The organism is Comamonas fluminis (assembly GCF_019186805.1).
Classification (GTDB): domain Bacteria; phylum Pseudomonadota; class Gammaproteobacteria; order Burkholderiales; family Burkholderiaceae_C; genus Comamonas; species Comamonas fluminis.
Map to the genome: position 1 here is coordinate 998,881 of NZ_CP066783.1, position 114,847 is coordinate 1,113,727.

The 114,847-nt window shown below is 60.6% G+C and carries 94 protein-coding genes, 4 tRNA genes and 2 riboswitches (2 of these 100 running past the window's edge); of the genes, 56 read left to right on the top strand and 42 right to left on the bottom strand.

Annotation, left to right across the window (positions count from 1 at the left end; translation table 11 throughout):
* Positions 1–808: the 5' portion of an acyl-CoA dehydrogenase family protein gene (locus tag JDW18_RS04935; RefSeq protein WP_218242599.1), read on the bottom strand. 374 nt of this gene lie to the left of the window's left edge; only the first 808 of its 1,182 coding nucleotides appear in the window; its start codon is at positions 806–808; its stop codon lies beyond the left edge, outside the window.
* 240 nt (positions 809–1,048) lie between these two features.
* A complete protein-coding gene (locus JDW18_RS04940; protein ID WP_218242600.1) occupies positions 1,049–1,741 on the bottom strand; it encodes a YceH family protein in 693 nt (230 codons plus the stop codon).
* Positions 1,742–1,839: 98 nt separating this feature from the next.
* Between JDW18_RS04940 and purN the strand changes: the two genes are divergently transcribed.
* Positions 1,840–2,418 carry a phosphoribosylglycinamide formyltransferase gene (gene purN / locus JDW18_RS04945; RefSeq protein ID WP_218242601.1) on the top strand — a complete coding sequence of 193 codons (579 nt, stop codon included), beginning with the start codon at positions 1,840–1,842 and terminating at the stop codon, positions 2,416–2,418.
* Between the two features lie 40 nt (positions 2,419–2,458).
* Here purN and JDW18_RS04950 read toward each other — a convergent pair whose 3' ends face one another.
* The gene (locus JDW18_RS04950; protein WP_218242602.1) at positions 2,459–3,007 is read right to left on the bottom strand and encodes a hypothetical protein; all 549 of its coding nucleotides are present in this window, start codon (positions 3,005–3,007) and stop codon (positions 2,459–2,461) included.
* A 50-nt stretch (positions 3,008–3,057) separates the two neighbouring features.
* Positions 3,058–3,318, bottom strand: coding sequence for a DUF1653 domain-containing protein (locus tag JDW18_RS04955; RefSeq protein ID WP_218242603.1), 261 nt, complete (start codon positions 3,316–3,318; stop codon positions 3,058–3,060).
* A gap of 79 nt (positions 3,319–3,397) precedes the next feature.
* Between JDW18_RS04955 and JDW18_RS04960 the strand changes: the two genes are divergently transcribed.
* The 3 genes from JDW18_RS04960 (at position 3,398) to JDW18_RS04970 (ending at position 8,129) form a co-directional block, all read left to right on the top strand.
* Positions 3,398–5,272, top strand: a complete 1,875-nt coding sequence (locus JDW18_RS04960) for a M48 family metallopeptidase (RefSeq protein ID WP_218242604.1) — start codon at positions 3,398–3,400, stop codon at positions 5,270–5,272.
* Positions 5,273–5,451: 179 nt separating this feature from the next.
* The gene (locus tag JDW18_RS04965; RefSeq protein WP_218242605.1) at positions 5,452–6,783 is read left to right on the top strand and encodes an RsmB/NOP family class I SAM-dependent RNA methyltransferase; all 1,332 of its coding nucleotides are present in this window, start codon (positions 5,452–5,454) and stop codon (positions 6,781–6,783) included.
* 125 nt (positions 6,784–6,908) lie between these two features.
* Positions 6,909–8,129, top strand: a complete 1,221-nt coding sequence (locus JDW18_RS04970; RefSeq protein ID WP_218242606.1) for a DesA family fatty acid desaturase — start codon at positions 6,909–6,911, stop codon at positions 8,127–8,129.
* Here the strand turns inward: JDW18_RS04970 and JDW18_RS04975 are convergent.
* Complete coding sequence (locus JDW18_RS04975) at positions 8,104–8,475, bottom strand: hypothetical protein (RefSeq protein ID WP_218242607.1); 372 nt, start codon at positions 8,473–8,475, stop codon at positions 8,104–8,106. The genes JDW18_RS04970 and JDW18_RS04975 overlap by 26 nt on opposite strands.
* A 203-nt stretch (positions 8,476–8,678) precedes the next feature.
* Between JDW18_RS04975 and JDW18_RS04980 the strand changes: the two genes are divergently transcribed.
* Entirely contained in the window at positions 8,679–10,181 is a 1,503-nt protein-coding gene (locus JDW18_RS04980; protein WP_218242608.1) for an aminotransferase-like domain-containing protein, read from the top strand.
* A gap of 64 nt (positions 10,182–10,245) precedes the next feature.
* Here the strand turns inward: JDW18_RS04980 and rpmG are convergent, their stop codons facing one another.
* The 3 genes from rpmG to trxB form a co-directional block, all read right to left on the bottom strand.
* Positions 10,246–10,416 (bottom strand): 50S ribosomal protein L33, encoded by a 171-nt coding sequence (rpmG, locus tag JDW18_RS04985; RefSeq protein ID WP_218242609.1) that lies wholly within the window; start codon positions 10,414–10,416, stop codon positions 10,246–10,248.
* A gap of 20 nt (positions 10,417–10,436) precedes the next feature.
* Entirely contained in the window at positions 10,437–10,670 is a 234-nt protein-coding gene (rpmB, locus tag JDW18_RS04990) for a 50S ribosomal protein L28 (protein ID WP_066539714.1), read from the bottom strand.
* A 286-nt stretch (positions 10,671–10,956) separates the two neighbouring features.
* Positions 10,957–11,910, bottom strand: a complete 954-nt coding sequence (gene trxB / locus JDW18_RS04995) for a thioredoxin-disulfide reductase (protein ID WP_218242610.1) — start codon at positions 11,908–11,910, stop codon at positions 10,957–10,959.
* Positions 11,911–12,170: 260 nt separating this feature from the next.
* Between trxB and JDW18_RS05000 the strand changes: the two genes are divergently transcribed.
* The gene (locus JDW18_RS05000) at positions 12,171–14,534 is read left to right on the top strand and encodes a DNA translocase FtsK (RefSeq protein WP_218242611.1); all 2,364 of its coding nucleotides are present in this window, start codon (positions 12,171–12,173) and stop codon (positions 14,532–14,534) included.
* 131 nt (positions 14,535–14,665) lie between these two features.
* Positions 14,666–15,301, top strand: a complete 636-nt coding sequence (gene lolA, locus JDW18_RS05005) for an outer membrane lipoprotein periplasmic chaperone LolA (protein WP_218242612.1) — start codon at positions 14,666–14,668, stop codon at positions 15,299–15,301.
* 120 nt (positions 15,302–15,421) lie between these two features.
* Here the strand turns inward: lolA and brnQ are convergent, their stop codons facing one another.
* On the bottom strand, positions 15,422–16,753 hold the full coding sequence (gene brnQ, locus JDW18_RS05010) for a branched-chain amino acid transport system II carrier protein (RefSeq protein WP_281421602.1): 1,332 nt from the start codon (positions 16,751–16,753) through the stop codon (positions 15,422–15,424).
* 394 nt (positions 16,754–17,147) lie between these two features.
* Between brnQ and JDW18_RS05015 the strand changes: the two genes are divergently transcribed.
* The 7 genes from JDW18_RS05015 (at position 17,148) to JDW18_RS05045 (ending at position 24,913) form a co-directional block, all read left to right on the top strand.
* Positions 17,148–18,500 carry a replication-associated recombination protein A gene (locus JDW18_RS05015; RefSeq protein ID WP_218242613.1) on the top strand — a complete coding sequence of 451 codons (1,353 nt, stop codon included), beginning with the start codon at positions 17,148–17,150 and terminating at the stop codon, positions 18,498–18,500.
* Between the two features lie 349 nt (positions 18,501–18,849).
* Positions 18,850–19,779, top strand: coding sequence for a branched-chain amino acid ABC transporter permease (locus tag JDW18_RS05020; protein ID WP_218242614.1), 930 nt, complete (start codon positions 18,850–18,852; stop codon positions 19,777–19,779).
* Positions 19,780–19,788: 9 nt separating this feature from the next.
* Complete coding sequence (locus JDW18_RS05025) at positions 19,789–20,868, top strand: ABC transporter permease subunit (protein WP_218242615.1); 1,080 nt, start codon at positions 19,789–19,791, stop codon at positions 20,866–20,868.
* 19 nt (positions 20,869–20,887) lie between these two features.
* Positions 20,888–21,670, top strand: coding sequence for an ABC transporter ATP-binding protein (locus tag JDW18_RS05030; protein WP_218242616.1), 783 nt, complete (start codon positions 20,888–20,890; stop codon positions 21,668–21,670).
* 2 nt (positions 21,671–21,672) lie between these two features.
* Positions 21,673–22,434: an ABC transporter ATP-binding protein gene (locus tag JDW18_RS05035; protein WP_218242617.1), complete on the top strand. Its 762-nt coding sequence runs from the start codon at positions 21,673–21,675 to the stop codon at positions 22,432–22,434.
* 801 nt (positions 22,435–23,235) lie between these two features.
* Positions 23,236–23,883: a DUF47 domain-containing protein gene (locus JDW18_RS05040; RefSeq protein WP_218242618.1), complete on the top strand. Its 648-nt coding sequence runs from the start codon at positions 23,236–23,238 to the stop codon at positions 23,881–23,883.
* 19 nt (positions 23,884–23,902) lie between these two features.
* Positions 23,903–24,913 (top strand): inorganic phosphate transporter, encoded by a 1,011-nt coding sequence (locus JDW18_RS05045; RefSeq protein ID WP_218243773.1) that lies wholly within the window; start codon positions 23,903–23,905, stop codon positions 24,911–24,913.
* 109 nt (positions 24,914–25,022) lie between these two features.
* Here the strand turns inward: JDW18_RS05045 and JDW18_RS05050 are convergent, their stop codons facing one another.
* On the bottom strand, positions 25,023–26,774 hold the full coding sequence (locus JDW18_RS05050; protein WP_218242619.1) for an EAL domain-containing protein: 1,752 nt from the start codon (positions 26,772–26,774) through the stop codon (positions 25,023–25,025).
* Between the two features lie 454 nt (positions 26,775–27,228).
* Positions 27,229–27,708, bottom strand: a complete 480-nt coding sequence (locus tag JDW18_RS05055) for a TM2 domain-containing protein (RefSeq protein ID WP_218243774.1) — start codon at positions 27,706–27,708, stop codon at positions 27,229–27,231.
* Between the two features lie 265 nt (positions 27,709–27,973).
* Between JDW18_RS05055 and rpsP the strand changes: the two genes are divergently transcribed.
* The 6 genes from rpsP to JDW18_RS05085 all read left to right on the top strand — a co-directional run bounded on the left by rpsP (position 27,974) and on the right by JDW18_RS05085 (position 32,091).
* The gene (gene rpsP / locus JDW18_RS05060; RefSeq protein WP_218242620.1) at positions 27,974–28,228 is read left to right on the top strand and encodes a 30S ribosomal protein S16; all 255 of its coding nucleotides are present in this window, start codon (positions 27,974–27,976) and stop codon (positions 28,226–28,228) included.
* A 99-nt stretch (positions 28,229–28,327) separates the two neighbouring features.
* The gene (rimM, locus tag JDW18_RS05065; RefSeq protein ID WP_218242621.1) at positions 28,328–28,897 is read left to right on the top strand and encodes a ribosome maturation factor RimM; all 570 of its coding nucleotides are present in this window, start codon (positions 28,328–28,330) and stop codon (positions 28,895–28,897) included.
* Positions 28,898–28,972: 75 nt separating this feature from the next.
* Entirely contained in the window at positions 28,973–29,752 is a 780-nt protein-coding gene (trmD, locus tag JDW18_RS05070) for a tRNA (guanosine(37)-N1)-methyltransferase TrmD (RefSeq protein WP_218242622.1), read from the top strand.
* A 137-nt stretch (positions 29,753–29,889) separates the two neighbouring features.
* The gene (gene rplS / locus JDW18_RS05075) at positions 29,890–30,276 is read left to right on the top strand and encodes a 50S ribosomal protein L19 (RefSeq protein WP_218242623.1); all 387 of its coding nucleotides are present in this window, start codon (positions 29,890–29,892) and stop codon (positions 30,274–30,276) included.
* A gap of 76 nt (positions 30,277–30,352) precedes the next feature.
* Entirely contained in the window at positions 30,353–31,057 is a 705-nt protein-coding gene (locus JDW18_RS05080) for a CoA pyrophosphatase (protein WP_218242624.1), read from the top strand.
* Positions 31,058–31,104: 47 nt separating this feature from the next.
* Complete coding sequence (locus tag JDW18_RS05085; protein WP_218242625.1) at positions 31,105–32,091, top strand: CobD/CbiB family protein; 987 nt, start codon at positions 31,105–31,107, stop codon at positions 32,089–32,091.
* Between the two features lie 95 nt (positions 32,092–32,186).
* On the opposite strand, the gene rsgA is transcribed toward JDW18_RS05085, so the two are convergent.
* From rsgA to JDW18_RS05100, 3 genes are read right to left on the bottom strand one after another with little or no spacing between them, the layout of a single operon-like run.
* Positions 32,187–33,170 (bottom strand): ribosome small subunit-dependent GTPase A, encoded by a 984-nt coding sequence (gene rsgA / locus JDW18_RS05090; protein WP_218242626.1) that lies wholly within the window; start codon positions 33,168–33,170, stop codon positions 32,187–32,189.
* Between the two features lie 9 nt (positions 33,171–33,179).
* A complete protein-coding gene (locus tag JDW18_RS05095; protein WP_218242627.1) occupies positions 33,180–33,515 on the bottom strand; it encodes a 4a-hydroxytetrahydrobiopterin dehydratase in 336 nt (111 codons plus the stop codon).
* Between the two features lie 19 nt (positions 33,516–33,534).
* Complete coding sequence (locus tag JDW18_RS05100; RefSeq protein ID WP_218242628.1) at positions 33,535–34,836, bottom strand: M48 family metallopeptidase; 1,302 nt, start codon at positions 34,834–34,836, stop codon at positions 33,535–33,537.
* A 30-nt stretch (positions 34,837–34,866) separates the two neighbouring features.
* Here JDW18_RS05100 and orn point away from each other — a divergent pair, with 30 nt between their 5' ends.
* A complete protein-coding gene (orn, locus tag JDW18_RS05105) occupies positions 34,867–35,475 on the top strand; it encodes an oligoribonuclease (protein ID WP_343216762.1) in 609 nt (202 codons plus the stop codon).
* A 295-nt stretch (positions 35,476–35,770) separates the two neighbouring features.
* Positions 35,771–37,858: a DEAD/DEAH box helicase gene (locus JDW18_RS05110; RefSeq protein WP_218242629.1), complete on the top strand. Its 2,088-nt coding sequence runs from the start codon at positions 35,771–35,773 to the stop codon at positions 37,856–37,858.
* Positions 37,859–38,021: 163 nt separating this feature from the next.
* On the opposite strand, the gene JDW18_RS05115 is transcribed toward JDW18_RS05110, so the two are convergent.
* The 8 genes from JDW18_RS05115 to JDW18_RS05150 form a co-directional block, all read right to left on the bottom strand.
* Positions 38,022–39,254: a multidrug effflux MFS transporter gene (locus JDW18_RS05115; RefSeq protein ID WP_218243776.1), complete on the bottom strand. Its 1,233-nt coding sequence runs from the start codon at positions 39,252–39,254 to the stop codon at positions 38,022–38,024.
* Between the two features lie 167 nt (positions 39,255–39,421).
* A tRNA-Lys gene (locus JDW18_RS05120) sits at positions 39,422–39,497 on the bottom strand.
* A gap of 48 nt (positions 39,498–39,545) precedes the next feature.
* Positions 39,546–39,621: transfer RNA gene (locus JDW18_RS05125), tRNA-Lys, on the bottom strand.
* Positions 39,622–39,671: 50 nt separating this feature from the next.
* Positions 39,672–39,747, bottom strand: a tRNA-Lys gene (locus tag JDW18_RS05130).
* A 53-nt stretch (positions 39,748–39,800) separates the two neighbouring features.
* Positions 39,801–39,876 (bottom strand) — tRNA-Lys (locus tag JDW18_RS05135).
* A 166-nt stretch (positions 39,877–40,042) separates the two neighbouring features.
* Entirely contained in the window at positions 40,043–40,924 is an 882-nt protein-coding gene (locus tag JDW18_RS05140) for an NAD(P)-dependent oxidoreductase (RefSeq protein ID WP_218242630.1), read from the bottom strand.
* 182 nt (positions 40,925–41,106) lie between these two features.
* The gene (locus JDW18_RS05145) at positions 41,107–42,084 is read right to left on the bottom strand and encodes a GMP reductase (RefSeq protein WP_218242631.1); all 978 of its coding nucleotides are present in this window, start codon (positions 42,082–42,084) and stop codon (positions 41,107–41,109) included.
* Between the two features lie 243 nt (positions 42,085–42,327).
* Complete coding sequence (locus tag JDW18_RS05150) at positions 42,328–42,936, bottom strand: TetR/AcrR family transcriptional regulator (RefSeq protein ID WP_218242632.1); 609 nt, start codon at positions 42,934–42,936, stop codon at positions 42,328–42,330.
* A 106-nt stretch (positions 42,937–43,042) separates the two neighbouring features.
* Between JDW18_RS05150 and JDW18_RS05155 the strand changes: the two genes are divergently transcribed.
* From JDW18_RS05155 to JDW18_RS05170, 4 genes are all read left to right on the top strand, one after another.
* Positions 43,043–44,542 (top strand): efflux transporter outer membrane subunit, encoded by a 1,500-nt coding sequence (locus tag JDW18_RS05155; RefSeq protein WP_218242633.1) that lies wholly within the window; start codon positions 43,043–43,045, stop codon positions 44,540–44,542.
* A gap of 36 nt (positions 44,543–44,578) precedes the next feature.
* Positions 44,579–45,775 carry an HlyD/EmrA/EmrK family protein gene (locus tag JDW18_RS05160; RefSeq protein ID WP_218242634.1) on the top strand — a complete coding sequence of 399 codons (1,197 nt, stop codon included), beginning with the start codon at positions 44,579–44,581 and terminating at the stop codon, positions 45,773–45,775.
* 7 nt (positions 45,776–45,782) lie between these two features.
* Positions 45,783–47,351: a DHA2 family efflux MFS transporter permease subunit gene (locus JDW18_RS05165; RefSeq protein WP_218242635.1), complete on the top strand. Its 1,569-nt coding sequence runs from the start codon at positions 45,783–45,785 to the stop codon at positions 47,349–47,351.
* Between the two features lie 160 nt (positions 47,352–47,511).
* The gene (locus tag JDW18_RS05170) at positions 47,512–49,989 is read left to right on the top strand and encodes a UvrD-helicase domain-containing protein (RefSeq protein ID WP_218242636.1); all 2,478 of its coding nucleotides are present in this window, start codon (positions 47,512–47,514) and stop codon (positions 49,987–49,989) included.
* A gap of 63 nt (positions 49,990–50,052) precedes the next feature.
* Here JDW18_RS05170 and JDW18_RS05175 read toward each other — a convergent pair whose 3' ends face one another.
* From JDW18_RS05175 to JDW18_RS05190, 4 genes are all read right to left on the bottom strand, one after another.
* Positions 50,053–52,062 (bottom strand): PhoX family protein, encoded by a 2,010-nt coding sequence (locus tag JDW18_RS05175; RefSeq protein WP_218242637.1) that lies wholly within the window; start codon positions 52,060–52,062, stop codon positions 50,053–50,055.
* 203 nt (positions 52,063–52,265) lie between these two features.
* Positions 52,266–53,093 carry a BPSS1780 family membrane protein gene (locus JDW18_RS05180; RefSeq protein WP_218242638.1) on the bottom strand — a complete coding sequence of 276 codons (828 nt, stop codon included), beginning with the start codon at positions 53,091–53,093 and terminating at the stop codon, positions 52,266–52,268.
* Between the two features lie 121 nt (positions 53,094–53,214).
* A complete protein-coding gene (locus tag JDW18_RS05185; RefSeq protein WP_218242639.1) occupies positions 53,215–54,171 on the bottom strand; it encodes a homoserine kinase in 957 nt (318 codons plus the stop codon).
* 118 nt (positions 54,172–54,289) lie between these two features.
* On the bottom strand, positions 54,290–54,652 hold the full coding sequence (locus JDW18_RS05190; protein ID WP_218242640.1) for a hypothetical protein: 363 nt from the start codon (positions 54,650–54,652) through the stop codon (positions 54,290–54,292).
* 101 nt (positions 54,653–54,753) lie between these two features.
* On the opposite strand from JDW18_RS05190, the gene polA reads away from it, so the two are divergent.
* The 6 genes from polA to JDW18_RS05220 all read left to right on the top strand — a co-directional run bounded on the left by polA (position 54,754) and on the right by JDW18_RS05220 (position 61,992).
* The gene (gene polA / locus JDW18_RS05195; protein ID WP_218242641.1) at positions 54,754–57,585 is read left to right on the top strand and encodes a DNA polymerase I; all 2,832 of its coding nucleotides are present in this window, start codon (positions 54,754–54,756) and stop codon (positions 57,583–57,585) included.
* Between the two features lie 218 nt (positions 57,586–57,803).
* Complete coding sequence (locus JDW18_RS05200) at positions 57,804–58,853, top strand: type 2 periplasmic-binding domain-containing protein (RefSeq protein ID WP_218242642.1); 1,050 nt, start codon at positions 57,804–57,806, stop codon at positions 58,851–58,853.
* 66 nt (positions 58,854–58,919) lie between these two features.
* Positions 58,920–59,612 (top strand): AzlC family ABC transporter permease, encoded by a 693-nt coding sequence (locus tag JDW18_RS05205; RefSeq protein ID WP_246610280.1) that lies wholly within the window; start codon positions 58,920–58,922, stop codon positions 59,610–59,612.
* Entirely contained in the window at positions 59,609–59,917 is a 309-nt protein-coding gene (locus JDW18_RS05210) for an AzlD domain-containing protein (RefSeq protein WP_218242643.1), read from the top strand. The genes JDW18_RS05205 and JDW18_RS05210 overlap by 4 nt, the downstream gene beginning before the upstream one ends.
* Positions 59,918–60,000: 83 nt before the next feature.
* Positions 60,001–60,906 (top strand): dienelactone hydrolase family protein, encoded by a 906-nt coding sequence (locus JDW18_RS05215; protein ID WP_218242644.1) that lies wholly within the window; start codon positions 60,001–60,003, stop codon positions 60,904–60,906.
* 186 nt (positions 60,907–61,092) lie between these two features.
* Positions 61,093–61,992 (top strand): ZIP family metal transporter, encoded by a 900-nt coding sequence (locus JDW18_RS05220; protein WP_218242645.1) that lies wholly within the window; start codon positions 61,093–61,095, stop codon positions 61,990–61,992.
* Between the two features lie 75 nt (positions 61,993–62,067).
* On the opposite strand, the gene JDW18_RS05225 is transcribed toward JDW18_RS05220, so the two are convergent.
* The 3 genes from JDW18_RS05225 to JDW18_RS05235 form a co-directional block, all read right to left on the bottom strand.
* Entirely contained in the window at positions 62,068–62,805 is a 738-nt protein-coding gene (locus JDW18_RS05225) for a LytR/AlgR family response regulator transcription factor (protein WP_218242646.1), read from the bottom strand.
* Entirely contained in the window at positions 62,786–63,859 is a 1,074-nt protein-coding gene (locus JDW18_RS05230; protein WP_218242647.1) for a sensor histidine kinase, read from the bottom strand. Before JDW18_RS05230 ends, JDW18_RS05225 begins: the two co-directional genes overlap by 20 nt.
* Before the next feature lie 121 nt (positions 63,860–63,980).
* Positions 63,981–65,036: a DMT family transporter gene (locus JDW18_RS05235; protein ID WP_246610282.1), complete on the bottom strand. Its 1,056-nt coding sequence runs from the start codon at positions 65,034–65,036 to the stop codon at positions 63,981–63,983.
* A 230-nt stretch (positions 65,037–65,266) separates the two neighbouring features.
* Here JDW18_RS05235 and argH point away from each other — a divergent pair, with 230 nt between their 5' ends.
* The 7 genes from argH (at position 65,267) to pbpC (ending at position 78,607) form a co-directional block, all read left to right on the top strand.
* Positions 65,267–66,715 (top strand): argininosuccinate lyase, encoded by a 1,449-nt coding sequence (argH, locus tag JDW18_RS05240; RefSeq protein WP_218242648.1) that lies wholly within the window; start codon positions 65,267–65,269, stop codon positions 66,713–66,715.
* Between the two features lie 98 nt (positions 66,716–66,813).
* Entirely contained in the window at positions 66,814–67,794 is a 981-nt protein-coding gene (locus JDW18_RS05245; RefSeq protein ID WP_218242649.1) for a Bug family tripartite tricarboxylate transporter substrate binding protein, read from the top strand.
* Positions 67,795–67,957: 163 nt separating this feature from the next.
* Positions 67,958–73,972, top strand: a complete 6,015-nt coding sequence (locus JDW18_RS05250; RefSeq protein WP_218242650.1) for an alpha-2-macroglobulin family protein — start codon at positions 67,958–67,960, stop codon at positions 73,970–73,972.
* Between the two features lie 101 nt (positions 73,973–74,073).
* The gene (locus JDW18_RS05255) at positions 74,074–74,463 is read left to right on the top strand and encodes a VOC family protein (RefSeq protein ID WP_218242651.1); all 390 of its coding nucleotides are present in this window, start codon (positions 74,074–74,076) and stop codon (positions 74,461–74,463) included.
* Between the two features lie 55 nt (positions 74,464–74,518).
* A complete protein-coding gene (locus JDW18_RS05260; protein WP_218242652.1) occupies positions 74,519–75,394 on the top strand; it encodes an endonuclease/exonuclease/phosphatase family protein in 876 nt (291 codons plus the stop codon).
* A gap of 74 nt (positions 75,395–75,468) precedes the next feature.
* Positions 75,469–76,023 carry an HdeD family acid-resistance protein gene (locus JDW18_RS05265; RefSeq protein ID WP_218242653.1) on the top strand — a complete coding sequence of 185 codons (555 nt, stop codon included), beginning with the start codon at positions 75,469–75,471 and terminating at the stop codon, positions 76,021–76,023.
* A 124-nt stretch (positions 76,024–76,147) separates the two neighbouring features.
* Positions 76,148–78,607, top strand: a complete 2,460-nt coding sequence (gene pbpC / locus JDW18_RS05270) for a penicillin-binding protein 1C (RefSeq protein ID WP_218242654.1) — start codon at positions 76,148–76,150, stop codon at positions 78,605–78,607.
* 25 nt (positions 78,608–78,632) lie between these two features.
* Here the strand turns inward: pbpC and lldD are convergent, their stop codons facing one another.
* The 4 genes from lldD to JDW18_RS05290 all read right to left on the bottom strand — a co-directional run bounded on the left by lldD (position 78,633) and on the right by JDW18_RS05290 (position 84,227).
* A complete protein-coding gene (lldD, locus tag JDW18_RS05275; RefSeq protein WP_218242655.1) occupies positions 78,633–79,772 on the bottom strand; it encodes an FMN-dependent L-lactate dehydrogenase LldD in 1,140 nt (379 codons plus the stop codon).
* The gene (gene lldR, locus JDW18_RS05280; protein ID WP_218242656.1) at positions 79,769–80,539 is read right to left on the bottom strand and encodes a transcriptional regulator LldR; all 771 of its coding nucleotides are present in this window, start codon (positions 80,537–80,539) and stop codon (positions 79,769–79,771) included. The genes lldD and lldR overlap by 4 nt, the downstream gene beginning before the upstream one ends.
* A gap of 18 nt (positions 80,540–80,557) precedes the next feature.
* Positions 80,558–82,225, bottom strand: a complete 1,668-nt coding sequence (lldP, locus tag JDW18_RS05285) for an L-lactate permease (RefSeq protein ID WP_218242657.1) — start codon at positions 82,223–82,225, stop codon at positions 80,558–80,560.
* 343 nt (positions 82,226–82,568) lie between these two features.
* Positions 82,569–84,227, bottom strand: coding sequence for an L-lactate permease (locus JDW18_RS05290; protein ID WP_218242658.1), 1,659 nt, complete (start codon positions 84,225–84,227; stop codon positions 82,569–82,571).
* A 196-nt stretch (positions 84,228–84,423) separates the two neighbouring features.
* Here JDW18_RS05290 and JDW18_RS05295 point away from each other — a divergent pair, with 196 nt between their 5' ends.
* Positions 84,424–85,602, top strand: a complete 1,179-nt coding sequence (locus tag JDW18_RS05295; RefSeq protein WP_218242659.1) for an alpha-hydroxy acid oxidase — start codon at positions 84,424–84,426, stop codon at positions 85,600–85,602.
* A 58-nt stretch (positions 85,603–85,660) separates the two neighbouring features.
* On the opposite strand, the gene JDW18_RS05300 is transcribed toward JDW18_RS05295, so the two are convergent.
* Complete coding sequence (locus JDW18_RS05300) at positions 85,661–86,647, bottom strand: GlxA family transcriptional regulator (RefSeq protein ID WP_218242660.1); 987 nt, start codon at positions 86,645–86,647, stop codon at positions 85,661–85,663.
* Between the two features lie 106 nt (positions 86,648–86,753).
* Between JDW18_RS05300 and JDW18_RS05305 the strand changes: the two genes are divergently transcribed.
* Both JDW18_RS05305 and JDW18_RS05310 read left to right on the top strand, forming a co-directional pair.
* Positions 86,754–87,386, top strand: a complete 633-nt coding sequence (locus JDW18_RS05305; RefSeq protein WP_218242661.1) for a cysteine hydrolase family protein — start codon at positions 86,754–86,756, stop codon at positions 87,384–87,386.
* Between the two features lie 154 nt (positions 87,387–87,540).
* A complete protein-coding gene (locus tag JDW18_RS05310) occupies positions 87,541–88,647 on the top strand; it encodes a YidB family protein (RefSeq protein ID WP_218242662.1) in 1,107 nt (368 codons plus the stop codon).
* Between the two features lie 79 nt (positions 88,648–88,726).
* On the opposite strand, the gene nhaA is transcribed toward JDW18_RS05310, so the two are convergent.
* A complete protein-coding gene (gene nhaA / locus JDW18_RS05315; protein WP_218242663.1) occupies positions 88,727–90,127 on the bottom strand; it encodes a Na+/H+ antiporter NhaA in 1,401 nt (466 codons plus the stop codon).
* 355 nt (positions 90,128–90,482) lie between these two features.
* Here nhaA and JDW18_RS05320 point away from each other — a divergent pair, with 355 nt between their 5' ends.
* The gene (locus JDW18_RS05320; protein WP_218242664.1) at positions 90,483–91,415 is read left to right on the top strand and encodes a DMT family transporter; all 933 of its coding nucleotides are present in this window, start codon (positions 90,483–90,485) and stop codon (positions 91,413–91,415) included.
* Positions 91,416–91,525: 110 nt separating this feature from the next.
* Here JDW18_RS05320 and JDW18_RS05325 read toward each other — a convergent pair whose 3' ends face one another.
* The gene (locus JDW18_RS05325; RefSeq protein WP_218242665.1) at positions 91,526–92,794 is read right to left on the bottom strand and encodes a D-amino acid dehydrogenase; all 1,269 of its coding nucleotides are present in this window, start codon (positions 92,792–92,794) and stop codon (positions 91,526–91,528) included.
* Between the two features lie 57 nt (positions 92,795–92,851).
* A riboswitch (glycine riboswitch) is annotated at positions 92,852–92,967 on the bottom strand.
* Positions 92,968–93,064, bottom strand: a riboswitch (glycine riboswitch).
* A 180-nt stretch (positions 93,065–93,244) separates the two neighbouring features.
* Between JDW18_RS05325 and dinB the strand changes: the two genes are divergently transcribed.
* From dinB to JDW18_RS05340, 3 genes are all read left to right on the top strand, one after another.
* The gene (gene dinB / locus JDW18_RS05330) at positions 93,245–94,462 is read left to right on the top strand and encodes a DNA polymerase IV (RefSeq protein ID WP_246610501.1); all 1,218 of its coding nucleotides are present in this window, start codon (positions 93,245–93,247) and stop codon (positions 94,460–94,462) included.
* Positions 94,463–94,596: 134 nt separating this feature from the next.
* On the top strand, positions 94,597–96,153 hold the full coding sequence (locus JDW18_RS05335; RefSeq protein ID WP_218242667.1) for a methyl-accepting chemotaxis protein: 1,557 nt from the start codon (positions 94,597–94,599) through the stop codon (positions 96,151–96,153).
* Positions 96,154–96,243: 90 nt separating this feature from the next.
* A complete protein-coding gene (locus JDW18_RS05340; protein WP_218242668.1) occupies positions 96,244–98,556 on the top strand; it encodes a hypothetical protein in 2,313 nt (770 codons plus the stop codon).
* Positions 98,557–98,713: 157 nt separating this feature from the next.
* Here JDW18_RS05340 and queF read toward each other — a convergent pair whose 3' ends face one another.
* The 4 genes from queF to JDW18_RS05360 all read right to left on the bottom strand — a co-directional run bounded on the left by queF (position 98,714) and on the right by JDW18_RS05360 (position 104,753).
* Entirely contained in the window at positions 98,714–99,559 is an 846-nt protein-coding gene (gene queF / locus JDW18_RS05345; protein WP_218242669.1) for an NADPH-dependent 7-cyano-7-deazaguanine reductase QueF, read from the bottom strand.
* A gap of 78 nt (positions 99,560–99,637) precedes the next feature.
* Positions 99,638–100,543: a 2OG-Fe(II) oxygenase gene (locus JDW18_RS05350; RefSeq protein ID WP_218242670.1), complete on the bottom strand. Its 906-nt coding sequence runs from the start codon at positions 100,541–100,543 to the stop codon at positions 99,638–99,640.
* 43 nt (positions 100,544–100,586) lie between these two features.
* A complete protein-coding gene (yaaA, locus tag JDW18_RS05355) occupies positions 100,587–101,372 on the bottom strand; it encodes a peroxide stress protein YaaA (protein WP_218242671.1) in 786 nt (261 codons plus the stop codon).
* Between the two features lie 264 nt (positions 101,373–101,636).
* Positions 101,637–104,753 (bottom strand): Rne/Rng family ribonuclease, encoded by a 3,117-nt coding sequence (locus JDW18_RS05360; protein ID WP_218242672.1) that lies wholly within the window; start codon positions 104,751–104,753, stop codon positions 101,637–101,639.
* Positions 104,754–105,351: 598 nt separating this feature from the next.
* On the opposite strand from JDW18_RS05360, the gene JDW18_RS05365 reads away from it, so the two are divergent.
* From JDW18_RS05365 to JDW18_RS05380, 4 genes are read left to right on the top strand one after another with little or no spacing between them, the layout of a single operon-like run.
* Positions 105,352–106,356 carry an RluA family pseudouridine synthase gene (locus JDW18_RS05365; RefSeq protein ID WP_343216763.1) on the top strand — a complete coding sequence of 335 codons (1,005 nt, stop codon included), beginning with the start codon at positions 105,352–105,354 and terminating at the stop codon, positions 106,354–106,356.
* A gap of 10 nt (positions 106,357–106,366) precedes the next feature.
* Positions 106,367–107,062, top strand: a complete 696-nt coding sequence (locus JDW18_RS05370) for an HAD family hydrolase (protein ID WP_218242674.1) — start codon at positions 106,367–106,369, stop codon at positions 107,060–107,062.
* A 10-nt stretch (positions 107,063–107,072) separates the two neighbouring features.
* Complete coding sequence (locus tag JDW18_RS05375) at positions 107,073–107,438, top strand: Rieske (2Fe-2S) protein (protein WP_218242675.1); 366 nt, start codon at positions 107,073–107,075, stop codon at positions 107,436–107,438.
* A 1-nt stretch (position 107,439) separates the two neighbouring features.
* Positions 107,440–108,516 (top strand): S49 family peptidase, encoded by a 1,077-nt coding sequence (locus JDW18_RS05380; protein ID WP_218242676.1) that lies wholly within the window; start codon positions 107,440–107,442, stop codon positions 108,514–108,516.
* Positions 108,517–108,620: 104 nt separating this feature from the next.
* On the opposite strand, the gene JDW18_RS05385 is transcribed toward JDW18_RS05380, so the two are convergent.
* Both JDW18_RS05385 and JDW18_RS05390 read right to left on the bottom strand, forming a co-directional pair.
* Positions 108,621–109,409: an SAM-dependent methyltransferase gene (locus JDW18_RS05385; RefSeq protein WP_218242677.1), complete on the bottom strand. Its 789-nt coding sequence runs from the start codon at positions 109,407–109,409 to the stop codon at positions 108,621–108,623.
* Positions 109,406–110,014 (bottom strand): Maf family nucleotide pyrophosphatase, encoded by a 609-nt coding sequence (locus tag JDW18_RS05390; protein WP_281421603.1) that lies wholly within the window; start codon positions 110,012–110,014, stop codon positions 109,406–109,408. Before JDW18_RS05390 ends, JDW18_RS05385 begins: the two co-directional genes overlap by 4 nt.
* A 25-nt stretch (positions 110,015–110,039) precedes the next feature.
* Here JDW18_RS05390 and JDW18_RS05395 point away from each other — a divergent pair, with 25 nt between their 5' ends.
* The 6 genes from JDW18_RS05395 to fabG all read left to right on the top strand — a co-directional run.
* The gene (locus JDW18_RS05395) at positions 110,040–110,594 is read left to right on the top strand and encodes a YceD family protein (RefSeq protein ID WP_218242678.1); all 555 of its coding nucleotides are present in this window, start codon (positions 110,040–110,042) and stop codon (positions 110,592–110,594) included.
* Positions 110,595–110,742: 148 nt separating this feature from the next.
* Positions 110,743–110,925, top strand: a complete 183-nt coding sequence (rpmF, locus tag JDW18_RS05400) for a 50S ribosomal protein L32 (RefSeq protein ID WP_003058062.1) — start codon at positions 110,743–110,745, stop codon at positions 110,923–110,925.
* Positions 110,926–111,124: 199 nt separating this feature from the next.
* On the top strand, positions 111,125–112,165 hold the full coding sequence (plsX, locus tag JDW18_RS05405; protein WP_218242679.1) for a phosphate acyltransferase PlsX: 1,041 nt from the start codon (positions 111,125–111,127) through the stop codon (positions 112,163–112,165).
* Positions 112,166–112,174: 9 nt separating this feature from the next.
* Positions 112,175–113,155 (top strand): beta-ketoacyl-ACP synthase III, encoded by a 981-nt coding sequence (locus JDW18_RS05410; protein WP_218242680.1) that lies wholly within the window; start codon positions 112,175–112,177, stop codon positions 113,153–113,155.
* Between the two features lie 51 nt (positions 113,156–113,206).
* Complete coding sequence (gene fabD, locus JDW18_RS05415) at positions 113,207–114,151, top strand: ACP S-malonyltransferase (RefSeq protein WP_218242681.1); 945 nt, start codon at positions 113,207–113,209, stop codon at positions 114,149–114,151.
* Positions 114,148–114,847, top strand: partial view of a 3-oxoacyl-ACP reductase FabG gene (fabG, locus tag JDW18_RS05420; RefSeq protein ID WP_218242682.1) — the 5' portion only. The gene runs 44 nt beyond the window's last position; only the first 700 of its 744 coding nucleotides appear in the window; it begins with the start codon at positions 114,148–114,150; its stop codon lies off the right edge, out of view. Before fabD ends, fabG begins: the two co-directional genes overlap by 4 nt.

Below are 114,847 nucleotides of genomic sequence, written 5' to 3' on the forward strand. Positions count from 1 at the left end.
CGCCTTCGGCCTTGGCAATGCGCTTGAGGCGCTCCAGCTCGCGCTTGGCTCGGTTAACGTCGGCGATATTGGTGCGCTCGTGGCTCAGCAGGTGCTTGGCGTAAGTCCAGCCCTTGTTTTCCTCGCCAATCAGCTGGTCGGCGGGTACTTCCACATTGTCAAAAAAGACTTCGTTGACCTCGTGGGAGCCATCGAGCAGCTTGATGGGACGCACGGTGACGCCGGGAGATTTCATGTCCAGCAGCAAAAAGCTGATGCCGGTCTGGGGCTTGCCTTCGCTGCTGGTGCGCACCAGGTTGAACATCCAGTCGCCGTACTGGCCCAGCGTGGTCCAGGTCTTCTGGCCGTTGACGATGTATTTGTCGCCCACGCGCTCGGCGCGGGTCTTGAGGCTGGCCAGGTCGGAGCCTGAGCCGGGTTCGGAATAGCCCTGGCTCCACCAGACTTCGCCGCTGGCAATGCCGGGCAGAAAGCGCTTTTGCTGCTCGGGCGAGCCATAGGCCATGATGACCGGGGCCACCATCACCGGGCCAAAGGGCACGATGCGCGGCGTGCAGGCCAGCGCGCATTCCTCTTCAAACAGGTGCTTTTGCACAGCCGTCCAGCCGGGGCCGCCAAACTCCTTGGGCCAGCCGTAGCCCAGCCAGCCCTTTTTGCCAAGAATCTTGGCCCAGCGCTGCATATCGTCGCGCGTCAGGTGCAGATCGTTGCGCACCTTGTTCGCAATATCTTCCGGTAGGTTGGACCGCACCCAGGTGCGGACCTCTTCACGGAATGCTTGTTCTTCGGGGGTGAATGCCAAATCCATGCGCTTGTCTCCTAAAGATGGCTGGATTTGTAGCACGCACGTTCTTTTTTGTTCTGTCCGAACAGTGACAGGGGAGGGTTACCCCCTGAGCGGCTGCGCCTGGGCGGCCCCGCCGCTTCCCCCTGGAAGGGGGGGCGACAGCCTTTGCTGCGAGGCGGCTCTTGCTGGCCGTCTCTCACATGGGGTATGCCAGTTTTTGACCGCTAGCGCTTATCTGGTAAGCGCTGGCAGCTATCTTTTTTACTCTGCTGTTGCTGCAGCTGGCGGCTCCACGCCCAGCGATTCGCAGAGCATGGCCACAGTGGCGCGCAGCTGGGCGACTTCGGCTTCCAGTGCATCCACGCGCTGTTGCAGGGCCGAGGCATTGCTGCCTGCGCCGGTGCTGGCGCTGGCTGTGGCAAGGGCGCTGATATCTACGGGGCCGCACAGCAGGTGGGCCCAGCGCTGTTCACGGGCGCCGGGGGCGCGGGGCAGTTGGACGACCAGCGGGCCGCCTTTTTCTTCGCTGCGCTCGCGCAGTTCGTCCAGAAAGGCTTCGACCGAGGAGATATCGGCAAAGCGGTGCCAGCGTTCGGAGTTGATGCGCAGCTCGCCCGCAGTCTGCGGGCCGCGCAGCATCAAGAGGGCCAGCAGCACGGCGGACTGGTCGGGCACGCCGATGCCACGGGGAAAGTTGTGTTCCCAGCGGGTGGATCGGGTGCTGCTGATTTGCACGCTCAGGGTTTTCAGGCGCAGGCTGTCCAGCGCTTCCTGAGCTTCGCCTTCGCTCACTTCCATTACCGGGTCGCGGCTGGACTTTTGGTTGCAGCCGGTGACCAGACTGTTGAGGGTGAGCGGATAGCTGTCGGGCACGGTGCGGGCTTTTTCCATCAGCGTGGCCAGAACGCGGGCTTCGACGGGGCTCAACGGAGTATTGCGTGGGTCAAAAGGCATGAAGTCTCCTCAAAAGTCTGGGGCAAAGTCTCAGGTTTGTGCATGGAAACAGGTACAAACCCCAAAGGGTTGGTCCGGCAATGCGACAATCGCCGCCCATGAAAAACATCGTGATCCTGATCTCGGGCGGCGGCTCGAACATGGCCGCCATTGTGCGTGCATCCCAGCAGCAGAACTGGGCAAAGCAGTACAACGCCAGGGTTGCTGCTGTGGTGAGCAACAAGGCTGACGCCAAGGGGCTGACCTTTGCGCGCGATAACGGCATTGCCACCGAGGTGCTGGATCACAAGCAGTTCGACAGCCGCGAGGCCTTTGATGCCCAGCTGGCCCAGGTGATTGACCGCCATGCGCCTGATCTGGTGGTGCTGGCCGGTTTCATGCGCATTCTTACGCCGGGTTTTGTCTCGCATTACGAGGGGCGCATGGTCAATATCCACCCCTCGCTGCTGCCTGCCTTTACCGGCCTGCACACCCATCAGCGTGCCATTGATGCGGGTTGCAAGTTCGCGGGCTGCACGGTGCACCGCGTGACGGCCGAGCTGGATGTGGGGCCGATTCTGGATCAGGCCGCAGTGCCCGTCTTGAGTGGTGACACCGCCGAGCTGCTGGCTGCCCGCGTGCTGGTGCAGGAGCACATCATTTACCCGCGTGCTGTGCTTAATCTGATTAGAAATTGATAGCTGATAGCGCTTTATTCGTATAGGGTTGGGCTGGTTTTTAAGGGGATTTCATCTCATAAACAAACCAGACCAGATGCACATAGGTCAGCACATAAAGCACGTTATTGAGCTTGGTAGATAAAACGCCATACCCGGGCGTACCTATCAAGGTCTGCTTGGACTTTGCAGACATGCGCACAAAGTCTGCCAGCGAGGGGGCAAGACTGGGCGGCAGCAGCTTGCGGAATATCCATAGCTCCAGCCGCAGAAAACAGGCGATCACCAAGGCCGCAAGCGGCAGGGCCCAGAAAGTCATGGGCAACTGCTGAATCTGCGCGGGCAGCAGGGGCTGCAGCAAAGGGCTGTAGTCCACAGCCATCAACATGGCGGTGGAGCACAGCAGCAGCATGCGCCGCAGCAGGCCCAGAATATGGCGCTTGAAATGCGGCGAGCCTGTGGTGTTGGGCAGCCACTGCACCAGTGCGTAAGACCCAAAATGGTCTATAGCCCAAAGGGCCGCAAAGTACAGCGTGCCGACCACCAGCGCATAAGCCTGAAGCTGCAGCGGCGCACTGCCACGCAGCCATTCCATCCATGATGACCACATGGCGTTTTATGGGAGTGTGTATGCGCTGACTTTAAGCGATGTGCAGCGCGTCACTTTATAGGGCTATCTTCGGGGCCATCTACGCGGCGAAAGCGCGGCTGCTCCACGCCTTCAATCACCACGGTCTCATTGAACATGGATGCGGGTCGCACCCACAGACCGTGCTCGCCATAAAGGGCACGGTACAGCGTCATGGGCTCCAGTGTTTCGCTGTGGCGCACAGTGCCAATCACCTCGTAGCGCATGCCTTTGTAGTGTTCATACAGGCCGGGCGCGGTTTCGATCAGCGGGGGAAGTTCGGAGTTGTTCATGGTCAGGTGCAATCAATAAAGGGCTTGGCGGCTGCCGTGTGAGAATGCTGAAAAAATCAGTGGGAGGCAAAGCAGCGCCATGGAACAGGCAGATTATGTGCATCTGGTTCGCGTCAGCGAGATGGCCAGTGCCGAAAACAGTCAGGCGTACCGGCGCAGCGTGGTCATGTTTGCGGCCCTGGGCTATGCATGGGTGCTGGGCTGCCTGATTCTGGCGCTGTGTCTGCTGCTATGGTCAGGCTCGCACCTGATGGCGGGGCAGTGGCGCTTTGTCTGGATCATGACGGCCATTGCCTCGCTGGGCCTGTTTTGGAACAGCTTGCGTGCGCTGTGGCTCAAGGTGGACAAGGCCGAAGGCATTGAGGTGATGCCGGAGGACGCCCCGGCGCTGTTCGAAGCGCTGGAGCGCATTCGCAAAAAGCTCAATGGCCCCAGGATTGACGCCGTTTATCTGAATCAGGATTTCAACGCCAGCATTCGCCAGGTGCCGCGCTGGGGCGTGCTGGGCGGTGTGCGCAACGAGCTGAATCTGGGCCTGCCGCTGATGATGGCGCAAGACCGCAACCGTTTGCTGGCCGTGCTGGCCCACGAATACGGCCACCTGCGCGGCGGGCATGGCAAGTTTGGCGCCTGGATTTACCGCACACGACTGAGCTGGACGCGGTTGTACGAGGGCATGCAGGGTGATTCAGGCATTGCCTCGTTCATCACGCAAAAATTTCTGAACTGGTACTTTCCGCGCTTTCTGGCCAAGACGTTTGCCATGGCGCGCCAGGATGAGTACGAGGCCGACAAGGCCGCTGCCAGCCTGCTGGGTAAAGGCGTCATGGCCGATGCACTGGTGGAAATCGACGTGCGCCAGCAGTGGTTTGCGCAGAACTTCTGGGCGCTGCACTGGCGATCAGCCCGCAAGAAGACCACGCCCACCGGGCCTTTCAGCGCCATGAAGTACTGGCTGGCCCAGCCCGTCAAGCCTGCGTTTGCGCGGCAGGCGCTCAAGGCCAGTCTGAGCCTGGTCTCGGGCCTGGAAAACACCCACCCCGTGCTGCGCGACCGCGTGGATGCGCTGACGGGGCAGCGCCCGCAACTGCCCCAGCAGTGGTCTGAGGGTGGCGCGCTGAGTTTGCTGAACCCGCGCAAGCTCAGCGAATGGGCCAAGGCTTTTGACAAGCAATGGTGTGTGGAAAACGCCACCGCCTGGAAGCAGCACCACGCCCGTCTGGCGCGCAGCGAAGTCGCGCTGGCGCAGCTGAACGGCGAAGGCTATCAGTCTGCGGCTGACCTGCTGCAGCGTGCCCAGCTCATGCTGCGGCTGGACCCTAACGCCGAAGTGCGTGCGCTGTACGAGGAAGTTTTGCGCCGCGAGCCTGACAACGCCAAGGCGCTGGCCGGAATCATTGATGTGCTGCCGCTGGATATGGGCGATGTGCGGCTGCAGTTGCTGGAGCGGCTGTTTGGCCCGCATGTCGAATACCGCTGGTGGGCCGCCAATCAGGCGGTGGAGCTGCTGGAGTCGCGTCAGCAGATTGGCGTGGAGGGCGAGGAAGCCGCCGCGCTCAAGCTGTGGCGTGAGCGCGTCAGGCAGACCAGCGACCTAGAAGATCAGTTCTCGGAGGAGCTGATGCAGACGCCGCTGCTCAACGGCCTGCTGCCCCATGGACTGACAGCGTTTGAGATTTCAGAGATCGAGGCCGAGCTGCGCAATTTCAGGCCAGTTTCGCAGGCCTGGCTGGTGCGCAAGCAGCTCAACACCATTCGCGGTCGCTCCGTCTATGTGTTGTTTGCCGAGATGGGCGGTCTGGGCGAGGCCGAGGGCATCACGCTGGGTGAGCAGATTCATGACCGGCTGGAGGTGTCCGGCGTGCTGTATGTAATGCGGGTGGAGCAGGCGGCCATGCGTGAAGACATTGAGCGCCAGGGGTTCAAGCCGGTTTATCTGCGTGCGCTGGGTTGAGGCCTTCATAAACCGTAGCGGCTACCGCTTGATCTGATTGCAGTCTGACCTGTATTGGCAGGGAAACCAATGCCGATAAAGCGCTGGCAGCTATGGTTTTTGCGAAGCACCTGCCAGTGGTGTACCGGGCTGTCAGAGGGCGTCATATGGATATGCGGGCAGTGGGACAATTGCGCCCTATGCATCCCAAAGCCCTTCTCGACGCTTGCTCTGAACTCGTCAAGCGCGCCCTGACATTTGAACACCCGGCCGATGCCGTGGTGTCCCGCTTCTTCCGCGAAAACCGCTACTTGGGTCCGCGTGAGCGCGCCACTCTGGCTGAAACCACTTACACCGTGCTGCGCAAAAAGCTGCTGTTTGAAGCGCTGGCACATTCGGGCAGCGGTGCACGCGAGCGCCGCCTTGCCATTCTGGGCTTTGCCGCCGTGCTGCGTGAGCAGGCCAGGAAAGAGGGCAAGGTCAAAAACAAGGACGGTCAGGACAGCGAAACCTTTATCAAGGCCGCGCTGGCTCCTCAGGAACTCAAGTGGCTGGCCGCCTGCGACGGCATCAAGCCCGAAGAGCTGATGGAAGCGCACCGCCACAATCTGCCCGAGTGGCTGGTGGAGCCGCTCAAGGCCCAGCTGGGCGAAGACTTCTGGGCGCTGGCTGCCAGCATGGAGCAGGCAGCTCCGCTGGATCTGCGCGTCAATACGCTCAACGACAAGCGCTCTGATGTGCGTAAAGAGCTGGAAAAAGCCGGTATCAAGGCTGAAATTACGCCATTTTCTCCCGTGGGCCTGCGTGTGGATGGCAAGCCCGCTCTGGCCAAAGTGGATGCTTTCAACCGCGGCGCCATTGAGGTGCAGGATGAAGGCTCGCAGTTGCTGGCCCTGATGCTGGACGCCAAGCGTGGCGAGATGGTGGTGGACTTCTGCGCTGGCGCTGGTGGCAAGACGCTGGCCATTGGCGCAGCCATGCGCAACACCGGCCGCCTGTATGCGTTTGACGTGTCGGGCCACCGCCTGGATGCCCTCAAGCCGCGTCTGGCACGCTCGGGCCTGTCGAATGTGCACCCCGCAGCCATCGCCCACGAGCGCGATGAACGCATCAAGCGCCTGGCTGGCAAGATTGACCGCGTGCTGGTCGATGCGCCTTGCTCGGGCCTGGGTACCCTGCGCCGCAATCCCGATCTGAAGTGGCGCCAGAGCGCCAAGGCCGTGGAAGAGCTGACCGTCAAGCAGGCGTCCATCCTGGAAAGCAGCGCCCGTCTGGTCAAGGCCGGTGGCCGTCTGATCTACGCCACTTGCTCCATCTTGCCTCAGGAAAACGAAGCCATTGCCGAAGCCTTCAGCGCGGCGCACCCCGAGTTTGTGCAGCTCAGCGCTGGCGAGGTGCTGGAGCAGCTCAAGATCGAAGGTGGCGACAAGCTATGCGCCGGTGGTGAAGATGGCAGGCGCTATCTGCGTCTGTGGCCGCATCAGCATGAAACAGACGGATTTTTCGCAGCCGTTTGGGTTAAGAAGGCGTAACTTCGGTGCAAATCTGCTGCCCAGTGTCAGTCAAATGACTTTGGGTTTGTAGGTAGTTCGCCTAAAATAAAACGACCGTGCTTTATTGGATGAAGCACGGTTTTTTTGCCAAAGGCTTGTGAAGTATGTCGCTGGATATTGGATTGATCTGGAATGCCGTCCTGAACTGGGCGGCCAACGGTCTGTGGGATCTGTCCTGGTGGCAGCTGCTGCTGTACGCCTTGTTCACCACCCATATCACCATTGCGGCGGTCACCATCTTTTTGCACCGTTGCCAGGCCCATCGCTCGCTGGATTTGGGGCCGATTCCTTCGCATTTCTTCCGTTTCTGGCTGTGGCTGGGCACGGGCATGGTTACCAAGGAATGGGTAGCCATTCACCGCAAGCACCATGCCAAGTGTGAAACAGAGGAAGACCCCCACAGCCCGCAGACACGCGGCCTGAACAAGGTGATGCGCGAAGGCGCCGAGTTGTACCGCGAAGAAGCCAAAAACGCGGAAACTCTCAAGAAATACGGCCACGGCACACCTGACGACTGGATGGAGCGCAATGTCTATCGCCACTCGGTGCTGGGCCCTTCGCTGATGCTCATCATCAATGTGGCGCTGTTTGGTGCCATTGGTCTGACGATCTGGGCTGCGCAGATGGTCTGGATTCCTTTCTGGGCCGCTGGCGTCGTCAATGGTCTGGGCCATTTCTGGGGCTATCGCAACTACGAAGCCGTGGATGCTTCCACCAATCTGTCTCCCTGGGGCATCATCATTGGTGGCGAAGAGCTGCATAACAACCACCATACGTACCCAACGTCGGCCAAGTTCTCGGTAAAGCCTTACGAGTTCGATATCGGCTGGGTCTATATCAGCATCATGCAAAAGCTGGGCTGGGCCAAGGTCAAGAAGACACCACCCCGCCTGCGCAGCGGTGTGGTCAAGCCTGTGGCTGATGAGCTGACGCTGGAAGCCATCATTGCCAACCGCTACGAAGTCATGGCCCGCTATGCGCGTGGGGTGCGTGCTGCGGTGCAGCAGGAGCTGGACCTGCTCAAGCAAAAGCAGGCTCACAAGTCGGATGTTTCGCTGCTCAAGGGCGTGCAGCGCTGGCTGCATCGTGATGCGGACAAGGTGCCTGAGGGCGCCCAAGGGCAGCTGGCCCAGGCCCGCGCCGCGCATCCGGTGATTGACCAGATGCTGACCATGCGCGAGGAGCTGCGCCAGCTGTGGCTTAACACCACGCTGAACCGCGAGCAACTGACAGGTCAGCTGCAGGCATGGTGCCAGCGTGCGGAAGCCAGCGGCATTGCCGTGCTCAAGGACTTTTCCGTCAAGTTGCGCGCCGCCCAGGCTTGAAGCTGCTGCTCAGCTGACCGAGACAGCTCACGACCAACCGCCCCAGCCTCGCAAGAGCGGGGCGGTTTTCTTTGGGCGCTGGCAGGCTCATCTGCACTTGCACGCGGCTGCGCTGCTCCACGCATTGCAGCTGCACCCAGAGCGCTGCAGGCGCACGCCAGCTTTGCCCGTTGTGCAGGCGCAGGCTGTAGCCGCTGCAGGCATCGAGTGTGGATAGCGGCGTGGTGGACAGCAGCAGGGCTTCACCCAGGCAGATCACCGTGCTGCCCTCAGGCAGAGCCAGTGTCAGCAGATGGCCGGGAGTCAGGGGATGCAGCTGTGTGCTGCTGGCGCCTTCGGTGTGCATGGAGAGCCTCTGTTTTCAGTGAATCAGGGCCTCTAGCGTAGGTTTACGGGCTGTTTTGCAACAGGCACAGCCGCCGCTTTGTGCGGGCGTAGCAGTGCGGTTTGCATGCGCTCTGTTCTGGTGTCTGTGAGACGTATCTGTATCTGTTGCAGAACAGAGCGTGCTGGCATGATGGGGTTCCAAGCCTGCTTGCCTTCACCATCATGCTGACACCTGCTGCTCTTGAACCCTCTTCGGCCTTGCCGCTGTATCAGCGGCTGGCAGCGCATTACAGCAGTGCAGTGGCGCTGGGTACGCTGAAGGTGGGCGAGCGCATGCCGTCGGTGCGCGAGCTGATGGCGCGGCATGAGATCAGTCTGTCCACTGCTTTGCAGATGCTGCGCTATCTGGAAGAGCAGGGGCATGTCGAGGCCAGGCCCAGGGTGGGCTATTTTGTACGCTCCACTGGAGTGGGGCTGCCGCTGACCAGCGAGCCGGACTTGAGCCAGCCTGTGCAGCCCAATCCACACGCCCATTTCGTGGGTATCAACGAACATATCTCGCTGCTGCTGGAGCGCGGCCGCCAGGCCGAGGTCTATGTGGATCTGGGGGGCTGCACCCCACCGCCAGAGCTGTTTGATCACCAGTTTCTGAACAGAACAGTCAATCAGCTGCTGCGCGAGCATCCAACGCTGCTGTCCCAGGGGCGCTCATTGCTGGCTAATCAGGGCAATCACCCCGATTTTCAGCAAGCCATGGCGCGCAGGGCGCTGGCGATTGGTATTCGCGTGGCGCCCGCTGATGTGCTGGCGACGACGGGCAATTCTGAGGGCGTGAGTCTGGCGCTGGCGGCTGTGGCATCACCGGGCGATATGGTGGCGGTGGAGTCGCCCACCTATTACGGCCTGCTGCAGGTGGTGGAGTCGCTGAAGCTCAATACGCTGGAAATTCCCTGCAGCCCGCGCACGGGCATGTCCATCGAAGCGTTGGAGCTGGCATTTCAGACGCAGCCGCGCCTGAAAGCGGTAGTGGTGGTGCCCGAGCTGCAGATGCCGCTGGGTGCGCGCATGCCCGATGAGCACAAGGCCAGACTGGTAGCGCTGTGCGCAGCCCATGGCGCGGCCTTGATTGAGGATGACTCCTACGGTCTGTTTGTCGAAGGCCCGCAGGCGGCGCGGCCACTCAAGGCCTGGGACAGCGTTTCCGGCCATATCATTTATTGCCAGGCTTTCAATAAAAGCCTGGCGCCGGGTCTGCGCCAGGGCTGGATGAATGCCGGGCAGTGGCATGGCCGGGTGCAGATGCTGAAATTTGCCCAGAGTCGCAATACCCAGACGCTGGGGCAACTGGTGGTTGCGCAGGTACTGGGCTCGCCCACGCACCAGCGCAGCATGGAAAAGCTCAGGCAGCAGCTCAAGAAGCAGCGCGAAGCCATGGCGCGCCTGGTGGCCCGGCATTTCCCTCTGGGTACGCGAATGAGTTTGCCCACTGGTGGCCTGTGCCTGTGGCTGGAGTTTCCTGCGCAGATGTCCACCGCCGAGCTGTTTACGGCGGCGCTGAGCAAGGGCATACGCATTGCGCCGGGAAGCATGTTTTCCAATTCCGGGCGCTATGAGCATTGCATGCGTCTGGCCTGTACCAGCCCGGTCACTGCGCTGATGGAGCAGGCAATGAAAGAACTGGGTGCCATGGCCTGCCAGCAACTGGGGCAAAGTGCACGCGGCTGAAATCGTCGCAGACATAAAAAAACCGCCTGCACTTGCGTGAGGCGGTTTTATCAGCAAGGCCGAATTACTTCAGCTTCACTTCCTTGTACTCGACGTGCTTGCGAGCCTTGGGGTCGAACTTAGAGATCGACATCTTTTCAGGCATCGTCTTCTTGTTCTTGGTAGTGGTGTAGAAGTGGCCGGTACCTGCAGTAGATTCCAGCTTGATCTTGTCGCGTCCGCCTTTAGCAGCCATGGTGTTTCTCCTTCAGGAAATTAAGCTTGGCCACGAGCGCGCATGTCTGCGAGCACGGAGTCAATACCGTTCTTGTCGATCAGGCGCAGAGCAGCGCTGGAAACGCGCAGACGCACCCAACGGTTCTCGGTTTCCACCCAGAAACGACGGTATTGCAGGTTAGGCAGGAAACGACGCTTGGTCTTGTTGTTGGCGTGGGAAACATTGTTGCCCACCATGGGCTTCTTGCCCGTAACTTCACATACGCGTGCCATTTGGACACTCCGATAGTTGAATCGGCCGCCGGCTCTGAGCTCCCGCTTGCGCAGCAGGATGTGCCGACAACCTCACCTCGCCAGTTTGTAATGGGTGGCGGTGGCCCGATTGCGGAAGTCCTGGGCAACGGCAATGCAAAGAAAGCGCGAAGCTGGAATTCAGCAAAGTCTGCGATTATAGCGTTTCCGCAAAAAAGCCCCCGGTTTCAGCCAAAGCAGGCCAAACCCAAGGGCTTTTGCTTCGAATGAGCGCTAACCGTTCAAACGAAGGGATGCATTGCTGCGATCAGGCCTCCTGCTCCAGGAAACGCTGTGCATCCAGTGCAGCCATGCAGCCTGTACCGGCGCTGGTGATGGCCTGGCGGTACACGTGATCCTGGCAGTCGCCAGCGGCAAACACGCCGGGAACGCTGGTCTGGGTGGCAAAGCCCTTCAGGCCACCCTGGGTGACGATGTAGCCGTTTTCCAGTTCCAGCTGGCCCTGGAAGATGTCGGTGTTGGGGTGGTGGCCAATGGCAATGAAGGCGCCTTGCAGGGCGATGTCTTCAGTCTTGCCGTCTAGCGTGCTCTTGATGCGGATGCCATTGACGCCAGACTGGTCGCCCAGCACCTCATCGAGTGTGAAGTGGGTCTTCAGTTCAATCTTGCCTTCCTTGACCTTGTCCATCAGCTTGTCCACCAGAATGGGCTCGGCCTTGAACTTGTCGCGGCGGTGCACCAGGGTGACCTTGCTGGCGATGTTGGACAGGTACAGCGCCTCTTCCACGGCCGTGTTGCCGCCGCCGATCACGCACACAGGCTGGTCGCGGTAGAAGAAGCCGTCGCAGGTGGCGCAGGCCGAGACGCCACGGCCCATGAAGGCTTCTTCCGAGGGTAGGCCCAGGTACTTGGCCGAGGCGCCGGTGGCGATGATCAGGCTGTCGCAGGTGTAGGTGCCGCTGTCGCCGGTCAGCGTGAAGGGGCGCTTTGAAAAATCAACCTTGCTGATGTGATCGAACACGATCTGGGTCTGGAAGCGCTCTGCGTGCTCCAGAAAACGCTGCATCAGGTCCGGGCCCTGCACGCCCATCACGTCGGCAGGCCAGTTGTCCACTTCGGTCGTGGTCATCAGCTGGCCGCCCTGGGCCATGCCGGTCACCAGCAAGGGCTTGAGGTTGGCGCGGGCGGCGTACACGGCTGCGGTGTAGCCGGCAGGGCCGGAGCCCAGGATGAGAACTTGTGCGTGTTGGGTAGAGGACATGAGGCGTGACTCTGAAGAAAAAGCAGGCCGACAACCGGCGCGCAGTCATGAAAACATGGAATAAGGTATGGGAGTATCGCTCCACATCAAGGCCTGCGTGTTCAGCAGTCTTAATCACCGAAATTGTTAAAAATGATAGTGACACCGGGGTTGCAGCCCCTGCAAGCCGTGCTTTGTTGCATGTGCTTGCATTACGCTTGTAGCCCTCTTGGCCGAATGTGCCGCTTGGATAAGGGCCTAAGGTAAGCTTGCGCCTGCGTATGACATATACATTGAACGCTTCTAATGCGTCTTCTTCCAGCAAAACCAAATCCCGCGCGGCTGCTCCGCGCTATGGGGTTATCCGGTTCAGCCAGGAAGTTTTGCTGCTGATTGGCCTGCTGGCACTGGTTTTCTGGCTCATGGCCATGTTTACCTACTCGCCGCAGGATGCTGCCTGGTCCACTTCTGGTGCCGGGCAAAGGCCGTTTGTCCATAACTGGATGGGGCGCGTGGGCGCCTGGCTGGCCGATGCCTGCTATTTCGGTTTTGGCCTGTCCATCTGGTGGCTGGTGCTGGCCGCAGTGCAGGCTTGGGTGACTTCGCTGCTGCGCTGGATGCGCGGAGGTGTGAACAAGGACGGCTCACCCGTGGCCCTGATGCCGCTGTGGCGTCGTCGTTTTCTGTTCTGGGGCGGCCTGGCTGTGCTGATGGTGGCCAGCTGCGCGCTGGAGTGGACGCGTCTGTACCGTTTCGAGAACATGCTGCCTGGCCCTGCTGGCGGTGTTTTTGGCTACATGATGGGCTTCAATGCCCTCAAATGGCTGGGTTTTGCAGGCTCGGGCCTGATTGGCATCTGCCTGTTCGTGCTGGGCGCGGCCATGGTGTTTGGCTTTTCCTGGGGCAAGCTGGCGGAAGGTCTGGGTGCACGCCTGGATGGACTGGTGCAGTTTGGCCGCGAGCGCCGCGAGATTGCCAAGGATGTTTCCGTGGGCAAGAAAGCCGCCCGCGAACGCGAGGAAGTGGTGTTTGACCGCACCGAAGGCGCCATCACAGCGCCCGTGCACCAGCCTGTGCAGATTATTGAGCCAGTGATGCAGGATGCGGTGGCGCAGCCCAGTGCACGCGTGGTCAAGGAGCGCCAGAAGCCGCTGTTTGTGGATCACCCCGACAGCAAGCTGCCGCAGGTGGATCTGCTGGACGAGGCGCAGCAGCGCCAGGAATCGGTCTCTGCCGAAACGCTGGAGATGACCAGCCGCCTGATTGAAAAGCGCCTCAAGGACTTTGGCGTGGAAGTGCGCGTGGTGGCCGCCATGCCCGGCCCTGTGATTACGCGCTATGAAATCGAGCCCGCCACGGGCGTCAAGGGCTCGCAGATTGTGAACCTGGCCAAGGATTTGGCGCGTTCGCTGTCTCTGGTGTCGATTCGCGTGATTGAGACCATTCCCGGCAAGAACTTCATGGCGCTGGAGCTGCCCAATGCCAAGCGTCAGTCGATTCGTCTTTCGGAAGTGCTGGGCTCGCAGGTCTATCACGATGCCAAGAGCCTGCTGACCATGGGTCTGGGCAAGGACATTGTGGGCAACCCTGTGGTGGCCGATCTGGCCAAGATGCCCCACGTGCTGGTAGCGGGTACCACTGGCTCCGGCAAGTCCGTGGGTATCAACGCCATGATTTTGTCGCTGCTGTACAAGGCCGAGGCGCGTGATGTACGCCTGCTGATGATCGACCCCAAGATGCTGGAAATGTCGGTCTATGAAGGCATTCCGCACCTGCTGTGCCCTGTGGTGACTGACATGAAGCAGGCCGCCAACGGCCTGAACTGGTGCGTGGCCGAGATGGAGCGCCGCTACAAGCTCATGTCCAAGCTGGGCGTGCGCAACTTGGCGGGCTACAACACCAAGATCGACGAAGCCAAGGCGCGTGAGGAATCGATTCCCAACCCCTTCAGCCTGACACCTGAGGAGCCCGAGCCACTGCAGCGCCTGCCGCATATCGTCATCGTGATTGACGAGCTGGCCGACCTGATGATGGTGGTGGGCAAGAAGATTGAAGAGCTGATCGCCCGCCTGGCGCAGAAGGCGCGTGCGGCTGGTATTCACCTGATTCTGGCCACCCAGCGCCCCAGCGTGGACGTGATTACTGGCCTGATCAAGGCCAATATCCCGACGCGTATCGCTTTCCAGGTCTCCAGCAAGATTGACAGCCGCACCGTGCTGGACCAGATGGGCGCCGAGAGCCTGCTGGGCATGGGCGACATGCTCTACATGGCCAGCGGCACAGGCCTGCCTGTGCGTGTGCACGGCGCGTTTGTGTCGGATGATGAAGTGCACCGCGTGGTCAGCTACCTCAAGGAGCAGGGCGAGCCTGACTACATCGACGGCGTGCTGGACAGCGGCTCTGCCGATGGCGAAGGCGGCGATGACGACGGCGAAGGCGGCAGCGAGAAGGACGAGCTGTACGACCAGGCCGTGGAGATTGTGCTGAAAGACCGCAAGGCCAGCATTTCCTACGTTCAGCGCAAACTACGCATTGGTTACAACCGCTCGGCCAATCTGCTGGAGCAGATGGAAAAGGCAGGGCTGGTCAGCTCGCTGACATCTAGCGGGCAGCGTGATGTTTTGGTTCCGGCTCGGGAGTCTTGATGCCCCCTGAGGCGCTGTGCCTGGGCGGCCCCGCGCCTTCCCCCGAAGGGACGACACCTTCACTGCGGGGCGGCCCTTGTTCGGTGTTTCTGGCAGGGCTGTGACGCAACGGAAAGATTTTTGGAGAAAAGATGAAACGTCTTTTGACTGCAATTTTGATAGCTGGCAGCGTAAGCGCTGCCTGGGCTGATGGCTTGAAAAGCCTTGAGTCCTTTATGAAGAACACCCAGGCGGGCAAGGCAGACTTCACCCAGTCCGTGACCTCGCCCCCCAAGGCGGGCCAGGAAGCGCGCACCAAGGTTTCCAGCGGTAGCTTTGAATTTCAGCGCCCCGGCAAGTTCAAGTTCAACTACACCAAGCCTTTCGAGCAGCTCATCGTGGCAGATGGCAAGACGCTGTGGCTGTATGACGCCGATCTGAACCAGGTGACCGAGCGTGCCCAGGCGCAGGCGCTGGGCAGCACGCCAGCGGCCATTTTGACCACTGCTACCAGCCTCAAGGCACTGCAGGCCGACTTTGGCCTGGGCAACCAGCCAGACAGCGAAGGTCTGGAATGGGTGCTGGCCAGCCCCAAGCAAAAGGGCGGTCAGCTCAAGACGGTGCGTATCGGTTTCACCCCCGAGGGGCAACTGGCAGCGCTGGACATTGAAGACAGCTTTGGCCAGCGCTCGGTGATGCAGTTCAAGAACCTGCAGGCTCAGGCCTCGCTGCCCGCATCCACCTTCCACTTCACTGCGCCCAAGGGGGCTGATGTGCTCAAGCAGTGATGCGTTGATTGACTCGATGCAAGCAAAAAGGCCTGTGGATGGAAGTCCACAGGCCTTTTTTCATGAAATATGGCTGAAGCGCTTATGGGATAAGCGCTGGCAGCTCATATTTTGAGAGTCTCAAGCTTGCTTGATGGCGGTCTTGCTGCTGGCGCTGCTCATCAGGTCCAGAACGCCGCACACAATCAGCATGCCCAGCACAGGCGTTGTCCAGCCCATGCCCATCGCAGCGCCGGGAAGGTGGTTCAGCCAGTCGGGCACCAGGGCATCCAGCTTGGCGGCCTTGGCGGCATCAAACAGGCCCAGCACCAGCGCCACCAGCATGACGGGGCGGTACACGCGCTCGGGGCGGTTCCAGCGGTGCAGCAGGCTCAGCGCAATTAGGGTGATGGCCAGTGGGTACAGGCCCACCAGCACGGGCACGGCCACGGCGATCAGCTGTGCCAGACCCTGGTTGGCCACGGCTGCGCTGAAGACGGACAGGCCAATCACCATTCCGCGATAGGAGAGGCCGGTCAGCTCGCTGAAAAAGGAAGCACTGGCGGTAATCAGGCCAATGCCCGTGGTCAGGCAGGCCAGCATGATGACCACGGCCAGCAGCCACAGGCCGGCTGGGCCAAATGTCTGCTGCACAAAGGCCGTGAGAATCTGCACGCCGGTGGTGGCGTTGGCGGCCAGCTGGCTATTGGTGGCGCCCAGATACATCAGCGAGACATAGACCAGACCCAGGCAGGTGGCGGCAATGATGCCGGCGTAGATGCAGTAGCGGGTGTGCAGCTTGCCGTCGGTCACGCCTGCGGCCTTGATGGCGTTGACGATGACCAGACCGAAGATCAGCGAAGCCAGTGCATCCATGGTCTGGTAGCCCTGCAAAAAGCCTTCGGCAAAGGCCGCGCCCTGCGTAGCATAGGCTTCGGTGCTGACGCTGTAGCCGCCAGCAGGCGCCAGAAAGGCCGAGCCGCCCAGCACTGCCAGCGCCAGAATCAGCACGGGGGTGATGATCTTGCCCACGTTGTCCATGAGCTTGCCGGGGAACAGCGACAGCAGCGCCACCAGCACAAAATACACGATGGTGAAGACCAGCAGCATGGCGGGCGTGTTGCCCACAAATGGGGCCAGACCCATCTCAAACGAAACCGTGGCAGTGCGTGGGGTGGCGAAGAAGGGGCCGATGGTCAGATAGATGGCAATGGCCAGAATCAGGCCCGCGGTGCGGCCGATGGGGCGGGTCAATGTATCCAGACCGCCACCCACGCGCGCCAGCGCGACCACGCCCAGCAATGGCAGGCCGACGCCGGTCAGCAAAAAGCCGGTGGATGCGCCCAGCAGGTTCTGGCCTGCAGCCATGCCCACCATGGGAGGAAAGATGATGTTGCCTGCGCCCAGAAACAGGGCAAAGGTCATGAAGCCGAGGGCAAGAATGTCCCGCGTCTTGAGTGTTGTCATATGCATAGGCCCCGCTACGCAACGCATGCAGCGGCGCAGCCTGGAGCAGTTGGAACCAAGGAAAGCTGCGGATTCTTTCGATTGATTTCTGGCTGACGGGCGGTAACCGCATCAGTCGCAGGAAGTTGCTAGCCCGGGATGGCAGCAGGCAAACATCAGAGAGAAAGCCGCCCTGACTGGCTTGTGGCAGGCAGGTTCAGGGCAGTGCTTCCATGTAGATGAGGGGTGGCCTCTCTAATGGAGAATAGTGATCCGCTAAAACACCTATTCTCCACAAACATGTAATCTGATAGGAAAACAGGGGTTAACACGGGCTGATTGTCCCCGTGCAGAACCGCTTTGATGGGTCTCTGACCTGCCTGCTGCAGCGGGCAAGTGGGGCATGGATACTTGAGGGCTCATGGCCACGCACAACAACCACTTTTCCCAAGCTCAATCTTCCACCGCAGCCCATCAGCCCCTGGCCGAACGCCTGCGCCCGCGCACGCTGGCTGAGGTGATTGGCCAGCAGCATGTGCTGGGTGAAGGCATGCCGCTGCGACTGGCGTTTGAGTCGGGCAGACCGCACAGCTGCATCCTCTGGGGCCCGCCCGGTGTGGGCAAGACCACGATTGCGCGGCTGATGGCCGATGCGTTTGATGCGCAATTCATCTCCATCAGCGCCGTGCTGGGTGGCGTCAAGGACATCCGCGAAGCGGTGGAGCAGGCACAGGCGGCGCGTGACGGCCTGATGCAGCAGCGCACCATTGTGTTTGTGGACGAGGTACACCGCTTCAACAAAAGCCAGCAGGATGCTTTCTTGCCCCATGTGGAAAGCGGGCTGTTTACCTTTATTGGCGCGACAACGGAGAACCCCTCGTTCGAGGTGAACTCGGCGTTGCTCTCCCGCGCAGCGGTGTATGTGCTGCAAAGCCTGAATACTGAAGATTTAAAGCAAATAGTGGCCAAGGCCCAGGCTATACAAGCGGTTCCAGCTATCGAAGATGAAGCGCTGGAGCGATTGATTGCCTATGCCGACGGTGATGCCCGCCGCTTGCTGAACACGCTGGAGACCTTGTCCATCACGGCCGAGCAGGCCAGGGTGGGCAGCATTACCGACGCCTGGCTGCTCAAGGTGCTGGGCGAGCGCATGCGCCGCTATGACAAGGGCGGCGAGCAGTTCTACGACACCATCAGCGCGCTGCACAAATCGGTACGCGGCTCGGACCCGGATGCCGCCCTGTACTGGTTCTGCCGCATGCTGGACGGTGGCGCAGACCCGCGCTACCTGGCGCGGCGCATTGTGCGCATGGCTTGGGAAGACATTGGCCTGGCCGACCCGCGTGCCATGCAGATGTGCAATGACGCGGCGGCCACGTACGAGCGACTGGGTAGCCCCGAGGGCGAACTGGCACTGGCGCAGGCCGTGATCTATCTGGCAGTGGCCCCCAAGAGCAATGCCGGTTACATGGCCTACAACAAGGCCAAGGCCTTTGTGAAAGGCGATACAACCCGCCCTGTGCCCCTGCATCTGCGCAATGCGCCCACCAAGCTGATGAAACAGCTGGATTACGGCAAGGACTACCGCTACGCGCACAGCGAAGAGGGTGGTTTTGCCGCCGGTGAAAGCTATCTGCCTGAGGGCATGGAAGAGCCCGGCTTCTACCAGCCTGTGCCGCGCGGGCTGGAAATCAAGATCGCTCAGAAGCTGGCCGATCTGCGGGCCCTGAATGAAGCAGCGCGAGCTGCCAAAGAAGATGAGAGCGGTTTGTAAAGCGGCTATTTGAAAGGTGTTGCGTGCCGGGTACTAGTGGATATCAGCATTTTTGAATGCGATTTCAGTGTTTGCCACTAGTTTTTCGACGCTCGCCCAACTAAGTGACTGTATTTATTGAGCTTGTGCACTGCTTAGTCTTATTGCATTGCAGCATTGGCTCTGCCTGCCACGGGAAACCCCGGCCCTGTGCAGCGAAAACTGCTCCCTAGAATCACGCCAATCCCTTGCTGCAAGCCGCTCACAAAGCGGCCCCGGCAGCAGGGGAACCATGGCATCGCGGCTCCGTCGTTTGGGATGAGAGACTTGCAGTGTCTCCGTCTTGGATCGAGGGAAGGGGAGCTCGCTTATGGATATCTTGCTGCAGCAGATCATCAATGGTCTGGTTCTGGGCAGCATGTACGCCTTGATAGCCTTGGGCTACACGATGGTGTACGGCATCATTCAGCTGATTAACTTCGCGCACGGCGAAGTGCTGATGGTGGGGGCATTGACCAGCTGGAGCTGCATAGGCCTGATGCAGGAGGCCATGCCTTATCTGCCGGGCTGGCTCATGCTGTTGCTGGCCACCATCATTGCCTGCGTGGTGGCGGCTTCGTTGAACTTTGTGATCGAAAAAGTCGCTTACCGACCACTGCGCAACAGCCCGCGCCTGGCGCCGCTGATTACGGCGATCGGTGTCTCCATCCTGCTGCAGACACTGGCGATGATTATCTGGAAGCCCAACTACAAGGCCTTTCCCACACTGCTGTCCAGCACACCTTATGAGATTGGCACGGCGGTCATCACGCCAACCCAGATTCTGGTTCTGGTGGTCACGGCTGTTGCGCTGGCCTTGCTGATGTATCTGGTCAACTACACCAAATTAGGCCGCGCCATGCGCGCCACGGCCGAGAACCCACGGGTTGCGGCCCTGATGGGCGTGAGGCCCGATATGGTGATTTCCGCCACCTTCATCATCGGTGCGGTGCTGGCAGCCATTGCCGGCATCATGTACGCGTCCAACTACGGCACGGCGCATCACACCATGGGCTTTTTGCCGGGCCTCAAGGCTTTCACAGCTGCCGTGTTCGGCGGTATCGGCAATCTGGCTGGTGCGGTGGTGGGCGGGTTGCTGCTGGGGCTGATCGAGTCCATCGGCTCCGGCTATATCGGCGATCTGACGGGCGGCGTGCTGGGCAGTCAGTACACCGACATCTTTGCTTTCATTGTGCTCATCATCATCCTGACGCTGCGCCCCTCGGGCCTGCTGGGTGAGCGTGTGGCCGATCGCGCATAAGGAGTGCTCATGAAAAACAACAAGACACTCCACTGGATTCTGGGCGGCATCGGCCTGCTGTTGCTGCCGCTGCTTCTGCAGTACTTTGGCAATGCTTGGGTGCGCATTGCGGATCTGGCTTTGCTCTACGTGATGCTGGCGCTGGGCCTCAATATCGTGGTCGGTTACGCCGGTCTTCTGGACTTGGGTTACGTGGCTTTCTATGCCGTGGGCGCCTATATGTTCGCCCTCATGGCTTCGCCGCATCTGGCGGAGACTTTTGAAGGGTTTGCCGCCATGTTCCCCAACGGGCTGCACACCTCCATCTGGCTGGTGATTCCGCTGGGCATGCTGGTTGCGGCCTGTGCGGGGGTGCTTCTGGGCCTGCCGGTGCTGCGATTGCGGGGCGACTATCTGGCCATCGTGACTCTGGGCTTCGGCGAGATCATCCGTATCTTCATGAACAACCTGGACCAGCCCGTCAACATCACCAACGGCCCCAAGGGCATTGGTCAGGTGGACTCAGTCAAGATTTTCGGGCTGGATCTGGCCAAACGGACCGAGATCTTTGGCTTCGACATCTCATCGGTCACGCTGTACTACTACCTGTTCCTGGTTCTGGTGCTGTTCACCATCCTGATCTGCTACCGCCTGCAGGATTCGCGCATTGGCCGCGCCTGGATGGCGATTCGTGAAGACGAAATTGCGGCCAAGGCCATGGGCATCAATGTGCGCAATATGAAGCTGCTGGCCTTTGGCATGGGGGCATCGTTTGGCGGTGTGGCGGGGGCCATGTTCGGAGCCTTCCAGGGCTTTGTCTCTCCCGAGTCGTTCAGCCTGATGGAGTCCGTAATGATTGTGGCCATGGTGGTGCTGGGCGGTCTGGGGCATATCCCGGGCGTGATTCTGGGCGCTGTGCTGCTCTCGGCGCTACCCGAAGTGCTGCGCTATGTGGCGGGGCCATTGCAGGAGATGACGGGCGGGCGTCTGGATGCGTCCATCCTGCGTCAGCTGCTGATTGCACTGGCCATGATCGTCATCATGCTGATGCGCCCGCGCGGCCTGTGGCCAACGCCCGAGCATGGCAAGAGCCTGAACCGTGCAGCGTGAACAAGGAGTGTGAACTGATATGGCAGATAGCATGACTTCCACAGTCCTCCACGTCTCTGACATCTCCAAACGCTTTGGCGGGCTGCAAGCCTTGTCGGGCGTGAACATGAAGATAGAGCGTGGTCAGGTCTACGGCCTGATCGGCCCCAATGGCGCGGGGAAAACCACTTTTTTCAACGTCATCACCGGGCTTTACACGCCTGACACCGGCAAATTCGAGCTGGCTGGCAAGCCTTATGAGCCCACTGCAGTGCATAAGGTGGCCCGCGCAGGCATTGCGCGCACTTTTCAGAACATTCGCCTGTTTGCCGAAATGACGGCGCTGGAAAACGTCATGGTGGGCCGCCATGTGCGCACCCACTCGGGCCTGATCGGCGCAGTCTTTCGCACCAAAGCCTTCAAGCGCGAAGAGGCGGAGATTCGCGCCAGAGCGCAGGAGCTGCTGGACTATGTGGGCATTGGCAAATATGCCGATTTTCGGGCGCGCACGCTGTCTTATGGCGACCAGCGCCGCCTTGAGATCGCTCGCGCCTTGGCCACCGACCCTCAGCTGATTGCACTGGATGAGCCCGCTGCCGGTATGAATGCGACGGAGAAAGTACAGCTGCGCGAGCTGATTGACCGCATTCGCAACGACCATCGCACCATTTTGCTGATTGAGCATGATGTGAAACTGGTGATGGGCCTGTGCGACCGCGTGACGGTGCTGGACTATGGCAAGCCCATTGCCGAGGGCACGCCTGCTGAAGTGCAGAAAAATGAAAAAGTGATTGAAGCCTATCTGGGTACGGGAGGCCACTGAAGATGCAGGATCAAGTACAGGAACGTCCGCAGGCCGCCAGCAAGGCGGCAGGGCAGGTGCTCTTGCAAGTCAAGGGATTGAAAGTGGCCTATGGCGGAATTCAGGCCGTCAAGGGGGTGGACTTTGAGGTGCGCGAGGGCGAGCTGGTCTCGCTGATCGGCTCCAATGGCGCGGGCAAGACCACGACGATGAAAGCAGTCACCCGGGGCTTGCCCATGGCGGATGGCGACATCCTCTATCTGGGCAAAAGCATCAAGAACAAGGGGGCCTGGGATCTGGTTGCCGAAGGCCTGGTCATGGTTCCCGAGGGGCGCGGCGTGTTTGCGCGCATGACCATCACCGAAAACCTGCTGATGGGGGCTTACACGCGCAATGACAAGGCCGGGATTCAGGCGGATATCGAGCGCATGTTCGGCATCTTTCCCCGTCTCAGAGAGCGCAAAGACCAGCTGGCGGGCACCATGTCGGGAGGGGAGCAGCAAATGCTGGCCATGGCCCGTGCCTTGATGAGTCAGCCCAAAGTGCTGCTGCTGGACGAGCCCTCCATGGGCCTGTCGCCCATCATGGTGGACAAGATTTTTGAAGTGGTCAGTGACGTCTATGCACTGGGGGTGACCATGGTGCTGGTGGAGCAAAATGCCAGCCGCGCACTGGCGGTGGCGGACCGTGGCTATGTCATGGAGTCCGGCATCATCACGATGACGGGGCCAGGGCAGACATTGCTCAACGATCCCCGGGTGCGTGCCGCTTATCTGGGGGAGTGAGAACCGGCAGGACTTGCGCCGAGTTGATGTGTGCGACGAACTGAAAAGACGCGTGCCGGCTTAGCGCATGTCTTGCCAAAGGGGAGAGTAAATTCCCCTCAAACCTTCCGGGTGACAAAAATATGACGTTTTTGTGTCATATTTTTTTGTTTTATTTGCTTCGATATAGTTCTTTTTATTTCTCTTTTAGATTTTTTAGAAATAAATAAAGATAAAAAAGAAATTTTTAGAGCGTAATCGCGGCATCTATTGGCAGTGCAAAGCACCATGGACAAAGGGCTTGGAGCGGACGCACACCTGCTGAAAGGGCCCGTCAGCCATGCAGACATGCTTGAAGGCGGTGACTACGTGGTGGCACGGAAAAGCCTTTGTTTGTGTGGTCAAAGGTACTGGTTCAACGCGCAGGGCAGATGTGGGTTGCTGTGCGCTGGCCTGATGCGCTTGCGTGTTTGCTCTCTGTGAAAACTTGTAGCAAGTGTCTGCTAATCGTATCTGCCTCTCTTGACCTGGGGGGTGTTCACGCACTGGGCGGACAAGAGACGCAGGGCAGCTCATCCCCTTGATGGCTGCTGCGCTGCTGGAGGTAGTCGGTATGAAGAGGCCATGCAAGCGGGATTCTTATAGACAAGTCTGAGCAAACGTGGAGCTTTGTATTTTATTTTTCGTGGGGCTTGAAGGGGTGTCTTGAATGCGCGCACAAACGCACAAAGACTCAAGAGTAAACTTCGCATCGTTTAAGCCGGGAACCATGCTGTGTTGCAGTGAGTCGCCTGGTTTCTTTTTCCCCGGTAAGGAGCATTCATGCTGTTTGGCAAGTTATTGCCGCGCGAAGGTAATTTTTTCGAGATGTTCAATCAACATGCTGATCGCATTGTTGAAGCAGCTCACGCCTTCTCGCAACTCGTCGCGAACTACAACGATCCCCACCTGCGTGAAAAGTACAACGCGGATGTGGACAACGCCGAGCGCGCTGCTGACCGTGTGACTCACGACGTCACCAAGCTGCTGCACAAGACTTTCATCACTCCTCTGGATCGTGAGCACATTCACTCGCTGATCAACACGATGGATGATGTGGCTGACCTGATTCAGGACTCCGCCGAGACCATGGCTCTGTATGACGTGCGTCACATGACGGACGAAATCACACGCCTGACGGACCTGTGTGTGCGTTGCTGCGAGCGTCTGCGTGACGCCGTCAAGCTGCTTGACCGCCTGTCTGATCCCGCGATTGTGGAAGCCGCCAGCAAGACTTGCGACGAAATCGACCGTCTGGAAAGCGATGCCGACCGCGTGATGCGCGCAGCCATGAGCAAGCTCTTCCGTGAAGAGCCCGATGTGCGTGAAGTGATCAAGCTCAAGGCTATCTATGAGCTGCTGGAAACCATCACGGACCGCTGCGAAGACGTGGCGAACCTGATCGAGGGCATCGTCCTCGAGAATTCCTGATTCGTAACGGAGTTCAATGATGGAACCCGTACAGGCAGCCCTGTGGGTTGTGATTTTGCTGGTCGCACTGGCTTTGCTGTTCGATTTCATGAACGGCTTTCACGATGCGGCCAATTCGATTGCCACCGTGGTGTCCACGGGGGTGCTCAAGCCCACGCAGGCCGTGGTGTTTGCGGCGTTCTTCAACGTGGTGGCCGTGTTCGTCTTTCACCTGAGCGTGGCGGCAACCGTGGGCAAGGGCATTGTGCAGCCAGGCATTGTGGATACGCACGTCGTGTTCGGTGCGCTGGTTGGCGCCATTACCTGGAACATCATCACCTGGGTCTATGGCATTCCCAGCAGCTCCTCGCATGCGCTGATCGGCGGCATTGTGGGTGCGGTGATTGCCAAGGCCGGTGCCGGTGCGCTGGTTGCCAGCGGCATCTGGAAGACGGTGGCCTTCATCTTCGTCTCCCCCGTGCTGGGCTTTCTGCTGGGTTCGCTGATGATGGTGCTGGTCGCCTGGATCTTCCGCCGTGCCAGCCCCAACCGCGTGGACAAGTGGTTCCGCCGTCTGCAACTGGTGTCTGCCGGTGCGTACAGCCTGGGCCACGGTGGCAATGACGCGCAAAAGACCATCGGTATCATCTGGCTGCTGCTGATTGCCACGGGTTATGCCAATGCGGGTGATGCAGAGCCTCCCATGTGGACCATCGTCTGCTGCTATCTGGCCATTGGCATGGGCACCATGTTCGGCGGCTGGCGCATTGTGAAGACCATGGGCCAGAAGATCACCAAGCTCAAGCCCGTTGGCGGCTTCTGCGCGGAATCTGGCGGTGCATTGACACTGTTCTTCGCAACCTTCCTGGGCGTTCCTGTTTCGACCACGCACACCATCACCGGTGCCATCGTGGGCGTGGGTTCCACCCAGCGTGCCAGTGCTGTGCGCTGGGGGGTGGCGGGCAATATTGTCTGGGCCTGGATTCTGACGATTCCTGCCAGCGCCTTTGTGGCTTCCATCGCCTACTGGATCAGCCTGCAGCTGTATTGAGAAATGTCATTCCTTTTTTCATAGCGCCTGGCGCTTGATGAACAAAGGCTAGACGTTAAAAAGGCTTCGCATTGCGAAGCCTTTTTCTTTGTGCGCGGTGTAAACGCTCTCAGGCAACTTTGCGCGACTGGCCCACCTGGGGCATATGCAGCAGCGGCTTGAGCTGACGGGCGGGTACGGGAGCGCTGAACAGGTATCCCATGAAATGCTGGCAGCCGTTTTGCACCAATAGGGCTCTTTGCTCCAGCGTTTCAACCCCCGAGGCAATCACCATGACTTGCGAGCGCTGAGCCAGTGCCAGAGCAGCCTGTGCTGCGGCTTCGCTGGCATTGTTCGGGCCCAGGCGCTGCACCAGCGAGTGCGCCAGCTTGACCTGGAACAGAGGAAGCTGGGCCAGCAGATCCTGGTTGCTGGAGCGTTCACCAAACCCGTCCAGCGACAGGCGCAAGCCCATTGCGCTCAGGCGCACCAGCATGGGATGGAAGTCGGCCACTGCAGGCTGCAGCGCGGCAAATGGCAGCTCCAGAATCAGCTGGGCGGGGTTGATGCCAGTCTGGGTCAGGATGGTCTCGATCTGATCGGCAAAGTCCGGGCGCTGAAGCTGCTTCGGGCTGATGTTGACGCTGACTGGCAGTTGCCCCAGCAGCGAGTCTTGCTTCCACTGTGCCATCTGCTCACAGGTGGCGCGCAAAATCCATTGGCCCAGGGGGACGATGATGTCCGACTCTTCGGCCACGGACAGGAAAATGCTGGGTGGAACCAGGCCGCGTGTGGGATGGCGCCAGCGAAGCAGGGCCTCAAGCCCTGTGGCGCTGCCCTGCGCAGAGTACTGCGGCTGGTATTGCATCTCGAACTGGTTCAGACGCAACGCTTCGCGCAACTCCTGCTCCAGGCGGCTGCGATCGGGGGGCATCAGCAGCTTCTCGGGCTGGAAGAAATGCAGGCCACGGCTTTCCTCATCGCGCAGCCGGTACATGGCGATTTCTGCCTGCTTGAGCAGCTCTGTGGCCGAGCGGGAGTGGGGGCCGAACAGCGTGGCGCCGATATTGGCTTGCAGTTTCAGAAACTTGCCATTCACGGTGTAGCCCGCATTCAGGCTTTCCTGCAGACGCTCGCCCAGTCTTTCCACCAGCAGATTGGCCAGTTCAGGGTCTGGCGACAGATCAGAAATCATGATGACGAAATGCTCGGCATCGACACGGGCAACCGTATCGCACACGCGCATGCAGCTCAGCAGGCGCTGTGCAATATCGCGCTGCAGATGGTCGACATGGGCCGCACCATCGGCAGACTGCAGGGAATGGAGAACATCCATATCCACCGTCAGCAAGGCGCCGCGCCAGCCTGTGCGCTCCGACTGAATCATGGCTTGGGACAGGCGATCGAGCAGCAGGCGGCGGTTGGGCAGCTGTGTCAGCGCATCAAAGAAAGCCAGCTGGTCGGCCTCGTCGATGGCTGGAATGATTTCCTTGCAGGTCAGCAGGCTGTAGCTGGCCGAAACCGCGTGCAGGGCCGTTAGCAGCTTGCGCCCATTGGGCAAAGACACTTCCGCGTTGACATGCTGGCGAGAGAGCAGGCCGCTCAGCGAAGTGTTCAGATTTTGGAGGGCTGCCGTGCTGGCGCTGGCATCCAGCACCGTCTGCAAGGAAAAGCCCACCTTCAGAGCGGGTGCCTGCCAGGGAAATAGCTGGAGATAGCCATCATTCCAGCGCTGAACCCGGTTTTGCGAGTCCAGCAGCACAAAGCCGCTGCTGGCTTGCTCCAGGATGCGGAAAAGTTGCTCTCCATAGGCGCCCACCAGACTGGTGGCGGCCGGAAATGGAGACTCTGCTTTGGCAGACTTGTCAGAAGGAACAGACATGGAACCTCTTGGAGCAAGCATGAGGCGATTCAGGCCAGTCGCTGAGGCAGGGCCTGTAATCATCACAAGATGTTTTAAGTGGTTACATTGTGGGTGTAATGAAATGAAAAGTGACTTTTCGACGAGGCTGTAAGCAAAAATTAGACTTTTGCTTACAAAGAAGTAGTGAGGAAAACCAGGGGTTAGGGTCTGTTGAGAATTGAGCGAGGTCGCGAAGAATTCTGGCCGCTTGCCAATCTAGGCGCGTGACGCCGTGCGGGTGCCCACCCGCACAAGACGCGCAACGACGAGTGGCGGGCGGCCAGATTCCTTCCCTTCGGGTTGCAGCGACAGGAGGCCGTCTGCGTTGTTGCATGCCCTCGCAAGGCATGAGCATTGCTTCGGTCATGCGCCTAGCATCCAGCCTCCTGTCGCTGCAACGCGATCCCCGCCTAAATCTCAACAGACCCTAGCCCTACTGAGAGATCTTTCTGGCCTCCTCCACCTGGTACTCGAAATAGTGCTGAAAGCTGTATGCAATGCTGGCCATGAGCACCGTGGCCCCCAGCATCAGCGACAGACCCACGCCAATAATCGTGCCCCAGTGGGTCTGGCCTGAAGGGGTATCGCTGCTTTGGCCTGGATTGAAACGCTGGTTCCAGGTGGATTTGTCCATCAGCCCGTAAAGAATGGCCCGCAGTGCACAGCCTGCAATGGTGAAGCCCAGAAGAGGAATGAGAACCCAGCTGAGCCGATCGTCCTGCCCCAGTTGCTGAACGCGCTCTATCCCGTACACCCCTAGCGCAGCAGGAACAGGAAGCAGCCAGCCCAGCCAGTCACCCAGGCCATAAAGATAAAAGCGATGCAGCCCCAGAGGGCCACCCAGAAAGGCCAGCCAGGTGGCCAGTGTCTTGTTTCTGGTTTTGGCAGCGGGCGCGAGCACAGTCTGGTTCATGGGCAAAGCGTAGGCGGGCAGAGGATGCAATCCATTATTCCTGCACTGCAGCATTTCCGAGTCAGGGCAAGTGCTGCCCTGGTGCCATGCCTCGCCCGTGCCTTTGCATGGGGAATAGGCAGTTTGCAGAGAACTAGATATAATCGTGGGTTTTACGGCGTGTCGCTGGCCGGGTGGTCATGTCGCGTGTCTCAAACGCTGTAAGAAAACCTGCGCAGTCGGCGTATTTTTTGAATGCCGTCTGTAACCACCCGAAGGAAATATCATGGTCGTTATTCGTCTGTCCCGCGGCGGCTCCAAGGCTCGTCCTTTCTACAACGTTGTCGTTGCCGACAAGCGCGTGCGTCGCGACGGTGCTTTCATCGAGCGTCTGGGTTTCTACAACCCTAGCGCCCGTGGTGCCGAAGAAGGTCTGCGCGTTGCTCTGGATCGCGTGGCTTACTGGAAGAGCGTTGGTGCTCAAGCTTCTGATACGGCTGAACGCCTGATCAAGCAAGCTGCAGCAAAGGTTGCTGCCTAATCTTAGGTAGCTGCCTCAAGGCACTTCTCAAAGCGGGTTCCGTTAGCTTGCCTGACGGGACCCGTTTTTTATTGAATTTTGATTTTCTATTTGATTCCCATGAGCCACATGCCCACTCTTGAAGTCGCCAGCCTGCCTAAGGATGCCGTAGAGGTCGGTCGTATTGCCGATGCCTGGGGTATCAAGGGCTGGTTCAAGGTGCACGCCTTCAGCAGTAACCCCGAAGCGTTGTTCGCTGCCAAGGACTGGTTTTTGCAGCCTGCTGAAAAAGGCGCCAAGCACTTCACCGGTACGGTGGTTCTGCCCGTCAAGCAGGCGCGTTTTCATGCGGATACGGTTGTGGCGACATCGCCTGAGGTGCTGGATCGCAATGCGGCCGAAGCGCTGCGTGGCGCTCGTATCTTCGTTGCGCGTGAGCATTTCCCCAAGACCGAAGATGGCGAGTTTTACTGGGTCGATCTGATGGGCCTGAACGTCATCAACCGCGAGGGTGTGGCGCTGGGCGTGGTCAAGGATTTGATGGCGACAGGGCCGCAGACTGTGCTGGTGCTGGGCTATGAGGAAGAGGGCAAAGAGCAGGAGCGCCTGATTCCCTTTGTGGACGCCTATGTGGACTCTGTCGATCTGGCCGCCCGGCAAATCGTGGCCGACTGGCAGACAGACTATTGAAGGCCTGGACCAGCCACCGCTTTGAAGCCTTGGCTTTATTGCTATTGATTGAGTAGCTTAAAGCGTACATCTATCATGCGTTTCGACATTATTACCCTGTTTCCTGAGCTGTTCGCCCCCTTTCTTGAGAGTGGGGTGACCCGGCGTGCCTACAGCTCGGGACAGGTGCAGGTTCATCTGTGGAATCCACGAGACTGGGCGCAAGGCAATTACCGCCGGGTGGATGACCGGCCCTTTGGCGGCGGCCCTGGCATGGTCATGATGGCCGAGCCTCTACAGCACTGCCTGGACGCGATTCGCGCAGCCCGCGCAGAGGCAGATGCTCAGGAGCAGGCGGAGCCCGCGCCGCTGATGCTGTTCTCACCTATTGGCACCACGCTCAAGCACTCGGTGGTGGCGCAGTGGGCGCAAAGCCGTGGCGCCATCCTGTTGTGTGGCCGCTACGAGGGCATCGATCAGCGTTTTATCGATACCCATGTCACCCACCAGCTCAGTCTGGGGGACTTTGTGCTCTCTGGCGGTGAACTGGCAGCTATGGTGCTGCTGGATTCGCTGGCGCGACTGCAGCCGGGCGTGCTCAACGACGAAGGCAGCTTTCAGCAGGACAGTTTCAACCCTGCGCTGGATGGTTTGCTGGACTGCCCGCACTACACGCGCCCCGAAGTCTGGAATGGCCAGGAAGTGCCGGCAGAGCTGATGTCCGGCCATCATGCCCATATAGAGCGCTGGCGCCGCGATCAGCGCCTGCGCATTACGGCGGAGCATCGCCCCGAGCTGATCGAACAGGCCCGCAATCAGGGCTTGCTCAATGCCAAAGACGAAGGGGTTTTGGCAAAAATACAGGCCAAGCTATAATCGCAGGTTCTTTGATCCTCTATCCGGCCGCTGCAAGGAATGCGGAACAGCTTTACGGCTGTTTCAGTAATGCAGCAATAGCACCAATCCCGGCGCTTGCCAATTCTGGCGCGGACAAGATCAAGGTGGACTAAATCATGAACCTGATCCAGACCCTCGAGCAAGAAGAAATCGCTCGCCTGAACAAGACCATCCCCGAATTCGCCCCTGGTGACACCGTCATCGTGAGCGTGAACGTGGTGGAAGGTACCCGTAAGCGTATGCAGGCTTACGAAGGCGTGGTGATTGCCAAGCGTAATCGCGGCCTGAACAGCGGCTTCACAGTGCGCAAGATCTCCAGCGGTGAAGGCGTGGAACGTACGTTCCAAACCTACTCTCCCCTGATCGCCAAGATCGAAGTCAAGCGTCGCGGTGATGTGCGTCGTGCCAAGCTGTACTACCTGCGTGAGCGTAGCGGCAAGTCGGCTCGTATCAAGGAAAAGCTGCCCCAGCGCGTTAACAAGACTGCAGCTGCAGCCGAGTAATCCACGCGTCGGAAGTGATTCCGTAAAAGCCGCTACAGTTCGCTGTGGCGGCTTTTTTTATGGCTGGTGCAAGTACATGGCTTCAACTGATAGTGCTTCGAAGAACTCAGGCTCTCTGGGTATTGCAGACCCCCGACTGGCTCCCCTGCTGGGCGTAGACAGCCAGCTTCCCCCTGTTCCCATTGCGGCGCAGACGCCGCAGGCGCTGCGGCATCGCTTTGCGGATGGGCGTGACTGGGTGCCCGAAGCAATGGAGGAAAAGCGCTTTACCACCCGAGCGCCTTCCGATGCGGCGGTGCTGGTGCCCATCGTCATGCGTGAACAGCCCACGGTGCTGCTCACGGTGCGATCGGCCAAGCTGTCCACGCACTCCGGCCAGGTGGCGTTTCCGGGGGGCAAGCGCGATCCGCAGGATCTCTCGGCCGAAGCCACGGCGCTGCGCGAGGCCAATGAAGAGGTGGGCCTGCAGGCGAAAAATGTGGAAGTGCTGGGCCGTTTGCCCATCTATGTCACAGGCACGGCTTTCAACATCACGCCGGTGGTGGCGCTGGTTCATCCGCAGCCTGCGTACTTTCCCAATCCTGGCGAGGTGGCGGATCTGTTCGAGGTGCCACTTTCCTTTTTGCTCAACCCCGCTCACCATGAGCGCCGCGGCATGCTGTGGCAGGGGGTAGAGCGCCAGTGGTTTGCCATGCCTTATCAGGATGGTGAGCAGCAGCGCTATATCTGGGGCGCCACTGCGGGCATGCTGCGCAATCTTTACCGTTTTTTATCGGCCTGAAACTCTGCTTGTAACAAGCTGCATTACAGCGCCGGTATGATGAAACCATGAGTTTTTTTGCCATCCTGATCGCCTTGCTGCTGGAGCAGGCGCGACCGCTGGCTCGGTCCAATCTGGTGCAGGCTGGCTATCGTGCCTGGACGGTGACCGTACGCAGCAACTTTGACGCGGGCAAGCCCCATCACGGCTGGCTCGCCTGGGTCATGGCCGTGCTGCTGCCCTGTGTGGTGGTGCTGGGCATTTACTTTGCCTTGCTGCATCTCATTGGCTGGCCCGTGGCCATGCTGTGGAATGTGGCGGTGCTCTATGTCACGCTGGGTTTTCGGCAGTTCAGCCACCATTTCACGCGTATTCGCGATGCACTGGATGCAGGCGACGAATATGCGGCGCGGCAGGCGCTGGCCGACTGGCAGCAGGTGGATGCCAGCGAAGTGCCGCGCAGCGAAGTGGTGCGCCATGTCATCGAGTACTCGGTTCTGGCCGCTCACCGCCATGTGTTTGGCGTGCTGTTCTGGTTCTCTGTGCTTTCGGCTCTGGGGCTGGGGCCGTTGGGGGCGGTGCTCTACCGCATGGCGGAGTACCTGTCGCGCGCCTGGTCGCGCAAGGGTGTGGAAGGCCTGCAGGCGCCTACCAGTGAACGCCTGCAGCGCGCTGCTGCCAAGGCTTGGTATGTGATCGACTGGCTGCCTGCGCGGCTGACGGCTTTGTCTTTTGCCATGGTGGGCAGCTTTGAGGAAGCCATCGACAACTGGCGCCTGTATGCCCAGCGCTTTCCCAATGACAACGATGGCGTGATTTTGGCAGCCACGGCTGGTGCCATCAATGTGCGGTTGGGGGGCGAGGCGCTGCGCCGGCGCGGAGCCAGCTATGGCGAAGAGGGTGACGAAGCGCAGTGGGAGTCTGGCAGCGAAGTGACGCCGGGGCGTGAGCCTGAGATGGCACACCTGCGCAGCGTGGTGGGCCTGGTCTGGCGCTCTGTCGTGGTCTGGCTGCTGCTGCTGGCGCTGCTGACTTTTGCCCGTTTGCTGGGCTGATGGTGTTGAATAGATAAAAATAGCTGCCAGCACTTATCTGTAAAGCGCTGGTAGCTATTGATTTTGAAGTGACCGGGGCGATTTGCGCCGCAGACTCAGTAGCCGACCTGGCTTAGCTCATCAAACAGTTCACCGTAAATACGATAGCGGTTATCGCTGATAGGCAGTGTGTCTGAGCCGTTTTTGACGGTATCAATCACGCCGCAGCCCGGCTCATGCAAATGCGTGCAGTTGTAGAACTTGCACTCCTTGGCATGGGCTCCGATATCGGGCATGCAGGCTGGCAGCTGCGTGGGGGCGATGTGGTAGATGCCGAACTCCTGAAAGCCCGGCGAATCGATGATGGCTGTGGTGCGTTCCTTGTCCACCCAGTACAAGGTGGTGCTGGTCGTGGTGTGCTTGCCGGTATTTAGCGCCTGCGAGATTTCGTTGGTGGCCACCCTGGCATCAGGCAGCAGCAGATTGATCAGCGTGCTCTTGCCCACGCCTGAGGGGCCCAGCACCAGCGTTGTCTTGCCCTGCAGCAGGCCGATGATGGCGTCGCGGTCTTCGTCGTCAGCATCTTCCAGCGACAGCGGCAGCACCATGTAGTGCGGTGGGTCATCTACGGCATCACGCATGGTGCGGTAGGGCGCAAGACGCTCCCAGGCGCGCAGGAAGGGCTCTTCCAGATCCATCTTGTTGAGCGCGATGATGGGCGTGATGTGCGCAGCCTCGGCGGCAATCAGGGCGCGGGCTAGCTGTACTTCGCTGAACACGGGCTCGGCGGCGATCAGGATCAGCAACTGGTCCAGATTGGCGGCAAAAGTTTTGGTGCGAATATCGTCCTGGCGGTAGAAGACATTGCGGCGCTCCACGACTTTTTCAATCGTGCCTTCATCGCCCTGGCCTGCAGGGGGGGCCAGCCATTGCACCTGGTCGCCCACCACTGCCTGACTTTTTTTGCCGCGTGGGTGACAGATACGGCGCTCGCCGTCTGGCGTCTCAACCACGCAGTGGCGGCCGTAGCTGGCCACGACCAGGCCGGTCTGCATCTCACCCGATGTCTGGGCGCCAGGGCGCCGTCCATGTTTCGCCATAAATTCAGATTAGCTCAGCAGTGCGTCGATGCGGCGTGCGCAGTCGATATCGGTCTCGGAAATGCCGCCCACATCATGGGTGTTCAGGCTGACCTGGCAGCGGTTGTAGCCCACTTCCAGATCGGGGTGGTGGTCTTGCTGGTGGGCAATCAGCGCCAGCGCGTTCACAAACGCCATGGTTTCGTAGAAGTTGGCAAAACGGTAAGTCTTGCGGATGGCGGGGCTGGCGCCACTGTCGGCCAACGCCCAGCCTTCCATGGAGGCCAGTTGTTCGCTCACCTGGGCAGCGCTCAGGGCGCTGCGCTTGTGTTGGGACCAGTCTTTTTGTTGCAGGGTCATGCTCATGTCGGGAACTCTTGTGGAGTTACAGGGTGCCTGCGGGGGCCGGCATGCGTGCCAGACGATCCACGGCGGGAGGGTGTGAGTAGTAAAAGCTCACATACCAGGGGTCTGGCGTGAGTGTGGACGCATTGTCCTCGTAAAGCTTGAGCAGTGCAGAAGCGAGCTGAGCACCATCGGCCTGCTGCATGGCATAGGCATCGGCCTGGAACTCATCGCGGCGCGACATGGCAGACATCACCGGGGTGACAAAGAAGCTGAACACGGGCACGGCCAGCATGAACAGCAGCAAGGCCAGGGCGTTGTTTTCGGCAGGAACCCCGAAGTGTTTGCTCTGCAAAAGGGTGACGCCCAGGCCCGAATAGAACCAGGGTTGCTGGCTCAGCCAGCCCAGCAGGCCAAAGCCCAGCAGGGACACGCCAAACATCAGCACCATGCGCTTGGTGATGTGCTTGTGCTTGAAGTGGCCCAGCTCGTGGGCCAGCACGGCTTCCACCTCATCTGGGCTCAGTTGCTTCAGCAAAGTGTCATAGAACACCACGCGCTTGGAATTGCCAAAGCCTGTGAAATAGGCGTTGGCGTGGGCCGAGCGACGGCTGCCATCCATCACGAACAAGCCCTTGGCTGCAAAGCCGCAGCGCTGCATGAGGCTGGTGACGCGGCTTTTGAGGCTTTCATCGGCCAATGGCTGGAACTTGTTGAACAGCGGCGCGATAAAGCTGGGGAAGATCCACATCAGCAGCAGATTGAAGCCTGTCCAGGCTGCCCAGGCCCACAGCCACCACAGTGGGCCGGTCGAGCCCATCAGCCACAGAATCAGCGCCGCCAGCGGCAGGCCGATGATGGCGCCCACCAGCGTGGATTTGAGCAAATCACCGAGCCACAGGCCCAGCGTCATCTGGTTGAAGCCAAAGCGCTGCTCCAGCTTGAAGGTTTGATACAGCGACAGCGGCAGCTCAATCGCTGCCGAAATCACGGCAAAGCTGGCCAGCAGGGCCAGTTGCTGCCACAGACCGGGGTTGATGAATTCCAGCAGCTTGAGGTTGAGCCAGTTCAGCCCGCCCAGCAGCGTCCAGCACAGCAGCACCGCGGCAGACAGTGTGATGTCGATCAGCGAGAGCCTGGCCTTGGCCAGTGTGTAGTCAGCGGCCTTCTGGTGGGCCGCCAGGCTGATGCGGTGGGCAAACGCGGCGGGAACTGCTGTGCGATGCTGCGCCACATGCCGCACCTGGCGTGTAATCAGCAAGGCCCGCAGCAGCCATTGCAGCGCTACAGCAACTGCAAACAGCAGCGAAAGTGCCAAAGAAAAATCTAGGTTGGAAGCCATGTCTTGGCAGTGTAGGCGACAATTTGCGCCATGTCTGAAGCTTCCTGTACGAATCCCCAAAGTGCTGCACCTGCGGCCACTGCGACCCCTGTTCTGCCCAAATCCGACCTCAATCTGGTGTGGCTGGACTGTGAAATGACGGGGCTGAACCCCGATCACGACAAGATCATCGAAATTGCGGTGGTGGTCAGCAGTGCCGATCTTCAGACGCGCATCGAAGGGCCTGTCTTTGCCATTCATCAGTCCGATGCATTGCTGAACGGCATGGACGCCTGGAACAAGGGCACGCACGGCAGGAGCGGCCTGATTGAAAAGGTCAAGGCATCGACCGTGACCGAGGCGCAGGCCGAAGCAGCTCTGATTACCTTTCTGGGTAAATATGTGCCCAAGGGCAAGACGCCGCTGTGCGGCAACAGCATCGGGCAGGACAGGCGCTTCATGGAGCGCTACATGCCCAAGCTCAACAGCTTTTTTCACTATCGCAACATCGATGTGAGCACGCTCAAGGAACTGGCCCGGCGCTGGAAGCCCGAGGCCTACACCTCGTTCAAGAAAGCGCAGCGCCACACCGCGCTGGCCGATGTGCATGAGTCCATCGATGAACTGCAGCATTACCGCAAAGAACTATTGAGTGTCTGAATGTGTCAATAGCGCTGACTCAAGGCTTTCAGCGATAGCCCTGCAACTTGCGGGAAAACCCGGTGCGTGAGACAATGCACTGCTTACCCGATCCATGGGTAATTTGCGCATCTCCATCACACACCGGGTTCTTACTTGCGTACAACGGCCAGCACAGCCGATACGCCAAGCCATAACGCCCATCTGCCCCGTTTTGCGAACGGGCCAGTCAAAGTCTGACGGTGGATGTTGATAACCAACCGTCAAAAGAAGTGGGCAGCACGCTGACTGCGCCGCTTTTTTTCGTGAGCTATTCATGACAGAAAACTCCCTGGAGCAGGGCCAAGTGGCCGCTGCTGATATCGCTTTGTCTTCTCCTGAACTCGATTCCCGTCTGGACGCCATGCTGGCCGACATGGACGCTGAAGATAACGCCTCTGCTGCTGAAGAAGGCGCTGCCGAAGAAGTGGCCGCCGAAGAAGTCCCTAACGGCTTTGTTGAACTGGGTCTGGCACCCGAGCTGGTGCAGGCCGTTGCTGATCTGGGCTACACCCAGCCTACCCCTGTGCAAGAGCAGGCCATCCCCAAGGCCATGAACAGCGGTGGCGAGCACCCCTTTGTGGACCTGATGGTGTCCAGCCAGACTGGCTCCGGCAAGACCGCTGCTTTCTTGCTGCCCGTGCTGCACACGCTGATCGGCCAGAAGGCTGAGGAAGATGCCAAGGCCAAGGCTGAATTTGACCGCATGGCCGAAGAAGCTGCTGCCAGCGGCCAGCCTGCGCCCAAGCGCAACCGCCGCAAGGACCCTACCAATCCTCGTAACTTCAAGGCTCCATCTCCTGGCGCCCTGATTCTGTGCCCCACACGTGAGCTGGCTCAGCAGGTGGCGCATGACGCTATCGAGCTGGTCAAGCACTGCCGCGGCATCCGCATTGCCAACATCGTTGGTGGCATGCCCTACCAGCTGCAAATCGCCAAGCTGCAAAACGCCAACCTTGTGGTGGCCACTCCTGGCCGTCTGCTGGACCTGCAGCGCTCCATGCAAATCAAGCTGGACCAGGTGCAGTTCCTGGTGGTGGACGAAGCCGACCGCATGCTGGATCTGGGCTTTGCCGACGATCTGGCCGAAGTCAACCAGATGACGGCTCAGCGCAAGCAGACCATGATGTTCAGCGCCACGTTTGCTCCCCGCATTCAGCAACTGGCCATGCGTGTGATGCACGACAACGGCGCGAACGTGCAAAAGATCACGATCACGACCGCTCAGCAAAAGCACGAGAACATCAAGCAAGTGCTGTTCTGGGCTGACAACGCCCAGCACAAGCGCAAGCTGCTGGACCACTGGCTGCGCGACAGCAGCATCAACCAGGCCATCGTGTTTGCCTCCACCCAAGTGGAGTGCGACGGTCTGGCCAACGACCTGCAGCAAGAAGGCTTCTCCGCCGTGGCACTGCACGGCGCGCTGAGCCAGGGCCTGCGTAACCGCCGCCTGATGGCGCTGCGCAATGGTCAGGTGCAGATTCTGGTGGCGACAGACGTGGCGGCTCGTGGCATTGACGTGCCCACCATCACCCACGTCTTCAACTACGGTCTGCCCATGAAGGCTGAGGATTACACTCACCGTATCGGTCGTACTGGCCGTGCGGGCCGCGAAGGCACGGCTGTGACCTTTGCCGAATTCCGTGACCGTCGTCGCGTGTTCGATATCGAAGGCTACACACGTCAGCAATTCAAGTCTGAAGTGATTCCAGGCATGGAACCCCAGCAGCGCTTCCCCGCAGCAGGCGAGCGTGATGGCCGCCGTGGCGGCGGTGGCGGTCGTGGTGGTTTCGGTGGCCGTCGCGATGGCGAAGGCTATGGCCGCAAGTCCGGTTTCGGCAGCTTCGGCGGTGGTCGCGGCAATGACCGTGGCGGCTTCGGTGGCGACCGTGGTGGTGATCGCTTTGGCGGTGATCGTGGTGGCTTCGGTGCCCCTCGTGGTGACCGTTTTGCAGACCGTGGTGCTGATCGCGGTGGTGACCGTGGTTTTGGCGGCGGCCGCCCCAGCTTTGGTGGCGAGCAGCGCCCTGAGCGCAGCTTCGAGCGCCGTGATGACCAGCGTGGCGAACGCAGCTTTGGTGATCGCGGTGGCAACCGTGGTGGCTTCGGTGGTCAGCGTCGCAACGACGGTCCTCGTGAAGGCGGTGACTTTGCCCGCAAGAGCTTTGGTGGTGCCCGTGAAGGCGCTTCCCATGGCGGCCGTGAAGGCGGCTTCCGTGGCGGTGAATCGCGTGGTTTTGGTGGTGGCGACCGTCGCCCCGCCTTTGGCCAAAGCGCTGGCAAGCCTTACCAGCCCCAAGGCGAGCGTGGTGGTGATCGCGGCTTTGAGCGCAAGCCCCGTGCTCCCCGTCGTGATGAGCGTTAATCGCTGATCAGGTCTTGGCCTGAAACGAAAAGCCAGCTTTCGAGCTGGCTTTTTTTGCGTCTTGAGCTATGAAAAAGAGAGCTGCTTGCGCTTGATTGAATTTGAGATCAGCACTAAAGGCGCCTGAATCCATTAGGTTGCAAGGGCTGGCAGCTATTATTTTTTAGTGTTCTGAAGCGTGGCGGCCAATTTCTGGCCAGTGGTGGTGCAGGTAAATCCAGGCAATCAGGCCAATCGTCATCATCAAGATCGAGCCAGTTGCAAGCAGCACGGTGGAATGCATGACCAGCGGGGCAATCACCCCTGCCACAAAGCCATTGGCCACCGAGCCGACCACGGCCTGTAGGGAGGAGGCGAGGCCCCGGCGTTCGGGGTGAATATCCAGCACCAGCAGCGTGACCACCGGCACCATCAAGGCCCAGCCGTAGGCAAACAGGCTGATGGGAATCAGCGCCCAGCTCACATGCGCGGGCCAGATCATATTGGCCACCAGATTGATGATGGAGGTCAGGCACATGATGAGAAAGCCGTGACGGATCTGGCGCTTGGGCGGTATGCGCCCGGCTAGGCGCCCGCTGGTCCAACTGCCGGCCATGATGCCGCCGATGGTGGCGATGAAGAACCAGAAGAACTGCGTAGGCTCCAGGTGCAGCAGATCGCCCAGGAAAGACGGGGCGGATAGCAGGTAGAGGAACATGCCATTGAAGGGCACGCCGCTGGCCAGTGCCAGCAGCAGAAAGCGCGGGTCAGTCAGCAGCACGCCATAGCTTTGCATCAGGGGTTTGAAGCGAAAGGGCTGGCGCTTTTCCAGGGGTAGCGATTCAGGAAGGAATTTGATGTTGATGGCCCACAGTACAACGCCAACAACCGTCAGAAACCAGAACACGGCTTGCCAGCCCAGGTGCACAAACAGCCAGCCACCCATGACTGGTGCCAGTGCCGGGGCTACGCCAAAGAAGATGGTGATCTGGGCCATCAGGCCCTGAGCCTGCGCAGGCGGGAAGATGTCGCGCACGATGGCGCGTGAAACCACAATGCCAGCGCCGGTGGACAGGCCCTGCAGCGTGCGGAAAATCACCAGCTGGGTGATGTTTTGCGACATTGCGCAGCCTGCCGAGGCGATGGTGAACATCACCAGCCCCCAGAGAATGACGGGGCGCCGCCCGAAGCTGTCGGCCAGTGCTCCATGAAACAGGTTCATGAAGGCAAAGCCCAGCAGATAGGCAGACAGCGTCTGCTGCATCTCTATGGGCGTGGCGCCCAGGGCTTTGGCAATGCCCGAGAAGGCGGGAATATAAGTGTCAACCGAGAACGGCCCGAGCATGCCGAGAATGGCAAGCAGCATGGCCAATGTCCAACGCGGTCCGCGCCAGAACGTGGAGAGGTCGTTTTGCATGATCTGAATGGAGTGGGTGCAGGCGAGGAGGGCGTTGCTGCTGTCGCCTGACAATGCTTGCATGATGCCTGATCATTGGGCACTTTCGTGTCAGCTCTGCTGCATTTGCGCAGGCAACTCTGCAAACAAAAAAGCCAAAGTCCGTGAGAACTTTGGCTTTTGAATTTTGGTGGGCCCTGAGTGATTCGAACACTCGACCAACGGATTAAGAGTCCGCTGCTCTACCAACTGAGCTAAGAGCCCGCCGGATAAACCGGAGGTGTGATCTGAAAAAACAGATCAGATAAATTTTGGTGGGCCCTGAGTGATTCGAACACTCGACCAACGGATTAAGAGTCCGCTGCTCTACCAACTGAGCTAAGAGCCCGCCGGATAAACCGGAGGATCAACCTGAAAAAATCAGACCGAAGAAATTTTTGGTGGGCCCTGAGTGATTCGAACACTCGACCAACGGATTAAGAGTCCGCTGCTCTACCAACTGAGCTAAGAGCCCGCCGGAGTAAATCCGGAGGATCAATCTGATGAAAAACCAGACTGAAGAAATTTTGGTGGGCCCTGAGTGATTCGAACACTCGACCAACGGATTAAGAGTCCGCTGCTCTACCAACTGAGCTAAGAGCCCCACACCACGCATGCGCTGCAAGCGAGACCGCAATTATGCGCTAATTTTTAACGGCTTGCAGGAAAACCCGAGGTTTTTTATTGTCGCAGGGGTGCCCAGGGCCACGCGTGAGCCACTTTGGGGTTGCGGCCCGATGCAGAGAGCAGGTGCTGTGGCTCTGTGATGCTCAATCCAGCGCGTTGCGACGCTGCAATTCCACGTACAGGCCGGACTGATCCAGATCGCCCAGACCGTTTTTGACGCCTTCTGCGTACAGCTCTTCCAGCAGGTCGGTAATAGGCGCGCTAAAGCCGATTTCATCGGCCGTGGCCATGGCGTTACGCATGTCCTTGAGCTGCACCGTCATGCGTCCGCGCGGTGCGAAGTCGTGGTTGACCATGCGTTCGCCATGCACTTGCAGAATGCGGCTGTCCGCAAAGCCGCCAGAGATAGCTTCGCGCACCTTGGCTGGGTCCGCGCCACCGCGCTCGGCCAGCAGCAAGGCCTCGGCCACCGCGCCGATGGTGATGCCCACAATCATCTGATTCGCCAGTTTGGCGAGCTGGCCTGCGCCATGCGGACCTACGTGGGTGCTGCGGCCCAGGGCGGCAAACACGGGTTGAGCACGCTCGAAATCTGCGGCTTCACCGCCCGCCATAATGGCCAGCGTGCCAGCTTCCGCGCCCAGCGTGCCACCGGAGACCGGTGCGTCCAGATGCTGCACGCCCAGGGCTTGCAACTTCGCCGCATGCTCGCGTGCTTCGCGCGGCTGGATGGAGGCCATGTCGATGAATAGCGCGCCCTTGGGCATGGCTTCGGCCACGCCCAGGTTGAACAGCACATCGCCCACAATGGCGCCGTTTTCCAGCAGGCTCACAGCAAAGTCCACGCCGCGCACGGCATTGGCTGCGATGTCATGAATAGCCACACCATCAGCGGCCAGTGGCTCGGCCTTGGCGCGGGTACGGTTCCAGGCATGCACTTCGTGCCCCGCCTGCGCCAGTCGGCGTGCCATGGGCAGGCCCATCATGCCGGTGCCCAGAACGGCGATTTTCAATCCAGTGCTCATTGCATTGTTTCCTTGGAATTTTTATGAATGGGCACATGCTAAAGCCAGATGGCCTGTGCAATCGCTGGTGAGAGCACAGATCAGTTGTGCGCAGGTGATGCAGAAACAACAAGGGCAGCCGAAGCTGCCCTTGATGCTTTTTTTGGAGGTTCACCTTTGCGCTGGTGAGTGCGCTTGCGCGTTTACATCAGCAGGTGTTCTCCTGCGTTGTCGCCGCCCAGGATCACGTAGTTCACCTTGCGGATGTCCATGAGCTTGGTGCCGCCAGCGTAGCTGATGGAGGACTGGGTGTCTTGCTGCATTTCGATCAGCGTGTTCATCAGCGGGCCCTTGACGGGTTCCAGAATGCGCTTGCCTTCGACGTGCTTGTACTCGCCCTTGTTGAAGTCCGAAGCCGAGCCGTAGTATTCCTTGAACAGCTTGCCATCGACTTCCACCGTCTTGCCGGGCGATTCTTCGTGACCAGCAAACAGCGAGCCAATCATGATCATGGTGGCGCCAAAGCGGATGCTCTTGGCAATGTCGCCGTGGCTGCGAATGCCGCCGTCCGCAATGATGGGCTTGGTGGCCACGCGAGCGCACCACTTCAGCGCCGACAGCTGCCAGCCGCCTGTGCCAAAGCCAGTCTTGAGTTTGGTGATGCACACCTTGCCGGGGCCCACGCCCACCTTGGTTGCGTCGGCGCCCCAGTTCTCCAGGTCGATCACGGCCTCGGGCGTTGCCACGTTGCCAGCGATCACGAACGCTGCAGGAATTTTTTCCTTCAGGTAGGCGATCATGTTTTTCACGCTGTCGGCATGGCCGTGGGCAATGTCGATGGTGATGTATTCGGGGCAGATGCCGTCGGCGACAAAGCGATCGACGGTGTCGTAGTCAGGTTGCTTCACGCCCAGCGAGATCGAGGCGAACAGGCCTTGCGACTGCATGGACTTGGTGAAAGCCACGTTGTCGATGTCAAAACGGTGCATCACATAGAAGAAACCGTTTTGTGCCAGAAAAGTACAGATCTTCTCGTCCACCACCGTCTTCATGTTGGCGGGCACGACCGGCATCTTGAAGGTGCGGTTGCCCAGCTGCACGCTGGTGTCACATTCCGAACGGCTTTCCACGTGGCACTTACGGGGAAGCAGAAGAATGTTGTCGTAGTCGAAGATTTCCATGGTTCCAAGCTCCGGAAAAGGTCACGGTGGGAATCTCACCCACCTCAATTTTCAAGGATAGGCGCTTGGCTTGGAGACCGGCTTTTGGCAGCGCTGCCACTCATGGAGTTAAGCAGCGGGCAAAAAAAACCGGACCTCAAAAAACTTGGGCCCGGTGATTGATTGTATACGGTGCAGCGTGGATGTGCTGGCAACCACGCTCTTATGAGGACTATAAGGAAATTCTTATAGCCTTCGATGGGCTTAGTGCTCCGGGCCATAGGCGCGCAAAAAAGTGTCCACGGCCCGGTCAGTGCACTGCGCAATTTCATCAGCCGTGGGGGCGGGCTGGTGCTGGAACATGAAGCGCGGCAGCAATTCGGACTCCAGCAGTGCCAGCAACTGGTGCAGCATCACTTCACCATCGGCATGGCGCAGCTGCTTGCGTTGCATGGATTGCTGGAGAAACTCCACCACGATGGCGTTGCCGCGTGCGGGGCCCATCTCCCAGCAGCGCTGGCCGATATTGGAACGCGCACCTTCAGCCACCAGCAGGCGGCGCACGGCCATCACATCGGCGGAATAAAGCAGGCCGAGAAAGCGTTTGCCAAAGTTGCGCAGCGTCTGGCTCACATCGTCCCCCGACGTCTGCAGAGACAGCATGGTGTGCTGAAACTCGGCTTCCGAGGCCTGAAACATGACCTCCAGAAACAGCGCTTCCTTGGACTCGAAATAGTTGTAGAGCGTGGCCTTGGAGCCGCCAAGCCGTGTGCAGATTTCGGACATGGACGCACGCTCAAAGCCCAGCTCGCCAAAGGCGGCGGCTGCCACATCAATGATGGCTTGTCGCTTTTCTTCCGTCTTGGTGCGCATGGGGCGAAATGTCCTTGAGTCTGGGCAATGTCTTTCAGTGTATCGCTTGCGATATGAAGTGCTGAAAACATATACTGAACCGTACAGTTCATTATTAGAGTATTTCATGACATCACGCATAGCATCTGCGTTGGGGAGGGGGCCGCGTGCGCGTGGCAGTTGGTGGGTGTGGAGTCTGCCGCTGCTGGTGGCCGCTTGCGCACAGGTTCCGGAATGGGAAGGAAAGGCGCAGTTGTCCCAGTCCATGCCAGAGCAATTGCAGGCCACCCAGGGCGCCGCACAGATGGCCTGGCCGCAGGAGCAATGGTGGCAGCGTTATGGTGATGCGCAACTGAACGAATTGATTGAACAGGCCTTGCAGGGCGCACCGGATATGGCTGCGGCCGCCGCCCGCGTGCAGCAGGCCAGAGCCATGCTGGGAGTGAGCGAATCGGCCAGCGCACCGCAGATATCGGCACGGGCATCAGCTACGCAAGACAAGCTCAGCTACAACCACCTGACCCCTGAGGCTTTCACGCCACGCGGCATGAATGACTATGGTCGCGCAACGCTGGACATGAGCTGGTCGCTGGACTTCTGGGGCAAGCAGCGAGCCGCGGTGGCCGCTGCCGCAGGAGAGCTGGCGGCGCGTGAGGCCGACGCCGCGCAGGCGCGTTTGCTGCTGTCCAGCAATGTGGCCATGGCCTATGCGCAGTTGCTGCGACTGGCGGCCAATGAGCAGACGCTGCAGCAGTCGCTGAAAGTGCGCCAGGCCACGGCAGACCTGTTTGCCCAGCGCTATGCCAATGGCCTGGAAAACCAGGGCGGTGTGCACAGTGCCAATGCGCGGTTGGCCGCAGCGCGGGCCGAGCTGGCGCAGATGCAGGAGCAGGTAGCCCTGCAGCGCAACGGCATTGCAGCCTTGATGGGCGCAAGCCCTGATCGTGGAAGCAGCATCAAGGTCGATGCAAAACGACTGCAAGCACCTTGGCGCCAGCAATGGGCGTTGCCCGATCAGATTCCCGCCAATCTGCTGGGCCGCAGGCCAGACGTGGTGGCAGCCCGTTTGCAGGCGCAGGCGCTGGAGTCTCGTGTCGCCTCCAAGCAGGCCGAGTTCTATCCCGATGTGAATCTGAGCGCCTTTGTTGGGGTGCAGTCGCTGGGGCTTGATATGTTGACCAAGAGCGGCTCCAGCATTGCCAGCATTGGCCCGGCCATCAGCCTGCCGATCTTCAACGGTGGTCGCCTGCGCTTCGAGCTGGGCGCGGCGCGTGCCCGCTATGACGAGGCCGTGGCCCAGTACCGCAGCACGCTCAACCGGGCGCTGCAGGAAGTGGCAGACAACGCCACCAGCCAGCGTGCGCTGCAGCAACAGCTGGATGCCATGCAGCAGGCCGTCAACGCCGCCACGGAGGCGCATCGCGTGGCTCGCAACCGCTATGAGGGTGGGCTGGCGCGTTACCTCGATGTGCTGTCTGCGGAAGACCAGCTACTGGCCAGCGTGCGTCAGCTGGTGGATGTGCAGTCGCGAGCGCTGACGCTGGATATTGGCCTGCACCGCGCACTGGGTGGCGGCTGGAGCGAAGCCAGCGGCAAGGCCGACATCAAGACATCGGGCCAGGCCTGAATTCCCCTCAAGAACTGAATTTTTCCAAGGTTTTGTATGACTGAAAACGCTTCTTCCGTGAGCGAAAATCCTGCTGTCCGTGAACAGCGTCGCAACAAATTGCTGGTGGCTCTGGCGGGTGTGGTGGTGCTGGGCGGTGCGGTGGCAGGGGCCTATTGGTGGCTGCATGCCTCGAACTTTGTCTCGACCGACAACGCTTATGCGGCTGTTGAAGTGGCCCAGGTCACACCATCGATTGGCGGCACAGTGCTGGAGGTCATGGTCAAAGACACGCAAAGTGTGAAAAAGGGCGATGTGCTGGTGCGTATTGACCCGACAGACGCCAGGCTGGCGTTGGCCCAGGCTGAGGCTGAACTGGCCCGCGCCACACGCCGCGTGAAGGGCTATGTGGCCAATGACGGTGGGCTCAAGGCACAGGTCAGCGCCCGTGAGGCCGACGAAAAGCGTGCCGCAGCACAACTGCTGGCAGCGCAGGCCGATATGGAGCGAGCCACGATTGATCTCAAGCGCCGCGAAGTGCTGGCCAAGAGTGGTTCTGTATCCGGCGAAGAGCTGACGCAGGCGCAAAACGCGTTTGCAGCGGCCCGGGCGCAACTGGCATCGGCCGTGGCCGCACAGGCTCAGGCCAAAGCCAACCGTGAAGCCGCCGTGGGTGCCAAGCAGGTCAATGCCACCTTGATTGAAGGGGCCGATGCCGACACCAATCCCGAAGTGCTGCTGGCAATGGCCAGACGCGATCAGGCGCAGGTGGAACTGGGGCGCACCACAGTGCTGGCGCCGGTGGATGGTGTGGTGGCCAAGCGCAGTGTGCAAATTGGCCAGCGTGTGCAGGCAGGCGCTGCGCTGATGGCCGTGGTGCCTGTTCAGCAGATGTATGTGGACGCCAATTTCAAGGAAGGCCAGCTTGGCAAGGTGCGCGTGGGCCAGCAGGTGGAGCTGCAGTCTGATCTGTACGGCAGCGACGTGAAGTACAAGGGCCAGGTGGTGGGCTTCAGCGGTGGCTCAGGCTCTGCGTTTGCGGCCATTCCGGCGCAGAACGCGACGGGCAACTGGATCAAGGTGGTGCAGCGCCTGCCGGTGCGCATTCAGCTTGATGCTGCCGAGCTTGCGCAGCACCCGCTGCGTGTGGGGCTTTCCATGCATGTGACCGTGGATACACGCACTGGCCCGGCCAAGGCAGAGGGCGTGGCCCAAGCACAAGCCCAAACCAAAACCCCTGCAACTGCGCAGTGAGCTTGCCATGAGTGAACTCAAGGCAAATGCCGATGCGCCCGCCGTGGCCATGGCGCCGGGCATGGTGCCGCTAACGGGCGGCACGCTATGGCTGGCGGCGCTGGTGCTGGCGGCGGCCAACTTCATGGCCGTGCTGGATATGACGGTGGCCAATGTCTCTGTGCCCAGCATTGCAGGCAATCTGGGTGCAACCACCAGCCAGGGCACCTGGGTCATCACCAGCTACGCCGTGGCCGAGGCCATTACCGTGCCGCTGACCGGCTGGCTGGCCGCACGCTTTGGCGCGGTGCGCGTTTTTGCCACGGCCATGGGCTTGTTTGGTCTGGCTTCAATGCTGTGCGGCTTGGCCAATTCGCTGGGCATGCTGGTATTTGCACGCATCTTGCAAGGCCTGGCCGGTGGCCCGCTGATGCCGCTTTCCCAATCGCTGCTGCTGCGTATCTTCCCAACGCGAATGGCACCTGCGGCCATTGGTCTGTGGTCCATGACCACGCTGATTGCCCCCGTGCTGGGCCCCATCGTGGGCGGCTGGATTTGCGATGAATACACCTGGCACTGGATCTTCCTGATCAATATTCCGGTGGCGCTGGTGTGTGCATTTGCGGTCTGGCATCTGGTCAAGCGCTATGAGCAACCGCTGCTCAAGAACCCCATTGATACCGTGGGCCTGATTTTGCTCATCGTCTGGGTGGGTTCGCTGCAGCTGATGCTGGACGAAGGCAAGAACCTGGACTGGTTTGCCTCGCCCATGATCGTGGCGCTGGCTGTGGTGGCCGTGGTGGGCTTTGCGGCTTTCATGATCTGGGAGCTGCACGCTGAGCACCCGATTGTGGATTTGCGCGTGTTCCGGCATCGTGGCTTTTCCATGGCGGTGCTCACCATCAGCTTGGCGTTTGCAGCCTTCTTTGCCGTCAACGTGCTCACGCCGCTATGGTTGCAGAGCTTTATGGGCTACACAGCCACACTGGCGGGGCTGGTGACGGCGTGGACGGGGCTGTTTGCGCTGTTTGTCGCGCCTGCGGCTGCCGGTCTTTCCGCCAAGGTGGACCCGCGCCGTCTGATTTTTGGCGGCGTGTTCTGGATGGGGCTGATTACCTTCTGGCGTGCGTTTGCCAATACCGATATGGGCTATTGGGATATCGCCTTACCACTGATGTTCATGGGCTTTGGACTGCCGTTCTTCTTCATTCCGACCACAGGGCTGGCACTGGCCAGTGTGGAGCCGCATGAGATGGACAACGCAGCCGGGTTGATGAATTTCTTGCGAACCTTGTCGGGCGCTGCTGCGGTCTCCATCGTCAACACCGCCTGGGAAAACGGCACCACGCGCAATCATGCCGAACTGGTGGGGCTGAGTGACCCGGGGGGCGAGGTGCTGCAAGGCATGCAGCAATCAGGCATGAGTGCAGATGCGGCGCTCTCGGCCTTCGATCACCTGCTCACCAGCCAGAGCGTGATGCTGGCGACCAACCACATCATGTTCATCATTGCAGCGGGCTTTGTGCTGGCAGCCAGTGTGATCTGGCTGGCACCCAAGCCCACTCGTGTGGTGGAGCCGGGAGCAGGCGGGCACTGATAGTAGTTGCTGCTTAAAAAGAAGCTGCTTGCGCTGGCGATTGATTTCAGATGATTTTCATCTGAAGTCTATGAATATCAAGCGCAAGTAGCTTTTCTTTTGGTAGCGCAATGCAGCACCAAGTCACAGGGAGTCACGCGCATTTCTACAATGTGGGCCTATGTTCCCGATCGACCTGCTTGAAAGCGCCCCAGAAGGTGCCCACCCCGCGTCCCAGTCTTCCCTGCTCACTGGCCTCAACGATGAGCAGTTGGCGGCCGTCACCCTGCCCGCAGGCCATGCGCTGATTCTTGCGGGCGCAGGCTCGGGTAAGACCCGTGTGCTGACCACGCGCATCGCCTGGCTGCTGCAGACGGGCCAGGCCACGCCGGGCTCCATCATGGCCGTGACCTTTACCAACAAGGCCGCCAAAGAAATGCTGGCACGTCTGTCGGCCATGCTGCCCTACAACGTGCGCGGCATGTGGATTGGCACCTTCCACGGCCTGTGCAACCGCATGCTGCGCGCCCACTATCAGGCGGCCAAGCTGCCACAGGCGTTTCAGATTCTTGACACGCAAGATCAGCTCTCGGCCATCAAGCGGCTGTGCAAGCAGTTCAATGTGGACGACGAGCGCTTTCCGCCCAAGCAACTGATGTACTTCATTGCCGGTTGCAAGGAAGAGGGCATGCGCCCCTCAGATGTGGTGGCCAGCGACCCCGACACGCGTAAAAAGGTTGAGATCTATCAGCTCTACGAAGAGCAATGCCAGCGCGAAGGCGTGGTGGATTTTGGTGAGCTGATGCTGCGCAGCTTTGAGCTGCTGCGAGACGATGTGCATCTGCGTCAGCACTACCAGCGCCGCTTTCAGCATATTCTGGTGGACGAGTTTCAGGACACCAACAAGCTGCAGTACCAGTGGCTAAAACAACTGGCGGGCGAGGCTGACGGCCGCCGCTTTGTCTCGCAGTCCAGCGTGATTGCCGTGGGTGACGATGACCAGAGCATCTACGCCTTTCGCGGCGCGCGCGTGGGCAATATGGCGGACTTTATTCGCGAGTTCGACGTCAAGAACCAGATCAAGCTGGAGCAGAACTACCGCAGCTACAGCAATATTCTGGACTGCGCCAACGCCCTCATCAGCCACAACAGCAACCGCCTGGGCAAGAACCTGCGCACCACGCAGGGCCCGGGCGAGCCGGTTCGTATTTACGAATCTCCCAGCGATCTGGCCGAGGCGGCGTGGATGGTCGATGAGATCAAGCAACTGGTGAAGAACGACGGCTTTACGCGCCAGGAAATTGCCGTGCTTTACCGCAGCAATGCGCAAAGTCGGGTGATCGAGTCGGCGCTGTTCAACGCTGGTATTGCCTACCGCGTGTATGGCGGCCTGCGCTTTTTTGAGCGTGCCGAAATCAAGCACGCGCTAGCCTATCTGCGCCTGCTAGAGAACCCGCACGACGACACCAGTTTCATGCGGGTGGTGAACTTTCCAGCGCGTGGCATTGGTGCGCGTACCGTCGAACAGTTGCAGGATGCGGCCCGCAGCAGTGGCTGTTCATTAAGTGATGCGGTGACTGCCGTGGGCGGTTCTGCGGGCACCAAGCTGCAAGGCTTTGTGGCGCAGATCGACGTGTTGCGCGAGCAGACGCAAGGCAAGACGCTGCGCGAAATCATCGAAACCGTGGAAGAGCAAAGCGGTCTGCTGGAGCATTACCGCAACGAAAAAGAAGGCGCGGACCGCATTGAAAACTTGCAGGAACTGGTGACGGCTGCCGAGAGCTTTGTGACGCAGGAAGGCTTTGGCAAAGATGCCGTGGCTCTGCCCGTGGATGCGCAGGAGATTCTGCCCGGCGCCAACCTCACACAAAGCCCGGCCAGCCAGGGCCTGGACCCGAATGCACCGCTGCTGGACCAGCCTTTGACTCCGCCCATAGGCACGCTGGCTTCCATGGTCAATGAAGACACGGGCGAGACCATGTCGCCGCTGGCAGCCTTTCTGTCGCACGCTTCGCTGGAAGCGGGGGACAACCAGGCCCAGGCCGGTCAGGACGCTGTGCAGTTGATGACCGTGCACGCCAGCAAGGGTCTGGAGTTTGATGCCGTGTTCATCGGCGGCGTAGAAGAAGGCCTGTTCCCGCACGAGAACGCCATGATGGACCGTGGCGGTCTGGAGGAAGAGCGGCGCCTGGCCTATGTGGCGATTACCCGCGCGCGCAAGCGCTTGTATCTGAGTCATTCGCAAACACGCATGCTGCATGGCCAGACGCGCTACAACGTCAAGAGCCGATTCTTTGACGAACTGCCCGAAGAGGCGCTCAAGTGGATTACACCCAAGCAAAGCGGTTTTGGCAGTTTTGCTCCTAATGCAGGAGCTGGTAGCGCTTGGGGATCAAGGGCTTCAGGTCAGTTTGGCTCAAACTCTGGCTGGGGCGGCAAGCAGACCGAAGTCTTTGCCAGCCCGCCGGTGCCCAAGCAAAAGGCCGAACCCTCGCACGGCATCAAGGCTGGCATCACAGTCTTCCACAACAAGTTTGGCGAGGGCAAGGTGCTGGCGGTGGAAGGCACGGGAGATGATGCACGCGCCCAGGTCAGCTTTGGCCGCCATGGCACCAAGTGGCTGGCGCTGGCGATTGCCAAGCTGACGATTGTGGAGTGATGGCCGCATCGCAATGAAAAAAGGTCGCCCTTGCAGGCGACCTTTTTGTGACTTGCTCAGGCCTTATTTGGACACGAGCGTCATCTGTGTGGGTGTGGCGGTCAGGTAGCCGACTGCCGCACCAAACTTGTCGTTGTAGTTGGCCTTGATCAGTGGGTCCAGCGTGGCCTTGACGGTGCTGTGGATGCCGCCCCAGTCGCCAGCGTGCTGGAAGTTGCTCATGATGTAAGTCCAGCCGTTGATTTCATCGACGGCGTGCAGTCCGGTGGATTCGCCACCCGCAGGCACCGACATCAGGCGCGAGAGCTGCTTGGTGTCGATGTTGTACGCCCACAGGAAGTTGTTGACGTGCTGGCTGCTGTCTTCGCCGATGAACAGCGTGCGCATTTTTTCGGAGAACTTGAGGTTGTCCGGGTTGGCGATGTAGTCGGGGTTGGCGGTGTTGCCCAGCGCGTCGCCCTTGAGTGTCTTGCCATCGGTGTCCAGCAAGTCCTGGCCCACGATCAGCGGGCGCACATTCGAAGGCATCCACTCGCTGGCAATTGCGGTGCCAGCGGTGTCTTTCAGGCCGCCAACCAGGCTCAGTTCCATCACGCCGCCAGCCACCAGTTGCTTGGGGATGGAGATGCCGTTGCCGGGCACATTGACTGCGTTGCCTGCCACCATCGACGTCTGCATGTTCTGAAGCGCAGAGTAGGCTTTCTTGTCCTTGGCGTTGACGGTGGTGCCTTCCATCTTGGTGAAGCCCATGCTGGCGCCCAGATAGGCGGCGTAGCGGTGGGTTTCGAGGAAGGCTGCAGCCTTTTCCTTGCCCGCCACGATCTTGATCCACTCGGTCTTGCCGTTGGCGACAATCTTTTTGTAGCTGGCATCCGCAGGGTCGGCAGTCTTGACGTCCATGATGTCCGTGGGCTTGATGCCGCCATCTACCAAGGCGCGAATTTCGGCGCTGGTGGCCGAGCCCAGCTTGATCCATGTCAGGTCAGCGGCGGCAGAGCCAGCCTTGCTGAAGTCGGTAGAGCCACCGACGACAGCTGCATACAGCGAGCCCGCAGACAGGTCCGCAGCCTTGTCGGCCACGAAGACAAAGTAGGCGCTGTTGGTGGCATCGTCGCCCATCAGTGCGGTGCGCTGGTCAGGCATGACCTGCACCAGTTCGTGCGAGATGCGGCCCATGCAGTAATGCTTTTTGATGCTGGAAGTGCCGTCTGCATTGACGATCACTTCGGGCATGTGGCCGTAGTTGTAGGGGTTGGCCTTGGTGGCGTCGCCATACAGGTTCAGGCTGAAAGCGTCCATATTGTTCTTGCTGCGGGCAGCAAAAGCATCGGGCTCATATTCTTCCGACGACAGGTGCGTGCCCCAGGGCGATAGGCTGGCGCCGCAGGTAATCCACAGGCCGTTGACCGAGGAGGTATCGACGTTGTGGTACTTGACCAGCGAGAGCTTGCCGGTATTCACGTCCTGGTCCAGCGTCAGCACGGCGATGGGCGAGGGCAGCTTGCCGTACATATCGGTCTTGGTGTCCTGCGCCCAGGTGGTGTATTCAAACTGCACAACGGCAAAGACAGGGTTGCCCTTGACGCCCAGCTTGGTCTTGTCTGCACCAGGGACGGTCAGCAAAGAGGTGCCGTCTGGAGAGTCCGAGAAGAACTGGCGCTCCTTGCCGGCCACAGTCTTGTCGATGATGGGCTGGTTGTTGATGTCGAAGTAGGCGCCAGCCAGAATTTTGCCGCCCTTGCCATCGGAGACGGCGTTGCCGGTCACGAAGAAAGGCTGGTAGCTGAGGTCGAAGACTTGTTCGGACTTGTCGTCATATGCGACCTTGAGCTGCGATTTCACCAGCATGGTGCTCATGTCTGCAGGCTTGTCCAGCTTGGGGGCAGCCATGCTGGTAAAGGTGGCGGAGACATAGTTTTTCTTCGCCACAGGTGGTGTCACAGGCGTGGTGTCATCGCTGCCGCCGCAGGCTGCAAGCAGGCTGGCGGCCGACACGGCTGAGCCCAGGGGCAGCAGGGGAGCGGCGGAGAAAAATTGCAGGGCTTTACGACGGCTGAGCAGATTTTGTGACATGGGGTTTTCGCTGTGGGGGTTGCATGCGGAAGTGCCGCAGAGCGGGACTTGTAAGAAAAGCCTCACGCTGCCGAGCGAATGCTAGAAATCTTTCATGTCACTGCAATGGCATTGATATGACAGTTTTGTGATGCGAACTTTGCGAAAACAGGCGTAAAAAAGCCCCAGTCGCAATGACTGGGGCTGGAGGGCTTGCAAGCCGATCAGAGCTCCGACGAGGGAGGTGTACTTGATGGCAGCGCCTCTGTGCTGGTGACTTCATCAGGCGGGCTGAAACTGTCACGGAAGGTAAACACGATGGATGTAAAAAAGATGGCGGCCAGCATCAGTGCGGTGGCAACCATCAGGCCGCCGGCAATGCTGCCAATCATCATGGCCAGAATGCCCGTCACCATGGCCAGCACGATGCCAGAGGCGATAAAGAGGCCCATCCAGCAGACACCGAATACAAGATAGGCGCCAATGTTGCGGATACAGCCCACAAAGCTGAAAAACAGCGATTTGATGGGGCTGACGCCATGCCAGTGAATCAGTGCAGGCGCATGCCAGAAGGACAGGGACAGGGGCAGATAGAGAAACATGCTCAGCCACATGGCGGACTGGAACTCGGGCTCCTCGGCCAGTTCTACACTCATGGGCGTCTGGCCCATGTAGACGCTGGCAAATGTGCCGCCATCGACAAGGCTGGAGGCGCCAATGATGAGCAGAAAGCCAGCGGCGTAAAGGCCACCAAGCATCAGCATGGAATGTGTGTGATGGCTGCCCGAGCGAAAGGCGACCAGCAGCAATGCGGGCGTGGGCTTGCGGCCATGGGCGGCTTCTGAGGCAGCAACCATCATGGTCAGCGAGATACAGGGCAGCAGGGCCAATGCGATGACGGGGCCGACCAGTGGCACGGCTGTCACCAGCGACATGCTGGCCATGCCCAGAAAGAACAGCGCAGCCAGGGCCAGCGGCTGGCTCTTGAACGTGCGCAGACCAAGCTGCACCCATTGCAAGCCAGTACGGGCGGGAACGATTTGAAGTTTCATGAGAGATAGAAGCGCTTCTGCCAAGTGTTGCAAAAGTCGCACTCGTCACTGTACCCGAGCCGACCGGCAAGGGCTATGAATAGCCCCGCGTGGCCTGACTGCTTGGTGCGCTGAAAATGTCTCAGCCCAGCGCCAGTGGGTGGTCTATGCGCTGCTTGAGCACGCGTTCGAAGTGGGTGGGGTCGTGCGGGGTCAGCAGTGCTGCTTCGCGCGGCAGATAGAAGTCCCAGAGGCGGGAAATCCAGAAACGCAGGGCACCGGCACGCAACTGGGCGTTGAACAGCTCACGCTCAGCACCTGTCAGTGGGCGCACAGACTGGTATGCAGAGATCATGGCTTGAGCGCGTGCAGCGTCATGTGCACCTGTTGCGTGATCGATACACCAGTCGTTGAGGCAGACGGCCAGATCGAAGGACCAGGTGTCCACGCCAGCGAAATAGAAGTCAAAGAAGCCGGTGAGCTTTTCGCCATCAAACATGGCGTTGTCGCGGAACAGGTCGGCGTGCACCGGGCCGCGAGGCAGGGCCGCGTAGCTGGGCGAGGCCGCCACATGGTTTTGATAGGCCAGCTCTGCGCGCAGCATGGCGGCGGCTTCCTCGCCCAGGTGTGGCAAGACCACGGGCACGGTTTCATTCCACCAGGGCAGGCCACGCAGATTGGGCTGCTGGCGCTCATAGCTCTGACCGGCTAGGTGCATGCGTGCCAGCATTTCGCCCACAGCCGCGCAGTGCACGGGCTGGGGGGCCAGCTGGCTCTTGCCGGGCAGGCGGTTGACGATGGCGGCTGGCTTGCCGCAGACCTTGAGCAGGATGTCACCGCTGCGGGTTTCGGCCTGAGGGTCGGGAACAGGAATGCCTGCCTGTGCCAGATGCTTCATCAGGTGCAGATAGAAGGGCAGTTGCTCAAAGCTCAGGCGCTCGAACAGGGTCAGCACATATTCGCCCTGATCGGTGGTCAGAAAGTAGTTGGTGTTTTCAATACCGCCCTGAATGCCGCGCAATTCTTTGAACGAGCCAAGGGACATGCGGCGCAGCAGGTCGCGCGCATCTTTATCAGAGACTTCGGTGAAAACAGCCATGGTGCAAAGCGCCGGTCATCAACTGCCGGCGTAACTAACAGGTGGGTGGTTCTATACGCAACAGGGCAGTGCGGTGCTGCACTGCCCTGTCAGGAATCGGGAAAAAGCGCGCGGCGCTTCAGAATTTGAGGAAATTCCAGACCCGGGTGCCGGTGGTATCGCCGCTGTTGTTGTCGCGGTTACGGGCAGCACGGGCGCCGTCGTTGGACTGCACTTCGTACTCTGGCATGGAGCCTACCTTGGGTTGCACGGTAATGCTCTGGGTCTGGCCGCCCACACGGGTCTCATCCACACGGCTGCCGCCGTCCTCCACGCGGATATGTTCGATTCGCTGGTTGTGCTTGCCAGTGGCTGCGGAGTTGTCCTGCTTGCCTTGAGGGGCAGGAGCTGCCGTGGCTTCGGCGGGGGCAGTATTGGAGGTCTGGGCCAGAACGGATCCGGCAGCCAGGCTCAGGATGAGGAAAAGTGGTGCAGCGCGCATGATGGGTGGATTGTAGGGCGACTTCGAATTGTCACACCAGGCTTTGACTGTCTTCTGAGGCGAGGCCCGAAGGAATAGGGCAGGCGTGCACAATCCGGGGTATGAGCAATTCCAAGACTTTGGTGCTGGTGGACGGCTCCAGCTACCTCTACCGCGCCTACCATGCCATGCCCGACCTGCGGGCGATTCCTGGCGACCCGGCCAGCCCGGCCACGGGTGCCATTCGCGGCATGGTGAACATGATGCAGGCGCTGCGCAAAGATGTGCAGGCCGACTACGCCGTCTGCGTGTTTGATACGTCTGGCCCCACCTTCCGCGACGCCATGTACGACCAGTACAAGGCCACGCGCTCGCCTATGCCCGACGATCTGCGCGCGCAAATTGCCCCCATCCATGAAGTGGTCCAGATGCTGGGCTGGAAAGTGGTGGCCGTGCCCGGCGTAGAGGCGGACGACGTGATCGCTACCTTGGCGCAGATGGCGGCCGGCCAGGGCATCCACGTCATCGTCTCCAGCGGCGACAAGGACTTGAGCCAGCTGGTGAACGAACATGTCACCATCATCGACACCATGAACGGCAAAAAGCGCGACATTGCCGGCGTGACCGCCGAGTTTGGCGTGCCGCCCGCGCTGATGGTGGACTACCAGGCCCTGGTGGGCGACACCGTGGACAACGTGCCCGGCGTGATGAAAGTAGGCCCCAAGACTGCTGCCAAGTGGCTGGACGAATACAAGTCGCTGGACAATTTGATAGCGCATGCCGCAAACATCAAGGGCGTTGCAGGGCAAAACCTGCGCGATGCGATTGCATCCGGCCAACTGGCGCTGAGCCGCCAGCTGGTGACCATGAAGACCGATTGCGACTTGGCCGGCCATGTGGACGGCCTGCCCGCCTTCGAGTCGATTGTGCTGGCCGAGCCCGACAGCGCGGCGCTGGTGCCTTTCTATGAAAAATATGGCTTCAAGGGCCTGGCACGCGCGCTGGGTGCTACGGTTTCTGAAGCGGTACCAGCCAAAGCTGGCAAGCCCGGCAAAGCCAGTAACGCCAGCAAGGCCGACAGCAACCAGGGCGGCCTGTTTGATGCGGACGACGCCGCCGCCACCGAAGTGGCCGTGGCCGCCCAGCAGCGCGATGTGGTCTACACCACCATCCTGACCGAGGCGCAGCTGGACGAATGGCTGGTCAAGATCAACGCCGCCGCGCTGACCGCGATCGATACCGAAACCGATTCGCTGGACGAAATGCGCGCGCAAATCGTGGGCATCAGCTTCAGCGTGGCTGCGGGCGAGGCGGCTTACATTCCGCTGCGCCACGAAGGCATGGAAGTGCCCGAGCAGCTGGACATGGCCATGGTGCTGGCCAGGCTCAAGCCCTGGCTGGAAGACGCCAGCAAGAAGAAGCTGGGCCAGAACGTCAAATACGACCAGCATGTGTTTGCCAACCACGGCATCACCGTGCGCGGCTATGCACACGACACCATGCTGCAAAGCTATGTGCTGGAGGCCGACCGCCCCCACAACCTGACCAGCCTGGCGCTGCGCCACACCGGCCGCACCGGCATCAGCTACGAAGACCTGTGCGGCAAGGGCAAGGGCCAGATTCCCTTTGCCCAGGTGCCGGTGGACAAGGCAGCGGCATACAGCTGCGAAGACTCTGACCAGACGCTGGACGTGCATGGCGTGCTGTGGCCGCAGATTCAGGCCAACGCCGGGCTGCTGCATATTTATGAGCTGGAGATGCTGACCAGCGAAGCGCTGTTCCGCATTGAGCGCAATGGCGTCAGCATTGATGCGGGCGAGCTGGCACGCCAGAGCAACGACCTGGGCGCGCGCATTCTGCAGCTGGAAAACGAGGCCTACGAAATCGCCGGCCAGCAGTTCAACCTGAGCAGCCCCAAGCAGCTGGGCGAAATCTTTTTCGACAAGCTGGGCATGCCCGTGGTCAAAAAGACGGCCACCGGCGCACGCAGCACCGACGAAGAAGTGCTGGAAAAGCTGGCCGAAGACTACCCGCTGCCCGCCAAGCTGCTGGAGCACCGCAGCCTGTCCAAGCTCAAAGGCACCTACACCGACAAGCTGGCGCAGATGGCGCTGCCCACCGATGGCCGCGTGCACACCCACTATGCGCAGGCGGTGGCGGTGACGGGGCGCTTGTCCAGCAACGACCCCAATTTGCAGAATATTCCCGTGCGCACGCCCGAAGGCCGCCGCGTGCGTGAAGCCTTTGTGGCCCCTGAGGGCAAGCTGATTGCCAGCGCCGACTATTCGCAGATCGAGCTGCGCATCATGGCCCACCTGTCGGGCGATGAGGCCTTGCTCAACGCCTTCAAAAATGGGCTGGACGTGCACAAAGCCACCGCTGCCGAGGTGTTTGGCGTCAGCGTGGATGAAGTCAGTAGCGAGCAGCGCCGCTACGCCAAGGTCATCAACTTTGGCCTGATCTACGGCATGAGCAGCTTTGGCCTGGCCAAAAATCTGGGCATCGAGACCAAGGCCGCTGCGGCCTACATCGACAAATACTTTCAGCGCTACCCCGGCGTGAAGCGGTACATGGATGAAACCGTGGAACGTGCCCACGCCCAGGGCTATGTGGAGACCGTGTTCGGCCGCCGCCTGGTGCTGCCCGAGATCAACGGCGGCAACGGCCCGCGCAAAAAAGCGGCAGAGCGCGCCGCCATCAACGCCCCCATGCAGGGCACGGCGGCCGACCTGATCAAAAAAGCCATGGTGGCTGTGCAGGCCAAGCTGGACGCCGAAAAGCCCGAGGTGCTGGTCATCATGCAGGTGCACGATGAACTGGTGTTTGAGCTGCCAGCATCCGCCCAGGACTGGGTCAAGGCAGAAATCCCCTCCATCATGGCCGGCGTGGCCGATCTGTCGGTGCCGCTGCTGGCGGAGATTGGCTTTGGCCCTAGCTGGGAAAAAGCACACTGAGACTTTGACTGAAGGCTCACCGGCTTTTTTGCGAATAGGTGGTAACCCTTGAAGAGCAGCGTCTGTAAAAGACGCTGTTTTTTATGCTTCGGTTCAAAGTGTTGTGGTTAGCAGGTGGCTATCGTAAGTACTTGATATTTTGTAAGATAAAGACTACGAGACGGATTGCGTCATTGCTCCAGCAAATCACTTTTTGTCTAGCGGTAGCCAGGAGAGACATGGCCTATTTTTTTGCGAACCGATGGTTTGCCTTTCAGAAAATTTTTTCGCTGTGGGTGCTGCTGGGCGGGTTCTATGGTGTGGCGGCTCATGCCCATGAAACCGGACAGACCTGGTATCTGTTTCAGCCCATGGTGCGCACCGCGCTGGTGGACCCGCTGGCGCGCCACTATGCCAAAGTGCTGCCGCAGTATCTGGATGGCAAGGTGGTGCTGAAAAGTACAGGGAAAAGTCCTCTGTCTGCTCGCGAAAAAGTGGGGCTGAGCGATGAGCGTGCCGATAGCACCGCGGTGCTGATGGCTCCTTTGATCTACGAAAAAACCTACGACGCAGAAATTGCCGACAAGTCTTCTTCCCGAGTCACGGCCTTGCATATGGTGGCCCGGCGCCCCTGGTGCCTGGCGATCACCCACGATGTGCAGCCTCGCACCTATGAGGGGTTGATGAAGTGGCTGAGCGGCTTGCGCAGGCCCGTGCGCATTGGTTTGGTCGCCCCTACGGGTATGCCCGCGGTCTGGCTGGAGGCGATGCGGCGCAAGACAGGGCTTGAATGGGTGGCGACAGACTTTTTCTTCAGTGCTGATCAGAGCGTGGAGAGCCTGCTTTCTGGTCAGCAGGATTTGCTGCTGGATGCCTGCGGCGAGGTGAATCGCGTACGGGCCTTGCCGGGCAATGATTCCGGCTCGCGCAAGATACAGGTGTTGATTACCGACCAGAAGGAGCTGGAAAAAGGTGCCACCAGCTTTGCGCAGTGGCAGCTGACGGCACCCGCACCCAGCTGGGTGGGCTGGTTTGTCTCCAGCAGCATGCCGCAGGAGCGCAGAGCGCGTCTGGGCAAGGCGCTGTATGCGGTGAGCATGCGCGAGGACACTCAGGCCTTGATCCGGGAACTGGGCAAGGAGCCCATGCCTTTGTCGGTGGAGGGCAGTCAGCGTTACGTGGACAGCTGGCTTCGCGACTGGAAGAGTATTGGCAGCTGGATGCGCAACCTGCCCGGAAAGCTGCCTGCAGACACTGGCCGCACAGCGCCGAAATCAACGACCCACTGAGTTCAGGTAATGCTATCTTTAGGGTAGCTTTACACTCTTTTTCAGCCTTGGCATCAAGGCATTTTTATGCTGTTTCCCGACATGCTGATGCGCCGCTTGACTCCTGCGACGCGCATGGGCTTATCCATCTCTGTGGCCACCGGCTTGTACGGAATTTCATTCGGTGCGCTCAGCGTGGCTTCCGGCCTGAACCTCTGGCAGACCATGGCGCTGAGCGCTCTGATGTTCACAGGCGGATCGCAGTTTGCCTTTATCGGTGTGATTGCCGGTGGTGGCAGCGGCATGGCGGCTGTCAGCGCATCGGCCTTGCTGGGTGTGCGCAATGCCATCTACGGCATGCAGATGAGCCGTTTTCTGGGCGTCAAAGGATGGCGGCGCTGGCTGGCAGCGCACTGGACGATTGATGAGTCTGCAGCGACTGCATCAGGCCAGGCTGAAGAGCAGGAGCAGCGGCGCGGCTTCTGGGTGGCGGGTGCCGGTGTATTTCTGCTCTGGAATCTGTTTACCTTGCTGGGTGCCTTGATGGGCAATGCGCTGGGGGACCCTCGCCGCTTTGGGCTGGATGGCGCTGCGGTTGCGGCATTTCTGGGCCTGCTGTGGCCGAGACTGAATGCGCGTGAACCCATAGCGCTGGCGCTGGCCTGTGGTTTGGTGACTGCGATAGCGATTCCGCTGGTGCCTGCGGGTGTGCCGATTTTGCTGGCGGCAGTTGTGGGCGCTGTCTGGGGCTGGATTCGCCCGTCGGAGGCACGGTCATGACCCTTTCCTTGTGGCACTGGATACTGCTGGCGTGCGCGCTTTGCTTTGTCATCAAGCTGCTGGGCTATAGCCTGCCAGCGCGCTGGATGCACAGCCCGCGCATGGCGCAGGTGGCGGCCTGTTTGACGGTGGCGCTGCTGGCTGCGCTGACTGTGATGAATACCGTGGCCAGCGGCACAGCGCTGGTGCTGGACGCTCGTCTTGCTGCTCTGGCGGTTGCTGCCGTTGCGCTGTGGTTGCGGGCACCATTTTTGCTGGTTGTGGTTCTGGGGGCGCTGGCATCCGCCTTGCTGCGCTGGCTTTAGACTGCATGTCGCTGTGGCTGTGTTGCAGAAGCGTTGCGCCAGCCGCAGCAGCCAGGAATTCATCAACTGCAGGAGAGGAATCCATGAAGTACGCAGATATTGCTCAGGACATGCAGGGCCTGCTCGGTGGCAGCGCCGATGGTCAGCCCAGCCGCCGCGCGGCATTGCGGGCTGCGCTGGGTGCCGGGCTGGGCGTGGGCTATGCCTGCGCGGCAGGCCCGGTGATGGCGCAGACGGCCATCAAAACCTCTGCAGATGGCCTGACCGCAGGGGAGGTCAGCATTGATGTCAAAGGGTTCAGCGTTCCGGCCTATCGCGCCATGCCTGCAGGCCAGAAAAATCTGCCTGTGGTTCTGGTGATCTCGGAAATCTTTGGCGTGCACGAATACATTGCCGACACATGCAGGCGGCTGGCCAAGCAAGGCTATCTGGCAATTGCGCCGAATCTGTTTGTGCGCCAGGGCGACCCCATGGCGTACAGCGAGATGGCCAAGCTGATGAGCGAGGTGATTGCCAAAGTGCCTGATGCGCAGGCTATGGGTGATCTTGATGCTGCCGTGCAATGGGCTGGTGCCAACGGCGGCGACACCCGCAAGCTTGCCATTACCGGCTTTTGCTGGGGTGGTCGCATCACATGGCTGTATGCAGCGCATGCGCCGGTCAAGGCTGGTGTTGCCTGGTACGGCCGTCTGCAGGGTGCCAAGAATGACTTGCAGCCCATGTACCCGGTAGATCTGGTGGGCCAGCTCAAGGCGCCGGTGCTGGGGTTGTACGGCGGTCAGGATCAGGGCATTCCGCTGGAGTCTGTTGAGGCGATGAAGGCCGCTCTCAAGCAGGGAAGCGCATCTGCCAAGGCTTCGGAGTTTGTGATCTATCCCGATGCGCCGCATGCCTTTCATGCGGATTACCGGCCCAGCTATCGGGAGCAGAGCGCCAAAGATGGATGGGAGCGCATGCTGGCCTGGTTCAGGCAGCATGGTGTGGCCTGAGTATTTTTTCAGGGGGCTTGACAGCTTTGCTAAGGTGAAAGAGATCCCCTTTTGTGCGCAGCCCGTGCGCGCCACATTCGGGGCTGACGGTATGGGGATAGTCAGAGGTGGCCGCTCAAGCGCGTGCATTCTGCGAAAATCCTCAGGTTTCGCCTGTAAAAGGCTGCGGTTAAGCCATATAAAGCTATGACATTGGTAGCAATTATTCTGGCCACCCTGGCTGCCGGTATCGGCAGTGTCTGGGTGGCCGCATTGTTGATGGGTCTGGGAGGCAGCAAAGCGCCTGGCGTCATGCCTCAGCGGTTGCTGAGTCTGGCTGCGGGAGCCTTGCTGGCCACGGCATTCATGCATTTGCTGCCCGAGGCATTTGAAAGCCATGGCAAGGCGCATGACCTGTTCGTGGTGCTGCTGGTGGGGCTGGTGTTTTTCTTTTTGCTGTCCAAGGCAGAACTCTGGCACCACGGCCATGAACATTCGCATGGCGAGGCCCATGCCCACCACGCGCACGATGCCCATCACGAGCATGGACACCATCACGGGCACGACCATGGCAAAGGTGGCTGGGCCATTCTGACGGGCGACAGCGTGCATTGCTTTGGCGATGGCGTGCTGATTGCCTCGGCCTTCATGGCAGATATCCGCCTGGGTGTGATTGCAGCGCTGTCGGTGCTGGCGCACGAGGTGCCTCACCACATGGGCGATATCGTGGTGCTGCGCCAGTCCAGCAGCAATCGCCGTGTGGCGCTGGTCAAGGTTTCCATGGCGGGCGCAGTCACAACACTGGGCGGCATTGCAGGCTATTTTCTGATTGGTCAGCTTCATGATCTGCTGCCGTATTTCCTGACCATTGCGTCCAGCAGCTTTATCTATGTGGCGCTGGCCGATCTGATCCCTCAGCTGCAAAAGCGGCTCAGCGCCAAGGAAACAGCGGCGCAGGTTTTCTGGCTGCTTCTGGGTATTGTTGTCGTCACCGTGATGAGTGGTGCGGCCCACAACCATGCGCATGACCACGAACACGACCATGAGGGCGATCACGCGCACGAAGTGGTGAGCAAGCCTGCGCAGGAGCCGGCGCACAGCCATTGAACCCGAGCGCGCAAGGGCGCCAGGGCGCAATGGTCGCTTTCGTCACATCAGCCGGTCCCACGCGACCGGCTTTTTTCAATCAATCTCTTTGAGTTCAGCCCTGACCGCAGCCAGCTGGCGCCGTGAGATGGGCAGCAGCTCTGGCACACCCTGCAGGCGCAGGCCCCAGCCTTCGCCCTCATCCGGGTCGTCATATTTCTCCAGCCCCCGCAAGGCGGCGCGCAGCACCAGCGCATTGCGGTGCACGCGAAGCAACTGTTCGCTGTGGCGGGTTTCCAAGTCGGCCAGTGCGCCGTCCAGAATGTAGTTGCGCTGTACCGTGCGCACGGTGATGTATTTCTGCTCCGCCTTCAGATAGCGCACCTCGGACAGCGGCAAGCGCAATGTGGCGCCGCGCTCCTGAATCAGCAGTGCAGGGCCGCTATCGACGGTGCTGCGAGCATTCAGTGAACGCTCTGCTTTCTGTAGCGCCTGCTGAAGGCGCTGCAAGCGCACAGGCTTGGTCAGATAGTCGGCGGCGTCCAGCTCGAACGCATCCAGCGCATGGTTGGCGTGGGCGGTGACAAACACGATGGCAGGTGGCTGCGGTAGCTGGGCCAGGGCCTGTGCCAGCTGCAGCCCGTTCTGGCCTGGCATGTGAATGTCCAGCAGCAGCACCTGCACAGGCGTGGGCTGCGCGGCCTGCAATAGCTGCAAGGCCTGTTGCGCATCTGCCGCTTCCTGCACGCAATGCGGGCCATGTTCGCAGTCGCCTATCAAGGTGCGCAGCCTGGAGCGCGCCAGCGCTTCGTCGTCAACGATCAGAATGTGCATGGCGGGATTGTCCTGCGTTTGATGCGCTGGTGGCCAGGGGAACGCTCAGGCGCACCACATAAAGCCCGTCACGCTCGCGGGCGCTGAGGCTGGCTTGCAGATCGTGCAGCAGCGACAGGCGGGCTTTGACGTTATCAAGCGCAATGCCATGCCCCGGGCTGCTGGCCTCCGCCGGTGGTGAGGGCAGGGTATTGGTGATCTGAATCAGGGCTTCGCCACCGTGCTTTTCGGTGCGCACCTGCACTGTGCCGCCACGCGGGTTGGGCTCCACGCCGTGGCGTATGGCGTTTTCCACCAGCGGCTGCAGCAGCAGCGGCGGCAGCAGCGCGCCATGCACGCTTTCATCCAGCTGCCATTGCACTTCCAGCCGTTCGCCAAATCGCACTTGTTCAATGGACAGATAGCGTTGCGCCAGCTCAATCTCCTGGGCCAGTGTGGTGGTGAGGTTAGGCTCTGCCAGCGCATAGCGAAACAGGTCGCTCAGGTCTTCCAGAAGCGCCTCTGCTCTGGCAGGCTCTGCACGCACCAGCGCAATGGCGCTGTTGAGCGTATTAAAGAGAAAGTGGGGCCGAATGCGCGACTGCAGCTCTGTCAGCCGTGCCTGCGTTTGCGCGGGTGTGCTGCCCCGTGCACGCAGCACCAGTGCGGTGACCAGCAAGGCCGCCAGCAGCCCGCCGGTAAGAGCACTGGCCAGCCAGGGCATGGCCTTGTCAATGCCGATGAAAAACAGCATGGCGCAGGAATACAGCCCCGCCATTGCCCCCAGCAGCACTCCCGCCAGATACTGGCCGCGCATGCCCAGCTGCTGCAGCTGGTGCTTGAGGCTGCAGGCCGCAATCAGCCAGACCAGCGTGCCGGGCAGGCTGGCGCCGGTGAGCAAGGCGGTGATGGTGAACCATTCAAAAAAAGTGTCCGCACCGTAGATGGCAGCTGTGGCAACAACGACCTGCACAAACAGCACGGCGCGCAGCACCACACCGGCATTGCAGGCGTCAAACACCAGCGTGCGGCGAGATGGGCTGTGAGCGGAAGCGGGCAGTGATGAAACAGGCAAGGTCAATGGCGGGTGCAGGGCAATGGCTTTGATTATTGGCCGAGAGTCAGCCTATCAGCACCATTGGCAACCCTGCTGTCGGCTGCATGCATCAGCCGCAGGGTGCAAAGCTTGCGCTGACTCAACGCTGGCGTGCGGCTTGAAAGCGCCGCAGCGACCAGAAAACGCCAGCCAGAATCAGTGTCATGGGCGCCAGTTCGCTGGCTTTGGGAAGGCGCTGCTCATACAGAAAGTGGTAGGCCAGTGCAAACAGGGTTTCAAACACCAACAGCTGCCCCACAAAGGTGATGGGCAGGCGCTGGCTGGCCGCATTCCACATCCAGTTGCCCAGCCAGGAAGAAAAAATGGCCACGGCCAGATTTAGCAGCCAGAACAGCTGCCAGCGCTGGGCAGGAATTTCGGGGGCATCCGTTGCAGCAGGGCTGAGCAGCCACAGCAGGGCCCAGAGCAGGGCGCTGATCAATCCCACCACCAGCCCCCAGAGCGTGGACCATTGCGTGCCGCTGAACTGGCTTTGTGCCAGATAGCGGGTGTTGTCCAGCGCGTAGCGGCTCCAGCAGATCACGGAGGCCACAGCCATCAGAACGCCGAGCAGATAGCGCCCGTGGCTGCCAGCCGCCTCGGTGGTCAGCGCATGGGCGTTGATGAGCACAATGCCCGCCAGAATCAGCGCCATGGGCGCCAGCATGCGGCGCAGCGGAATCGCTCCACTGGTGTTGCGGCCCAGCAGGGGCACGGTGACAGGAACCAGCCCCACGATCAGCGAAGTGACGGCCATGCCAATCCATTGCACCGAGGTGGCCACCAGCGCGAAATACACCACATTGCCTGTCAGGGCCAGCCAGATCAGATGCCAGACATCGGCCTTTTGCAGCTTGGGCAGCAGGCGCGTGGCCTGGGGCAGAAAGACGCACAGTGCCACCACGCCGTACAGTACAAAGCGGCCAAAGGTGATTTGCAGCGGCGAGAATTCCGGCAGCATCACCGGCACCAGAAAAATGGCGGCCCACAGCGCACAAGCGGCCAGCGCAAAGCCAAAGCCAAAGCCGGAAATCAGGGAAGAGCGGGAATGCATGCCGGGCAGCGCAGCAGCCGGGGCGGCTGCCGGAGGAGAGAAAGCGAAGACAGCCCCATTGTCTGCGCAAGGCAAAACCCGGCGCACAGCGGCCAGATTCATCGTTTTGAATCAAATGCCCGTGCAGTGCTTAATCAACAAGCGCAGGGTGCTATGAATTTGTGAGTTATTGAGTGGGCAAGGCTGCTTTGCCGTAGTTGCAGGCAATGGCTCTGGGCTTGTCCGGCGCTGCGGGCCAGTCAGGCCGATAAAATCCCTGTTTCTGCTTTGCACAGCCGTCACGCCAGCTTTTGAACAGGCGGCCTGTGGTTTTACGGGATTGTTGTCCTCACATGTCTACATCTGCTCCTTCGCACAACCAGCTCGACTCCAAGGCCGAGGCCTGGTCTGCCCTGTTCTCCGAACCCATGAGCGACCTGGTCAAGCGCTACACCTCCAGCGTGTTCTTCGACAAGCGCATGTGGCAGGCCGACATTCAGGGCTCGCTGGCCCACGCCGAAATGCTGTCGGCTCAGAAGATCATTGGCGCTGACGACTTTGCCTCCATCCAGAAGGGCATGGCACAGATCACCGCCGAAATCGAAGCTGGCACTTTCGAGTGGAAGCTGGACCTGGAAGACGTGCACCTGAACATCGAAGCGCGCCTCACGGCCCTGGTGGGCGATGCGGGCAAGCGTCTGCACACCGGCCGCAGCCGTAACGACCAGGTGGCCACCGACGTGCGCCTGTGGCTGCGCAGCGAAATTGACCTGATCGAAGGCCTGCTCAAAGAGCTGCAACGCTCGCTGGTCGAAGTGGCCGCCAAGAATGTGGACGTGATCCTGCCCGGTTTCACCCACCTACAAGTGGCCCAGCCCGTGAGCTTTGGTCACCACATGCTGGCCTATGTGGAAATGTTCAAGCGCGATGCCGAGCGCATGCTGGACGTGCGCAAGCGCGTCAACGTGCTGCCGCTGGGCTCGGCCGCGCTGGCTGGCACCACTTACCCGCTGGACCGCGAACGCGTTGCCAAGACCCTGGGCATGGAAGGCGTGTCGCAAAATTCGCTGGACGGCGTGTCTGACCGCGACTTCGCGATTGAATTCACCGCCGCTGCCAGCCTGTGCATGGTGCACGTGAGCCGTCTGTCCGAAGAGCTGATCATCTGGATGAGCCAGAACTTTGGCTTCATCAAGATTGCCGACCGCTTCACCACCGGCTCGTCCATCATGCCCCAGAAGAAGAACCCCGATGTGCCCGAGCTGGCACGCGGCAAGACCGGCCGTGTGGTCGGTCACCTGATGGGCTTGATTACGTTGATGAAGGGTCAGCCCCTGGCCTATAACAAAGACAACCAGGAAGACAAAGAGCCGCTGTTCGACACCGTCGATACGCTCAAAGACACGCTGCGCATCTTTGCCGAAATGATTGGCGGCCAGTTCAATCCTGCGACCGGCACCAAGGAAGGCGGCATCACCGTCAACGCCGCCAATATGCGCGCAGCAGCCCTGAAGGGCTATGCCACCGCCACCGATCTGGCGGACTATCTGGTGAAGAAGGGCCTGCCCTTCCGCGATGCCCACGAAACCGTGGCGCACGCTGTGAAGCTGGCTACGATGAAGGGCGTGGACCTGACCGAGCTGCCACTGGCTGAGCTGCAGGCTTTCAACCCCAATATTGAAGCCGATGTGTTCGAGGCACTGAGCCTGGAAGGCTCGCTCAACGCCCGCAATACGCTGGGCGGCACAGCGCCTGCGCAAGTGCGTATCCAGCTGGCCAAGCATCAGGCCCGTCTGGCTTGATCGGCTGAACAGGATATGGCGTAAATCTCACGCCGGGAAAGCGCCCTTTACCGGGCGCTTTTGTTTTGGTTAATCTAGAAAAATTGAGGAGAAAACCCATGACGCAGAACCGCCGTCTGATCTTGCGCGCCGCTGCTGGCGCGGCCGCAGCCAGTGCGCTGGCACCCATGGCCTGGGCGCAGTCCGGCCAGCCCATCAAGATTCTGGTGGGTTTCCCGCCCGGTGGTGGCTCGGACGCCATTGCGCGCCTGCTGGCCGATAAACTCAAGGATGAACTGGGCGGCGTGACGGTGCTGGTGGACAACCGCCCCGGCGCAGGTGGCCAGATTGCGGCGCAGATGCTCAAGGCCTCGCCTGCCGATGGTCACACGCTGTTTCTGACGCATGACCACACCATCTCCATCCTGCCTCAGGTGGTGAAGAAGCCTGGCTTTGAGCCGCATCAGGACTTCATGCCCGTGGCGGGCATTGCGACCTTTGTGAATGCGCTGGCCGTTTCCAGCCAGACGCCCGCCAAGAATCTGGCTGAATATGTGGCCTGGATCAAGGCGGGCGCCAAGCGCGGCACGATTGGCATTCCTGCTCCGGCATCCACGCCCGAGTTTCTGGTGAAAATTCTGGCTGAGCATTACAAGCTGGACCTGGTGGCGGCGCCCTACCGCGGCAGCGCCCCCATGCTGGCGGACATGCTGGGCAACCAGATTCCTGCGGGCATTGGATCGGTGCCGGACTTCATGGAAAACCACAAGGCAGGCAAGCTGCGCGTGATTGGGGTGCTGGGTGCCAAGCGCCAGACGTCCATGCCCGATGTGCCGACCTTGCTGGAGCAGGGCATCAAGGGCTTTGAAGACCCGCCGTACTACGGCATCTTTGCGCCAAAGGGAACGCCTGCGCCTTTTGTGGAGCGTTTTTCCATCGCAGTGGCCAATGTGCTCAAGCAGCGCGACGTCTATGCACAGCTGACGGCGCTGGGTCTTACAGTCGGATACATGAATCCAGCACAGCTGGCAGCCCGGGAAAGTGCCTATACCGGGGTTTGGGCCGGTATCATTCGACGCAGCGGTTTCCAGCCGCAGTAGTCCGCGCGTGCTGATTGGGAGCCACATGGCCCTGCTTCACTGGTGGAAGCAGGGCTTTTTTGCATCTGCTGTCACACAGCTGTGAACTACTGCGAGACGGGATCGAACTCCAAACTCAAACAGCAGGGCCGGCGTCAGAGGGCCTTCACAAAGGGATGACTCTATGACTGTGCCAAGCACGGAGCCGAGCGGAGCGAGAAACGCGAGGGTAAGTCAACCAGCACCACGCTGGCGCAAGCTGCTGGGGGCTAGCTTGCTATGGGGGCTGGCAGCAACGGCCGCACATGCGGTGGGCGTGCGCCAGTTCAGCCCGCAGGGCGATATCGCCACGGTGGGCCAGGTGGTGGTTCAGCTGGATAGCGCAGGCGTGCGGTTTGGCGACCCCAAGGCAGACGCCCCTGTCACGCTGAAATGCAACAACGCGGATGCCGCCAAAGGCCAGGGCCGCTGGAACAGCGAAAAGGAATGGGTCTTTGACTTCACCCAGAACCTGCCCGCTGGCGTGAGCTGCTCGGCGCAGATCAATCCCAAGTTCAAAACCGTGGCTGGCACAGCACTGACAGGGGCTTCCAGCTATCAATTTCAGACTGGTGGCCCACAGGTCTCCAGCATTGCGCCTGATACCTATGAGCAGGTGGACGAGCAGCAATTCTTTGCACTGCGCCTGACGGGCGCCGCCACGCCAGACAGCTTGCAAAAGCGCGTCTGGTGTACCTCTGAAGGGGTGGGCGAGCGCATTCCTGTGCAACTGATTGACGGCAAGGACCGCGATGCCGTGCTCAAGCAGCAGCACTGGGACAAGGATGCCGCCAAGAGCCCGCAGAGCTATGTGGTGCTGGCCTGTAACCGCCGCCTGACATCGGGCAGCAAGATGACCCTGGTCTATGGCAAGGGCGTGGCCATGGCCAACGGCCTGGTCAGCAAGGACGAGCAGCGCTACGAATACCAGGTGCGCGAGCCTTTCTCGGCAGACTTCAGCTGCGAGCGCGAGAACGCCAACTCCGCCTGTCTGCCGATTCGCCCCATGCGCCTGAGTTTCAATGCGCCCGTGCCGCGCAAGCTGATTGAGGCGATCCGCCTCAAGAGCGGCGCATCGGCCGTGGCGCCCATCATTGAGCAAAACGGCGACAAGCTGGCCGATGACTCGCTGGTGGAGTCGGTGACCTTCCCGGCCACCATGACGGCCAATGCCAAGTACACCGTTGAGCTGCCGCCGCAGTTCAAGGATGCTGCTGGCCGCACGCTGACCAACGCCAATATGTTCCCGCTGGCCACGGCCACGGGCAATATGCCGCCGCTGGTGAAGTTTGCGGCGTCGCCTTTCGGCATTGTTGAGCGCTTTGCCGAAGGCCCCAACGGCCCGGCCCTGCTGCCTGTGACGCTGCGCAATGTGGAGCCCGAGCTGACTGCCAAGTCGCTGGACGCCAGCGTGGTGCGCACCAAGAAGGGCGGCTCAGACGCCGACATCATCGCCTGGCTGAATAAGGTTGATCGCTACGATAGCTATAGCGTAGAGCGCAAGCAGGCAGCGCGTGATGTGCGTGTTTTGCCACCAGTTATCAATGATGACAAGCACTGGGTGCAGTCGCGCATGCTGTCGCTGCTCGATGGCCAAAGCCAGGTCAAGACACTGGAAATGCCCAAGGCTTCCAAGGGAGACCCCCGTCCGTTCGAGGTGGTGGGCATCCCGGTCAGCCCTGGCTTCCAGGTGGTTGAAATTGCTTCGCCCATGCTGGGCAAGTCGCTGCTGGACGAGGGCTATGGCGCAGGCCGCACCATGTATGTGCGCACCTCTGTGCTGGTGACCAATCTGGCGGTGCACTTCAAGCTGGGGCGTGAAAACTCCATCGCCTGGGTGACTTCGCTGGACAAGGGCAAGGTTGTGCCCGGTGCTACGGTCCAGATCTCCAGCTGCAACGGTCAGTCCATTGCATCGGCTGTGACCAACGAACAAGGCGTGGTGACCTTCAAGGGGCTGGACCCCAGCGCGCCTCGCTGCGAAGGCGAGGGCTACAACAGCCATAGCGGTAATTACTTTGTCAGCGCCCGTATTGCGGATGACATGGCGTTTGTCTGGAGCGACTGGCAAAAGGGTATCGAGCCATGGCGCTTCAATGCCCCCACCAGCTCCAGCAACCAGCGTGATGAAGTGGCGCACACGATTTTCGACCGCATGCTGTTCCGCGCGGGCGAGACCGTGTCCATGAAGCACTTGATGCGGGATCTGGTTGGCCCTGGCGGCAAGAACAATGGTTTTGTGCTGCCCCCCAGCTACCCTGACAAGCTCACGATCACCCACCTGGGCAGTGGCCAGCGTTTCACGCAGGCCCTGAGCTGGAAGAGCAATGGCAGCGCCAACAGCGAGTTCGCCATTCCCAAGGCCGCCAAGCTGGGCGAATACTCGGTAGAACTGGGTTACGCCAATGGCGGTGGTCGCCGCTCCAGCTTCAGCACCGGCATCTTCCGGGTTGAAGAGTTCCGCTTGCCCGTCATGGAAGGCCGCGTGGGCCCTGCTGGCAAGGATGCGCTTTATGCCGTGACCAGCGTGCCGGCCGAGGTGCAGATCAACTACGTCTCTGGCGGTGCTGCCGCGAATCTGCCAGTCAAGGTTTCGGCTCTGACACGTGGCAAGTCGGTTGATTTTGCGGGCTGGGAAGGTTTCAGCTTCAACGCTCCGCGCAGCGCACAGGATGTGGGCAGCAGCGACGATGAAGAATCCACGGCCAGCGATGACACCAAGGTGGTGGCTGACAAGCTGCCCGTGACGCTGGACAAGAACGGTCTGGGCAAGGTCACCATCGACAAGCTGCCCAAGGCCACAGAGCCGCGTGAGCTGCTGATGGAAGCCACTTATGCCGACCCCAATGGCGAAGTGCAGACCCTGCGCAGCACGCGCACCATCTGGCCTGCGGCTGTGGTGGCGGGTGTGCGTTCTGAAGGCTGGGTGTCGGTGGACCGCAAGCTCAGCTTCCAGGCGCTGACGCTGGATACCGCAGGCAAGGTTGCGGCGGGTGTGTCCGTCAAGGTTGAAGCCGTGGCGCGTATCACCACTTCCAGCCGCAAGCGTCTGGTAGGTGGTTTCTACAGCTATGACAACCAGACCACGCTGAAGTCGCTGGGTACCGTGTGCTCTGGCACATCGGACAGCCATGGCGTGCTGCAGTGCGAGGCACAGCTGTCGCAGGCTGGCGAGGTGGAACTGATTGTTCGCGCTTCTGACAAGGATGGCCGCAGCTCGCAGGCCGCGACATCGGTGTGGGTGACAGGCCAGGGCGAACTGTGGTTCGGCGGCGAAGACCACGACCGCATGGACGTGCTGTCTGAGCGCAAGAGCTACGAGCCCGGCGAGACAGCGCGCTTTCAGGTGCGCATGCCTTTCCGCAGCGCCACGGCGCTGGTGTCGGTCGAGCGTGAAGGCATCGTCAGCACCCAGGTGGTGGAGTTGACGGGTGAGAACCCCACGGTCGAGCTGAAGATCCAGGAAGACTGGGGTCCGAACGTGTACGTCAGCGTGCTGGCCCTGCGCGGCCGCCTGATGGAAGTGCCCTGGTACAGCTTCTTTACCTGGGGCTTCAAGTCGCCACTGGAGTGGTGGCGTGCCTTCTGGAATGACGGCAAGGAATACGTTGCACCGACTGCGATGGTGGACTTGTCCAAGCCTGCTTTCCGCTTCGGCATGTCTGAAATCCGCGTGGGCCTGAAGGGGCACACCATTGATGTGAAGGTCACATCGGACAAGAGCAGCTACAAGGTGCGCGGCACAGCCAAGGTCACCATCAAGGGCACGCTGCCGGATGGCAAGCCCGCTGCGGGTGCCCATGTGGCACTGGCGGCAGTCGATCAGGCCCTGCTGGAGCTGATGCCCAACAGCAGCTGGAATCTGATGGACGCCATGATGACGCGCCGCGACTGGGGTGTGCAGACAGCGACGGCGCAGATGGAAATCATCGGTCGCCGCCACTACGGCAAGAAAGCCGTTCCTGCGGGCGGTGGCGGTGGCCGCAGCCCCACGCGTGAGCTGCTCAACACCTTGCTGGTGTGGATGCCCGATGTGACGCTGGACGCCAACGGGCTGGCGCTGATCGATGTGCCGCTGAACGATGCGCTGACCACCTTCCAGGTGGTGGCCGTGGCCGATGCAGGCACCAGCCTGTTTGGTACCGGTCAGGTGGCAATTCGCACCACGCAGGATCTGCAGATCATCAGCGGCCTGCCGCCGCTGGTGCGCGAGGACGATCTGTTCCGCGCCCAGGTCACGCTGCGCAACACCTCGGCCAAGGCCATGAAGGTGGAAGTCACACCGCGTGCCACGCTGCTGGAACTCAAGCCCCAGACAGTGGAGATTCCAGCTGGTGAGGCGCGGGAAGTGGCCTGGGATGTGAAGGCTCCGGCCCAGCTCTCGGGCACGCGTGCCGAAGCGCTGATCTGGGAAATCTCGGCCCGCGATACCAGCGGTGGATCGGATGCTGCGCAAGATGCCCTCAAGGTCAGCCAGCGCATCGTGCCCGCTGTGCCGCTGAGCGTGCAGCAGGCCACTCTGGTTCAGGTGGATGGTAACTTCACCATGCCCGTGGCGCCGCCTGCAGATGCACTGCCCGGCCGTGGTGGTCTGCAGATGTCTCTGGTGCCCAAGCTGACCGAAGGTTTGCCTGGCGTGCGTGACTGGTGGGCGCGTTACCCATACTCTTGCTTGGAGCAGACAACCAGCAAGGCTGTGGGCATGAACAGCCCTGAGCTGTGGGCCAGCACCATGGCCCAGCTGCCCAACTATCTGGACAGCGACGGTCTGGCCAGCTACTTCCCGCTGCAGGAAGGCACAAGAAGCCGTGGCAGCGATACGCTGACTGCACATCTGCTGAACATGTCGGCCCTGGCACAGGGCGTGGACAAGCGCTATGTGATTCCTGCTGCAGAGCGTGGTCGCATGGAAGACGGTCTGGTTGCCTTTGTCGAAGGCCGCATCCAGCGTGACTTCTGGAGTCCCCGCAAGGATCTGGAAATGCGCAAGCTGGCGGCGATTGCGGCGCTGGCACTGTCTGGCAAGGCCAGCCCGCGCATGCTGGACAGCATCAACATCACGCCGAACCAGTGGCCCACACACGCGCTCCTTGATCTGGTGACGCTGCTGCAGCGCATGAAGGATGCACCGCAGCGCGATGAGCGACTGGCACAGGCGCAGCAGATTCTGCGCTCGCGCCTGACCTTCAATGGCACGCGTGCTGGATTCAGCAGCGAGCAGGACGATAGCTGGTGGTGGCTGATGCAAGGCCCGGATGTGAATCTGGCACGCCTGATTCTGGTCAACGTCAACGATCCGGCCTGGACGCCTGATATGCCTCGTCTGGTTAGCGGCTTTATTGCACGCCAGCAGGCTGGTGCCTGGAACACCACGACGGCCAACCTGTGGGGTGCGCTGGCGCTGCGCCGTTTCTCGGCCAAGTTCGAATCCGAGGCGGTGGCTGGCACGACCGTGGCCAGCCTGGGCGGCAACGAAGCCAAGGTGGACTGGAGCGCTGTAAAGCGCGCCACGACGGAAGACGCACAGGGTGCAGCCCATGTGGCCAGCGCCTTTGGCGAGCCTGTGCGTGCCGGCGGCATGATGAACAACACCATGTTCATGCCCTGGGCCAAGGCGGGTAAGGGCCAGCTCAGCGTAAGCCAGCAAGGCTCCGGCAAGCCCTGGCTGACCGTGCAGTCTGTGGCTGCGGTGGTCTTGAAGGCACCTTTCGCTTCGGGCTACAGCATCAAGAAGACCATCACGCCTGTGGAGCAGGCGGACAAGGGCTTCTTGGGCGGTGGCCAGTACACCCGTGGCGATGTGCTGCGTGTGACGCTGGAAGTGCAGGCCAAGACCGATATGACCTGGGTGGCGATCTCTGACCCCATCCCGACAGGCGCCACTATTCTTGGCGGCGGGCTGGGTCGTGATTCGGAAATTGCCTCCAAGGGCGAAAAGCAGGAAGGTGGAGGCTGGTTGGCCTATGAAGAGCGCAGCTTTGAGGCCTACCGTGCCTACTACCAGTACCTGCCCGCAGGCACGACCAAGGTCGAATACACCGTGCGCCTGAACAACGCTGGTGAGTTCGCCCTGCCGCCCACACGCGCCGAAGCGCTGTATGCCCCTGAGATGTTTGGCGAGACACCTAACGCCAAGATCAAGGTGAACATGCCCAAGTAAGCGCCTTGCAGGCACTGCAAAGCCCCGGTCCGCGAAAGTGGCCGGGGCTTTTTTGCAGCTGTGGCTGGGCTACAGTCGGAAATCGTTTCAAGGAGTTGAAAATGCCAGGACCTGCCGCCGCCGGTGTGCTGCTCTATGCCAAGAACCGCGCCCAGCTGGCGCATTTTTATCAGCAGGTTCTGGGCATGCAGCAGCTGCATGAAGACGCACACATCACCGTGCTGGAGTCTGCTGCGCTGCAACTGCTGATTCATGCCATTCCGGCAGAAATTGCGGCGCGCATTTCTATCGATACGCCACCCCGGCGGCGCGAAGATGTGGCGCTGAAATTTTTTGTCACTGTGCCATCCATTGCGCAATCTGCCGGTGTGGCGAAGCAGCTGGGCGGCGAGGTGTTTGAGGAGCGCTGGCAGGGCCCGGGCTTCACGCTGTGCAATGCCATGGACTGTGAGGGCAATGTCTTTCAGCTGCGAGAATTGCAAAATTCATAGCTGCTTGCGCTTGATGAATATGCGCTGCAGGCTGGTTTGATTGAAGGAGTTGCCATTGAATATCCTGACCTGGAACACGCAGTGGTGCTGCGGCATGGATGGCCAAGTCAGCGTGGAACGCATCGTGCAGCACGCCTTGCAGATGGGTGAAGCGGCGGGAGGGCTGGATGTGCTGTGCCTGCAGGAAATAGCGGTCAATTACCCAGCCTTGCAGGGCCAGCCGGGAAACCAGCTCGCTCAATTGCAGGCGCTTTTGCCGGGCTGGAATGTTTTCTTCGGCGCCGCCATTGATGAGTTCACGGCGCAAGGGCGGCAGCAGTTTGGCAATGTGATTGCCACGCGGCTGCCGGTGCTGCAGATTCAGCATCATCCATTGCCCATGCCCGCCGAGGCTGACATGCGCTGCATGCCGCGCATGTGTTCGGTGGTGACGGTCAATGACCCAATGCTGGGGCCGGTGCGCATCATGACCACGCATCTGGAGTATTTCTCCAGACGTCAGCGCATGGCGCAGGCCAGGGCTTTGCGGGCCTTGCACATGCAGGCTTGCGCGCTGGCCGATGTGCCACCGCAGCCATCCTCTGATGGCTCGCCCTACCAGACCAAGCCGCACACCCATCACGCCGTGCTGTGCGGAGATTTCAACTTCGAGCCGCATGAGACGGAATATGCACAGCTGTCTGCCCCCTGGGGCGCCAGTGAAACGGATGGCCTGCGTGCAGGGCAGTGGCATAACAGCTGGAGCGTGCTGCACCCCGATGCGCCGCAACCGCCCACATTCCGTCTGCAGGATCGCACCTGGGGGCCAGAGCCAGGTGCTTGCGATTTCATTTGGGTCAGCGACAGCCTGAAGAGTCATGTGCAGAGCTGGCAGGTGGACAGCGGTACACAGGCATCCGATCATCAGCCGGTGCTATTGGCTTTGCGCTGACACTGCTTGAGGATGTAGCGCGTGCGTGCGCAACCGGCCTGCATGGTTTGATCCAACAATTCAAGGAGGATTTCATGAACAGCAATCTTGCTTCCATGTCTGTGATGTTTCGTCGTAACTGGTGGGCCCTGCTGCTGCGCGGTCTGGCGGCCATCGTCTTTGGTGTTCTGACCTGGCTGCAGCCTGCGGCATCCGCCGCTGCGCTGGTGCTGGTGTTTGGTGTCTATGTGCTGGTAGATGGCGTGCTGGCCATCTTCTCGGCTTTTCAGAGCCGCAAAGAATCCAGTCACTGGTGGGTGGTGCTGATCTGGGGGCTTATCAGCACGGTGGTGGGCTTGCTGATGCTGTTTCAGCCTGCAATTACGGCGCTGGTGATGACGATCTACATCGGTGTCTGGGCGCTGATGACTGGTGTGATGGAGGTCGTGGCCGCCATTCGCCTGCGCAAGGAAATTCAGGGCGAATGGCTGCTGATTCTGGGTGGTCTGATTTCCGTGCTGTTCGGCATCTTTGTGCTGATGCAGCCTGCCGCCGGCATGATGGCCATGCTGTGGGTGCTGGCTACCTACGCCGTGGTGTTTGGCGCACTGATGGTGGTTCTGGCTTTCAAGGTCAAAAACGCCTTCTGAGGCATTGCAGGCATCCAGAGCGGCCCGGGCAAGGGCCGCTTTTTTGTGACCATAAGTTGCGCGTGCTGCGCCTGTACCAAGGCTGGCAGCCCATCTTTGGGACAATGGCCCAAAAGGCAAACCCATGCAGACAACGGACAAGCGACAAAGCAAACAAAAAGCGGGCAATGCAGCGAAAGCGCTGCTGTGGGGCGGTGTGCTGTGGCTGGGCCTGGTGGGCAGCAGCCACGCCTTGCCCAGCTTTGATGAAGTGCGGCGCGAGCACAAATCGTCAGAGACCTTGCTGCTCTCGCGCGAAGGTGAAGAGCTGCAGCGCCTGCGCACCGACACCACGGTGCGCCGTGGCCCCTGGGTGAGCCTGGGTGATGTCTCGCCAGCTTTGCGTACGGCGCTGGTGCTGAGCGAAGACAAGCGCTTTTATGAGCACAGCGGTGTGGACTGGGCTGCGGTAACGGCTGCCGCCTGGGGCAATCTATGGAACAGCCGCACACGCGGCGCCAGCACCATCACCATGCAGCTGGCCGGTCTGCTGGATGGCGACTGGCGACAAGGCCCGGGCGGGCGCACCATGGTGCAGAAAATTGGCCAGACAGTGGCAGCCCAGGTGCTGGACAGACGCTGGCGCAAGGACGAGATTCTGGAAGCCTATCTGAACATGGTGCCGTTTCGCGGTGAGATCGTGGGCATTGATGCCCTGTCTCAAAGCCTGTTTGGCAAGGCGCCGCATGGGCTGGATGCACGGGAGTCGGCCATTGCATCAGCACTGGTGCGCGCCCCCAATGCATCGGCAGAGCGCGTAGCCCAGCGCGCCTGCGGTGTGCTGCAGGTGATGGCCCCTGATGATGTGGCCGCACGCGACTGCACGGCAATGCAGCTGTACACGGCCAGTGTGCTGCAGCGCAGGCAGTGGCAGCCCGCCGAAGGCATAGCGCCGCACTTTGCGCGCCGCTGGCTGGCGCTGCCGCAGAACAAAGGGCAGGAGCAGGAGCAGGTGCGCTCCACCCTGAGCGCACCGCTGCAGCGCTTTGCCGTCAGCAGCCTGCAGCAGCATCTGCGCGAATTGCAGGGCCGCAATGTGGAGGATGGTGCGCTGGTGGTGCTGGATAACCGCAGCGGTGAAATCCTGGCCTGGGTGGGCTCATCGGGCACGATGAGCCAGGCGTCTGAAGTGGATGGCGTGACGGCCATGCGCCAGCCTGGCTCCACGCTCAAGCCTTTTCTCTATGGGCAGGCGATTGCCGAAAAGCGCATTACCGCAGCGTCGCTGATCGAAGATTCATCGGCCCACATTCCCACGCAGAACGGTCTCTATATTCCGCAGAACTATGACCGCCGCTTCAAGGGCTGGGTCTCGGCACGCACTGCACTGGCCGCATCGCTGAACGTGCCTGCGGTGCGCACGCTGGTCATGGTCACACCCGATGCATTTTTCGATCAGCTCAAGCGCCTAGGCCTGCCGCTGCGCGAAAGCGGGGGCTACTACGGCTTCAGTCTGGCGCTGGGCAGCAGTGAAGTGCCCTTGCTCAATCTGACCAATGCCTACCGCGCACTGGGCAATGGCGGACGCTATATGCCCGTGAGCTGGTCGCTGCCCGCCACAGGCAGCCGCATGGCAGGCGGCAAGCCCAGTGATGGGTCCAGCAGCGCGCAAGCGCCGGTGCAGGCGCTGGATGCGCGAGCAGCTTTTATCGTGGGCGATATTCTTTCCGACAACATGGCGCGTGCGCCCACCTTTGGCACTGACAGCGTGCTGGCCACGCGCTTCTGGACAGCCGTGAAAACCGGCACCAGCAAAGACATGCGCGACAACTGGGCGGTGGGCTGGTCGCAGCGCTACACCGTGGGCGTGTGGGTGGGCAATGCGCGTGGCGATGCCATGCACTCCGTCAGCGGCACCAGCGGTGCGGCGCCCATCTGGGCGGATGTGATGGGATTTTTGCACCGCAACACTCCCAGCCGTGCGCCGCAGGCCCCGCAGGGCGTGGTGCAGCAGTCTGTGCAGTTTGGTGCGAATGCGGCGGGCTCGCCCATCGAAAGCAAGCGCAGCGAATGGTTTGTGACAGGAACGCAGCAGCCTGTTTTTGCTATGGATCACATAGCTGATGGCGAAGGTCCATCAAGCGCTACAGGCAAAAAAAGCAACAAAGTTGGTAATGCCAGCAGCACGGCTGGCGTCGTCAGCGCCGTGCGCATTTCGCGCCCTGCCAATGGGACAATTCTGGCGCTGGACCCCGACATTCCACCCGACGCCCAGCGCGTGCAACTGATTGCCCGCCAGACCGGCATGGCTGCCGAGCAGGACTGGCGCGACAGCAGCCTGCGCTGGCGTCTGGTCACGCGCCAGTATGTGGCGCCGCCCAAGGTGGCGGGCAGCAACCCGCAGCCGGTGACACCCGTGGTGCGCGAAGTTCCAAGAGAGCTGGGGCGCGGCAGTCAGATGGGCTGGCTGCCCTGGCCAGGCCGCCACCGGCTGGAGCTGCTGGATGCATCCGGCAAAGTGCTGGACAGCATCAACCTGGAAGTGCGCGGTGCCGGTGCGCTGGTGGCGGGGCCCGAAGAGATCAAGCCCGTGCGCCGCCGCTGAGCCTGGGGTGAAGGAGGGCCGAAATTCAGCCTTCTTTCACCAGCAGATTGCCGGTGATTTCGCTGACGTTTTTCACGCTGGTCAAGGTCATGGCCACGCGCATTTCCTTTTCCAGCAGGTCCAGCAGATTGCTCACACCGGCCCCCCCATCGGCAGCCAGTGCATAGATAAAGGCGCGGCCAATCATGGTGCAGTCGGCACCCAGGGCCAGCATGCGCACAATGTCCAGACCATTGCGAATGCCTGAGTCCGCCAGAATCTTGATCTGGCCTTTGACCGCATCGGCAATCGCGGGCAGCGCGCGGGCCGAAGACAGCACGCCATCGAGCTGGCGACCACCATGGTTGGAGACGATGATGCCATCCGCGCCAAAGCGCACGGCGTCCTTGGCGTCCTCGGGGTCGAGAATGCCCTTGATGACCATGGGGCCCTTCCAGAAGTCGCGAATCCACTCCAGATCGCTCCACGAAATAGAAGGGTCAAAGTTCGCGCCCAGGTAGCCCATATAGTCTTCCAGGCTCACGTTCTTGCCCAGATACGTAGAGATATTGCCCAGCGTGTGGGGGCGCCCCATCAGGCCCACATCCAGTGCCCAGTGCGGGTGCGTGACGGCCTGCAGATAGCGGCGCATGGCGGCGTTCTGGCCGCTCATGCCCGAGTGCGCATCGCGGTAACGTGCGCCGGGCACGGGCATGTCCACCGTGAAGACCAGGGTGGAGACACCAGCGGCTTGCGCGCGCTCTAGCGCGTTCTTCATAAAGCCGCGGTCCTTGAGCACATAGAGCTGGAACCACATGGGACGCTTGATCTGGGGCGCGACTTCTTCAATCGGGCAGACCGAGACGGTGGACAGCGTAAAGGGGATGCCTTTCCTGTCGGCAGCCATGGCGGCCTGCACCTCACCGCGCCGTGCATACATGCCAGTCAGGCCCACGGGCGAGAGCGCCACGGGCAGGGCCAGTTTTTCACCAAACAGTTCGATGCTGGTATCGAGCTTGCTCATGTCCTTGAGCACGCGCTGGCGCAGCGCTACATCGGCCAGATCGCTGACATTGCGGCCCAGTGTCTTTTCCGCATAAGCGCCACCATCGATGTAGTGGAAGAGAAAAGGCGGCAGCCGCTTTTGAGCGGCAGCACGGTAATCGGTGGTGGAGGAAATGATCATGAGATAGTCACCGGGGTAGATGAAAAGCGACCCAGCCGCTCAAGCCGCGCAGCGTCGGCATCGGCCTGGGTCAGTTTTTCGTGGACATAGGCCAGGTGTTCGCCGATCACGGCTCTGGCCTGCTCAGGTTCGCTGGCGATGATGGCCTGCATGAGGTCATGGTGCTGACGCGTCAGCAGCTCCAGCACTTTGGGGTCGTCGTGCACAAACATCAGGCGGCGGTTCTGGGCCACGGTGTTGAGCACCATCTCGAACAGGCTGCGCATGACCTGTACCACAACCACGTTGTGCGAGGCCTCGGCAATCGCCAGATGAAACTGTGCATCAGCGCGGGCCGAGTTCGCTGCATCCTGGCTTTTCTGGTGGCGCAGCATCTCGTCAAAGCAGCGGCGGATATGGTCCTTGTCCTTGTCCGTTGCGCGCTGCGCGGCATGCCAGGCGGTGTTGATTTCGATCATCTGGCGCGTCTCCAGCACGTCGTAGCGGTACTGGGGGTCGTCACGAATCAGCGGAATCAACGGGGCTACAGCCTGGTCTGGCCACTCCTGCATGCGTTCGCGCAGAAAGGTGCCCGAGCCCACACGGCTTTCCAGCACACCACGGCTTGCGAGCTTCTGAATCGCCTCGCGCAGCGCCGTACGCGACACGCCCAGTTGCTCCGACAGCGCCCGCTCCGTCGGCAGCTTGGCACCGCTTTGCAGTTGGGTGGTCTGGATCAACTCCAGCAGTTGCTGGGCGACGCGGTCGGACAGGCGCATGACGGGCATGGGTTCTTCAGTAGGTTTTCAGTGGGGAATCATTCCCGGGAACACATAGGCCTGCAGTGTGCAGATGATGCCGATGATGACCAGGAAGGCCAGGCTGTGCTTGACGGTGAAGCGGAACAGGTCCGACTCCTTGCCAGCCAGTCCCACTGCCGCGCAGGCAATGGCAATGGATTGAGGCGAGATCATTTTGCCAGTCACGCCGCCTGTGGTGTTGGCCGTCACGGTAAGCACCTCAGGCAAGCCCAGTTGCGCAGCCGTTGTGGCTTGCAGCGCGCCAAACAAGGCGTTGGCCGATGTGTCAGAGCCCGTGAGGAACACGCCCAGCCAGCCCAGGAAGGGCGAGAAGAATGCAAAGGCCTTGCCGGTGTGAGCCAGCGCCAGAGCCAGCGTGGTGGACAGACCCGAGTAGTTGGCGATGAAAGCAAAGGCCAGCACCATGCCGATGGAGTAGATGGGCAGGGCCAGTTCCTTGAAGGTCTCGCCCAGCGTCTGCACTGCCACCGAAGGCTTGAGGCGCAGGATGATGATGGAGATGATCGCTGCAATCAGAATGGCGGTGCCGGTGGCAGACAGCCAGTTGAAGGAGTACACCGCACCATAAGGCGTGGGTGTGCTCACGATAGGCGCCACCTTTTGCACGATGTTGTGCAGCATGGGCACCTGAAGATTGATCACGGCACCCGCCAGCGGGCCGCCCGCAGCAAACAAGGCCTTGAAAGGCTTGACGCTCCAGATCGTCACCATCGCGGTAAGGATGATGAAGGGCGACCAGGCCTTGAGCACAACGCCGGTAGTCAGCTTGACGGGCGCAGCGGTGGAAACCTTGGGGGCTGCGGCACCTGCTTCAGGCGCGAAGCGGAAGATGTGTTTGGGCTGCCAGAACTTGAGGAAGGTCGTCAGCGTGATCAGCGCAAAGATGGCCGAGGTGATATCGGGCAGCTCGGGGCCGATGTAGTTGGCTGTCAAAAACTGGCCGATGGCAAAGCTGCCGCCGCCCACCAGCACGGCAGGCCAGGTTTCCTTGACGCCGCGCCAGCCGTCCATGATGGCCATGAGCCAGAACAGCACGAGGATGGTCATGAAGGGCAACTGGCGACCGGCCATCTGGCTGATCAGCATGGGGTCGATGTTCGAAACCTGACCGGCCACGATGACGGGAATGCCCATCGCACCAAAAGCCACGGGGGCGGTATTGCCGATCAGGCACAGACCGGCTGCGTACAGCGGCCTGAAACCCAGGCCCACCAGCAGCGCTGCCGTAATGGCCACGGGCGCGCCAAAGCCTGCAGCACCTTCAAGGAAGGCGCCAAAGCAGAAACCCACCAGAATCAGCTGCAGCCGCTGGTCTTCCGTAACCGACAGAATCGACGAGCGAATGATGTCGAACTGCCCGGTCTTGACGGAGACCTTGTAGAGAAACACGGCGGCCACAATGATCCAGGCGATGGGCCACAGACCGTAGAAGAAGCCATAGACCGCTGCGGCCAGTGCGTTGGCCACAGGCATTTTGTAGAAGAAGAGGGCCACTGCCAGCGACAGTGCCACGGTGATGGTGCCCGCCACATAGCCTTTGAGTCGCAGCTTGGTCAGCGCGATAAAGAAAAAGAGGATGGGGATGAGAGCCACCAGAGCCGACACCCACACATTGCCTGCGGGGTCATAGTTTTGCGACCAGATTTCTTGCATTGACTTGCGCTCCTGAACTGCGAGGAAGTGCGGTGCTTCCGTGGCAGCTGGAAGCCCTCGCATTCTTTGTTTTGACCGGGTTCAGCGTTGCGTCCTGGCAGGAGCACGCTGTGACCTAATTGGTTTAAATTGGTATTACCAATTAAAGAGTTTTCAAAGTGGAGCGGATTATAGAAACGGAATTTTTCTCAATTATTCATGGTTTTCCCTTGAATTTACAATATTATTGGTAATACCAATTTGCAAATCAAGAGGCAAGGTCAGACCGGAAAAGAGACTTGGGGGACGCAAAAAAGCCGCAGTCCATACGGCACTGCGGCTTGTTGCGGGGGGTGATTGGCGATCAGTTGACCATCATCTTGAATGGCCAGACATAGGCCTGCAGGGTCACAAAGATTCCCATCAGGCAGGCCAGCGCAATCGAGTGGAAGAACACATAGCGCAGGATGTCGCCTTCGCGGTTGAACCAGCGGGTGGCAGTCGATGCAACCACGATGGACTGCGCATCAATCATCTTGCCCATCACGCCGCCGGAGCTGTTGGCCGCGCCCATGAGGTTGGGCGACAGGCCGAGCTGGTCGGCAGCCACCTTCTGCATGCCGCCAAACAGCACGTTCGATGCGGTGTCGGACCCCGTCAGTGCCACGCCCAGCCAGCCCATCAAAGTGCCGAAGAAGGGGTAGAGCACACCGGTGTTGGCAAAGGCCAGGCCCAGTGTGGTGTCGGTGCCGGAGTAGCGTGTCAGCGTGCCCAGGGCCAGCATCAGCACAATGGTCATCAGCGAGTAGCGCACCAGCCACATGGTCTTGAAGAAGGTGCGAACAATGGCGACCGGGTTGTACTTCATCACAAAGGCGCTGACGATGGCGGCAAACAAAATGGCCGTGCCAGTGGCAGACAGCAGGTTCAGCGTATAGACCGCGCCTTCCTTGGTGGGCTGCTTGACCACGGGGGGCATTTTTTCGATCAGGTTATGCAGACCTTCCATGGGGAAGGCGGGCGCAAAGAGGCTGTTGAGCCAGGTCTTGACCGAGGGCAGGCCCCAGATAAAGACAAAGATCGACAGAATGATCCACGGCGTCCAGGCGGCAATCAGCGCAGAGCGGCTGTGCTGGACCACAGGCTGCGGCGGCTTGACTTCGGAAGCGCTGACATCCTTGCCGCGAATGGAGGCCGAAGTCCAGACCTTCTTGGGCTGCCAGACCCGCAGGAACAGCACCAGACTGATCATGGAGATGATGGCGGCAATGATGTCCACCAGCTCAGGCCCGATGAAGTTGGACACCAGATACTGGGGAATCGCAAAGGAAACACCGCACACCAGAATGGCGGGCCAGATTTCCAGCATGCCCTTGCGCCCGGCAAACGCCCAGATCAGCCAGAACGGCACCAGCACCGAGAAAAACGGCAGCTGGCGGCCAATCATGGCGGTCACTTCCATCAGGTCGTAGCCATGCACTTTGGCCAGCGTGATGACAGGTGTGCCCAGTGCGCCGAATGCGACGGGGGCCGTATTGGCGATCAGTGACAGGCCAGATGCTGCTAGCGGCGAGAAGCCCAGCCCGATCAGAATGGCGGCCGTGACGGCCACGGGTGTGCCAAAGCCTGCCGCGCCTTCGAAGAAGGCCCCGAACGAGAAGGCAATGAGCAGCAACTGAATGCGGCGGTCTTCGGTAATGCCCGACAGTGAATCCTGCAGCACCTTGAAGCTGCCATTCTGCTCGGTCAGCTGGTGCAGGAAGATGATGTTCAGCACGATCCAGCCAATGGGCAGCAGGCCGGTGAAGCCACCGAACAGGGCGGCGCGGCCCGCCATATCGGCTGGCATGTTGTAGACAAAGACTGCAATCAGCAGGGCTGCAATCAAGCCAGCGCCTGCGGCAAAGTGGGCTTTCATGTGCAAAAAGCCCAGGCCAACCAGCATCACCACGACAGGAATTGCCGCAAGCAATGTGGATAGCCACATATTCGATAGAGGGTCGTAAACCTGTTGCCAGACCATGAGTGTGTCTCCTCTTTGTAGTGGTGACAGCGATGGTGGTCCCCGGCTCAGGCTTGCTTACCTAGCATTAGCCCTTGCTTGACGGCTGGTTTAGAAAATTTCAAACGAGACATAAATCACTTCAAACCAGATTGAAGCCCAGGCTCCGGTGCAGAGGGCTACCATCGGAGCCAATTCCAATATCAAGGCAAATGCTGTGAGCGACCTTTCCAAAATCACCTGTATTGAAGATCTTCGTGTGGTGGCCAAGCGCCGCGTGCCGCGCATGTTCTATGACTATGCGGATTCGGGCTCGTACACCCAGGGCACGTACCAGTCCAACGAAGATGACTTCCAGAAGATCAAGCTGCGCCAGCGCGTGGCGGTGAATATGGAAGGCCGCAGCACCCGCACCACCATGATTGGCAACGATGTGGCCATGCCTGTGGCCATTGCGCCCACAGGCCTGACCGGCATGCAGCATGCCGATGGTGAAATTCTGGGCGCCAGGGCCGCCAAGGCCTTTGGTATTCCGTTCACGCTGTCCACCATGAGCATCTGCTCGCTGGAAGACATTGCCCAGCATACCGATCGCCACCCCTTCTGGTTTCAGCTCTATGTGATGCGCGACAAGGCTTTCATGGAGCGCCTCATCAACCGCGCCAAGGAAGCTAACTGTTCGGCGCTGGTGGTGACGCTGGACTTGCAGATACTTGGCCAGCGCCACAAGGACATCAAGAACGGCCTGTCTACCCCGCCCAAGCCCACGATTGTCAACATGATCAATTTGGCCACCAAGCCGCACTGGTGCCTGGGCATGCTGGGTACCAAACGCCGCACCTTCGGCAATATCGTCGGCCATGTGGATGGGGTGGGCGATGTGTCCTCGCTGTCGTCGTGGACGGCTGACCAGTTCGATCCCACGCTCAACTGGAGCGATGTGGAGTGGATCAAAAAGCTCTGGGGTGGCAAGATCATTCTGAAGGGCGTGATGGATGCCGAAGACGCACGCCTGGCGGCGCAAAGCGGCGCGGATGCGCTGGTGGTCAGCAACCACGGCGGTCGTCAGCTCGATGGTGCGCCTTCGTCCATCGCGGCGCTGCCCTCGATTGCCGAAGCTGCAGGCAAGGATATTGAAGTCTGGATGGATGGCGGCATTCGCAGCGGTCAGGATGTGCTCAAGGCTCGGGCGCTGGGCGCGCAGGGCACGATGATTGGCCGCAGCTTCCTCTATGGTCTGGGCGCTTATGGTCAGGAAGGTGTGAGCAAGGCCTTGCAGATCATTCACAAGGAACTGGACACCACCATGGCCTTCTGCGGCCACACCAATATCAACAACGTGGGACGCGAGATTCTGCTGCCGGGCACCTATCCCAAGCCGTTTGAGCAACTCTGAATTTCATAGCTGCCAGCGCAAGCCAGTCCTATGAAGGGCTGGCTTTTTTATTGAAAAGTCAGGGCTGAAACTGCTGGCGGTAGGCTGTGGGTGCAAGCCCGTATCCCGCCTTGAAACGCAGGCGCAGATTCATGGCGGACTGAAACCCCGTCTGCGCTGCAACCGCTTCCATGGATAAGGCCGTGCCCTCCAGCAAGCGCGCAGCCAGCGCCAGTCGCTGATGCAGCAACCATTGCAGCACGCTGGTGCCAGTAGCACGCTGAAAGTTGCGCGTAAAGCTGCGGCGGCTCATGGCTGCGCGGGCGGCCAGAGAGTCGATGCTATGGCTTTCATCCAGGTGCACCTGAACCCAGCTCAGCAACTGCTGTATGCGCTCGTCCGATGCAGCGACAGGCAATGGCTGGTCCACAAACTGAGCCTGCCCGCCCGCACGGTGTGGCGCCAGCACCAGTCTGCGCGCCACGCGGTTGGCCACTTCAGCGCCGTACCAGCGGCGCAGCAAATGCAGGCAGCAATCGAGGCTGGCAGCGGTGCCTGCAGAGGTGACGACCGAGCCCTCATCAACGTAGAGCACATCGGGGTCAAAGTGCAGCGCGGGGAACATGCGGGTGAAGTGCGCGACCCAGTGCCAATGCGTGGTGGCGGTTTTGCCGTTCAGCAGGCCTGCTGCGGCCACCACAAAAGCGCCAAGGCACAAGCCCACGATCAGCGCCCCGCGAGCATGTGCGCTGCGCAAGGCATTGAGCAAAACATCGGGCGGGGTGACCTCAGGCTGATGCCAGCTGGGCACGATGATGACATCGGCATGGCGCAGTGCATGCAGGCCTGCAGTTGCTTCTATATGAAAGCCTGCCGATGTTCTCAGAGGGCCCTTTTGCCAGGCGCAAACCTGTAGCTTGAAAGGCGCCACATCCTGGCTTCTGAGGCCTTCTCCCAGCACCAGACAAGGTGCAGACAGATGAAACGGACTGATTCCATCAAACGCCAGAATGCAGATATTGCGCGGCGCAGCATCTGAACTTCGGGTGTGGATGGCTTTTTTCATATTGGCCTGATTTTATCGAACAATGATATTCAGGCCACTGGTGATGAAGCGCCCGGAATTTCAGAATGACTTCCAGCCTGATGACGCAGGCATAAAGGAAATTCATATGACTGAAACGACAAAGCGTGCACTGGTGGTGATCGATGTTCAGAACGAATATGTGACTGGCGGCTTGCCGATAGAGCATCCGCCGGTGCAGGATTCCCTCAGGCGCATTGGCCTGGCGATGGAAGCCGCGCATCAGGCGGGCATTCCCGTCATCGTGGTGCAAAACCGTGCACCCGTGACAGCACCGCTGTTTGCCGTTGAGTCAGAGGGCTGGCAGCTGCATGAGGTGGTGAGCAGCCGTCACCGCGATCACTATGTGGAAAAAACGCTGCCTGGTGCATTGGCGGAAACGGATATCGCACGCTGGACGCGACAGCGCGGCATCAACACTCTGAGCTTGCTGGGCTATATGACGCAAAACTGCGTGGCCTCCACCGCGGTAGAGGCCCTGCATCAGGGCTTTGCAGTGGAGTTTCTGGAGGATGCATCCGGCACGGTTTCTTATGCCAACGCACAGGGCAATGTCAGTGCGCAGGAGATGCACCGCGTTTACTGCACGGTGCTGCAATCGCGCTTTGCAGCGGTCTGCACAACCCGGGACTGGATTGACAGCCTGAAGAGCGGCAATGCACTGCCACGTTCGACCATCTATCACTCACATGCCGATGCCATGAAGCAGGCAGATGTCTGAGATTGATTGTGAAGATGAAGCCCGCAGTGGATGGCACGACGATTGCGGTGCTGCGCGGGCACGTCCTACACGTAAGTCCACACTTGCGTTTCTAGACTGTGCGGTCTTGGTCATCGCTTGATGGCTGCTTGAGCCCATTCTTAGGAGGACAGATATGTTGGATTCCCTGATTAGTGATGTTGGTTCGCGCCTCGGTCTGGGTGACCAGGCAAGACCGCTGATTCAAATGCTGCTGGGCCGGATCACCGATCCGGCTGCTGGCGGGCTGGGCGGCTTTCTGGACAAGTTCCGCTCCGCTGGTCTGGGCGACATGGTCAACAGCTGGCTGGGCACGGCATCAGCGCCGGTGGTGCCCAGCACGGCGCAGGTGGAGTCTGCCTTTGGGGATGGCGGCAGCTTTCTCTCGAAAATCGCATCGACTCTGGGCCTGCCCTACGACAAGGTGGGCACCGCTGTGGCGGCGCTGATTCCCATGCTGATCTCCAGACTCACCCCGGGCGGAAGCATTCCGGCGGCGCTGCCGCCAGAGTTTGCCGGGCTGGCCAGTGAGGGGCGTTCCCTGCTGGGAATTGGGGCGGCAGGGTTGGGCGCTGCAACCGCTGCCGCCAGTGCAGGGGCGGCGCGCGTTGGCAGTGCAGCATCCGCGGCGGCTGCACCTGTTGCTGCGTCAGTCAGCGGCGGTGGCGGTATCGGCAAATGGCTGCCATGGATTATTGGCGCTTTGGTGGTGATTTTCGGCATCAGCTATTGCTCCAAGAACAAGGACGCAGCGCCTCAGCCCGCTCCGGCAAGCACACCCGCACCCGAACCTGCACCCGCGCCACCAGCACCAGCACCAGCACCAGAGCCCGCGCCTGCTCCTGAACCTGCTCCCGCCGCTACACCTGCACCGGATGCCGCAGCGCCCACGGGCGCAGCTGTGCAAGATGGCGTGGATCAAGGCGTGCCGCTGCTGCGCGTGTTCTTTGATTCGGGGAAAATTGAAGTTGCGCCAGAGTTTGCGGACAAGTCCAAGGCTTTGGTGGATTACCTGAAGGCCAATGCGGATGTGAAGGCCGTGATCTCCGGCTTCAACGATCCGACGGGGGATGCAGCGAAGAATGCCGAGCTGTCCAAGCACCGCGCTCAGGCCGTGCGTGCCGCACTGGTTCTGGCCGGTGTGCCAGAGGATCGCACCACTCTGGAAAAGCCTGCGGAGGCTTCCGATACCGGCGCCAACAATGCAGCTTCGCGCCGCGTTGATGTGATGGTGCGCAAATAAGCGGGCATCGCCGCCCATGAAAAAAGCCAGGCAGTCAATGCCTGGCTTTTTTGTTTCGGCCTGATTTTTCGACGCTCTATCAGCGGTCTGTAATCCTGCTGCGGGCCATCACACCAAACAGCAGGCCAGCGATCGCAGCAATGGCGGACGCACTCAGAATGCCCAGCTTGGCTGCGCCCAGCAGATTGGCGTCTTCAAAGGCAAGCCCACCCACGAAAATTGCCATGGTGAAGCCGATACCGGCGAGCAGGCCCACCAGCAGCACGCCATGCCAGTTCAACCCTGCAGGCAGGCTGCACAGGCGAGACTTCACGGCCAGCAAGGTGGCCAGGAAAATACCCAGAGGCTTGCCCAGCACCAGCGCAATCATCACGGCCCACATGGCTGTTTGCGGCGCGGAGGATTGCAGATCTGTGCCGCTGAACTGAACACCTGCATTGGCCAGCGCAAACACGGGCATCACACCAAACGATACCCAGGGGTGCAGCAGCATGGGCAGGCGCAGCGCAGGCGCAAGCAGGTCGCGCTGGGCAGACTGCACGGCACGCAGCTGTTGGTGCACCTGCTGTGCATCGGGCTCCGGTTGTGCCAGTTGGGTCTGAGCGCTTTGCAGCGCCTGCTGCGCCGTGGCCATTGCGGGGCGGCTGGATGGTCGCATCAGCACAGGCGTCATCAGGCCCAGCACAACGCCTGCCAGCGTGGGATGCGCACCGGTCTTGAGCAGGCCAAACCACAGCACCGCACCCGGCAGCACATACAGCAGCGCGGAGGCAATGCCCATGCGGTTGAACAGCAGCACCAGCAGCACGCCTGCACCAGCAATCACAAAGCCCATGGCTTGCAGGCCGCCGGAGTAGAAGAAGGCAATGATGAGCACGGCCACGATGTCATCAATGATGGCCAGCGCCAGTAAAAAGATGCGCAGTGAGGCCGGAATATTGCGGCCCAGCAGTGCCAGCACACCCACGGCAAATGCAATGTCTGTCGCCGTGGGAATGGCCCAGCCGTTGAGCAGTGTCCTGTCGCCGCCAATCAGCGCTACATAAAGCAGTGCGGGCACCACCACGCCGCCAATGGCAGCGATCAGTGGCAGGCTGGCCTGGCGAAAACTGGCCAGAGCGCCATCATGCAATTCACGGCGAATTTCCATGCCCACGACCAGAAAAAACACGGTCATCAGCACATCGTTGACGATGAAGTGCAAGTCGGTGCTGAAGCTCCACGGCCCCAGTGTCATGGCGACCGGCGCATGCCAGGCAGTGAAATAACTGGCCGCCCAGGGAGAGTTGGCCCAGATCAGTGCTGCAGCGGCGGCCAGCATGAGCACCATGCCGGCAAACGATTCGATATGCAGCAGGTGCGCGATCTTTTCCTGCACACGTTCGGTGGCGGCTTGCAGGGCGGGAATGTGAGGCTGATTTTGAGGGGCGTGAGCGGGTGCAGAGGGCGCAGGGGCCTGCACAGTGTTTTGTGGGTCCATGTGTCGAGTGGTGATGCAGTCGCTGGCAAGCTGTGCCTGATCTGTGCGCGAGAAAAGACTCGCATGCAGCACAAAATGCGGAGCACGACTGGCGCGCTGGCGGCCCGACCTGCGCATGAACATTCACCTGCCATCGCCACCTTGCGTGACGGGCACCCGGTTCTAATTTTACTGAATTCATCTTTAACAGTGATGAACGTTGGTTATTTCTGTCAATACAGCACTCATCGTGAATGACTGGGATTTGCTTCGCAGTCCGCGTCAGCGTGGCTGATGCAGCCGCACCGCACGAATTGCGTGCGCGGCGGCTGGGTGGCGCCGCTATGCTGCGTGAATTCAAGAATGAAGGCTGCGCATGTCGGGTGTTGGAACGGAATATCTCTGGGTGTTTGTGGTGCTGTTTGCGGCGGCTGCGCAGACCGTGCGCAACACGGCGCAGCGCTCGCTGACGGCGCAGGTGGGCACCTTGCCTGCCACGCTGGTGCGTTTTCTGTACGGCCTGCCTTTTGCCGCCATCTATCTGCTGGCGCTGTATGCCCTTGGTGATGGGCGCCAGAGCCTGCCACAGTTTTCGTGGGCCTATCTGGGCTGGATTGCACTGGGTGCTTTTTTTCAGGTAGCAGCTACGGCGGCTTTGCTGGTGGCGATGAAGGAGCGCAATTTCGCCGTGGCGGTCACTCTGTCCAAGACCGAGGTGCTGCAGGTTGCTCTTTTTGCATCTATTTTTCTGCATGAGCTGCCTACGCCGCTGGCGCTGCTGGCCATGGTACTGGCCACGGTGGGCGTGCTGATGCTTTCACTGCCGCCGCGCGGGCAGATCTTCACGCTGTCGGCCTGGGCCAGCAAGTCATCCATTTACGGTTTGATCTGCGGCGCCTGCTTTGCGCTGGCCACCATCGGCTTTCGCGGTGGTGCGGTAGAGCTTGGCAGGCTGGGCGTGACTTCGCCCTGGCTGTCGGGAGCCTGGGGCGTGCTGATTGCGCAGACCATGCAATCCATTGGCATGGGGGCGTGGATTGCCAGGACGAATGAACAAGGGCTGCGCCCCATCTTCAGAGCCTGGCGCATTTCGCTGGTGGCGGGCAGCATGGGGGCTGCCGCGTCGCTGGCATGGTTCACGGCCTATGCCATGCAGGGCGCGGCGCCGGTGCGCACGCTGGGCATGGTGGAGGTAGTTTTCAGCTACATCGTCTCGCGCCGCGTCTTTAGCGAAAAGCTCTCCTTGCCCGAAAAGCTGGGTATGGCGCTGATGATGGCCGGGCTGGTGCTGATCTGTCTGCAGCTCTGATTTTGAGAGCTGCTTGCGCACAACTTCATTCGTATTCGGTTGGGTTTATCTATGAATGCCAATGAATACATACGCAAACAGCTTCTGAATCAGTAGCGCTCTGACCTGCTTCAGATGGCCGTCGCGGCCAGCGGTGAGAGCCGTGTCTGAGCGCTGGCGCTGCCCAGCGTCTGCATGACGATGCTGCCCACCATGTCCGCGGTGACGGCAGACAAGGTCCAGCCCAGGTGACCGTGGCCGGTGTTGTAGAAGACGCAGGGCTTGCTGCCCCGGCCCACGCGTGGCATCAGGTTGGGCATCATGGGGCGCAGACCGGCCCATGGCACGACGCTGCGGGTATCAATGCCGGGAAAGCATTGCTGCACCCAGTCGATCAGCGGGCGAATGCGGTCCGAGCGAATGTCCCTGTTGTAGCCATTGAACTCTGCCGTGCCCGCCACGCGGAAACGGTCGTCGCCCAGGCGGCTGGTGACCAGCTTGGTTTCATCATCGAGCAGGCTGACGATGGGGGCTGCCGCGCGGCTGGCCGCATCGCGCAGATTGACGGTGATGGAGTAGCCCTTGACCGGGTAGATGTTGACGCTGTCACCCAACTGGCTGGCCAGTGCACGGCTGGCGGTGCCTGCGCAGATGACCATGGCGTCAAAGTCGGTGGTTTCGGTTTCTGCGCCCTGGCGCACGGTCACGCTGGCCCGCTTGCCGTTGCTGTCCACGGCCACGATTTCTTGTTCGTACAGGCATTTCACGCCCATGCGTTCGCAGGCGGCGGCCAGGCCGCTGGTGAACTTGTGAATGTCGCCGGTAGAGTCGCTCTCGGTGAAATATCCGCCGTAGAACTGGCCCGACAGCGTGGGCTCAATCGCATGCATTTCATCGGGTGTGACGGCGCGGCGCTCCAGGCCGCCCTGTGCCAGCAACTGCGAGACTTTACCCGCGTGCTCAAAGCCTGCACGGTCGCGGTAGATGTGCAGGATGCCTTGCTTTTTCAGGTCGAAATCAATGCCTTCACGTTCAGCCCAGGTGAACAGGTGCTCGCGTGCTGCAATGGCCAGGCGTGCGGTTTCGACGGTGTTTTTCTCGTACTGAGGAATGGCCGCCAGAAACTGTGCGAACCACGAAATCTTGTGCCAGCTGGGTTTGGGATTGACCAGCAACGGCGCGTCGCTTTTGAGCATCCATTTCAGCCCCTTGAGGATGGTGGACCAGTGCGTCCAGACCTCGGCGTTTGATGCGGAAAGCTGGCCACCGTTTGCGAACGAAGTCTCCATGGCCGCGTAGCGCTGCTTTTCAAACAGGGTGACGGCAAAACCGCGGCGAGCCAGAGCGTAGGCGGTGGTGACGCCCGTGATGCCACCACCGATGACGGCGATTGTTTTCATGTTTCAGATTCCAGAAGCGTCAGAGGGTGGAAGCCCCTGCGCAACCATTGCACAGCGGGCGCCCCCTCTGTTCTGGACCTGAGAGATTCACGAGCCGCCTGAGGCGAGGATCGCTTGCTCCTTCGGTATGCCCGGCGGACGATGACATCCGGGCATTCTTCAGAGTGTGTGAAACAGTGATGCCGATCCTTTTGCCTGAGAGTTTCCGGGGCGGTTGCTCCTTCGGCGCTGCATACTTTGGCAAGCTGCAGTCTCTCTCGATATCACCGGGCTGAAAGCCTGTAGGCGAATGTAGGAAGAATGCCCGTGGCTGGCTATGCGGGTTTCCTAGACTTACAGATTCGGTTTCTGGCTTGCCAGCCAGCTCTTGCTGGCACAGGCAAAATCGGCAGCGTGAGTGATCTTCCCGTCAGCCCTGAAACCAAGCCCCGGCGCATTGCCCATCTGGATATGGATGCGTTTTATGCCTCGGTGGAACTGCTGCGCTATCCGCAGCTCAAGGGCTTGCCGGTGGTCATTGGCGGTGGGCGGCGCAGCTTTGATGATGAGTTGCTGGCACGCCATGCGGGGCTGCCGCTGTCAGAGATTCCGGTGGCCGATTTCCCGCTGCTGCGCGACTACACAGGGCGCGGTGTGATCACCACGGCCACCTACCCGGCGCGGCAGTTTGGCGTGGGCTCGGCCATGGGGCTGATGAAAGCGGCCAAGCTGTGCCCGCAGGCGATTTTGCTGCCGGTGGACTTTACCCAATACCGGCGTTTTTCACGCGCTTTCAAGGAAATCATTGTCTCCATCGCGCCGCTGATGGAGAGCCGGGGTGTCGATGAGGTCTATATCGACTTTACCGACGTGCCCGGTGGCCAGCGTGAAGGCGGGCGCGTGCTGGCGCGGCTGATTCAGAAGACGATTTTTGAGGCCACAGGGCTGACCTGCTCGGTAGGTGTGGCGCCCAACAAGCTGCTGGCCAAGATGGCCAGCGAGTTCAACAAGCCCAATGGCATCTCCATCGTGCAGCCAGAAGATCTACAAAGCCAGATCTGGCCGCTGGCCTGCCGCAAGGTCAACGGCATTGGGCCCAAGGCCGATGCCAAGCTCAAAAATCTGGGCATTGAAACCATTGGCGATCTGGCGGCGCAAAGCCTGCCGCAGCTGCTGCACTGGTTTGGCAAAAGCTACGGTCACTGGCTGCATGAGTCGGCCTGGGGGCGTGATGAGCGGCCAGTGGTCACAGAGAGCGAACCCGTTTCCATGAGCCGCGAAACCACGTTCGAGCGTGACTTGCACGCCGTGCGTGACAAGGCCGAGCTGGGGGCGATCTTCACCGATCTGTGCGAGCGCGTGGCCGATGATTTGCAGCACAAGGGCTATGTGGGCCGCACGGTGGGCATCAAGCTGCGCTATGACGATTTCAAGATTGCCACGCGTGACCAGACCTTGCAGCTGCCGGTTCAGGATGCGGCGGCAATCCGTCAGGCGGCAGGGCAGTGCCTCAAGCGCGTACCGCTGGGAAAGCGTATCCGTCTGCTGGGCGTCAAGGTCTCGGGCCTGATCCGGGCGGCGGACTGGCAGGCCTCAGCGGATGACCCTGTTGCGCGCGAGGCACTGCTCAGGCCTGCAAGTTTGACCTCTGTCAAGAACAGCGATCCTTACACCGCTTCCCTGTTCTGAGTGCCTGCGCAGGGGCATGCAGGCTGTGAGATGATTCAAATGTGAGATTGTGTATCTTGGTTTCCAGTCGCTACTGAGCCGCCAGTTTGCTGTCTCTAACAATGAATAAACAGGCTCATTGGAGGACTGAGGGCATGCGCCTGAATCTGCCGGTCACACAACAGAATTACGATTTCCCGGGCGACGAACTGCTGGTTTCCAGCACCAACACCAAAGGCGAAATCACACATTGCAACCCAGCGTTTGTGCGCGTCAGCGGGTATGTGTATGAGGAGCTGATTGGTCAGCCGCACAACCTGATTCGCCACCCCGATATGCCCGCCGCGGCCTTCAAGGATATGTGGCGCACCATTGCCCACGGCTATCCGTGGACGGCGCTGGTCAAGAACCGCCGCAAGAATGGCGACCATTACTGGGTGCGTGCCAATGTCACGCCCATCATGGAAGGCGGCAAGCCCAGCGGCTATCTGTCGGTGCGCACCAAGCCCTCGACCCGCGAAGTGGCAGAGGCCGAGGCGCTGTACGCACGCATGCGCAATGAAGAAAAGCAGGGAAAGGCGAGCTTTCGCCTGCGCGCTGGCGAGGTGCGCCGCCTGGGCTTGATGGGCCTGTGGGAAAGCCGCAAGGATGTCGGGCTGGTGGCGCGCATGGCCTGGCTGCTGGCGGTGGTGGCCGTGATTGCCATGCTGCCCGATATGCTGGGCTGGCAAGGGGCACTGGCCTGGGGCTCGCGCGCTGCGGCTCTGGTGCTGGGCGGCGGCTTTGTGCTGTGGCGCTTTTACCGCCGCTGCGTGGCGGGGCTGGAGGAGGCCAGCCGCTTTGCGGCGGATGTGGCCAGCTGCAATCTCAGCACCGAATGCAACCAGAACTACGATGGTGGCATGGGCGCACTGATGCTGCGCCTGCAGCAGATTCAGATCAATCTGCGGGCTGTGGTGGGTGATGTGCGCACGGAAGTGCGCGGCTTTGCAGAAACGGCGCACGATATTGCCCAGAGCAGCTTTGAGCTGGCGGGCCGCACCGAATCTCAGGCGGCCAGCCTGCAGCAGACAGCGGCATCGATGGAAGAAATTTCCGGCACCGTGTCGCAGACAGCGGACACCGCGCAGTTCATGGCCGGTGCCAGTGATGAAAGCCGCACAGTGGCCAGCCGCAGCGGCGCAGCCATCAGCGAGGTGGGCGTGGCCATGGAGCATATCCGTACCTCCTCCACCCGCATGAGCGAGATCATTGGCGTGATTGAAAGCATTGCCTTCCAGACCAATCTGCTGGCGCTGAACGCGGCGGTGGAAGCTGCTCGTGCAGGCGAGCAAGGCCGTGGCTTTGCCGTGGTGGCCGGTGAGGTGCGGGCGCTGGCCCAGCGCAGCGCCGAGGCGGCCAAGGAAATCAGCACGCTCATCAACCGCACGGTGGATGGCATCAACGATGGCAACTCGCGCATGCGTGCAGCGGGCCAGACCATTGACGGCATGGTGGATGCGGTGGACAAGGTCAGCGCTCTGGTGCACCAGATCAGCATTGCCACACGTGAGCAGTCGATTGGCATCTCTCAGGTCAACGAAGCGGTGGCGCAGCTGGATTCCGTCACGCAGCAGAACGCCGCGCTGGTGGAGCAGTCCACCAGTTCGGCAGACTCGCTGCGTTTGAGCGCCAGAACGCTGGAACGCTCGGTGGATGTGTTTCATCTTTGATAGCATCAAGCGTCTGAAATAACCAAGGGCAGCTGGCACAGACAGCTGCCTTTTTTGTCTCTGCCACATTGGCGGCTTGAGGATTGCGGAATGAGTGTTGTGCTGTCTCTGGTGTCGATTGCAGTGCTGGCCCTGTGTCTGCTGGTCTGGCTGCTGTCGCGTCTGCGTGACAAGTCAGGGGATCAGGCGGCTCCTGCGCTTGCAAAGCCGCCTGCGCAAGCGGCTGCCGCAAGTCCGAAAGAGCTATCAAGTCAGGAGCTGCCTGCACAGGCAGAGCAAGCGCCAGAGGACAAAAAGGATGTGAGCTTTCGCATTCAGGGTGAGCGCGGCATGGGCGGGCCGGTGTTTGGCGATGTGATGTGTGCCGATGGCGTCTATCTGCCCCATGTCTGGGAGTCAGACATCCACACCTCGTTTGATGGCCGCTGGCTGCGCACCGGTTTTTATGACAGCGAGACAGCGCACCTGGTGGACCGCAAATCCAGACGCAGCTGGCTGATTCGGGCTGACGAGGCCGAAGCGCTGGACGCTGTGCACTGGCGCATGCCGCGCTGGAGTGGCGAGACCCTCAACGAAAGCGGCATTGCCGATGACGCCCATGTCGTCATGGCTGATGCCAGCTTTGAAGCCTGGCTGGCCGAAAACCTGAGCGCTGCGGCCGAGCCGCTGGTGCAGATTCGTGACATCTGGCTACCCAAGGAATGGGTGCCAGAGCAGGCCGCTGAGCAGCCGCCCAAGCTGGCTGCGCCACCGCTGCTCAAGGCTGAGCCGGGCAAGCTGGCCATTCCCGCGCCTGAGCTGACGCTGGAGCGCCACTGGCCGCCTGCGCTGCGCCATCTGCGCTCACCCCTCGCTCCGCTGGAGCAGCCCAACTGGCGCTTGCAGATGGCCGGCAAGCCCACGCCCTGGATGCTGGATGGCGACCATGCCATGGTCTGGCGTGCAGATGGGCAGGCGCTGGCGCTGTATGCCTATCCGGCAGACGATGCGCAGGAATATCGGGAAAGGCGACTGGTCGTCTGGACTGCAGAGCACGGCTGGCAGCAATGGGACGCCTATCAGCCCTATGACCGCAAGTCATGGAGTGTGTATGGCTACTGGCCTGAGGACGGTGATGAGCGTGCGCAGCCTACGCTGAGCTGGATGGGGGAGCAGGTTTTGCAGCGCGTGGCGCTGGACACGCCAGCGACCGAGCGCCTGCATGACGGTACCAGCATCAGAATCATCGTCAGCAGCATTGAAGGCTGCGCAGAGCATGAACGCAATGGCCGGGTGAAGCTCAAGCCGATTCCGGCGGTCAGCTTTTGCTGGCTGCGCGACCCGGCTCAGCCCGAAGTCTGGCGTGCGTTGAGCGAACCCGTGCAGGGCAAGCCTTTGATCTGGACATTGAGCAAGGACGCCAAGGATGAGCAGGGCGAAACCTCGGCCTGGAATCTGCAGTGGGGTGACAAGCACATCAGCGGCAGCTGGGCGCTGGAGCATGTGATCGTGCGCGGTCGCTGGGCGGTGCTGATGCCGTTCGGGCGTGCGCCTGTGCGCGGTGGTGCGGGGCAGTTGCAGGTCTGGAATGGCGAGCGTCTGCAGACCGTGGATTTGCCCTGGCCGGTGGAGCGTATCCGGCCTGTGCCGGGCAAGAATGAAGGCATGGCGCTGCGCGTGGAGCTGATCGCGCTGGTGGCCAGCCTGGACGACAAGGACTGGGACCCCAGCACCGGCAGCTGGCGCTGGCCCATGCATTCAGTATCTTCCAGCCACCTGTCGCGGCCTGACTGGAGGCCTGTGTACATGCTCCGTGAGATCGCGCCCGATGCCCAGGGCCACTGGCGGCTGCTGCCGCGCTGGCGCGAAGTGAGCCAGATTCAGCATCCCTGTGCCGATGGCGACTACGTCTGGCGCGACGCAGCACGCGGCGATGCGCTGTGGTGGTGGGGTGGGCAGAACCAGCGCGTGGACAGCTACTGGAGCGGGAATGAATGCCGCATTGAAGGCGTGACCATGACGCGCAGTGGCCTGGCGCTATGCGGCACCGGCCCCTGCGCCTGCCCGCATCCCGCAGGCGAGGGCTGGGCCGTGCTGGAGTTTGTCGATCACCATTACGCCCGCCCCAATGAGTGGAAGCTGCACTGGCTCAACCCCGTGGAAAAAGAGCTGCGCACGCTGGTGCTGGGCGGCAATATGCCCTTGATTACCGCCTGGGACAACCAGGGCCTGCATTGGGTGGATACCCAGCCGGATGAGGACGATGCAGCTGGAGCGGCAGCCCAGCTGGTCACGCTGTCTATGTGGAACAAGGCCGAAATGGAGCCGCTGCGCCAAGGCGCAAACGGGTTGTGGCTGCGCAAGCAGGATTTGCGCTACGCGCAGGCTTTGCTGGGGCAGGATGACTGTCCGTGGAGTAGATGACTGTCTCCCCCTGAGCCGCTTTGCGGCTTCCCCCTCTCTCGCTTTGCTTCGCAATGCGGGAGGGGGACGGCAGCTTCGCCGCGAGGCGGCTCTTGCTCGCTGCCCCTTTGTTGAAGGGCGCCAGTTTTGTAGAGGCTTGCTTTGAGTGCTGGTGGCTTTATTGTCGTGCGGTGCGCACATTGGCGGGCAGGGCGCCGGGGTGGCTGGTGCGCAGGGGGTTGATGTCCAGACCGCCGCGGCGGGTGTAGCGGGCGTAGACGGACAGTTTGATGGGTTTGCAGCGCGTCCAGATGTCCATGAAGATGCGCTCCACGCACTGCTCATGGAATTCGTTGTGGTTGCGAAAGCTCACCAGATACTGCAGCAGGCCTTCTTGCTCAATCTGGGGGCCGCTGTACTGAATCTGCACGCTGCCCCAGTCGGGCTGGCCGGTTACCAGGCAATTGCTCTTGAGCAGGTTGCTGACCAGGGTTTCGGTGACGGGGGCTTCATCATGGCTGGCGCGCAGCAGCTCTGGCGCGGGGGTGTACTGGGTGCATTCCACATCCAGCCGGTCCAGCAACTGGCCATCCATCTCATGCACTTGCTGGGCGTCGAATTTTTCCACTTCCAGCAGGTTCACGCCCACACTGGCTTTTTTGTCGCTGCCGCGCCAGGCGGCTTCGGACAGGTCGGCGCGCAGGCGCGCCAGCACTTCGCTGGCGTCCGCAAAGCGGCTGTTGTTGAAGCTGTTCAGATAGAGCTTGAACGACTTGCTCTCGATCAGATTCGGGGTTTCGCAGGGAATGGTGAAGTGCACCAGTGCCACCTGCGGCTTGCCGCGCAGATTGAGCCAGGATAGCTCGAAAGCTGTCCACAGGTCTGCGCCAAAGAACGGCGGGTTGCTGCCTGCGCCGATTTCCTCACGCTTGGTCAGGCGGGGAATGGGAAAGAGCAGGGAGGCGTCGTATTGATCGACATAGGCCGAGCTTTTGCCCAGCTGCGATTGTTCAGGAGTATTCATGGCACGAAAGATGACAAAAGCGCAAACTGCAAAATAGATAGCAGCTTGCGCATGTATTGATTAGGCTTGAGGTGGTTTTTACTTGAATTCGCGTTCACGCAGCCACTTGGTGGCAATCCACTTCTCGCCTTCCAGCACCGGTGCGCCGCCGTGCAGGCTTTTGGTGGCGGGGTCGGGGCGGTCATAGCTGAAGAACACCGCATTGCCTTTGCGGGGCACCACCTGCAGGCCCACGTCGGGGAAGGTGGTGGCGCCGCCGCGTGTGGGCTCGTTCAGATACATGACCAGCGTGCCCACGCGTTGACCGCCACGGCGGAGAATGGTGGGCGTTCCCGGTTCATTGGGGGCGAAATAGTCGTAGTGCGGCTTGTATTCCGCGCCCGGCAGGTAGTGCAGCACCTGCAGGCCTTCGCCGTTTTCCAGGGGCCAGTTCAGCAGGCGGGCAATGCGCTCTTCCAGGGCGCGTATGACTTCGTTTTCACCGCGCTGGAAAAACATGCCGTTGCTGGTGCGGTCCTGGTTCAGTGCTTCGCCGCCGCTTTGGTTGTCCACGGTCAGAGAGCGCTGCATGCGGGGCTTGGCTTCGGCAATCAGGGCGTCGCACTCTGCATCAGACAGCAAGTTGCCAAATACCACCACGCGAGGGTTGCTCAGGCTGGTGAGCACATGAACCTCACGGTCGCCCACCTTGATGCTGCAGGGATCGGTCTTCAGATCAGGCTCGGGAACTCCTGTCGCTGATTTTTCAATCGACACAGCGGGGCCGGAGGCAGCCTTGGCAGCCGCAAAGGGAAAGGGCAGCTCGCCCTCTTCGGGCAGGGCCAGTGCACGGCGTGCCAGATGCTCCGCCCAGCCCGCAGTGCGCATGGATTGCAGCAGACTGGGGGCAGGAACGCCGGCCGCCATCTGGGTGCGCAGCCATTGCATCAGCTCAGGGGTCAATCCCGGAGGAATGTGGAACTCGCCTTGGGTAGATGTGCTCATGGTGGTGATGCTAGTGCGCTGCGCGCGCAATTTCAATGCGGGGTCAGTCTTCCAGACGTCGGCGAAACACCAGACGCTGCGGGGTGGAGGCAGATTCGGCCAGTGCATAGCCTTCCAGGTCAAACTTGCGCAGGTCGGCCACTTTCCTGGCCTTGTGCTGCACAGCCCAGCGCACCATCAGCCCGCGTGCACGCTTGGCGTGAAAACTGATGATTTTGTACTTGCCACCCTTGAAGTCCTCGAACACGCATTCCACGACAGGCGCCTTGAGGGCCTTGAGGTCCACAGCCTTGAAGTATTCCTGCGAAGCCAAGTTGACCACGATGCGCTCGGCCTCGGGCTGCTCGCTGCTGCGCTCGTTCAGGTAATCGGCAATCTGGGAGCCCCAGAACTGGTAGAGGTTGCTGCCCTTGGCATTCTGCAGGCGGGTGCCCATTTCCAGGCGGTAGGGCTGCAGCAAGTCCAGCGGGCGCAGCGCGCCGTACAGGCCGCTGAGGATCACCACATGGTCCTGCGCCCAGTCCAGCTCCTTGGATTTGAGGCTGGCGGCGTTCAGGCCCTCATACACATCACCATTGAAGGCCAGCACGGCCTGGCGCGAATTCTTGGCAGTGAACTTGGGGCTGAAGGCTTCGTAGCGGCCCACGTTGAGCACGGCCAGCTTGTCGCTGATGCTCATGAGCTCAGAAATCTGCTGCGGCGACTTTTCGCGCAGCACTGCGATCAACTCCAGCGGCTGTTTCTTGAAGACGGGCAGCGTGTGGGGCAGATCGGCGGGGACAGGGCTTTCGTAGTCCAGTGACTTGGCGGGTGAGATCAGAAACAACATGGCTTGACGCTAACAAATTCAAAAAAGGGGCACAAGAAAAAGGGCTCCCCACTGCGTGTGGTCGCTGCCCTCCGAGAGGGGGATTTTCATCTTGGGGCGGCCCGGCGATGAAAAGGGCTCCCCACGCTCCCCACTGCGCGCGGTCGCAGTCCCTGCGAGAGGGGGCTTTTCATCCTGGGGCAGCCCGGCGATGAAAAAAGGGCCAAGGCCCGTCCACCGAAGTGGACAGCGCCATTGGCCCTGTTTTGCCGGAAGGCAGTCTGCTTAGGCGTTGTTGCCAGCAGCTTGCTCTTCCTTCTCGAACGGCAGTTGCATCAGGCTCAGATCCTTGCGGGTCTCCACCAGAATCAGCGGGCCTTCATCCAGCACCACAGGCGCGGGGCGCTCGCGGGGGATGCGCACAGGCTTGGGCTCGGCAGCAATCGCGGCCTGCACAGCGGCGATCTTGTCGGCGTCAGAGTTGATCCACTGCAGACCGGAAGCGGCAGCCAGCTCATGCAACTGCGCCAGAGGCAGCTCATAGGCCTGCGCCTTGGGAACGGCAGGGGCTGCAACTTCCACGACAGCAGGGGCAGCAGCCGGTGTTGCAACTGGTGCAGCAACGGGTGCCACTTCTGCGGCTACAGCAGTAACAGCTGCAACGGCAGTCACAGGTGCTACGGGCTGAGGCTCTGCCGCCACTGCCACAGGTGCGGCCTGCTGCACAGCAGGAGCAGCGGCTGCGGGTGCTTCTACTTCTGTAGCTGCAGGCGCTTGCTCAGCATGGGCTTGAGGCGAAACAGCATCAAAGTAGCTGCGGCGGGCAGGCTGCTCGCCAGCTTCTGCGGCAGGGGCTTCCACTGGGGCAGAGGCCTCGGCTGCTTGCTCAGTAAAGCCTGCTTCGCCAGCTTGGCCGTCACGCGGCGTGCGGTCACGGCGGTCGCGGCCATAGCGGTCACGCGAGCGGCGCTGACGCTGTTCGCGAGGCTGCTGGTCGCCCTGGGCGTCCTGAGCCTGCGCATCAGAGCCTTCCTGTTGCTCGTTTTGCTGCAAGTTTTCATCTGCCACCGCTTGCATCACGGGCTGTGCGTCAGCATTGCGGGGCTGGCGCTCGCGGCGGTTGCCGCCTTCATTGCGCTCGCCACGCTCAGCGCGGTCTCCACGTTCTGCACGGTCGCCGCGCTCACCACGTTCCTGGCGGTTGCGTTCCTGCTTGGGCGCTGCGGCCTGGGCGTTGAACTCCTCGTTGGCGTTCAGCGCGGCTTCTGTCACCTGGGGCTGACGCTCGTCGCGGCGGTCATTGCGTTCACCACGGTCACGGCGGTTGCCGCGCTCGCCACGTTCCGCACGGTCACCGCGCTCGGGGCGTTGCTGCTGCTCTGGGCGATCGCCGCGCTGCTGCTGTTCACCGTCGCGGCCGGGGCCGTTGCGGCGGTTGTTGCGGTCACCACGCTCGTTGCGTTCGCCATTTGCGCGTTCACCGCGTTCACCGCGTTCGCTGCGATCGCCACGCTCATTGCGCTCACCGCCACGACGGTTGCGGTCACCGCCGCGCTCGCCACGGCCTTCGCTGCGGCGGCCATCGCGGTTGCCTTCACGCGCTGCTGGGGCTGCTGGCTCTGCCACTGGGGCGGGCGCTGCTACAGGAGCGGGTGCACCAAAGCCGAACAGGTTCTTGAGCCAAGCAAAGAAGCCTTGCTCGCGAGCCGCAGGGCGCACTGCAGGTGCGGGTGCTGCGGCAGGCGTGCCTGCCTGTGGGCGCTGCTGGCGTGGGGGGCGAGGCTCTGCAATCGGGGCAGGTGCATCAGGCAGCACACCCTTGATGACGGGGGTCTGCTTGTTGGTGGGCTCTTGCGAGCGACGGGTCACGGTTGCCACGTCTTCGGGCTCATCGGCCAGCTTGTAGCTGGCTTCCATGGTCTCAAGGCGTGTGTCGTCGTGCTTGAGGCGTTCGAGCTTGTAGTGCGGCGTATCCATGCCCTTGTTGGGCACCATGATGACGTTGACGCGCTGCTTGAGTTCGATCTTGGTGATTTCGCTGCGCTTTTCGTTGAGCAGGAAGGATGCCACTTCCACAGGCACCTGGCAGTGCACGGCGGCTGTGTTGTCCTTCATGGACTCTTCCTGAATGATGCGCAGAATTTGCAGCGCGGAAGATTCCGTATCGCGGATATGGCCGGAGCCGCCGCAACGTGGGCAGTTGATGTGCGCGCCCTCAGACAGAGCGGGCTTGAGGCGCTGGCGGCTCATTTCCATCAGGCCGAACTTGCTGATAGTGCCAAACTGCACGCGGGCACGGTCCTGGCGCAGCGCATCGCGCAGGCGGTTTTCCACTTCGCGGCGGTTCTTCGACTCTTCCATGTCGATGAAGTCGATAACGATCAGGCCACCCAGGTCACGCAGACGCATCTGGCGGGCCACTTCGTCGGCGGCCTCCAGGTTGGTGCGGGTGGCGGTTTCCTCGATGTCGCCGCCCTTGATGGCGCGGGCCGAGTTCACGTCCACGGAAACCAGCGCTTCGGTGTGATCGATCACGATGGCGCCACCAGAAGGCAGGGTCACGGTGCGGCTGTAGGCCGATTCGATCTGGTGCTCGATCTGGAAGCGGCTGAACAGGGGCGCATCATCGCGGTAGCGCTTGACGCGGGCAGCGTGCTCAGGCATCACATGCGCCATGAACTGCTGGGCCTGTTCGTAGATGTCATCGGTGTCGATCAGGATGTCGCCGATGTCATTGTTGAAATAGTCGCGGATGGCGCGAATCACCAGGCTGGATTCCTGATAGATCAGGAAAGCGCCCTTGGAAGCCTTGGCAGCGCCGTCAATGGCGTTCCACAGCTTGAGCAGGTAGTTCAAGTCCCACTGCAGCTCGGGCGCAGTGCGGCCAATACCGGCGGTGCGCGCAATGATGGACATACCCTTGGGGTATTCCAGCTGGTCCATCGCTTCCTTGAGCTCGGCGCGGTCTTCGCCCTCGATGCGGCGCGAAACGCCACCGCCACGGGGGTTGTTGGGCATCAGCACCACATAGCGGCCAGCCAGCGAGATGAAGGTGGTCAGGGCGGCACCCTTGTTGCCACGCTCTTCTTTTTCGACCTGAACAATCAGTTCCTGGCCTTCGCGGATCACATCGTTGATGCGAGCCTGGCTGGGCGAGACGCCTTCGGCAAAGTATTGCTTGGAGATTTCCTTGAAAGGCAGGAAGCCGTGGCGGTCTTCACCGTAGTCCACAAAGCAGGCTTCAAGGGAGGGCTCTACACGGGTGACAACGGCCTTGTAGATATTGCCTTTGCGTTGTTCGCGACCTTCGATTTCGATCTCGTAGTCCAGCAGCTTCTGGCCGTCCACAATGGCCAGGCGGCGTTCTTCAGACTGCGTCGCGTTAATCAGCATCCGTTTCATGATGCACTTCCTTTATTCGTTTTATGGGGCGCGCCGGTCATGGCACATGCCATCAGACCAACGCGCCTTTGACTGGTAATCAAAGACAGGCTCAACAGGAGCCAGGATGCCAGACGGACGCGTTGAAACGAATGAGGAATCGGGGGCGGTACAGGGCTGCGCTACTGGCCTGGAATCAAGTCAGCAGCGGAGGTACAGGCCGGGGGACGAGCGGGAGGGGACGCGCATGCAAGCGAGGAACAAAAGAGGCTGAGGCGCGTGCCAGGGAGGTGGGTGGTCTTTCGTGGACATGGCTTTCCCCGGCCGCAAGTCTTGTCTTGCTCCAGAGATTGATCATCCAAGTCCAAAAAATCCACATGCTCGTTGTGATTCACCAGCAGTTGCAGGCGGCTTTGGCCTGGGACAACTGCCGGGATGAGATTCCGTATCAGTGTTTCAATTTGTCAGCCTTTGCCAGTATTTCGCAGGCGGCTGCAGCGCTTCGGGCTGCAGTTTGCGTGCGCAAAACTGACGGGCATCGACCTGCCTGTGCGGTGGGAAATGGTTGTTTGGACTAAACTCCATGCGAATCAACCACTTACAACTAAGCTCGGCACAGGTGAAACACATTATAGAGGGCAAACCGGCACAGGACCGGTCCCAGAATACAGCCGCAGCCTCTGTGCGGCTCTTAGAAGTCGATGCCGACTCCGCTGGACAGCGTCTGGACAACTTTCTGATGCGCCATCTCAAGGGCGTTCCTAAAACCCATGTCTATCGCATCATTCGCAGTGGCGAAGTGCGCATCAACAAAGGGCGCGTGAGCGCCGAGACCCGTGTTCAGCCCGGCGATATCGTGCGCCTTCCGCCCGTTCGGATTTCCGAAAAAGTGGCTGAAAAAGCGGAGCGTCCTGCACCTGCTAAGGACTTTCCCGCCCTGTTGGAAGATGAATACATGGTGGCGCTGTCCAAACCGGCGGGTGTGGCCGTGCATGGCGGCTCAGGTGTGAGCTTTGGCGTCATCGAGCAGATGCGTCAGGCGCGGCCTGAATCCAAGTTTCTGGAGCTGGTGCACCGCCTGGATCGCGAGACCTCGGGCATTTTGCTGGTGGCCAAGAAGCGCACGGCGCTGATCAATCTGCAGGACCAGTTCCGCGAGCGTGAGACGGGCAAGACCTATCTGGCGCTGGTGCAGGGGGTATGGCCTGGCAATAAAAAGGTCATTGACTCGCCGCTGCACAAATATCTGCTGCCCGATGGAGAGCGCCGAGTGCGCGTCACCACGCCGGAAGACCCGGATGGTATGCGCTCCATCACGCTGGTCAAGGTGCGCAAGCAGTTCGAGCCACGCCCCATGGAAGGCTTGCCTGCCATGAGCCTGCTGGAGGTGACCATCAAGACCGGGCGCACGCACCAGATTCGCGTGCACCTTTCGTCGCAAGGCCACCCCATTGTGGGCGACGACAAATATGGTGATTTTGATCTCAACCGTCGTGTGCAAAAGCATGGTCTGAAACGCATGTTCCTGCATGCATGGCGGCTACAGTTCAATCATCCTGCCAGCGGAGAGCGCGTGGAGCTGCGTGCCGAGCTGCCGCCCGAGCTGGCAGATTTTGTGAACTGACAAGGCTTTCATGACTACTGAAAATCATGGCGAAAACTATAGCGAGCAGCGCCCGCGCCGCTTCGATTTGATCGCTTTTGACTGGGATGGAACGGTAGCCGATTCCACCGCCATCATCACGCGCAGCATTCAGGAGGCTGTGCGCGATGTGGGCGGCACCGTGCCCAGCGATGAGCAGGCTGCCTATGTGATTGGCATGGCGCTGATGCCCGCACTGGCCCGTGCCGCACCCGATGTGCCGCCCGAGAAATATCCCGAGCTGGGCAATCGCTATCGCCATCATTTCTTCAAGCATCAAGACGATATTTGCCTGTTTGACGGCATCTTGCCGCTGCTGGGCGACTTGCGCAGCCGTGGTCATTGGTTGACGGTGGCCACGGGCAAGAGCCGCATGGGGCTCAATCAGGCACTGAAAGACCCGCAACTCAAGGGCATGTTTGACGGCTCGCGCACGGCAGATGAAACCGCAGGCAAGCCCAGCCCGCTGATGCTGCATGAGCTGATGGCCGAGTTTGGCGCAGAACCAGAGCGCACGCTGATGATTGGCGACACCACGCATGACCTACAGATGGCTGTGAACGCCGGCTGCCCTTGCGTGGGGGTTTCTTATGGCGCCCATCCCCCAGATAGCTTTGGCCAGTTCAACCCGCTGTTTGTGGCCGAATCTGCCCGCGAGCTGCACCTGTGGCTGGCAGCCAACGCCTGAGGACCCTGCAATGACCGACGCTGTAGAGCTGTGCGCCAGTGCCGATCTGGTTGATGGCGGCAAGGCTGTGGCCTTTGACGTGAGCTATGCGGGCCAGCTTAGCCGTGCGTTTGCCATTCGTTATGAAGGGCAGGTGCATGCCTATCTGAACCGCTGCAGCCATGTGCCCATGGAAATGGATTACCAAGAAGGCCAGTTCTTTGACGATACCGGGCGCTGGCTGTTGTGTTCTACCCACGGTGCAGCCTACGAGCCTGATAGCGGCGCCTGCGCTGGCGGGCCATGTCGTGGTGGTTTGGTGAAAATCAAACTCTCTGAAAGCAATGGCGTGGTGCACTGGCATACTGGACTGCAACTGAAATCTGTCGAGTTTTGAGATGAGTTCCCCAAACAATCCAGACAATAACAACCCCGAGCAGCCGGTTACCCCGGGCGCAGACCTGTGGTCCAAGGCGGCCGCTCCGGCTGCGCCTGCTGCCTCCCCGGCCTCTGCAGCCTCTGCACCCGGCGGCGCAGCAAGTGGCGCGGCAGGCTGGGAGCGTGACGTGCTTGAGAAGCTGGTTTTCGCCTCGCTGAGCGAGCAGCGTGCAGCGCGCCGCTGGCGCCTTTACAACCGCTTGCTGTGGACGGCGGTGGTACTGCTGGTGATGTGGGTGGTTTTCTTCAAGGACACCACTGCCAAGACCAGCACATCCCCGCACACGGCAGTGGTGGAAATCAAGGGTGAAATTGCCTCGGGAGCGGACGCCAGTGCCGAGTTCGTGGTGGCCGCCATGCGCAGCGCCTTTGAGGACACAGGTTCTCGTGCGGTCGTGCTGCTGATCAACTCACCGGGCGGCAGCCCTGTGCAGGCCGGCATCATCAATGATGAGATGACACGCCTCAAAGCCAAGTACAACAAGCCTCTGTATGCGGTGGTTGAGGAGTCCTGCGCCTCTGCGGCCTACTACATCGCTTCTGCTGCGGATGAGATCTTCGTGGACAAGGCCAGCATCGTCGGCAGCATTGGCGTGCTGATGGATGGCTTTGGCTTCACCGGCGTGATGGAAAAAGTCGGCGTGGAGCGCCGCCTGCTGACTGCGGGTGAGAACAAAGGTTTCCTGGATCCGTTCAGCCCTATGTCCGAGCAGCAAAAGGAATATGCCCACACCATGCTGGAGCAGATTCACCAGCAGTTCATCGGCGTGGTGAAAAAAGGCCGTGGCACAAAGCTCAAGGAAACGCCGGAAATGTTCAGTGGGCTGTTCTGGACCGGCCAGCAAGCCGTGGACATGGGTCTGGCTGACAAGTTGGGCAGCCTGGACTATGTGGCCCGCGAAGTGGTCAAGGCCGAAGAAGTCATCGACTACACCCGTCGCGACAATATGGCCGAACGCCTGGCCAAGAAGTTTGGCGCGGCGGTGGGTGCTGGCTCGGTGCAGGCGGTGCGCAGTCTGGCTCCCAGTATTCGCTGATGCAAGGTCAGATAGCCCTCAAGCCCCGATAGATCAAGCGCTGGATGCTATCAAATAAAAAGCCCGCTCTTTCAGGAGCGGGCTTTTTTCATATGGCCGACTTTTTATCGGCCAATCGAGAATACGACTGGCGTGCGATTGTCTGGCGGTGCATTGCGCTGGCGCCATTCGCGCACCAGATGGCTTTCAATGCGGGCGGTTTCCAGCGTCAGCCCGCTGGCCAGTGCCAGGCGGGTATTGGGTTGCAATGTCTGCAGCAAGGCCTGCCACAGGGCGGCGTTGCGGTAAGGCGTTTCGATGAACTGTTGGGTCTGGCCGTGGCGCAGCGCCAGGCTCTCCAGTTCCTTGATGCGGGCGGTGCGTTCAGAGCCATCCTGTGGCACATAACCAACAAACGCAAAATTTTGCCCATTGAGGCCGCTGGCCGCCAGGCCCAGCAGCAGCGAGACCGGGCCAACCAGGGGCACCACGCGAATGCCTAGATCATGAGCGGCGCGCACGATGGAGCTACCGGGGTCGGCCACTGCGGGCATGCCGGCTTCACTGATAAGACCCATGTCCTGACCCGCCAGCGCGGGTGCCAGCAGTGGTTTGGGGTCGAAAACAGCACCGCCCTTGTTGCCGTGGTCCCCTTTTTTATGGGCTTCGCGGGGCAGTTCGGCAATGTTCTGGGCCTGGATGGGCGCCGCCAGTGGAAACAGGGCGTCAATGCGCTTGAGATAGGCGCGAGCCGTCTTGGCGTTCTCGCTGATCCAGTGCGTCAGCAATGCGGCGCGGCGCAGTGTGCCCTCGGGCAGTACTTCGGTTAGTGCCGTCTGGCTATCGCAGCCAAAATCGAGTGGAGCCGGTACCAGATAAAGAGTGCCTGCTTTGTTATTGGTAGCGGATGTCATGGCAGAACCACTCCCGCTGCGCGCAGCAGCTGACAGGTGCGAATCAGCGGCAGCCCAATCAGTGCGGTGGGGTCGTTGCTGACGATGGCGTCCAGCAGCGCAATGCCCAGGCCTTCACTCTTGGCCGAGCCTGCACAGTCATAGGGCTGCTCGGCACGCAGATAGCGTTCGATCTCGGCATCGTTCAGTTCGCGAAAGCGCACCTGCACGGTCACCACGCTGGATTCCATAAAGCCGGATTCGCTGCAGACCACGCAGACGCCAGTGTGGAAATTCATCTGGCGACCACTCATCTGGCGCAATTGCTCGGTTGCGCGCTCGTGGGTGCCGGGTTTGGACAGGGGCTGACCATCAAGCTCTGGAACCTGATCGGAGCCAATCACGATGGCGCCGGGGTGAAGCTGGGCAACCGCCTGCGCCTTGGCGCGGGCCAGGCGCAGGCTCAGGTCATAAGGCGTTTCACCGGACAGAGGGGTTTCATCCACTTCCGGGGAGACCGTTTCAAATGGCAGTTGCAGGCGGCTGAGCAGCTCACGTCGATAGCGAGAGGTGGAGCCGAGGATCAATGGACGCATGAGTCGTCCGGTAATCAAGGATTCGGGCATGGCGGGATTCTCTTACACTGGCTGCATGAGCAAGGATTATTCTGCGACCCGTCTTGATGTGCGTGCATTCGCACAGGCTGCGGGTCATTTGCAAGGGCAGGCGCCATTGTCGGACTTCAAACGTCTGGCCGCTGATGGCTTGCCCGTTGAAGGTGAGCAGCCCCTGGTGCACTGGGAGGCTGAGGGTGAACTGGTCGAGCAGACCGGTGGTGAAGGCCATATCTGGCTGCACCTGAGCGCTGAAGCGGCGCTGCCCATGACCTGCCAGCGCTGCCTGACGGAAGCCCGTATTCCCCTTTATGTGGATCGGTCATTTCGCTTCGTTGCGGACGAAGCCACGGCAGAAATGGAAGATGACGACAGCGATGAAGACCTGCTGGCTCTGAGCCGTGAGTTCAATCTGCTGGAGTTGATCGAGGATGAGCTGCTGATGGAGGTGCCAGTGGTGCCGCGCCATGAGGAATGCCCCGTCCCCGTGAAACTGGAGTCCAGCGACGCTGACTTCGAGCAGGCCAACGAGCAAAAGGAAAACCCTTTCGCCGTGCTGCAATCCCTTAACGTCGGCAAATCTGCCGATTGATCAAACCAGTGACACGCTGGGGATTTTTCGCGGCATAGGCTGCGAAATGCGTTTGCGCTATAATCGTGAGCTTCGCGCGAATCCCCTCGTGTCTTTAATGGGCTGATCGCGTTTTTTACCAACCCTTTCAAGATACACAGGAGCCATCATGGCTGTTCAGCAAAACAAGAAGTCTCCCTCCAAGCGCGGCATGCACCGTTCGCACAATGCACTGAATGTGCCTGGCATCGCAGTGGAAGCCACTACCGGCGAAACCCACCTGCGCCACCACATCAGCCCCAACGGCGTGTACCGCGGCCGTCAAGTGCTGAAGAACAAGTCCGAAGCCTAAGCGACGACTGCACTCGCAAGGCCCGTTGCTACATTATTTGTAGCGCGGGCTTTTGTGTTTTAGAAGGGAGATATTTGCAAAATCAGTGTGAAAGCTTTATCACTGACGCTGGATTTGCAGATAGCTCCCACTTGTTTCAGTAGCGGCCCCTGGGCCGTTCAACCCTTTACCCAAGCCCGAATGGACTTGTCAGTCGCCCATGATTACTTTGGCTGTTGACTGCATGGGGGGCGACCATGGCCCCCGCGTCACGCTGGCAGCGTGCCGTCAGTTTTTGAATACTCATCCCGAAGCCCATTTGCTGCTGGTTGGCAAGGCCGAAGAGCTGGCAGATTTCAAGCATGACCGTGCCACGGTAGTGCCCGCTACGGAAGTGGTGGGCATGGACGACCCGGTGGAAGTGGCGCTGCGCAAGAAAAAAGACTCGTCCATGCGCGTGGCCATCAGCCAGGTCAAGGATGGTGCGGCGCAGGCTGCAGTGTCTGCCGGCAATACTGGTGCGCTGATGGCGATTTCGCGCTATCTGCTCAAGACGCTTGAAGGTATTGACCGTCCTGCTATCGCTTTTGGTTTGCCCAATGCCAAGGGTAGCGACACCACCATGCTGGATCTGGGGGCCAATGTGGACTGCACGGCAGAGCACCTGCTGCAGTTTGCAGTCATGGGCTCGGCTCTGGTGTCGGCGCTCAAGAATACGGATGCGCCTTCCGTGGGGCTGCTCAATATTGGCGAAGAGCTGATCAAGGGCAGCGAAGTCATCAAGCGTGCAGGCGAATTGCTGCGCGCTGCGGGCGATGCTGGCAATCTGAACTTCTACGGCAACGTCGAAGGCAATGACACTTTCAAAGGCGTGGTGGACATTGTGGTCTGCGATGGCTTTGTGGGTAATGTCGCGCTCAAGACAACAGAGGGTGTGGCTTCGATGATTTCGGGCATCCTCAAGGAAGAGTTTAAACGCAATATCTTCACCAAAATGGCGGTCATCATTGCTTATCCGGTGCTAACTGCGCTGATGAAGCGGGTGGATCACCGTCGTTACAACGGTGCTGCGCTGCTGGGTCTGCGCGGTCTGGTCTTCAAAAGCCATGGTTCTGCTGATGCAATGGCTTTCGAGCACGCCCTCAATCGTGCGTATGATGCGGCACGCAACAATTTGCTGGAACGTGTCCGCGCCCGTATTGCTGCAGCTGCACCTTTGTTGCTGGCTGCGCAGGCGGAACAAGGAACTTCGGCGCCCTGACTAGAAGACATGAGACGCTACGCACGCATCATTGGTACTGGCAGCTATCTGCCTCCCCGCCGCCTTACAAATGACGACCTCGCTGCCGAGTTGGCGCAGCGCGGCCTGGAAACCTCGGACGAGTGGATCGTGGAGCGCACGGGTATTCGTGCCCGTCACTTCGCTGCCCCCGATGTAACCAGCAGTGATCTGGCGCTGGAGGCCTCCAAAAACGCGATCGAGGCGGCAGGCATCACCGCGCAGGATATCGACCTGATCATCGTGGCCACGTCCACGCCGGACATGGTTTTTCCATCGACTGCGGCCATCCTGCAGCACAAGCTGGGCATTACCAACGGCTGCCCTGCGTTTGACGTGCAGGCCGTGTGCAGCGGCTTCGTCTACGCAATGACCGTGGCCGATTCCATGATTCAGTCCGGCGCTGCCAAGCGCGTGCTGGTTGTGGGCTCGGAAGTCTTCAGCCGTATTCTGGATTTCAACGACCGCACGACCTGCGTGCTGTTCGGTGATGGCGCTGGCGCTGTGGTGCTGGAAGCCTCGGATGAGCCTGGCGTTCTGGCTACCGAGCTGCATGCTGACGGCAGCCATGTGGGCATTCTCTGCGTGCCGGGCACTGTCTCTGGTGGCAATGTGCTGGGTGACCCCCTGCTCAAGATGGACGGCCAGGCAGTGTTCAAGCTCGCAGTCAGCGTGCTGGACAAGGCTGCACGCGCCACGCTGGAAAAAGCCGGTTTGACCGATGCCGATATCGACTGGCTGATTCCGCATCAGGCCAATATCCGCATCATGCAAAGTACGGCTCGCAAGCTCAAGCTGTCCATGGACAAGGTGGTGGTCACTGTGGACCAGCACGGCAATACCTCTGCAGCTTCGATTCCTCTGGCGCTGGATCACGGCGTGCGCAGCGGTCAGGTCAAGAAGGGTCAGACGGTGCTGCTTGAAGGCGTGGGCGGCGGCTTCACCTGGGGTGCTGTGCTCCTCAAAATGTAGCTGTAGGCGCGTATCCAATAAGCGTTACAAATACTTTTTATACTAACAAATATGAAGAAGTTTGCATTTGTATTTCCCGGCCAGGGTTCCCAATCGGTGGGCATGTTGGACGGCTGGGGCGATCATCCTGTAGTCGCTCAGACCGTGGCAGAAGCCTCGGAGGCGCTGGGTGAAGACATTGGCCTGCTGATTCAGCAAGGCCCCAAGGAAGCCCTGGCGCTGACCACCAACACCCAGCCCGTGATGCTGGTGGCGGGTGTGGCCGCCTGGCGCGTGTGGCAGGCTGAAGGCGGTGCGCTGCCAGATGCTGTGGCCGGTCACTCTCTGGGTGAATACTCTGCGCTGGTGGCTTCTGGCGTGCTGACGCTGGCGCAGGCTGCGCCTCTGGTGCGTCTGCGTGCTGCAGCCATGCAGGATGCCGTGCCCGTGGGTACAGGCGGCATGGCGGCTGTGCTGGCGCTGGATGCGGAAAAAGTGAAGGCTGTCTGCGCCGAAGTGACGGCCCAGCTGGGCGGCGCTGAAGTGGTGGAAGCCGTGAACTTCAACGACCCTGGTCAGACCGTGATCGCCGGCAGCAAGCTGGCCGTGGAAAAAGCCTGCGAAGCCGTCAAGGCCGCTGGGGCCAAGCGCGCCCTGCCTCTGCCCGTTTCCGCGCCGTTCCACTCCAGCCTGATGAAGCCTGCTGCGGAAAAGCTCAAGGCTGCGCTGGCAGAGCTGACGCTGGCCGCGCCCCAGATTCCCGTCATCAACAACATCGACGTTACCGTCCAAACGGACGCTGATGCGATTCGTGATGCCCTGTATCGTCAGGCTTTCGGTCCTGTGCGCTGGGTGGAATGCGTGCAGGCCATCAAGGCTCGCGGTGTGACCCATATTGTTGAGTGCGGTCCAGGCAAGGTGCTGGCTGGCATGGTCAAGCGTATTGACGCGGACCTGACGGGTGCCCCTTTGTTTGATACAGCCACCCTGGCTGACGTGAAAGAATTGCTCGCATGACTGATAACCAGACCAAGCCCCAGGTTGCCCTGGTCACCGGTGCCACCCGTGGCATTGGCGCCGCCATTGCGCAGGAGCTGGCCTCCAAAGGCTATCAAGTGATCGGCACCGCGACTTCGGACGCTGGCGCTGAAAAAATTTCTCAGGCCCTGGCTGCTTTCGGTGGCCGTGGCGTGAACCTGAACGTGACTGACGGCGCTGCCGTGGATGCGCTGATCGACTCCATCGTGAAAAACGACGGTGGCCTGCATGTGCTGGTCAACAACGCGGGCATTACCCGCGATACGCTGGCCATGCGCATGAAGGATGAGGACTGGGACGCTGTCACAGACACCAATCTGAAGGCTGTTTTCCGAGTCAGCCGTGCGGCTATTCGCCCCATGATGAAGCAGCGTTTTGGCCGCATTATCAGCATCACCAGCGTGGTGGGCGCCTCCGGTAACGCCGGTCAGGCCAACTACGCAGCGGCCAAGGCCGGCGTGGCTGGCATGACCCGTGCGCTGGCCAAGGAACTGGGCAGCCGCGGTATCACCGTAAACTGCGTGGCTCCCGGCTTTATTGCCACCGACATGACAGCTGACCTGCCAGAGGCGCAGAAGGCTGCTTTGAAGGCGCAAATTGCCATGGGTGACCTGGGTCAGCCCAGCGATATCGCCCATGCGGTAGCCTATCTGGCATCTGCAGGTGCAGGCTATG

What these genes read in the sequence shown, in the direction of transcription:
- JDW18_RS04940 (WP_218242600.1), bottom strand. Translation starts at nt 1,741, where the DNA reads ATGCCTTTTGACCCACGCAATACTCCGTTGAGCCCCGTCGAAGCCCGC.
- purN (WP_218242601.1), top strand. Translation starts at nt 1,840, where the DNA reads ATGAAAAACATCGTGATCCTGATCTCGGGCGGCGGCTCGAACATGGCC.
- JDW18_RS04950 (WP_218242602.1), bottom strand. Translation starts at nt 3,007, where the DNA reads ATGTGGTCATCATGGATGGAATGGCTGCGTGGCAGTGCGCCGCTGCAG.
- JDW18_RS04955 (WP_218242603.1), bottom strand. Translation starts at nt 3,318, where the DNA reads ATGAACAACTCCGAACTTCCCCCGCTGATCGAAACCGCGCCCGGCCTG.
- JDW18_RS04960 (WP_218242604.1), top strand. Translation starts at nt 3,398, where the DNA reads ATGGAACAGGCAGATTATGTGCATCTGGTTCGCGTCAGCGAGATGGCC.
- JDW18_RS04965 (WP_218242605.1), top strand. Translation starts at nt 5,452, where the DNA reads ATGCATCCCAAAGCCCTTCTCGACGCTTGCTCTGAACTCGTCAAGCGC.
- JDW18_RS04970 (WP_218242606.1), top strand. Translation starts at nt 6,909, where the DNA reads ATGTCGCTGGATATTGGATTGATCTGGAATGCCGTCCTGAACTGGGCG.
- JDW18_RS04975 (WP_218242607.1), bottom strand. Translation starts at nt 8,475, where the DNA reads ATGCACACCGAAGGCGCCAGCAGCACACAGCTGCATCCCCTGACTCCC.
- JDW18_RS04980 (WP_218242608.1), top strand. Translation starts at nt 8,679, where the DNA reads ATGCTGACACCTGCTGCTCTTGAACCCTCTTCGGCCTTGCCGCTGTAT.
- rpmG (WP_218242609.1), bottom strand. Translation starts at nt 10,416, where the DNA reads ATGGCTGCTAAAGGCGGACGCGACAAGATCAAGCTGGAATCTACTGCA.
- rpmB (WP_066539714.1), bottom strand. Translation starts at nt 10,670, where the DNA reads ATGGCACGCGTATGTGAAGTTACGGGCAAGAAGCCCATGGTGGGCAAC.
- trxB (WP_218242610.1), bottom strand. Translation starts at nt 11,910, where the DNA reads ATGTCCTCTACCCAACACGCACAAGTTCTCATCCTGGGCTCCGGCCCT.
- JDW18_RS05000 (WP_218242611.1), top strand. Translation starts at nt 12,171, where the DNA reads ATGACATATACATTGAACGCTTCTAATGCGTCTTCTTCCAGCAAAACC.
- lolA (WP_218242612.1), top strand. Translation starts at nt 14,666, where the DNA reads ATGAAACGTCTTTTGACTGCAATTTTGATAGCTGGCAGCGTAAGCGCT.
- brnQ (WP_281421602.1), bottom strand. Translation starts at nt 16,753, where the DNA reads ATGCATATGACAACACTCAAGACGCGGGACATTCTTGCCCTCGGCTTC.
- JDW18_RS05015 (WP_218242613.1), top strand. Translation starts at nt 17,148, where the DNA reads ATGGCCACGCACAACAACCACTTTTCCCAAGCTCAATCTTCCACCGCA.
- JDW18_RS05020 (WP_218242614.1), top strand. Translation starts at nt 18,850, where the DNA reads ATGGATATCTTGCTGCAGCAGATCATCAATGGTCTGGTTCTGGGCAGC.
- JDW18_RS05025 (WP_218242615.1), top strand. Translation starts at nt 19,789, where the DNA reads ATGAAAAACAACAAGACACTCCACTGGATTCTGGGCGGCATCGGCCTG.
- JDW18_RS05030 (WP_218242616.1), top strand. Translation starts at nt 20,888, where the DNA reads ATGGCAGATAGCATGACTTCCACAGTCCTCCACGTCTCTGACATCTCC.
- JDW18_RS05035 (WP_218242617.1), top strand. Translation starts at nt 21,673, where the DNA reads ATGCAGGATCAAGTACAGGAACGTCCGCAGGCCGCCAGCAAGGCGGCA.
- JDW18_RS05040 (WP_218242618.1), top strand. Translation starts at nt 23,236, where the DNA reads ATGCTGTTTGGCAAGTTATTGCCGCGCGAAGGTAATTTTTTCGAGATG.
- JDW18_RS05045 (WP_218243773.1), top strand. Translation starts at nt 23,903, where the DNA reads ATGGAACCCGTACAGGCAGCCCTGTGGGTTGTGATTTTGCTGGTCGCA.
- JDW18_RS05050 (WP_218242619.1), bottom strand. Translation starts at nt 26,774, where the DNA reads ATGTCTGTTCCTTCTGACAAGTCTGCCAAAGCAGAGTCTCCATTTCCG.
- JDW18_RS05055 (WP_218243774.1), bottom strand. Translation starts at nt 27,708, where the DNA reads ATGAACCAGACTGTGCTCGCGCCCGCTGCCAAAACCAGAAACAAGACA.
- rpsP (WP_218242620.1), top strand. Translation starts at nt 27,974, where the DNA reads ATGGTCGTTATTCGTCTGTCCCGCGGCGGCTCCAAGGCTCGTCCTTTC.
- rimM (WP_218242621.1), top strand. Translation starts at nt 28,328, where the DNA reads ATGAGCCACATGCCCACTCTTGAAGTCGCCAGCCTGCCTAAGGATGCC.
- trmD (WP_218242622.1), top strand. Translation starts at nt 28,973, where the DNA reads ATGCGTTTCGACATTATTACCCTGTTTCCTGAGCTGTTCGCCCCCTTT.
- rplS (WP_218242623.1), top strand. Translation starts at nt 29,890, where the DNA reads ATGAACCTGATCCAGACCCTCGAGCAAGAAGAAATCGCTCGCCTGAAC.
- JDW18_RS05080 (WP_218242624.1), top strand. Translation starts at nt 30,353, where the DNA reads ATGGCTTCAACTGATAGTGCTTCGAAGAACTCAGGCTCTCTGGGTATT.
- JDW18_RS05085 (WP_218242625.1), top strand. Translation starts at nt 31,105, where the DNA reads ATGAGTTTTTTTGCCATCCTGATCGCCTTGCTGCTGGAGCAGGCGCGA.
- rsgA (WP_218242626.1), bottom strand. Translation starts at nt 33,170, where the DNA reads ATGGCGAAACATGGACGGCGCCCTGGCGCCCAGACATCGGGTGAGATG.
- JDW18_RS05095 (WP_218242627.1), bottom strand. Translation starts at nt 33,515, where the DNA reads ATGAGCATGACCCTGCAACAAAAAGACTGGTCCCAACACAAGCGCAGC.
- JDW18_RS05100 (WP_218242628.1), bottom strand. Translation starts at nt 34,836, where the DNA reads ATGGCTTCCAACCTAGATTTTTCTTTGGCACTTTCGCTGCTGTTTGCA.
- orn (WP_343216762.1), top strand. Translation starts at nt 34,867, where the DNA reads ATGTCTGAAGCTTCCTGTACGAATCCCCAAAGTGCTGCACCTGCGGCC.
- JDW18_RS05110 (WP_218242629.1), top strand. Translation starts at nt 35,771, where the DNA reads ATGACAGAAAACTCCCTGGAGCAGGGCCAAGTGGCCGCTGCTGATATC.
- JDW18_RS05115 (WP_218243776.1), bottom strand. Translation starts at nt 39,254, where the DNA reads ATGCAAAACGACCTCTCCACGTTCTGGCGCGGACCGCGTTGGACATTG.
- JDW18_RS05140 (WP_218242630.1), bottom strand. Translation starts at nt 40,924, where the DNA reads ATGAGCACTGGATTGAAAATCGCCGTTCTGGGCACCGGCATGATGGGC.
- JDW18_RS05145 (WP_218242631.1), bottom strand. Translation starts at nt 42,084, where the DNA reads ATGGAAATCTTCGACTACGACAACATTCTTCTGCTTCCCCGTAAGTGC.
- JDW18_RS05150 (WP_218242632.1), bottom strand. Translation starts at nt 42,936, where the DNA reads ATGCGCACCAAGACGGAAGAAAAGCGACAAGCCATCATTGATGTGGCA.
- JDW18_RS05155 (WP_218242633.1), top strand. Translation starts at nt 43,043, where the DNA reads ATGACATCACGCATAGCATCTGCGTTGGGGAGGGGGCCGCGTGCGCGT.
- JDW18_RS05160 (WP_218242634.1), top strand. Translation starts at nt 44,579, where the DNA reads ATGACTGAAAACGCTTCTTCCGTGAGCGAAAATCCTGCTGTCCGTGAA.
- JDW18_RS05165 (WP_218242635.1), top strand. Translation starts at nt 45,783, where the DNA reads ATGAGTGAACTCAAGGCAAATGCCGATGCGCCCGCCGTGGCCATGGCG.
- JDW18_RS05170 (WP_218242636.1), top strand. Translation starts at nt 47,512, where the DNA reads ATGTTCCCGATCGACCTGCTTGAAAGCGCCCCAGAAGGTGCCCACCCC.
- JDW18_RS05175 (WP_218242637.1), bottom strand. Translation starts at nt 52,062, where the DNA reads ATGTCACAAAATCTGCTCAGCCGTCGTAAAGCCCTGCAATTTTTCTCC.
- JDW18_RS05180 (WP_218242638.1), bottom strand. Translation starts at nt 53,093, where the DNA reads ATGAAACTTCAAATCGTTCCCGCCCGTACTGGCTTGCAATGGGTGCAG.
- JDW18_RS05185 (WP_218242639.1), bottom strand. Translation starts at nt 54,171, where the DNA reads ATGGCTGTTTTCACCGAAGTCTCTGATAAAGATGCGCGCGACCTGCTG.
- JDW18_RS05190 (WP_218242640.1), bottom strand. Translation starts at nt 54,652, where the DNA reads ATGCGCGCTGCACCACTTTTCCTCATCCTGAGCCTGGCTGCCGGATCC.
- polA (WP_218242641.1), top strand. Translation starts at nt 54,754, where the DNA reads ATGAGCAATTCCAAGACTTTGGTGCTGGTGGACGGCTCCAGCTACCTC.
- JDW18_RS05200 (WP_218242642.1), top strand. Translation starts at nt 57,804, where the DNA reads ATGGCCTATTTTTTTGCGAACCGATGGTTTGCCTTTCAGAAAATTTTT.
- JDW18_RS05205 (WP_246610280.1), top strand. Translation starts at nt 58,920, where the DNA reads ATGCTGTTTCCCGACATGCTGATGCGCCGCTTGACTCCTGCGACGCGC.
- JDW18_RS05210 (WP_218242643.1), top strand. Translation starts at nt 59,609, where the DNA reads ATGACCCTTTCCTTGTGGCACTGGATACTGCTGGCGTGCGCGCTTTGC.
- JDW18_RS05215 (WP_218242644.1), top strand. Translation starts at nt 60,001, where the DNA reads ATGAAGTACGCAGATATTGCTCAGGACATGCAGGGCCTGCTCGGTGGC.
- JDW18_RS05220 (WP_218242645.1), top strand. Translation starts at nt 61,093, where the DNA reads ATGACATTGGTAGCAATTATTCTGGCCACCCTGGCTGCCGGTATCGGC.
- JDW18_RS05225 (WP_218242646.1), bottom strand. Translation starts at nt 62,805, where the DNA reads ATGCACATTCTGATCGTTGACGACGAAGCGCTGGCGCGCTCCAGGCTG.
- JDW18_RS05235 (WP_246610282.1), bottom strand. Translation starts at nt 65,036, where the DNA reads ATGAATCTGGCCGCTGTGCGCCGGGTTTTGCCTTGCGCAGACAATGGG.
- argH (WP_218242648.1), top strand. Translation starts at nt 65,267, where the DNA reads ATGTCTACATCTGCTCCTTCGCACAACCAGCTCGACTCCAAGGCCGAG.
- JDW18_RS05245 (WP_218242649.1), top strand. Translation starts at nt 66,814, where the DNA reads ATGACGCAGAACCGCCGTCTGATCTTGCGCGCCGCTGCTGGCGCGGCC.
- JDW18_RS05250 (WP_218242650.1), top strand. Translation starts at nt 67,958, where the DNA reads ATGACTGTGCCAAGCACGGAGCCGAGCGGAGCGAGAAACGCGAGGGTA.
- JDW18_RS05255 (WP_218242651.1), top strand. Translation starts at nt 74,074, where the DNA reads ATGCCAGGACCTGCCGCCGCCGGTGTGCTGCTCTATGCCAAGAACCGC.
- JDW18_RS05265 (WP_218242653.1), top strand. Translation starts at nt 75,469, where the DNA reads ATGAACAGCAATCTTGCTTCCATGTCTGTGATGTTTCGTCGTAACTGG.
- pbpC (WP_218242654.1), top strand. Translation starts at nt 76,148, where the DNA reads ATGCAGACAACGGACAAGCGACAAAGCAAACAAAAAGCGGGCAATGCA.
- lldD (WP_218242655.1), bottom strand. Translation starts at nt 79,772, where the DNA reads ATGATCATTTCCTCCACCACCGATTACCGTGCTGCCGCTCAAAAGCGG.
- lldR (WP_218242656.1), bottom strand. Translation starts at nt 80,539, where the DNA reads ATGCCCGTCATGCGCCTGTCCGACCGCGTCGCCCAGCAACTGCTGGAG.
- lldP (WP_218242657.1), bottom strand. Translation starts at nt 82,225, where the DNA reads ATGCAAGAAATCTGGTCGCAAAACTATGACCCCGCAGGCAATGTGTGG.
- JDW18_RS05290 (WP_218242658.1), bottom strand. Translation starts at nt 84,227, where the DNA reads ATGGTCTGGCAACAGGTTTACGACCCTCTATCGAATATGTGGCTATCC.
- JDW18_RS05300 (WP_218242660.1), bottom strand. Translation starts at nt 86,647, where the DNA reads ATGAAAAAAGCCATCCACACCCGAAGTTCAGATGCTGCGCCGCGCAAT.
- JDW18_RS05305 (WP_218242661.1), top strand. Translation starts at nt 86,754, where the DNA reads ATGACTGAAACGACAAAGCGTGCACTGGTGGTGATCGATGTTCAGAAC.
- JDW18_RS05310 (WP_218242662.1), top strand. Translation starts at nt 87,541, where the DNA reads ATGTTGGATTCCCTGATTAGTGATGTTGGTTCGCGCCTCGGTCTGGGT.
- nhaA (WP_218242663.1), bottom strand. Translation starts at nt 90,127, where the DNA reads ATGGACCCACAAAACACTGTGCAGGCCCCTGCGCCCTCTGCACCCGCT.
- JDW18_RS05320 (WP_218242664.1), top strand. Translation starts at nt 90,483, where the DNA reads ATGTCGGGTGTTGGAACGGAATATCTCTGGGTGTTTGTGGTGCTGTTT.
- JDW18_RS05325 (WP_218242665.1), bottom strand. Translation starts at nt 92,794, where the DNA reads ATGAAAACAATCGCCGTCATCGGTGGTGGCATCACGGGCGTCACCACC.
- dinB (WP_246610501.1), top strand. Translation starts at nt 93,245, where the DNA reads ATGGATGCGTTTTATGCCTCGGTGGAACTGCTGCGCTATCCGCAGCTC.
- JDW18_RS05335 (WP_218242667.1), top strand. Translation starts at nt 94,597, where the DNA reads ATGCGCCTGAATCTGCCGGTCACACAACAGAATTACGATTTCCCGGGC.
- JDW18_RS05340 (WP_218242668.1), top strand. Translation starts at nt 96,244, where the DNA reads ATGAGTGTTGTGCTGTCTCTGGTGTCGATTGCAGTGCTGGCCCTGTGT.
- queF (WP_218242669.1), bottom strand. Translation starts at nt 99,559, where the DNA reads ATGAATACTCCTGAACAATCGCAGCTGGGCAAAAGCTCGGCCTATGTC.
- JDW18_RS05350 (WP_218242670.1), bottom strand. Translation starts at nt 100,543, where the DNA reads ATGAGCACATCTACCCAAGGCGAGTTCCACATTCCTCCGGGATTGACC.
- yaaA (WP_218242671.1), bottom strand. Translation starts at nt 101,372, where the DNA reads ATGTTGTTTCTGATCTCACCCGCCAAGTCACTGGACTACGAAAGCCCT.
- JDW18_RS05360 (WP_218242672.1), bottom strand. Translation starts at nt 104,753, where the DNA reads ATGAAACGGATGCTGATTAACGCGACGCAGTCTGAAGAACGCCGCCTG.
- JDW18_RS05370 (WP_218242674.1), top strand. Translation starts at nt 106,367, where the DNA reads ATGACTACTGAAAATCATGGCGAAAACTATAGCGAGCAGCGCCCGCGC.
- JDW18_RS05375 (WP_218242675.1), top strand. Translation starts at nt 107,073, where the DNA reads ATGACCGACGCTGTAGAGCTGTGCGCCAGTGCCGATCTGGTTGATGGC.
- JDW18_RS05380 (WP_218242676.1), top strand. Translation starts at nt 107,440, where the DNA reads ATGAGTTCCCCAAACAATCCAGACAATAACAACCCCGAGCAGCCGGTT.
- JDW18_RS05385 (WP_218242677.1), bottom strand. Translation starts at nt 109,409, where the DNA reads ATGACATCCGCTACCAATAACAAAGCAGGCACTCTTTATCTGGTACCG.
- JDW18_RS05390 (WP_281421603.1), bottom strand. Translation starts at nt 110,014, where the DNA reads ATGCCCGAATCCTTGATTACCGGACGACTCATGCGTCCATTGATCCTC.
- JDW18_RS05395 (WP_218242678.1), top strand. Translation starts at nt 110,040, where the DNA reads ATGAGCAAGGATTATTCTGCGACCCGTCTTGATGTGCGTGCATTCGCA.
- rpmF (WP_003058062.1), top strand. Translation starts at nt 110,743, where the DNA reads ATGGCTGTTCAGCAAAACAAGAAGTCTCCCTCCAAGCGCGGCATGCAC.
- plsX (WP_218242679.1), top strand. Translation starts at nt 111,125, where the DNA reads ATGATTACTTTGGCTGTTGACTGCATGGGGGGCGACCATGGCCCCCGC.
- JDW18_RS05410 (WP_218242680.1), top strand. Translation starts at nt 112,175, where the DNA reads ATGAGACGCTACGCACGCATCATTGGTACTGGCAGCTATCTGCCTCCC.
- fabD (WP_218242681.1), top strand. Translation starts at nt 113,207, where the DNA reads ATGAAGAAGTTTGCATTTGTATTTCCCGGCCAGGGTTCCCAATCGGTG.